The following is a 113554-nucleotide window of genomic DNA, read 5'->3' as shown; positions in this document are numbered from 1 at the left end:
ACCGCCTCCGTCGGCCTATTCGTACTGTTCACCGTGCTCGCCGGAACACTCGGGCCGATGCAGTCAGCCGTCAACGGGCGCCTCGGCGCCGACCTCGGCGATGGGCATCTGGCGTCGATCGTCTCCTTCGGCAGCGGCCTGCTGCTGATGCTCGTCCTCATCCTTCCGCGGTCCTCCACGCGGAGCGCCTTCCTGGGACTGCCCGGGCACCTCCGACGCGGCACCATCCCCTGGCCGAACTTCTTCGCCGGGCTGTGCGGTGCGGTGATCGTGCTGTCCGAGGGGATCTCCGTGGGAGCCCTGGGCGTCGCGACCTTCCAGACCGCGCTGATCTCCGGCATGGTCATCTCCGGCGTGGTGTGCGACCGCCTCGCCATCGGGGTCCAGTTCAAGCAGGCGCTGAGCGTCTTCCGGATCGTCGGGGCAGCGCTCGCCGTCGTCGCGACCGTGCTGGTCGTCTCTCCGAACTTCGAGACTCCCCACGCCCTGGCGCTCATCGCACTGCCCTTCGCAGGCGGCCTGCTCGCCGGCTGGCAGCCCGCAGGCAACTCGAACATCGGCAAGCTGGCCGGGTCGATGCTGGTCTCGATCACCTGGAACTTCCTGATCGGGTTCGTGTTCCTCACCGCCGCGTTCATCATCCGTCTGGGCATGGGGCACGCGAGCTTCGCCCTCCCCGACACCTGGTGGATGTATCTGGGCGGCCCGCTCGGGCTCCTCTCGATCGCGCTGATGGCGATCCTGGTGACCCGGCTGGGCCTGCTGCTCCTCGCCCTGGCCTCGACGGCAGGGCAGCTCGTCGGATCCATCCTCATCGATTCGCTGATCCCCGGCATGGGCACCGTCCACGTCGTGACGATCCTCGGTGCGCTGGTGGCGCTGAGCGCCTCCGCGATCGCGATGATCCCCTCGAAGCAGGTGCGGGACGAGGGCGGTGCGCGGCAGATGACCGCGCACGACGGGCAGGAACCGATCTCGGAGGAGGCACGACCATGACGGGTTCTCCGCACGCGGTGCAGACCGTGACGGGCCCCGTCACTGCCGCCGAGCTCGGTGTGGTCCTCCCCCACGAGCACCTGTTCAATGATCTGCGGGGGTGCCTCGCCGACCCGTCGTACTCCTTCAGCCAGGTCCTTCCCGATCGCGTCGTCGACCCGTCCCTGCAGTGGGCCCTGAAACAGGATCCGTACTGCAGCGCCGACAACGTCGCCCCGAAGGACCTCGCCGGAGTGCGCGGGGAGGTCGCGGCCTTCCAGGGCGTCGGCGGCGGCACGATCGTCGATGCCACCGGTTCCGCCGCGATCGGGCGATCCCCTGCGGATCTCCTCCGGCTCTCCCAGGAGACGGGACTGCACGTGGTCATGTCCGCCGGCGCCTACCTGGAGAAGTTCGAAGGACGCCGCCTCACCGCACACGGGGTCGACGAGCTCGCCGGGCAGATCCTCCGTGACCTGCGGGACGGCGTCGGCGAGGAGCGGGTGCGGGCGGGCATGATCGGCGAGGTCGGCGTCTCGCCCGACTTCACCGCCGGCGAACGGGCCGGTCTCCGGGCCGCAGCGCTCGCCCAGCGCGAGAGCCCCGGCACGGCGATGAACATCCACATGCCCGGCTGGCAGCGGCGCGGCGATGAGGTGCTCGACATCGCCGTGGACGAGATGGGTGCGAATCCCGCGCAGATCTCTCTCGCCCACAGCGACCCCTCCGGGGCCGATATCGACTACCAGCGCCGCCTGCTGGATCGCGGCGTCTGGCTCGAGTTCGACATGATCGGCCTGGACATCTCCTTCCCCGGCGAAGGAGTATCCCCCGCGATCGGCGACACCGCCGATGCCGTGGCCCAGTTGCTCGAGCTCGGATACGGCGATCAGATCCTGCTCAGCCACGACCTGTTCCTCAAGCAGATGTGGAGCCACCTGGGAGGCGGCGGTTTCGTGCTCGTGCCCACCGTCTTCCTCGAGCTGCTGATGGCGCGCGGCGTGGACCGCGCCCGGGCCGAGCAGCTCATCACCACCAACCCGCAGCGCTACCTCGGAGGACAGCCATAGTGCCCGAGCAGAACAGAATCGGCGAGGGGCGGATCCTCGTGGTCGGATCCGTGAACGTGGACCTCGTCCTCGCGGTGCCCCGGCACCCGGAGCCGGGCGAGACGATCGCCGGTACCGAGTCGCGCCGCTCTCCGGGCGGCAAGGGCGCGAATCAGGCCTGCGCGGCCGCCCGCCTGGGCGGTGACGTCCGCTTCGCGGGCCGCACGGGCACCGGGCCCGACGCCGATCTCGCGCTCGACCTGCTGCGCCGCGCCGGTGCGGACCTGGCCGCGACGACCGGCCTGCCCGAGGAGGAGACCGGGCTGGCGGTGGTCACCGTCGACGAGGCGGGCGAGAACAGCATCGTGATCATCGCCGGGGCGAACGGTTCCTGGACCGTGCAGGACGTGGAGGAGCTCCGGGCCGCAGTGGAGGAGAGCGACCTCGTGGTCTCCCAGGGAGAGATCCCGGCCGCCGCGGTGGATCGGCTGGCGCGGCTCTGCGCCGAGACCGGAACCCGATTCCTGCTGAACCTCGCACCGGTGATCGGCGTCGCGGAGAGCACCCTCGCCACGGCGCACCCCCTGGTCGTCAACGAGTCGGAGGCGCGCCTGGCTCTGACCGCGCTGACGGGCGCCGAAGCGCCCGACGACGATGTGGACACGGTGCGTCAGCTGCGGGAGGCGGGAGTGCGCTCCGTGGTCATGACCCGCGGCGCGAGCGGCGCGATCCTGACCGTCGACGCGGAGATCGACGAGATCACCTCACCGACGGTGCCTGCCGTCGACACGACCGGCGCCGGAGATGCCTTCGTGGGAGCGCTCGCGCTGGGACTGGCCCGGGGCGAGAGCGCTGCCGTGGCAGGCAGGCGAGCAGCGCGCGTCGGTGCCTTTGCCGTGACCCGGCACGGGGCGCAGCCGTCGTACCCGGAGCGGCAGGACGCTCTTCCGAAGTAACAGCCGGACCGCGCACTCTGGCACGAGGTCGCCGACCCGTGCGCGCCCCGCTCACCAATCTCCTCCGTAGGGCCCCTGGACCAGACCTCCATCAGGTTGCCTGGTCCGCATCGGAGCGACGGCGGACGACGATGCATCGCGCAGGGCCGACCGAGCGCGGATGATCTCGCCGACGAGTACCGGCACGAGGAAGAACGCGGCGAGCACGGCACCGAAGGCGACCCACGCGAGCAGTGCCACGCCGGGATCCGCGATCGGCGCGGCGCGGTGCGCCACCCAGCCCAGGCCGGCGGCGAGGCTCACCAGCGCGAGGACGATCGCGACGACGAGGTGGCGGGGGCGGGCGGCGAGAGCGACGAGGGCGATCATCGGCGGCAGAAACATGCCCAGCTCATGATCGCGCACGGCGAAGAGCATGTAGGAGGCAGTGGCGAGGGTCGCGGCGGTGATCGGGAACCGACCGAGCAGGGACAGGGCGCCGCATCCGAGCACGACCGCGACGAATCCGAGCTCATCGACCGGGCGGGTTGCGCCCCAGCCGCCGACCGGCGCGAAAGGTGCTCCCGTCACGGTACCGATGGTTGCGCCGAGCTCGACGACCATCACGACGAGCGCGACCACGACCCAGAGGAGCGTGCGGCGCGTCATGACCACACCACTGCGACGACGACGTCGGCGAGCGCGAACCCGCCGGCGGTGAAGAACAGCGGGCGAACCGCGCCGGCATCCGCGCCTCGCCGACGCTGCACGATCACCGCAGCGATGAGCAGGCCGAGCGTGGCGACGGCGATGCCGAGCTTGAGGATCATCTTGAGCTCGTCGACCTCGATCCCTTGGAGTCGCCGCGAGGCGATGAGGGCGTTGCCGGTGACCACCTGCACCACCGCACCGATGAGCATGAGGCGCAGGCGCAGGGGGCTCCCGCCGCGGATCTGCAGCAGGAACGGGCCGATCAGTGCTGCGAGCCCGATGAAATGGGCGACCAGCAGTGCGAGGCGTGCGATGTCCAGGGGAGGCATGATTCTCCGATGCGAGGCCGCCAGTAGGGGTGGGTGAGCATTTACTCACCCCTAGACTGTCTGCGTGCAACCATCTGCGTCAACCCCCGGGACCGGCGGCGATTCGCCGTCGGCGCGAGACCGCATCCTGGATGCTGCGGCAACGATCATGCGTCGCGACGGCCTGGTGCGCGCCACGACCAAGGTGATCGCGCGGGAAGCCGGATGCTCGGAGGCCCTGCTCTACAAGCATTTCCCGGACAAGCGAGACATCTTCCTGCGGGTGCTGACCGAGCGTTCACCGCGCCTCGCGCTCGCCGCCGACCTGCCGGGGACGGGCACTGTCCTCGCCAACCTGGAGCGACTCGTCGTGAACCTGTTGGAGTTCTACGAACAGGGATTCCCGATCGCCGCTTCCATCTTCAGCAGCACCGAATTGCTGGCAGCGCATCGAGACGCGATGACGGCTCGCGGTCTCGGCCCGCACGGCCCTTCGCGCATCCTCGCCCGCTATCTCGACGACGAGGTCCGGCTCGACCGGCTCCGCCCTCTCGACACCGATGCCGTCGCTCGCCTGCTCACCGGTGCGGCCCTGCATGAAGCGTTCTTGGCGAGCTACGCCGGCGAACCCCTGTCACACCCCACAGCTCTCGCCCACCGGCTCGTCGCCGCCGTCGACGTCCACATCGTCGACGCCTCCGACCAGGCAGCCACTCGGCCGGGCGAGCACTAGAGAGACGCGAGAGCGTCAGACGGCCACCTTCCGGTGGAACCCTTCCCGTACCGCGCCGAACGTTCGGCATCGCGACCTCGAAGCACCTGGCCGCCCATTGCGACGCCTTCGGGCTGGGCATGAACCTGCACAGCGGCGGCGAGCTGGGTATCGCCACCGCCGCCCATCTCGCGATCGTGGCCAGCACCCCGGTGCTCTCCAGCGCGATCGACTCGATGTACTACCTGCACGACGACGACATCATCGATCCCCTGCCCTTCGAGGGCGGCTGCCTGCGCGTGCCCGACGGCGTGGGCCTCGGCGTGGAGGTCGATGAGGACAAGCTCGCCCACTACTCGGCGCTCAACGCGCGAGTGGGGGACTACACGGGGTGAGGGACGGGCTGTGTGTCCATCGCGCAGCTCACGGCCCCTGCCCGACACGCACGGCCGTCGACCCCCGCTCGATGAGCCGAGGCGCCGGCTCCTCGAGGACTGTCGCGCCGTCCGTGGGAGAAGCGATCTGCTCGACCAGGAGATCGACGGTCAATCGGCCGATCTCGGCCAGCGGCAGTTCCACGACGGTCAGGGGCGGGTTGAGATGCTCCGTGAACCAGGTGTCGTGGATGCTCACCACGGAGACGTCGTCCGGGAGCGACAACCCGGCCGAGATGACTCCGGCGTGGACTCCGAGCGCACTGGTCGACGTCACCACGACCAGTCCTGTGGCCCTCCCGCCGGCGGCGAAGTACCGTTCGATGCCGGCGCGTGCCGAGCTGGCATCCCAGCCGCCGGTGATCATCGGCATCGCGGCGACCTCGGCGTCCTCGAGCGCGTCGAGATACCCGCGGAAGCGACGGTCCGAGGTCGCGCCCTCGGCGCCCACGAAGGCGATCTGTCTGTGGCCGAGATCCAGGAGCCGTCTCGTCGCCATCGTCGCAGCAGCGGTGTCGTCGAGGCGCACCGTGCGCAGTCCTGGCGTCCGATCCGCGTTGAAAACGACCGAGGGAACGGATCGCGCGATCTCTCGCAGCCCGTGATCGTCCGCGGCGAAACCGCTCTGGATGAGCAGACCGTCCACCCGGTGACCGCGGACGAGCGTCCGGAACGCTCCCTGGCGCTCCATCAGCTCGTCCGCGTTGAGCAGGACCACCGAGTATCCGCGCTCCGCCGCGGCGATCTGTGCCGTCTCGACGAGCTGGGCGTAGATCGGATCATTGACGTGGTGCAGGGCGAATCCCAGGAGCCCGGTGCGGGAGTTCCTGAGCGCACGCGCTGAGGCGTGGGGGGTGTACTGCAGCAGGTCGATGGCGTTCAGGACTCGCTCACGCGTCTCCGGGCGGACCTTGAGCGTGGGATCCTCGTTCAGGATCCGAGAGACCAGGCCCGGCGACACTTCGGCGAGCTTCGCCACGTCCGACAGCCGAGCCGTCTTCCCGGAGCCCTGCATGTCCTTCTCCATCCGACTCGACCAGCGACGTGGGGGTCGCGCCCACCTCAGCCTTTGAGGTTCAGATGCACCAGGATACGGGCCGGCCGCTCCTCGCTCGCGCCCTCGATCCTCAGCCGCAGCCAGGAGCCGAAGACGGTCAGGCTGCTGTCGAGGATCATCTGACCCCCCGGGAGGGTGCGGGTCTCGCCGCGGGGGATCCAGGTGATCCCGTCCGGGGAGATCTCGGTCGTCACCCTGAGGTCCGGGTGCTCGCCCTCGACCTGGGTGAAGAAGACGGCTTCCGTGGCCCATCCGGCCTCGTAGGGAAGTGTCGTGTGCTCGGAGGTGATCCAGATCCTCCGAGCGAGGACAGAAGTATTCGTGGTCTGCACTGGGGTGTCCTTTCGTGGGTTCGGATCCGGGTCACTCGGTCGAATAGACGACGGAGTCGAGGAAGAGGTGCACGGGACGGTCGCTGTCCGTCTCCACGTAGAAGATGGGGTTGATCAGGTTGTCGATCGAGCGGTATCGATCCGCGAGCGTCGGCTGGATGCCGCGCAGGTCGAACACCTTGTCCATGCTCTGCAGCTCGATGTACTCCCGCTTCTCCACATCCACCAGGAGCCGGAAGTACAGCCAGTTGATCTTGTCCGGGCTCTCGTTGTAGAGCAGGTCCTGCTCCCCACCGGGCACCCACTGATAACCATCGGTCGAGCCGTCCTCGTACCGTCGGCCATACCAGAGGTTGTCGATGCCCGGGGCGCACCATCCGTCCTCCACCCCGAAGTTCCAATCGGCATGGGTCACGCCCTCCGCGGCCTTCCAGTACTGCCACTTCTTGACGAGCTTGCCCCCCAAGGAGTTCACGTAGCGCACACCGGGCATGTACCGATGCTCGGAGTCCTGCACGTCGAAGTAGAAGCCGAACGCACGGATGTCCTCCTCCCCCAGGCCGATCCTGTCCTGCGCCGGGGTGTACGAGTACCAGGTCTCGATCTGGATCTTCGAGGGGTCGCCGAAGCGCGAGAGGCGCTTGAGGGAGATGCCCATGCTGCCGTCGGCAGGAGGTTCGGTATGGGGCGCCGCCGCAGCGCCCGTCGTCAGCTTGAGGGAGTACGTGCCCTCCATCGAGCCATGGGACGCCGCAAATCGCATCGGGGCGGAGCTCAGCATGGAGGGTGCCCAGCTGGTGAGGTCGACGGCGCTGTTGAAGGACTCGTAGTTGTCGTAGACGAAGTTCGGGGTCAGGTCCATCCACCCGTTGAAGCCCGTGTCGAAGTCGTCGAAGGTGATCACTCGGTCGAGCGGGTTGAAGCGCTCGAGCTGCCGGTCATAGGCCAAGAACTTGTGCATGTCCGCCTCGGTATATCGCTGTAGTTGATGAAAGCATCGCGCAGAACGACTCGACAAACACCCAGGTTGGAGCGTTTCGAGCCTCTTGCGCCGACCAGTATCACGTTATACCGTACTGCATAGGCGCCGCGACGTGGCGGCGCCCCATGGACAGGAGGGCACCACATGCGACGACGCAGTTTCCTCGCCGGAATCGGGCTCGTCACGTCGACGGGAGGCCTCGCCGGCTGCTCGTCCGGATTCACGCGGGACAGACCGGAGGGCGACGGCATCACGCTCCGGATGACCATGTGGACGTCGAACCCGGATCAGATCGCACTCTTCGACGAGATCGCCGACGAGTTCATGGCCCAGCACGAGACCGTGACGAACATCGAGTTCGAAAGCCTCGCCCTGGACCAGCTCGACATGGTGCTCACCACCGGCATCACCGCCGGCGACGCCCCCGACCTCACCTGGCTGCCGGTGGAGTCCAGCCTCGAGTACATCGACGCGGGCGCCCTGCTCGACGCCGCCCCCGCCCTCTCCACCACCGACGGGTACGACCTGGACGATCTGGTTCCCCATCTCCAGGAATCATGGCGCCGGGGCGATGCCCAGTACGGAGTCCCCTTCTCCACCGGGCCGTTCATCATGTACTTCAACAAAGACCTCTACACCGAGGCCGGCGTGAAGTCCCCGGCGGAGCTGCTGGCGGACGACGACTGGACCTGGGAGTCCTTCCGAGAGACGTCGAAGCAGCTCACCGACGCCACCGGTGTCCCCGGGTACGTCGTGAACGACTTCGAATTCCGCAACTGGACCCGCCTGCTCCCCCTGATGAATGCGTACGACGCGTCTCCGTGGAACGAGGACGCCACGCAGTGCACCGTGGACAGTCCCGAGATGCGCGAAGCACTCGGCGTGTTCCACGCCATGGTCTTCGAGGACGGATCCTCCCCCGTGCCCGGACAGCAGGTCGACTTCTGGGGAGGACAGGCAGGCGCGACCTCGGCGTTCCTGGGTGCCAGCACCCTGCTCGCGGACGCGACCTTCGACTGGGACATCATTCCCACCCCGAGCGGTCCCGCCGGTGACATGCAAGCCGTCGGGCAGGCCGCGATCGTGGCCCTCGCCGCCGGCAAGAACCACGACGCCGCCCTGGAGTTCCTGGCCTTCCTGACCAATAGGGAGAATGCCGCTCGGATCTCGAAGTTCTTCCCGCCCGCGCGCGAGAGCCTGTTGAACGCCGAGGTCCTGTCCGAATCCTCGGGGCTCCTCTCGGCGCCGGACCTCGAGCCGATCGTGGACTCGATCACGACCAAGGGGCACATCTTCCCGGTCGCACCGAACGCCGCCAGCGTCGCCAACGCTCTCGACTCCTCCTTCGACGAGTTCGTGTACAAGCCGGACGCTGACCTCGAGACGTCGCTGCCCAAGGTCTGCACCGCGATCGAGCCGGTGTTGTCGCTATGACGGCACAGACAGCACGGTCAGCGGGAACGGCACGGACAAGAGGGTCGAGGCCCTCCCCCGTACGGCGCACGCCAGGACGCGACACGGGGCGCAATCCCTTCGGCTACGCACTCCTGGCCCCTCAGATGATCGGCTTCACCGCGGTCGGGGCGGTCGCGATCATCTGGGTGATCTGGCTCAGCCTCCACCACGTCAACGCGCTCGCCGGCACGCAGGAGTTCGCCGGCCTCGACAACTACGCCAGGATCCTCACCGATCCGAGCATGATCACCGTCCTGCCCAACACCTTCTTCTTCGTGTGCGTGCTCAGCATCGCCGGAACCGTTGCCGCGCTGCTGCTCGCGCTGCTGCTCAACCAGTCGCTGCGCGGGATCACCGTCTTCCGCTCGATCATCTTCATCCCAGCGCTGGTCACGATGGTGGCCTGGGCGCTCGTATGGAGCTTCATCGTGCAGCCCGAGGGTCTGCTCGACGCCCTCCTGGGCAGCGTGGGGATCGACGGTCTGCCGTGGTTGCGGGGCGGATGGCTGACGCTCGTGATCTTCGCGGTCATCCAACTGACCAAGAACATCGGTATCAACGTGGTGATCCTGCTCGGGGCGCTGCAGTCCGTCCCCCAGGAGCTCCTCGAAGCGGGTCGGATCGACGGTGCCGGCCCGTCCCGGCTCCTGCGCAGCATCGTGATCCCCCAGATCTCGCCGGCGATCCTCATGGTCTTCATGCTGACCGTCGTCGGCTCCTTCAAAGTCTTCGAGATCGTCCTGCTGCTCACCGAGGGCGGGCCGGGCGTGCAGAGCTCGGTCCTGTCCTTCGAGGTCTACAAGCAGGGCTTCCTCCTGAACGACACCGGCTACGCCAGCGCGCTGGCCGTGCTGCTGTTCGCCCTGATCCTTCTGCTCACAGCGGTCATCTGGCAGGCCAGGAAGCGGGTGGTCTTCCATGAAGACGACTAAGCAGACGAAGCACATCAAGCGCACGCTGAACTATCTGTTCCTGTGCCTGGTCGCACTCGTGGCCCTGGCGCCGATCCTGTGGATGATCAGCGCATCGCTGAAATCCCCCAACGAGATCCTGCGCTACCCGCCGACGATCATCCCCGAGAACATCAAGTGGGAGAACTATCGGGCCGTCTTCGAGCTGCAGCCGTTCACGCAGCAGTTCCTCAACTCCGTGGTGATCATGGCGCTGGTCGCCGTGCTCACGATCCTCATGTCGGTCCCGGCGGGATACGCCCTGGCGCGGATCAAGCCCATCGCCTCCGGGGCGATCTTCCTCGTCCTCCTCAGCGCCATGTTCATCCCGCCGGAGGCGACGATCATCCCGCTGTTCCAGTACGCCGCGAAGCTCGGATGGGTGGACACCCACTACCCGCTGGTCGTCTTCACCGCCGTGCTGGTCACCGCACCGATCGCGACGTTCGTGATGCGACAGGCCTTCCTGACCTTGCCGGCCGAGTTCGAGGAGGCCGCCACCATCGACGGCTCCAGCCGCTTGCGCACCATGCTCCAGATCTACTTCCCCCTGGCGCGGCCGTCGCTGGCCTCCGTCGTGGTCCTCTCGTGCTGGTACAGCTGGAACCAGTTCCTCGAACCGCTCATCTACCTGCGCTCACCGGAGAAGCTGACGGTGCCCGTGGCTCTGACGCACTACGAGGACCCCCTTGCGGGCCCGCTGTGGGGCGCGCAGATGGCAGCCACCACACTGTCCGTCATCCCGGTACTCCTGGTCTTCTTCTTCGCGCAGCGCCACGTGGTCTCCGGGCTCACGGCCGGCGGGCTGAAGTCCTGAGCACGAACCCCACGAGAGGATCCCCATGCCTGCGCAGTACTCCGCCCCGTTGCGTCTGAACTACCTGCAGTACACCGTCAGATCGAGTCGACAGATGCTCGAGACGACGATCCGAGTCCTGGAACCCGACAACCTCGAGACGATCGAGAATCCACGAGTCCTGTACCTGCTGCCCTCGACCCCGGAGCTGAGCCATCGCTCCGGCGACGGTCTCGACGAGGTCCTCGCCCACGACCTGCACAATACGCACGGCTTCGTGGCTGTTGCCCCGACATTCTCGGAGTGGCCGTGGATGACGGACCTCCCCGATCAGCAGATGTTCCAGCAGATCCAGTACGTCCTCGAGGACGTGGTCGGATTCATCGACGGCCAGTATCCGGCCCTGCCCCGCGTGCTGATGGGCTACAGCAAGGGCGGCTCCGCTTCCCTGCAGCTGCTGCTGCGCCATCCCGAGCTGTTCCGCGCGGCCGCAGCCTTCGACTCCCCGATCATGAAGGAGCAGCCCGATCAATGGGAGATGCCCTACTACTGGCCGAATCCGGAGCACTTCCGGGACTTCGCGATCCCGCACCTGCTGAGGACCCGCGGCCACCTCCTCGGTGACCAGCCGCGGATCGCGCTGTACGGGTACGGAAACTTCGGCAAGGACGCACCGGACTGGACCTTCGACCACCTGAGCGCGGGTCACGAGCTCATGGACGAACTCGGCATCCGCCACCTGTACAACAACGACACCCGGCGTGAGCACCGGTGGGACTCCGGTTGGCTTCCCGGTGCCGTGTCCGCGCTGGACCGGATGTCGAGGTGATCTCGACGAGGATGCACTCATGTCACGGGCCCTCGGCCTGAATCAGAACTGAGCGCTGCGGCGTGCCTCATCCTTCCTGGCCTGAGGTGCGCGATGCGCTACCCGCGCTCAAGCCTCAGCTCCAGCCCGAACTGCTGCGCCGCGTCCGCCAGTTCTCTGTCGAACGTCGCCATCTCCGTCATCGCTTCCCCGTAGAGCAGTGCCGTGGACAGGTGCAGCGCATCCATCGCCCGGAGGCCGGAGCGCAGCGAGAGGGCATGATCGATGACCTCGTCGTCGACGGTGTCGAGATCGATCCTGCTCACGATTGCCTCGACGTCCGTGTGGGAGCCGCCTCGACGATCGATGGTCGCGTGCAGCTCGACCTCGAGCAACCGCGAGGACAGGAGTGCCGCTCCACTCCGGAAGAGCTCCTCGACCTCCACGACGCCAGGTTCTCGACTCAACAGCTTGTAGGCCGCAGAGGTGTCCAGATAGATCACGACCGCTCCCCGCGCATGTCCTCGATCATCTGCTGCGTGCTCCAATCACGAAGCGGCGAGGAGATCGCGGGGATGCCGTTCTGGGCCGCGGGGCGCAGAGCGCCGCCTGCTATTCGTCGGGCACGCCGGTCGGACTCGACCGGCGTGATGCGCGCGATCGGCCGCCCCCGGTCCGTCACCGTGACGTCCTCACCTGCCTCCACGCGCGCGAGGACCCGGGCGGTCTGCTGGTTCAGCTCGGTGCGGGTCACGTCTGCCATGAGACCACCCTAGTCGTAATTACTACTTCTAGTACAGAGCCGATGTGGACAGAGCGTGCCACGCCGGCCCCGCTCCGCGTCGACAACGTCATGACCTCCTGCGCCCCCACCCCGTGACAACGCCACCGCGCAGGGGCACGATGGACACCCCGCACCTCGCTCCCTCGAGAGGACCCCTCATGAACCAGCGCGTGCGCGTCCAGAACTTCGGCGTCTCCCGCGACGGCATCGGCGCCGGGCAGGAGCAGACCCTCGAACGACCCTTCGGCCACGTCGATCCCGGCGAGCTGATGGGCTGGGCCCTCGACACCGCTCACTTCCCCGGCCGCTCCGAGCCGGGCGGATCCCGCGGCCTCGAGGACTACCTGACCCGCGACTTCGCCCCCGGCATCGGCGCCGAGATCATGGGGCGGCACAAGTTCGGCCCCCAGCGCGGCCCCTGGCCCGATGATGGCTGGACGGGCTGGTGGGGCGATGAGCCGCCCTTCCACACCCCGGTGTTCGTCCTCACCCACCACGAGCGACCTCCGCTCAGCGTCGGCGAGACCACTTTCCACTTCATCGATGCGGCCCCGGCCGAGGCCCTCGAGCAGGCGAAGGCGGCAGCCGGCGGCCTTGACGTGCGCATCGGCGGGGGCGTCACCACGGTGCGTGAGTTCCTCGACGCCGACCTCGTCGACGAGATGCACGTGGCGATCGCTCCGCTGGAGTACGGCAGCGGTCTGCGGCTGTGGGACCGGCCCGAGGATCTCGAGGACCGCTTCCACCTCGAACAGATCACCGCTCCCAGCGGCGTGAGGCACTGCTTCTTCTGGAGGCGGTGACCTCACCGCAGACCCATCCCTGCGGAGGAGGTCCTCGCAGTGCCCTGCCGCCAGCCAGAGTGCACTTTCAGTTGGCGTAACTCGCCAGGAAGTTGCTGATCCTCGCTCGCACCAGCGCATGCTCCTCCGGCAGCAGTGCGCACCGTTGCTCCAGCACCACGAGATGCAGCAGGCTCACCCGGATCAGGGCGTCGACGAAAGCCAGGTCCTTCTCGCGGGCGGCACCGAGCTTGGCGATTGCCGGATCATGCGGATCCAGGAAGCGCGGGGCAGCAGGCTCCGACGATCGCAGCGGCCAGCTGATCAAGCGGTTGCGCCAACCGGGTGGCAGGTAGACCGCAGTCTCGATGTGCACTCCCTCGGCGTACACGCCGTTGACCTGGTGGAACGTCGACAACTCGCCGATCGCCCCGTCCACGTCGTCGGCCTTGAGTCGATCAGGGTCATCGAGGAAGGCGATGTCCGCTTCGATGGACGCCGTCGCCGCAGTAGCTGCGAGTTCGCCGCGTGGAATGCCCGATCGGCCCTCGACGCCCGTTCACCCCTTCAGCCCGGAATGCGCGAGCCCCTCCATCACCTGCCGCTGCATGATGATGAACAGGATGAGGATGGGCGCCATCGCCATCAGCGAGGCGGCCATCATCACGGGGTAGTCGATCACGTACTGCCCGTTCAGGGAGGCGATCCCCACCGACAGCGGTCGGTCCTCGGCGCGGCTGGTGACGACCAGCGGCCACAGGAGGTTGTTCCACGCCGCCAGGATGGTGACGATCGCCAGCGCACCGATCGACGGGCGGGCCAGCGGCAGCATCACCTTCCAGAAGATCTGGAACGAGTTCGCGCCGTCGAGCCTCGCCGCCTCCTCCAACTCCTTCGGGAGGTTCACGAAGAACTGTCGCATGAGGAAGGTGCCGAAGGCGCTGAAGATGGTCGGGATGACGATGCCTTGCACGGTGTCGAGCCATCCGAGACTCTGGATGATCTGATACTGCGGGATGATGTAGGCCTGATTCGGGATCATCAGGATCGACAGCATCACGGCGAAGATGATCGCGCTGGCGGCGAAGCGCATCCGTGCGAACGCGTACCCCGCCAGGCTGCACAGCACGATCTGGCCGACCACGGTGGCCACGGCCACCTGGACCGATACCCAGAACTGGTCGAGGAACGGGATCTGCCGGAACACCTCCAGGAAGTTGTCGAAGCGCAGCTCGCTCGGCCAGAGGGTCGGCGGGACCGAGGTGACCTCTGCGGTGCTCGACAGGGACATCAGGATCTGCCAGAGGAACGGGAACACCATGATGAACCCGCCGATGGACAGGATGATGTGGGCGCCGATGTTGTTGCCCCGACGGCCACCCGTCGGCTTCCGCGTCACCGTGCGCGGAGCTTTCTGCACGTCAGTCAAAGCTGATCCACCGCCTCTGCACCCAGAACTGGATCGCGGTCAGGATCCCGATGATCAGCATCAGCAGGATGGCGATCGCTGCTCCCGTCCCCTTGTCGTTGCTGATGAATGCCTCGCGGTAGAACAGGGAGACCATCGAGTGGGTATCGCCCTTGATCGGGTTCGAGTCGCCGATCATGATGAAGATCAGGTCGAACAGCTCCATGCCGTGGATGACGCTGAGCACGAACAGGAAGAAGATGCTCGGGCTCAGCAGCGGCACGGTGATGGAGATGAGCTGGCGCCAGTTCGTGGCGCCGTCGATGCGCGCCGCCTCGTAGAGGTCCGTGGGGATGCTGCGCAGGCCGGCGCCGAGGATGATGATGTTGAATCCCAGCGCAGACCAGATCCCCACGATCCCGATCGCGATGAGCGCGACCCATTCGGTCGAGGTCCAGTGCACCGCCTGGATGCCGAACACTCCCAGGAACTGGTTGAGGATGCCGTACTGGCTGTTGAAGATCATTCCCCACACCAGCGCGATGGCGGCCGGCATCGAGACGAAGGGGGCGAAGTAGAGCACCCGGTAGAACGCCGCGAACCTCAACCCCGGCCGATTCAGCAGGTTGGCGATGTAGATGGCGATCGGGATCCCCAGCAGCAGCATCGCGGTATAGAGAAGGGTGTTGACCAGTGCCCGCGGGACCACCCCGGACTGCACCAGATCCACCCAGTTCTTGAGCCCGACGAACTCGGCACCGCCGAAGACGCCCCAGCTCGTGAACGAGTAGTACCCCGTCTGGAGGACCGGCCAGAAGTAGAAGACCGCCAGACCGAGGAGCGTCGGCAGGACGAACAACCACGGCCACAGCCCGTCCGGGTTGGCGACGCCGCCCGCTGCGCCGCGCCGCCTCCGGGTGCTTCCTCCGGACGAGGACGACGAGCGCGACGCGGTCAGCTGCGTCACTGCTCGGCCTCCTCCGCGAGGAGTGCGTCGATCTGCTCGTCGAGCTGCTCCGTCCCCTCCTCCACGCTCAGGTCGCCGGCGAGGATCTTGGGGACCATCTCGCTCTCGACCTCGAGCCAGGCCTGGGTGTTCGCCGAGACCGGGTACTCGAAGCCGTACTCCGCCGCGGACTCGGGGAAGATGGCCAGATCGTATTCCGGGTGCGCGTCGATGTACGCCTGCTCGGTGCCCTGGAAAGCCGGGATCGAGGCACCCGATTCACCGATGATCTCCTGGCCCTCCTGGCTGCCCGTGTACACGGCGAACGCGGCGGCGGCGTCGCGGTTCTCGCTCTGCGCATGCACCACCACTGCGCCGCCGTGCAGGACCACACCGCGCTGCTCGCCCTGGGGCAGGCGCACCACCTGGAGGGCGTCGGCGACCGCCGAATCGGCGTACCCGGCGACTCGGAAACTGCCGCCGTAGACCATCGCGGCCTTGCCGCTCTTGAACAGCTCATCGGGTGAGGTGTCGGCCGTCGTCTGGATCGACGGGGACGAGCCGTCCTCCACCATGTCGCGCAGGAACTGGAGTGCTTCCCGGCTGCCCGGGCTCGAGTACTCGGCCTCGGTGGCGTCTTCGTTGAGCACCGCGCCGCCGGCCTGGAAGATCAGGTTGTAGAACAGCTCCTGGTTGTAGGCGCCGCCCGCGAAGCCGTAGATGCCCTCGTCCTCCAGCTGGTCGCTGATCTCCTTCGCCGCGGCGTGCAGATCCTCCCAGGCCCACTCGTCCGTCGGCAGGTCCACGCCCGCCTTCTCGAACAGCTCCTGGTTGAACCACAGGCCGATGGAGTCGTAGGACGTCGGCACTCCATAGGGGACGTCCTCGTAGGTGTACAGCTCCCCCATGGCCTCGGGATAGTTCCCGAAGTCGAGCCCGCCCTCGTCGACCACCGGCTCGAAGGACACGAGCATGTCGTGGCTGGCATACAGCTGGAAATTGGGCCCGTTCATCATGAACACATCCGGCAGGTTGTCTCCGGACGCCTGCGTCTGCAGTCGGGTGAAGAAGTCCTTGAAGGGGCTCTTGGTCATCTGCACCGTGACGTTCGGGAACTGCTCGTTGAATCCGGCGATCACGGAATCCCAGTCGAAGTCGGATTCCCAGACGGAGAATTCGAGGGTCGCGGTCATCTCCGTGTCGGAGATGTCGACATCGCCGCCCGCGCCTCCTTCCCCGCCGCCGTTGCCGCATCCTGCGGCGGTGAGGCCCGCGAGGGTCATCCCGGCCAGAACAGTACGTCGTCTCATGACATTCCCCTTTAGTTCTCGTGAAAGGTCCGGCGGCGACACCGGGTCCGGATCCGGAAGAGATGTCGAGGCCGTGGCGTGCTCATGCGGAGGATCGGGTGGTGGTCGCAGCCGGCTCGTCCCTCACCTCCTGGCGGTGTCGGGAGCGGGGCGTCGGGCGGCGAAGGTGACGGTGGTGAAATCGAACCGGTCGCCGCGGTACACGGAGCGGCCGAGCTCCAGGCGTCGGCCATGACGGTCCAGCCCGACCTGGGTGGCGAACAGGGCCGCTGTTCCCCGCGGCATGTCCAGCAGTTCGGCATGGGGCGCATCGACGGTGATGGCGGATATCCGCCGGTCGTGCCGGTACACGACCGCGCGGTATCGCGATTCGAGGAGCTCGTACAGCGATCCGGTGAGGTCGTGCGTCAGAAGGCCCGGGAAGAGCGCCTGCGGCAGCCAGACCTCTTCGACGGCCATGGGGCTGCGGTCCGCCAGGCGCAGCCGTCGGATCCGGTGGACAGTGCTGCCTTGAGCGATCCCCAGGTCCCGGGCGATCGACACATCGGCCACGTCCTCCGTCGCCTCGAGGAGCTGGCTGGACGGGTGCCAGCCGCGTGCCAGGGCGTCCTGGGTGAAGGAGGTCAGCTGCGGTGCCTTCGTCAGCCGCGGGTCGATGACCACGGGCGGGCCGCCGGACCCCGAGCGGATCTGCTGCTGTTCGCGCAGCATCGAGAGAGCGGCGCGGACGGTCGCCCGGGCGACCCCGAACTCGGCGGCCAGCCGTCTTTCGGACGGGAGGACCGACGAGGGCTCGCTGCCGGCGACATACCGCGCCTCGATGGCGTCGCGCACCTCGTGAGCGATCCGTGCCGGCCGCATGGGTACCTCCTTGTTCCCACTAGGTCCTCCAGTGCCTTCAGATCCTGGACCGCCGGTCTGCTCATGGCAAGGGATCCGGTCGCAGTGGTCCACTCCACGACCCCTCGACCTGCACTCTTGTCACCGATTCGTGATCCGGTGGTCTGGTAACTCTGGCCGCCGTGCCGTGGACCACATAGCATCCGCCGCATGCTCGCAACCCCTCCTCCTCGAGGCGTCGACGGCCCCCGGATCGCGGTCATCGATGCCGGAAAGTCGACGGTGCGCGCCGCAGTCTTCGCCGGCGAACGCGTGCTCGCGCGGCATCGTGCGGAGACGGGATTCCCCCATCCCGACGCGCCCGGTGCGCGCGGGATCGTCCTCGAGCGCGTCCAGGAGACCCTGCGCCACCTCGAGCACGGCCCGTACGACGTGATCGTGCTGGCCACCACCGGGGTCCGGACCATCGGCAGGGCCGAGCTCGAACTCCAGGCCGACCTCGCTCAGCACTGGCAGTGCGAGATCCTCGTGGCGAACGATGTGGTCGCCGCGTATCTGGGTGCGCTCGGGCCGTCCCCGGGCGTTCTCGTCCAGGCCGGGACCGGTTCACTGGTGCTCGGGGTCGCCGCGGGCAGGCCTCCGGTGCGTCTGGACGGCTGGGGGCATCTCGCCGGGGATCGCGGCAGCGGTTTCGCACTGGGCCGGGCCGGACTGCGTGCCGCCTACGCCGCGCTGGACGGCACGGGGCCACCCACGGCGCTCACCGCGCAGCTCACCGGCACCGACCCCGAGCAGGTCATCCGCGATCTCTACGCCTCGAGCGCGCCGATCAAGGACGTCGCCGCGTTGGCCCGCATCGTGCTGCGCACCGCCGCTGACGGCGACCGGGTCGCCCTCGATGTGGTGTCGACGATCGCGTCCGAGCTGGTCGACATGATCCTCGCCGCCGGGCGACGCCTCGGCGACCCCCAGCATCACCAGCTTCCGGTGGCGAGCGTCGGCGGGCTCTTCGCCGATCGCCTCTTCACCGACACCGTGGCCGCGCACCTGCGCGAGCACCGCCCCGCCGTCGAGGTGCTCCAGAATGCCGGCGACGCCCTCGAGGGCGGCAGGCTGCTCGCCACGACCCGCGACGACCCGATCACCCGCCTTCTGACCACTGCCTTCTGACCTGTGCCTTCTGAGATGAGGATCCATGAAATCCGTTGAGACGTACCGCCGCTCCGTGCTGGAGCTGATCGAACGGGGAGCCGAGGAGACGGACCAGCTCGAACGCGCCTCCCGCGAGCTCGCCCGGTCCCTGCAGGACGACGGCGTGCTCCACGTCTTCGGATCGGGCCACTCGATGCTCCCGGCGATCGACGCCACCTTCCGCGCCGGTGGCCTGGCCCCGGTGAACCTCCTCCACGACCCGGCGCTGGCGCCCTGGGAGCCGACGCGCGTCTCCCGGATCGAACGGCTCGCCGGGTACGGCACGGCGATCGCCCAGCTGCACGATCTCCGCCGCGGCGAGGTTCTCGTGATCGTCTCCCACTCCGGCATCAACCCGGTTCCCGTCCAGCTCGCCGAGGAGGCACACCGCCGTGGGCTGTTCATCGTCGCGATCACCAGTCGCGAGCACTCCCTCGCCAGCCGCTCCCGTCACCCCGAGGGACGGCGACTGCTCGACGTCGCCGACGTCGTGCTCGATACCCACGCCCCGGAGGGCGATGTGACCATCACGCTCGAGGACGGAACCGAGACCGGCCCGACCTCCACGATCCTCGCCACGCTGCTGCTGCATTCGCTGGCGATCGCGACGATGGAGCAGCTCTCGGCCACGGGGGCCCGGCCCCCGGTCCTGCGCAGCATGAACCGTGCCGACGGGGACGAGACCAACGAGACCGTGCTCGCCCCGTTCCGGGAGAGGCTGAGCCGTGAACCCTGAGCCCACCGATCAATTCGACGGGGTCCGGGACCTGGTGCGTCGGCGAGCGCCAGGGCTCGTCGGCCGTCTGCGGATCAGCCCGGTCCCTGCGGCAGGGTCCAGGTCGTCCAGGCCCGATGGCGCCTCCGAGATCTCCGGGGCATCCAGCGTCGAGCACGTCACCGTGAGCGCCGCCGACGACGAGCTGGTGCTCGAGGCCAGCTCGCCGTCGGCCGCCTGCATCGGCCTCGCCCGCGCCCTCGAGGACTTCTACGACGCCGACCTCTCCTGGGACGGCCCACCGGTCATCGATGCACGCGCTCCCCTTCCCGAGATGCCGCCGCAGCGATTCGAGACCTCCCTGCGCACCCGCTATCACCTGAACCCCGTGGCCTTCGGCTACACCGCGGCGTTCTGGGACTGGGCACAGTGGGAACGGCACATCGACTGGATGGCCCTGCACGGGGTGACGACGCCCCTGAACCTCGTCGGCCACGAGACGGTGCTGGTGCGCATGCTCCGCGACCTCGGCCTGGAACGGGAGGACGCGGCACGCTTCGTGGGCGGGAACGCCTTCCTCCCGTGGACGACGATGGGGATCACCCACGACCTCGGCGCCCCGCTGACCGACGAGGCGCTGGCCTCGCGGGCCCGACTGGGGCGACGCATCACCGAGCGGGAACGAGAGCTCGGGATGACGGTGGTCCTCCCCGGATTCGGCGGGCAGCTTCCCGAGGCCCTGGTCGGCTCGGACCGGACCATCGAGTGGCAGGGATGGCAGAACTCCCTCGCGGATCCGGGCGATCCGCTGTTCGCCGAGGCCGCCGCCTCCCTGCACCGTCACCAGCGCGAGCTCCTGGGCACCGACCACCACTACGCGGTGGACCCCTACATCGAATCGCTGCCACCGACGACCTCCCCGGACGATCTCGCCGCCCACGCCGGAGCGATCTACGCGGCGATGCACGACGCCGACCCGGAGGCCGTCTGGATCCTGCAGGGGTGGCCGTTCCACTACCGCGCGAGCTACTGGACGCCGGAGCGGGTGCGCAGCCTGCTGTCCCGCATCCCGGAGGACCGGCTGGTCCTCCTGGACCTGTGGGCAGAGCACGCCCCGATGTGGCACAGCACCGGGTCGATGTACGGCCGACGGTGGCTGTGGTGCCTCGCCCACAACTTCGGCGGGCGCTTCGGCATGTTCGGGGACCTCGCCTCGCTCGACGCCGACCTCGCCGATCTCCGCCAGGCCGCAGCCGAGGGGACTCGCGGCCGGCTCGAAGGTTTCGGGATCACCTCGGAGGCGCTCGATGACAACGCCGTGGTCTACGAGCTCGCCACTCGAGCGCTGTGGTCGCCGATGCCGTCCCTGCCGCGGTGGCGCGAGGACGCCGTCGCGCGCCGCTACGGCGCCCGAACCCCGGCCGCGCTCGAGGCCTGGGACCTCTTCTCCCGGACCCTCTACGGCCCGGGCCGCACCCGCTCCACCCCGTCCCCGCTGATCGCCCGGCCGTGGTCCCGAGACCTTCCGTTCGCCACGCAGCGGCTCGCCGGGGAGGCGCTGCCGGAGGCGGGCGGGCCGCCCTCGGCAAACCTCGACGCGGAGAACGACGAGGAGATGCTGCGGGCGCTGCCCGCCCTGGCCCGGGCAGTTCACGACCTGATCCCTCTGCTGCGCCACCCCGAGCACACGGACGCGCTCGAGCACGACGCAGCCCAGATCACGATCCACGTCGCCGCGCAGTCCGCGCGCGCTCCCCTGCGGGCGATGGTCGCCGCAGCCGACGCCGGGGACGGCGCCCGCGTGCATCAGGAAGCCGGCACCCTCGAGGACCTGATCCTCGGCGTGGAGCGCGTGGCCGCCACCCGGCCGGAGCTCCTCGTCGGCCGATGGATCGCCGACGCCCGCGCAGGAGCCGGATCCGACCCCGAGCTGGCCGATGCCCTCGAGCGGGACGCCCGCTCCCTGATCAGCGTCTGGGGCGAGCAGACCAGCGGCCTGCACGACTACTCCGCGAGGCACTGGTCGGGATCCCTGAGCGATCTCCATCTGACTCGGTGGCGGGCCTGGGCGAACTGGCTCGCACTCGCCACGGAAGACCCCAACTCCACAGCGTCGAGAGATCCGGAGCCGCTGCGCGGCTCGATCCGCCGGATCGAGGAGGACTGGCGAGAGTCGACCACCCCCTATCCCGTGACGACTCGCGGGAATCTCGCCGATCAGATCGAGCAGCTGCTCGACCTCGCCGAGCACGAGCTTCCCCGCCTCGTCCCCGACGACTCATCCCGGGGATGACCGCCCCGAAGTATCCGCGCATCTCTCCGGAGGAGGGCCATGACCGACCGCAGACCCAACATCCTGCTCGTCCTGTCCGACGACCATGCCAGCCACGCCATCAGCGCGTACGGATCCGTCGTCACGCACACCCCGCACCTCGACGCGATCGCCGAGCGCGGCCGCCGCGTGGACAACTGCCTGTGCACGAACTCGGTGTGCACCCCGAGCCGCGCCTCGATCCTCACGGGCCAGCACAGCCATAAGAACGGCGTCACCACCCTCCACTCCGCGTTCGACGCCTCGCTGCCCACCTTCGCCACGCAGCTGCAGGCGGCGGGCTACCGCACGGGGATCGTGGGGAAATGGCATCTCGGAGAGGGCGAGGGCCATGATCCCCAGGGGTTCGACCACTGGGAGGTGCTGCGTGGCCAGGGCGAGTACGTCGACCCCCAGCTGCTCTCCCCCACCGGCGTGGAGATCGCCCCGGGATACGTCACCGACGTCCTCACCGATCGCGGCCTGGCCTGGGTCGACTCCCTCGACGGGGACGAGCCCTGGTGCCTGCTGATCTACCACAAGGCACCGCACCGCAACTGGCAGCCCGACGAGAGGCATGCCGGACTGCACCGTGATCCGCTCCCGCTGCCGCACACCTTCGAGGACGACTACTCCACCCGTTCGTCGGCCGCTCATCTGGCGGCCATGCGGGTGGCGGACCATCTGACCATGCACGATCTGAAGATCGACCCGCCGACGGATCTCTCGCGCGAGCAGCTCGCCCGCTGGAAGTACCAGCGGTTCATGGAGGACTACCTCGACTGCGTGGCGGGGATCGACGACAGCGTGGGCCGCGTGACCAGTTGGCTGCAGGAGCGCGGGGATCTCGATGACACCTTGATGATGTACAGCTCCGACCAGGGATTCTTCCTCGGCGATCACGGCTGGTTCGACAAGCGCTTCATCTACGAGGAGTCGATGAGGATGCCGTTGCTGGTGAGCTATCCGCGGCGGATCGAGCCGGGGCCGCCGATGCAGCAGCTGGTCACCAACGTCGACCTCGCCCGCACGATCCTCGATGCGGCCGGCGCCGAGCCCCACCCGGACATGCAGGGGGTCAGCGTGTTCCCGCAGCTGTGCGGCTCGACCGCGGAGACGCAGGACGCGGTCTATTACCGCTACTACGAGCACGACGACCGCGAGTCCCATGTGCTCGCGCACTACGGGCTGCGAACCGACCGCTACAAGCTGATCTATTTCTACAACGACGGCCTGGGGCACCCGGGCTCCTCGACCAGACGTTTCGTGCCCGAGTGGGAGCTGTACGACCTCCGCACCGACCCGAACGAAGTCCAGAACATCGCCCACGACCCCGCGTACGCCGACGTGCGCGGGCAGCTCACTCGGCGCCTCTGGGAACTCCAGGCAGAGCTCGGTGACGAGCCGCATCCGGACCAGCCGCATCCCTCCACCACGAAGGACTGACCCGTGAACCGCTTCTCCCGCCGCACCGCTCTCGCCTCCCTTCCCGCCACCGGCCTGCTGGGCACCGCGACCGCGCACGCCACCCTCCCCGCCACGCCTCCCGGACGGTCCGACGTTCGCCTCGCCTACGTCGCCGACACCCATGCGGATCCCGAGAACGAGGGGAACCTGGCCCGGATGAGGGCCGTGTTCGAGGCCATCGACGCCTTCGATCCGAGCCTGGTGATCCACGGCGGTGACGTCACCGAGTACGGGACCGAGGCCGAGTTCCGCGCCTTCGAGGACGCCATCCCGAGCAGTCTGCGCGACCGGGTCGCCGCCGTCCCCGGGAATCACGAGACCCGATGGGACGCGAGCGCCGGGCAGCTGCGCCAGGACTGGATCGGCGAGGAGGTGCGGTTCCAGGACGTCGACGGGGTGCGCATCATCCTGGCGGACACCACAGCCCACCAGCAGGAGGTCGCCTGGTGGTCGGACACGGCGCTCGCCGAACTCGAGAAGGCGGTGCGGACCTCGAAGAACCTGCCCTGCGTGCTCGTGACCCATTTCCCGATGGGCGAGGGCTACTTCTACGTCGCCAATCAGCAGGACTTCGAGGACGTCCTCGCCACGCATCCCATCTCCCTGCACCTGACCGGGCACACCCACCGGGAGCTGCTGACGCGCGTGAACCGACGCGATCAGCTGGAAGCCGCCGCGGTGAAGACCGACGCCGCCTACTACGAACTCACCGGGAGCATCGACAGCCTCGACGTCACCCGCGTGGAGATCCCCGACCTCACGGCCCCCGCGGAGACGGTGCGCACCCCCGTCACCACCTACGACCTGCGGCCCGATCGCGGGAAGGACAGCTGGTCGCCGCGCGCCGCGGACCCCGTCGACGACGGCGCCTCCATCGCGCTCGAGGTGAAGCTGCCCGGCTCGTTCCGCGGAGCCGTCGACGCGACCTTCTACGACACCTCGGTGTACGCCGGGCGCAACGACAACCTCTCGTGGACGCCGCTGGCGGGTCAGCGGAGCCGATTCTCGGGATCGCTGGACGCCTCACGGCTCGCGCCCGGGAACAACCGCGTGCAGGTCCGGGTGCGTCCGCAGGACGAGTCGGGCGATCGCCTGCTCACCGTCCCCTTCGTCCGCGGCGACCGCGGGATCGCCTGGGAGGCCCAGCTCGAGGGCATGATCCAGTCCGGGCCTGCCCTGGTCCGCCAGGACGACGGGGAGCTGCTGGTCGTCGCATCCAGTTCCGGGCAGGTCCTCGGCCTCGACCCCTCCGGCTCGACGCACTGGTCGTTCCAGGTGGACGGCGAGGTCCGGCACAGTCTTCGCGCCCTGAGCGAGGGGAAGTCGGTCGCGGTCCCGGACACCGCCGGGTTCCTCCATCTCCTCGCCGCGGACGGATCGCAGCAGTGGCGGTACGGCCTCGACGTCCCCTTCGCGGCGGACCCCGGCAGCGGCCTGCTCGCAGGGACCGAGGCGCTGCTGGCCTGCGCCGGCTCGACCCTGCATGCCGTGGAGGCGGAGTCGGGGACTGCGCTGTGGACCACCGAGCTCCCCGCCGCGTCCATGGGAGCCCCGGCCTCCGATGGGGAGCGCGTCTTCATCGGGGCCGGTGACGGCTGCGCGCATGCTCTGGACGGCAGCACCGGCGCGCTCCTGTGGACGACGTCCCTGACCGAGAGATCGGGTGGCTACCAGCGCTTCATCTACGGGCCCTGGAACGATGCGATCACCGTGCTGCCGGACGGCGGGGTGCTGGCCTCCGGCATCGCCGACACCTGGTGCCTCGACCCGGCGGACGGCAGCGCGCGCTGGCGGCTCGACGGCTCCTTCCAGTACGCCCTCGAAGCCGTGACCGACAGCGGCGACCTCGTCCTGGCCAACGAGGGTGGCGAGATCGTCCGCGTCGACCCCGCGACCGGACAGGAGCTGGCCCGCCACGCGACGGCCGAGCGGATCCTGGACGAAGGGTTCGTGCTCGTCGACGACGTCGTCTATGCGGCGAGCCACTCCGGGCTGATCACCGCCGTGGACCTCGCAACGGGGGACATCGAGCAGATCACCCGGATCAGCACGGTTCCCGTGCTCGCCCCCGGCACAGCGTTCGATGACTACATCGTGTTCGCCGACTTCGCAGGAACGGTGCATGCCGTGGAGCGCATCTAGCCCTGCGAACCGTTGCCCCGGTGCGGCCCGCCGCTGTTGTCGCCCGGGCCCCGGTTGTCCGCGCCGCGACCCTTGCCGTTGCCCGGCGCTCCGGTGCCACCTCCACGACCGTTGTTGTGCTTCGGCCCGCGCGGCGGGGTGTGGTGCTCGCGGTAGGCCTGGATCACTGCGGGGCGCGGCAGCAGTTCGGAGAACTCCTGGTAGGGGAACTGCGAGCGCTGGGCGCCCCACTCCCCGTCCTCGCCCGGGTGCTGCACGGCGACGACCACCAGTCCGTCCTCGTCGTAGATGTTCGGGCCGCATACCTCCGCGTCGATCGGGACGGAGAGGAACTGCTCGGTGTAGCCGCGCGCCTCGCCCTCCAGCGTGATGCGGAACAGCCCGTCGTTGTAGCCGATGCCGCCGGGGGCGCCGTCGGTGGAGACCCAGAGGTTGCCCACCGAGTCGAACGCCAGGTTGTCGGGGCAGGACATCGGCGAGACCTTGTCCACCGGGTAGCCGCCGTAGTACACCTCGTAGTCCTCGCTCGCCGGGTCCCCTGCCATGAGGAGGATGTTCCAGGTGAAGAGGGTGCCGGACTGGCCGTCGGCCTCGATCAGCTCGAGCACCTGACCGGTGCGGTTCTCGGCGCGAGGATTGGCCTCGTTGATGCCGAGCTCGCCGGACTCCTCGCGGTCGCCGTTCTTGGTCAGCGCCGCGTAGATCTTGCCGGTGAGCACGCTGGGCTCGACATCCTCCGGGCGATCCATCGTGGTCGCCCCCACGGCGTCGGCGGCGAGGCGGGTGTTGACCAGGACCTCCTCGAGAGTGAAGCCCTCCACCAGGGACATCTCGCCGTCGGTGAGCTGGAGCCACTCGCCGGTGCCGTCGAACTCGCCGTCCTCGGGCAGGGTGCCTCTCGCGTCGACGAGCTCCGAGTCGCCGGTGAACTTCGCGGCGTAGAGGCTGCCGTTCTCCAGCAGGGTCATGTTGTGGGCCCGGTCGCCCTCGATGTACACGTCGCGGGAGACGAACTTGTACATGTACTCGAAGGCCTGGTCATCTCCCATGTAGGCGACGGCGCGGCCGTCCTCGCCGATGAGGGCCGAGGCGCCCTCGTGCTTGAAGCGGCCCATCGCCGTGTGCTTCTTGGGGGTCGAGGTGGGATCGAACGGGTCCACCTCCACGATCCAGCCGTACCGGTTGCACTCGTTCTCGTAGCCCTCGTTGGCCGTCGAGAAGCGCGGGTCCACGGACTCCCAGTTGCGGCTGCTGACTCCCACGCCGTAGCGCTCGTGCGCCGCATTCTGCGCACCACCGCCGAAGTAGCCGTGGAAGTTCTCCTCGCCCGAGAGGACGGTGCCCCATGGGGTGCGGCGGCCGGCGCAATTGTTGATCGTGCCCTTGACGACGCGTCCGGTGGGGTCGGCGACGGTGTGCAGCAGTTCCGCGCCGGCTGCCGGACCGACCAGCTCGAAGTCGGTGTCGAAGGTGAAGCGCCGGTTGTGCTCGCCGCCCACGACATAGCTCCAGGGCCCGCTGCGCGACCTGCGCTCGAGGTCGACGGCGGAGAGTCCGTGGGCCGCCATCTGGATCTCGATGCTCTCCGCCTCGCCGATGGTCGGCGGGACCATGAGTGCGACGTTGTCGTACTCATGGTTGTTGAACATGACGGCGCGGCGGCCGCGGGAGCCGTCGACCTCGAGGATCTCGGTGTAGTCGTTGTTGTAGCCGAACTGCGTCGCCAGCGCCTCCGCGGTGGTGTTCTCCGGATCGAAGGGGATCGAGTCCTCGAACAGCGGGTCGCCGTAGCGGATGATCGGCGACCAGATGTAGCCGGCCGGCACGGTCATCTCGTCGACCTCCGCATCGACCGGGGCGATCGGCTCGAAGCGCAGCGGAGTGCCGGCCGGGGCGTAGCGGTCCGACGGGGGCTCGGCCCCGTCGGCCAGTGCGGGAGTGCTCGCCACGCCGGCGTAGGCGACGACCACGGCCCCGGCGCCGGCCGCGCCGAACAGGGCTCGGCGCGAGATCGCGGCACCGGCGATGTCGCCGAAGTAGCTGTTCCCGCTGGTGTTGCAGGTGTCGTAGGCGCACTGGTTCGCGCACTTGAGCGCGCAGGTGACGGCCGAGCGCTTGCCGCGCGTGCGCCCCGTCATCAGCAGGGGCAGGTCGATCGACATGTCGAGGTCCTCTCCATCGAGCACAATGTGACCCGGGCCACGCTAACAAAGCGCGGCAGCAGACGCTCGCCCTCCGCCGGACAGGGGCGCGGGGATCAGACATCGACTCAGCCCACAGGCGCCGCGATCTCCCGCCGACGCAGGACGCTCACACCGTCGAGAAACCCCCATCCATGAGGTAGTTGCTGCCGCTGATCATGGCGGCGTCGTCTCCGGCGACGAACGCGATCAGCGCCGCGACCTCCTCGGGCTGGGCGAAGCGGCCCACGGGGATCGCGGCCTTCGCCTTCTCGCCTCGCTCCCCCGCCCAGGCCGCCTTGCCCAGCGGGGTCTCCACCACCGTCGGGGAGACGGCGTTGACGGTCACTCCGTGCGGGGCCCATTCGAGGGAGAGCACATGGGTCAGCCCGACCACCGCGGCCTTGCTCGCGCAGTACGCGGCGTGCTGGTCCAAGCCGATCACGGCGGCCTGCGAGGCCAGGTTGATGATGCGACCGTACCCGGCCTCCACCATCGCCCTCCCGGCCGCCTGCGCCATGTAGAAGGTGCCGCTGAGGTTGATGTCCAGGGTCTTCTGCCAGCGTTGCGCGGGGGCGTCCAGGGCCGGGTCCCGCCCTCACTCCGGCGGTGACCATCGCTTCCAGGTCTCGACCACTTCGCCGAGATGCTCTCGCATCGCGTTCGCCGCCGCCTCCGCGTCATGGGCGGCGATGGCTTCGGCCACCTTCCTGTGCGCGGCGACGACCGTCGAGAGTCGACGCGGATCCATCGAGAACGTCGCCACTCGGGTGTCCAGCAACGATCGGCCCAAGGCGTCCAACAAGATGACGTAGTAGCTGTTCTGTGAGGCCACAGCGATGTTGCGGTGGAACATCGCGTCATTGCGCGAGGCATCGACAAGATCGCTCTCAGTGAGCTTCTCCAGCTCGTCGCACAGGGCGAAAAGCCCCGCAACGTCCTCGTCTTGCGCATGCTCTGCAGCGAGCGCGCAGATCGCAGGCTCCAAGGAATAGCGGACGTCATGGAGATCGAGGTACCGCAGTGACGGCTCGCCGCGGAAGTACAGGTCGAATATCTCGGCAACGTCCTCGATCGTGGTGGTCCCGACGATCAGCCCAGAGCCGGGGACGGCGGTGATCAGGCTCTTCGCGGTGAGTGTCTTGACCGCTTCGCGGATCACAGTCCGGGAAACCGAGAAGTGGTCGCACAGCTCGCGCTCGGAAGGCAGTGCGTCGCCGGGCCGCATGCGCCCCTCGTAGATCATGTCGCGAAGCTTCACCGCGACCTGATCCGAAAGCCGCGGCTGACGGACCAGTTCACTCGGCGTGGACATCACATCGCCCGGTTCCTGCATGGACCAGTCCCCCCTTCTCATCGTCGTCGCAGTCTACAAGCGGTGCGGGCCGCTATCCGGTCGCTTCGCACCGCCTTGCCCCAACTGGTATGACCGGATACGCTCCTACCGGATTCGGCCTGGTGTCGGATGCTGTTGACCAGAGAAGTTCAATGAAGGAGCACCGTGCGCGGTATACGTTTCGAAGCCGAGGGCCGGGCGCAGGTCGTCCCGCTGCCCGTGCCCGCTGCTGGTCCCGGAGAGGTCGTCGTGGCCGTGACGTCCACCGGGGTATGCGGGTCGGATCTCTCCGCACTCCAGGGGAAGCACATCTTCCGGAAGCCGCCACTGATCAGCGGTCATGAGGCCGGCGGCATCGTGCATGAGATCGGCGAAGGCGTCACCGCGGCTTCAGTCGGGGACAGGGTCGTCATTGATCCACAGCGCGTCTGCGGGCAGTGCACCAAGTGCAACTCGGGCCGGTACCACCTCTGCCCCCGCAAGCAGATGCTGGGAATCAGCGAATGGGACGGGTCCTTCGCCGACCTCGTGTCCGTGCCGGAATACACACTCATCCCGGCGCCCGACCGGGTGAAGGACGAGCACCTTGCTCTTGCCGAGCCGATCGCCGTGGCAGTGCATGCCGTCAACCGAGTGGAACTCGACGCCGTGGACAGCGCGCTCGTGCTCGGCGGAGGAACCATCGGCTCCCTGATCACCCGGGTGCTGACTGCCAAGGGCGTCACCACCGTGGACGTGGTCGAGCCGCGTACCTTCTTGGAACCGACTCTCGCAGCCATGGGCGCGTCCGAGGTGCACGAGCCCGGCACTCTCCCCAGTGGGCCTGATGACCGGTACGACGCGATCTTCATCGCGGCAGGAGTCCCAGCCCTCCTGGAGACGGCTTTCGACCGCATCGCCACCGGAGGGACGATCATCCAAGTCGCTGTCTTCTCGTCCGGCCTCGAGGTCCCGGTCGGAGAACTCCAGGTCAAGGAGATCTCATTCCTGGGTACCGCCATGTACATCCGTCAGGACTTCATCGAGGCGCTCGAGATCATGGCCCGCTATCCGGAGATCGCTGATCTCCTGGTCACGCGTAACACGACCCTGGAAGAGGGTGTGGAGCTCATCAACGACATGGCTGCACACGGACCTGGCGACATCCTCAAGCTGGTGATGGTCCCGTGACCGTGCTGTCGAGGGGTCTCGACCTGCTCGAGAAGGCGCTGTTCACCCTAGCCGCCGTCGCGCTCACCGCAATGACCGGCGTCATCCTTCTTCAAGTCTTCCTCCGATACGTGGTCAACAGTCCCACCAGCTGGTCCGAAGAGTTCGCGACGCTGTGCTTCGTGTGGTGCGTGATGCTCGTGATCCCTCTCGGCCTCCGGCATCAGGAGCACATCTCCATGGAGTTCCTTGTCCATCGCATCGCCGGGGCCAGGTGGCGGTGGGCCCAGATCCTGCTCAATGCCGTCGTCGGGCTGACGATCGTCGCCATCGGCGTGGCTTCCTTCGGGCTTTTCGCCTCGGGTGCCCGTCAGACGCTCCCTGGCATCTCCATGAGCTCGGGACTCGAGATCCCCCTGATCGTCATGTACGTGTCCGTGCCGATCGGCTGTTTCGCCGCAGGCCTCTACGCGCTCGAACGCATCGTCCTGCTCTCCCGAGGACAGATCACAGGACCTACGTCGCCCGGAGCAGCCACCTCTGAAGAGGAGCTGATCTGACGTGGGTTACGTACTGATCGGAGGATTCGTCCTCCTCATCGTCATCGGGTTGCCGATTGCCATCGCGATCGCCCTGGCCTCGCTGCTCGGCCTCGGCCTTTTCACCGATGTGCCGCTCGCGCTGGCCTCCCAGCGGATGATCGCCGGCCTGCGCTCCTTCCCTCTGCTGGCCATTCCCCTGTTCGTCCTCGCGGGCTCGATCATGAATGCCGGCGGAATCACTCGCCGCCTCATCGACTTCGCCTATGCGATCGTCGGCCCGATGAAAGGAGGCCTGGCCGCCGTCAACATCGTCACCAACATGATCTTCGGCGGCATCTCCGGCTCCGCCGTGGCAGACGCCGGCTCCGTCGGCCGGGTCCTCATTCCTCAGATGATGAAGCGGGGGTATTCCGCCGGCTACGCCGCCTCGGTCACTGCCACTGCCTCGACCGTCGCGCTGGTGATCCCTCCTTCCATCACGCTGATCATCTACGGCGTGACCGCAGAGGTGTCCATCGGCGACCTCTTCTTCCACGGCCTGTACATCGGGATCGGATTCGCCCTGGTCTACATCTTGACCGGCTGGATCATCGCCAAGAAGCGCAACTACCCGTCGGAGGCGAAGCTCAACGGGAGAGAGGTGCTGAGCGCGTTCAGCAAAGCACTGCCGTCGCTCACCATCCCCGTTGTCGTCCTCGGGGGTATCCGCCTCGGCGTCTTCACGGCCACTGAAGGTGCGGCCGTCGCCGTACTGATCGCCCTCATCCTTTCGGGGTTCGTGTACCGCGAGCTGGCCGTCGCGAAGGTCCGACAGATCTTCCGCGAGACCCTCATGCTCGTCGCCGCCATCATGATGATCATCGCGATGGCGCAGATTTACTCGTGGGCGCTCGTCGCCGGGGGGATCCCTCAGGCCATCTCCTCGACGATGCTGGAGCTGACGTCGAATCCCTTCCTGATCCTGCTCCTCATCAACCTGCTACTGCTCGCGATCGGAGCGGTCATGGAGGGCAATGCCGCGATCATCATCTTCACGCCGATCCTGCTGCCGATCGTGGCCGCAGCTGGCATCGATCCAGTCCACTTTGGCCTCATCGTGGTCATCAACCTCGCGATCGGGCTCATCACACCTCCCGTCGGCATCTGCCTGCTGATCACCACGAAGATCGCAGGGATCTCGATGGAGAAGAGCTTCCGCGATCTGGTGCCGTGGTTCGCCACCGCCATCGGACTGCTGTTCCTCGTCAGCTATGGCCCATTGCTCATCGGGCTGTACTGACCCATGGGCGCGAAAGGACATCTCATGCCACGTTGGACCCGAAGAACACTGCTGTCCTCACTCGCCGCAGGAACCGCTGCTGCGGCGCTCGGAGGCTGCGCACGCGGCACCGCGAACCCAACCCCTGAAACCCTTCGGCTCGGCCACACCTACGGTGTGGGCAGCCTGCAGAACCGCGCCGCGACCAAGTTCGGGGACGAAGTCGCCGAGCGCTCGAACGGGTCGATAACCGTCGAGGTCTTCCCCTCAGGACAGCTCGGAAGCTGGGAGGACATGCAGGAGGCTACCGAGATCGGCGCTATGCACTTCGTGATCGAGTCGGTCGGCTCGCTCGAGCGGTACACCCAACTCGCCGCAATCGAGGGCCTCCCGTTCCTGTACGCCGATGAAGAGCACTTCCTCTCCGTGTGGGACGGAGCCCTCGGTGCGACGATGATCCAGGCCATCCGGGAGGATTCTGGCTTCCTCCTGCTCGGTGACATGTACCGCGGGCCGCGGGTGCTGAATTCCATGCGCCCGGTGGCGTCTCTCGAGGAGGCGCACGGGCTCAAGCTCCGCGTGCCGACGCAGGAGACATACATTGAGACCTGGCGGATGCTCGGGGCGGCCCCGACGCCTCTCGCGCTCACCGAGGTGTTCGCCGCGATAGAGCAGAAGGCGATCGACGGGCAGGAGAACCCCATCGATGTGGTCCGCTTCAACTCGTTCTACGAGGTCGCGCCGTATGTCACGAACACGAACCACATCTTTGGCAACTTCCATTTCCAGACCTGGGGCGACACCTATGACAACTGGGATGACGCGACCCGCCGCGTCGTGGACGAGTCAGTCGCCGCGGTGTCTGCGTGGTACCGGGAGATCTCGATCCAGGAGACGCAGGAGAACATCGACTTCCTTCGCGAGGAGGGCGTCGAGTTCTTCGAGATCGATGCAATCGAGTGGCGCGAGCACGTTCTGCCGCTGTACGAGACCGCCGATCCCACCGTGCGTTCCTGGGTCGAACAGATCCAATCCAGCCAATCCTGACCCGCCGCAGAAAGAAGGATGCACATGAAGATCGCAGCTCTTGCGGATGACGTGACGGGGGCGACCGACCTCGCCGGATCCTGGCGAGGTCGTGGACTGCGCACGGTGGTCGTGCTCGGAGAGCCCGCCGAGGGCGACCAGCTCGTCACCGATGGGATGGATGCCGTGGTCTATGCGGTGAAGATCCGCTCCGTACCTCGGGAGCAGGCGCGCCTCGTCGCCGTCCATGTCGGAGAGGTGCTGTCAGCACTGGATGGCGTGCAGGTCTACGACAAGTACTGCTCGACGTTCGACTCCACCCCGGACGGCAATATCGGCCCGATCGCCGACGCGCTTGCCGATGCCGTCGGTGCTGGACGAGCAGTGGTGGTCCCCTCGATGCCGGGCAACGGTCGCACCGTCTATCAGGGGCACCTCTTCGTCCACCAGCAACTGCTCTCCGAGAGCCCGATGCGCGACCATCCGCTGAATCCGATGCGGGACTCCGATGTGGTGCGACTGCTGCGGGCACAGACCTCACGGAGCGTGGGACTCGTTCCGCTCTCCACGGTGCGCCAGGGGCCTGAAGCTCTCCGTCAAGCCCTTGACGACGCCCAGGCCGCCGGCAGTTTCTACCTCGTCGTCGATGCTATCGAGAACTCCGATCTGGAGATCATCAACGCGGCCACTGCACAGGACGCCCTGGTGACCGGAGGCTCTGGGCTTGCTCTCGGAGCCCAGCGAAGCAGTGCTCAGCCGGCTCCCCTGCGCGCAGTCGACGGCCACCGCCTGATCCTCGCTGGCAGTGCCTCCACCGCGACGCGCGGTCAGGTGGCGATCGGTGAATCTGCCTACCCGACCCGCCCCCTGGACATGGCGCGCGTCGCGGAGAACCCCGCGGCGCTCGCCGAGGAACTGATCGCGTGGGTCCGTGACCGTTGGCGCGAGGCGCCCGAACGCCCGGTGCTGATCCACTCCGATGCTGGAGCCCTCGGAGAGAATGCGCCCACGCGAGAGCAGTCGGAGGGTGTCGAGTCCACTCTGTCGCTCCTCGCTCGTCATGCCTACGATTCCGGCGCCCGGCAGATCCTCATCGCCGGCGGGGAGACGTCGGGAGCGGTGATCAACAGGCTGGGTATCCGCTATCTCGAACTGGGCGACGAGGTCGACCCAGGGGTGTCCTGGGCGCGCGGCGTTGCGCTCGACCCAGACGGCTCCGGCACAGAGTGGGAATGCAATGTGCTGCTGAAGTCCGGGAACTTCGGCAGTGACGACCTCTTCGTGAAGGCATGGGATCACCTGTGAGCACCGCTGATGACCTTGTGGAACTCGGTCGACGCCTCGTCTCCCTCGGCCTCTCCCGCGGAACCGCCGGGAACATCTCCGTGCGTACCGAGGACGGCGAGGTGGTGGCCAGTCCGAGCGGCACCGATATGGGCGCGCTGGATCCTGACGGTCTGAGCTGGCTCACCAGCACGGACGGCGGCGATCTCGAGCAGGTCACCGGGCCCAAGGCATCCAAGGAGATGCCGATCCACGCCGCGATGTATCGGCGATTCGGCGCCGGGGTCGTGGTCCACACGCATTCCTTTCACGCCGTCCAGAGCTCGTGCCTGCCGCCATGGAGCGAGCATTGCGCCATTCCGCCGTACGCTCCGTACTTCGCCATGAAGGTCGGCAACTGCCCATTGATTCCGTACCGGCATCCTGGCGACCCGGAGCTCGGCGCACTCATCGATGGAGTGGACCTCGACTTCCATGCAGTTCTGCTCGCACACCACGGGCTCGTCCTGGTCGCCTCGACGGTCGACGAGGCCGTTACCGCGACAGTGGAGCTCGAGGACGCGTGCCGATTGGCGGTGAGCCTCGATCAGGTTCCTCTCGCTCGCGTGCTCGATGAGGCATCCGTTGCTGAACTCGCACAGCGCTCTCTTCGTCCGTGGGGTCAGCGACCGATCAAGCATCTGTAGCGGACGCAAGTCCGGAACCAGCTGCACTGGGACGCCTTCGGCGGCACGGCACTCGTGAACTCCTGTTCGGCGCTCGCTGCGTTGGCCGCACCGTCGACGTATCACGGCCGCTGCGTCACGGGCCGCACGATGATCTCGTTGACGTCCACGCCCTCCTCGGCGGAGACGGCGTAGCAGATCGCCTGGGCGATGGCCGAGGCGGGCAGCGCACCGGCGCGGTATTCGCGCATCGCGGCGGCCGCCTCGGGGTCGGTGATGGTATCGGCCAGTTCGGACTCGGTGACCCCGGGGCAGATGGTGGTCACGCGCATCCACGGCTCGGACTCCAGGCGCAGTCCCTCGGTGATCGCGCGGACGGCGTACTTGGTGCCGCAGTAGACCGCCGCGCTGGGCAGCACCTCGTGGGCACCGGTGGAGGCAAGCGTGATGATGTGCCCACCCTTCTGTTCGCGCATCACCGGCTGCGCCGCGGCGATCCCGTGCAGCACGCCGCGGATGTTCACGTCGATCATGCGGTTCCAGTCCTGGACCCTGGCCTGCTCGAGGGTGGACAGCGGCATGACACCGGCGTTGTTGATGAGCACGTCGAGCCGGCCGAACTCGTCGATGATGTGCTGGACCACCCCGCGGGTGCGCTCGAGGTCGGTGATGTCCAGCGTGATCGGGTACGCGACGCCGCCGTTCTCCCGGATCTCGGCCGCGAGCTGGTCCAGCCGGTCGCGTCGGCGAGCGCCGAGGACTACGACATGGCCGTCGGCCGCGAGCTGCCGGGCGGTGGCGGCGCCGATTCCGCTGGAGGCGCCGGTGATGAGGATGATCTTGGGTGCAGTCTGCGAGGTGGCCTGGCGGGCGATAGCGGTGGTGGTCATCAGGGCTCCTGGGTTTCGTCGGGCCGACCGAGGCCCCGGCCGACAGGAACCAGGCTTCTCGTCACTGCCCGGTCGGACCAGGCCGCACCCTGCCTGGGTGCGACAGGGCCAGGCGGCAGGGATCCGACCTGCATAGGCTGTGCTGACATGAGCCTTGGAGAGTATCTGCGCAGCGTCAGGTCACGCCTGGATCCGGTGATACTCGGCCTGCCCAGCACGGGCGCGCGCCGGGTGCCGGGGCTTCGCCGCGAGGAGGTCGCGGTGCTGACGGGATTGAGCGCGGACTACTACACGCGCCTGGAGCAGCGACGCGAGAAGAACCCCTCGGCGCAGGTCATCGAGGCCCTCGCCCGGGGTCTGGATCTGCGCGGGGACGAGCGGGACCATCTCTTCCGCCAGGCCGGGTTCCAGGAGCCGGTCAGCGCAGCCCGTGAGAACGTGCGCCCGGAGTTGGCGCGCCTGCTCGGACGGTGGCAGGACCAGGCCGCGTTCGTGATCACCGGGACCCTGGATGTGCTCGCCCCGAATGCCCTCGCCCGAGCGCTGTTCGACGGTTTCGCAGCGCAGGACAACCTCGCACGGATGCTGTTCCTGGACCCGGCCGCCCGATCCTTCTACGCCGACTGGGACCGCGCCGCCGAGAGCGTCGTGGCGACCCTGCGGCACAACTCGACCCGCCTGCCCGCGTTCGCGATGGACCCCTTCGTGCAGAACATGTCCGAGGCCAGCGAGGAGTTCCGAGCACTGTGGCTGCAGCAGCGGGTGCAGGGCAAGACACACGAGACGAAGCGATTCCGACACCGGCAGGTGGGGGACCTGGCGCTGGGCTACCAGGCGTTGGACGTGCCGGACTCGGCATGCTGGCAGGTCATCCTCTACGACGCCGAGCCGGGTACCGCCTCGGCCGAGGCCTTCGCGTTGTTGCGCGCCTCTGCCCAGTTGCGCGTAGAGGGCCAGTGGCACGGAGCGACCGCCCCCCTCGACCAGAAGCCGGATGCCGGCTCCCCGATCAGAGCAGAGGATTCCGGTGCCGCCGCTCGTGACTGATGCCGTGGTCTCAGCGGTCTCGAGAGCCAGGGCGGACAGACCGCCCTACGCGCCGTCTCCTGGCCGCACCGCACTGCGCGGCTCGCTGGAGTCCCCTTCCGGGCGATCGGCAGCCTCCGCCCCCTCGTCCGCAATCGTCACCAGCCCGCTCGCGCCGTCGATCGTGATCAGCTGCCCGGTGCGGATCTGCGTCGTCGCGTCCCGCACGCAGATCACGGCCGGGATGCCGTACTCGCGGGCGACGGTCGGCCCGTGGGCCATGGCCGCACCGGTCTCCGTGACCAGCCCCGCCGCGGTGAGGAACAGCGGGGTCCAGCCGGGATCGGTGGTGGGGGCGACCAGGATCTCGCCCGGGTCGATGCGCGCCCCGCGGGGGTCTCTGATCACTCGGGCCCGGCCCGTCGCTGTTCCCGGGGCGGCGCCGGTGCCCCGGAGCCCGTCAGCATGCTCGGGCACCGGGAGGGTGGCCTCGACGTCGGTGCCGTCGGACAGGAGCACGACGGGCACGTGCCGGCGCCGCATCTCCCGATCGTGGGTGGCGCGTCGCTGCGTGGCCAGCTCCCGCAGGTCGGCGCCGTCGCGCGCGGCGGATCGCGCCTCCTCCAGGTCAAGGAACATGATGTCCTCCGCCTCGTCGAGCTGCCCCTGCTCGACGAGGATCGCCCCGGCGGCGAGCAGCTCCCGCCGTACCTGCTTCAGCGCGAACAGCCAGAGGTACTTGGGGAACTCGCGCAGTCCGATGAGCTGCCGAGCCCGGCGCAGCAGGAAGCTGACCAGCGGTGCGATCGGGGCCCGCTGGTCCCGCGCCCGCTGCACCAGCTCCTCGATCGTGGCTTCGGCCTCCTCGGCGGCGCGCCGGAAGCGCGCATCGGGCGCCTGCTCCTCGTCGGTCAGGCGCAGGTAGTTGGCGATCGCGTCGAAGACCGGCGAGGGGTCCTCCCCCCAGCGGGGCACGCCCACGTCGATCTCGGCGGCGGCCCGGTGACCATAGACGGCGAGGAACTGCTCCAGGCCGATATCGGGCAGGGTGCCGTCGCGGAACTTCGTGACCAGCTGCGGGACCGGGGTTCCGATGAGCAGTTCGCGATGGTCCGTCGCTTCCGCCGCGATCCGCCACAGCGCCAGGTTCATCTCGGTGGTGACGTTGTACGGGGCGCCGCGGACCACCCCGGAGACCTCGCTGTCCGTGGCCAGTCCCTTCAGCAGCCAGGCCGCGCCGCTCTGGCAGCCCATCGCGGCCCACAGCGGATGCAGGCTCTCCATCATCGGTGCGCCCAGCACGGCCAGGTGCACGCGCTCGGCGAGGTCGAGGTGCCCGATCACCGTCGCGCGGTGTGCGGGACCCTCGCAGATCTCCCGCACCGTGTCGGCGGAGGCGAGGATCCGCCGGCTCTCGGCGTCGGGCCGTCGCAGGGCGGCGACGACTCCGCGCGCGACCGACGGTGCGGTGTGCGCCACGATCCGCGCGACCGTGCCCAGTGGGATCCGCATCCGCTGAGGGGTCAGCCTCGGGTCCTGGACGACCTTCTCCAGGGCGGGGACGACTCGGGGCCCATACGCAGCCATCATCTCGGGCATTCGCCTGCGAGTGCTCGGGTTGCGGAGGAAGGGGGTCAGTTCGAGGAACATGCGGCCGCCGAGGAAGCGGATCGGGGAGGATTTGTCCACAGTCCCGGCTCCGAACATCTCGAGCCATTGCCGGCCCACCTGCACCAGCACCGAGGAACCCATCGGAGTCATGGGCCGCAGCATGCCCTGCATGTGCCCTGCCTCCATGTAGACCCGCAGCTCGCCGTCCTCGACCTCGGGGACGGGGAACAGGCTGGTGACGGCACGGGACTGCAGCAGCCAGAGAGTGCCGTCGGCGTCGAGAGCCCATTCGATGTCCTGCGGTGCCCCGAGGTGCTCCTGGATCCGACGACCGACGCTGCGCAGCTCGGCGAGCTCGGCGCGGTCCAGGCAGCCCCGTGGGTGCTGCGGTATCTGCTCCCCCAGCACGTAGTGGTCGGCCTCGACGGTGCCGTCGACGACGGCGGTCCCCAGCCCGGGAGCGGCGTCGATGACCATCTCGCCGCGGGCGCCGGTGATCGGGTTCGCGGTGAACAGGACACCTGCGGCCCGCGGCTCGATCATGGTCTGGACCACGACGGCCATCCGTGACCCGGTCACGCCGTTGGCCGCGCGGTAGGCGATGGCCCGCTCGGTGTCGAGCGACGCCCAGCAGGCCTCGATCGCGGCGAGCAGATCCTCCAGGCCCGTCACGTCCAGGATCGTGTCCTGCTGGCCGGCGAAGCTGGCCCACGGGAGGTCCTCCGCGGTGGCGCTGGAACGGACCGCGACGGGCACGTCGTCTCCGAGGTCGGCGTAGGCCGCCGCGATCTCCTCGCGCGGGATGCTGCCCGCGTCGTAGGCCTCCGTGGTGAGGCAGAACCCTGCGGGGACGCGTTCTCCGGCTGCGATCAGCGCGCCCAGCCCGGCGGCCTTGCCCCCGATCCGGTCGATCGCCCCCGGGTCGAGCTCAGTCAGTGGGATCACGGTCATCGCGTACTCTCCTCGCTGCTTTCGCCAGCAGCTCCATCGCCTCCATCACGGTGGAGCGCTCTTCGTCATCCAGATGGTCGAGCAGATCGCAGGTCGCGGCCGCGCGGAGCTCCCGCATCCGGCCGATGAGTGCGCTCCCCTCGTCGCTGAGCCGAAGCCGTCGCGAGCGTCGATCGTTCTCGTCCTCCCGTCGAACCACGAGGTCCCGTCGCACCAGCCGTTCGATGATCCGGCTGGTCCGGGACACGGAGCGGTCGATGAGCGCCGACACCTGCTTGATGGTGGGTTCCTCGCGGCGGTCGACGACCTGGAGCACCAGGACCTCCAGCAGCGTCAGCCCGTCATCCTCGTGCATGCGCACCACGCTCGGCATCAGATCGCGCTGCATCGCGCCGAGCAGCTCCGCGAGCCGCTGACGATTATTCATGTGCCACCTCGCACTGTTTGCGTCTACGCACATAAGACACCCGGGGGCGATCAGGAGTCAAGGAGGTGCGCGGGATAACGGGGCTCGACGTCACCCGGCCCGAACCGCGCAGCCGGGCCACGCGCTGGCCACGGCTCTCCGACGGCGACACCTCTCGAGCGATGCACCCGAGCAGCCGCGCCTGCTCCACGGCCGGCGTGATCGTGACGCGGCAGATCGGGGGTCAGCCCCCCACGGGCCCGCCCCGCTGGGCGAGCTTCTCCTTGACCCCGCGCAGCGCGCGCCCGACGCCTGTAGCGGTGTCCTCCTCCTCGGGGGTCTCCACGAAGTCGACGATGGACCGCATGGTCGCCAGGTCGATGCTGGGCATGCCCTCCTCGAGCAGAGTCCCGATCCGTGTGCCGACCAGAACCTCCAGGTTCTCGGCCGCCGCGGCGCCACGGGTTTCGCGGGCGGTCTCGAGCCGTTGCTGGAGGAGAGCTTCGGCGACGGCGGAGGCAGGGAAGGGCTCGGGGTGACCGGCGACGGTGATGTGTTCCAAGGTGGCGTCCCAACAAGTCGAGGATCAACGCGCGAAGCGATCGAGCGCGCGGGTGCCGGGCGGCTGCGGCCGGCACCTCAGCACAGTACCGGGATCCTCGGGCGCCGCAGAAGATGTTCCACGCTCGTCACGCACTTGACCGCCGCCTCCCACCGGGGCCAGGCCCCCTCTACCCTGCTTCACCCTTGATGCTGGCGGCTCAAGGGGGCACGGCCGTGCTCGCCACGGGCTGAGACCTGATGGCCAGGAATCACAAGCGTCGTGACTCGCATCAGCTGGAGCGCGCCTCCTCACCGGCCACCCCGGCGGACGATTGCGTGGACGTCCGCTGGGAGGCCGCCAGCGACCCGATGAAGCGCTCCGCCGCGGCGTCGATCTCGGTATCAGGGTTCAGCAGCCTCTGCAGCAGCAGGCCCCGCAGGCAGGAGACGGCGATCAGACTCTGCTGCCTCGCGTCCGTCGGCGTGAATCCGTCGCGGAGAGCTGCCTCCTCGAGGAGGCGTGCCAGCTCGTCGACATCGGCGACGAACTCCTGGAACGCGTCGGGCTCATAGACCGCGAGTCCGACCAGATGGTGAAAGGCACGGGTTCGATCTTCGTGCGCAGGGTCCGAGTAGAAGCTCCAGATCGTCCTGCACAGGGGGACGAACCCGATCTCGGGGTCGGCCGCGGCGAGGACAAGGTTGTCGCGGCGGCGTGCTTCCGACAGGACAGCAGCCATGAGGCCTGCCCGTGATCCGAAGTGATAGGTCAGCAGCGTGTGATGCACATCGAGCCGCTCGGCGACCTGGCGCATCGAGAGGTTCGCGCCGGGGCCGTTCTCGCCGAACTCCTCGAACATCGCGTGCAGCAAGCGTTCCCGCCCTTCCCCGATCGGCGATCTCATGACACCTCCCGTTGACGGACTCACCACTGTTGAGTAGGTTATCGCACATCGAACTCACCACTGTTGAGGATGGCGTCTTGCGGCCCTGGACAGTGGTGCCCACCAGGCCGACATCACCGGCTGGCAGCACGCCCCGCTCCAGGCCCCGATGGTTCTCGGTGATCCGGAGCCCGCAACACCTGCGGTCATGATCGGCTGCACGACGAAAGGAGACGCTCGATGAACGAGATGCTGCACGGCTGCTTGCCGGACACGGAGTACTTCGAGACCACCGCGCAGTCGGGACACCGTTACGGCGTCTGGGTGACCACACCACCCGGGTACGCGGATTCCACAGACCCGCTGCCGCTGATCTACGTGGTCGACGGGAACTGGAGCGTCGGCCTCACCGCGCCACTCATCGTCACCCAGGCCGACCCGTACCTCACGATTGCGCCGTACATCCAAGTCAGCATCGGCTACGCCGGCGAGGAGGCCGCGGCCTGGGCGCAGCTCCGCAACCGCGATCTGGTGCCGCCGGGCGAGCCTGTCAGCGACGAGATGGTGGCCGTCGTCAACTCGGCTCGCGACACGGGCGCGATGACCCAGGAGGACGCGGAGGCGTACCTCGCGAACCTGGCGGACACTCGCGCCGACATCTTCCTCGACTTCCTGACCGCCGAGCTCCACCCTCGGCTGCGATCGCAGTTTCGTGTCAGCGAGTCCGGGCACGGCCTCTTCGGCTACTCCTACGGAGGTCTTTTCGCCCTCTATGCCTGGCTGCGAGCGGCAGCCCCGTTCGCGACCTTCGGTGCGGGCACCCCGGGCATCGCGAGCCCGGACAGCCAGATCTTCCCCCTGATCGACGCTCTCCCGAACAATGAGCAGGACCGAGCCGATCAGCGATTGCACATCACGCTCAACGAAGCCGAGCTCCTCGGTGATATCCCGATCTATCGAGAAATAGCCCGCAACGTGCTCTCAGCCGTGGAGAAGCTCCGCGGCACGGGACGATCGCAGGATCTCTCTCGCTCGATGCTGCACGAGACGCACCTCACCGGCCTGCAGGCCTCGTTCCTGAGCTACCTGAGGACGTGCCACGTGCGCTAGGTGCATGCGGCCACGACGTCGTCGACGTGTTCGTGGACACGGAGTGCTGGGAGCAGATCAGCGCACGAAAGACTCGATCGATCATCGGTGTCATGGTGATCCGGGTGCTGATCGCATCATCCGCCCGTCCGTTACCCCATCGTGACCGGGGTCTGCGACTCCACCTCAAGTCCAGCCCCTGACCTCCCCCAACGCGCCTCGAGACGACCGTCGTCCCGGTCGGCCCAGAGCCCCGCACCACCCCGATACGGCGCTCCCCGCTTGCCCTCCCACGTCCAGCCGCCTAGCGTCGACCACTACCAGGAGCTCGAGAGAAGAACCGGGAATGCTCCGCGAGCGAATATCCGGTCCGCATCCGAGACAACATCTGAGGCGATTGACGTGAACATCGGCGAATTTGTCCGCTCACGATCCAGTGAGATCCTCTTCGCCTCCCTCCAGCACTTCAGCCTCGTCGCCCAGTCGGTGGCAATCGCCACCCTGATCGCGATCGTCCTCGCCGCGCTGGTGCACCGCAGCGAGACCGGGCGAGGCATCGCCAACGCGGTGAGCGCCGTCGGTCTGACGATCCCTTCCTTCGCCCTCATCGGCCTCATGGTCGCGCCCTTCGGCTTCGGCGTCGCTCCCGCCGTCGTCGTCGTGGTCTTCTTCGCGACGCTGCCGATCCTGCGCAACGCGGTCGTCGGCCTCTCGAACGTGGACTCCGCACTGGTGGAATCGGCCCGCGGCCTCGGTATGAGCCGCCTGGGCATCTTCCTGCGCGTCGAGCTGCCGCTGGCCTGGCCCGTGATCCTCAGCGGCGTACGGATCTCCGCACAGATGGTCATGGGCGTCGCGGCCGTCGCCGCGTACGTCCTCGGCCCGGGCCTGGGCGGATTCATCTTCCAAGGCCTCTCCCGCCTCGGCGGCGCCGGCGCGATCGAATCCGTCATCACCGGCACCGTCGGCGTCGTGCTCCTCGCGCTGATCCTCGACCTCATCCTCCTCGGCATCGGCCGACTCACGACCTCGAAGGGCATCCGGTGACTGACATCGACCACGCCACCTCACCCGAGGACCATGCGATCTCCGGGCGCTCCATCCGCCTGGACAACGTCACCAAGCGGTACCCGGGCCAGAAGCGCCCAGCCGTCGACGGCGTCAACCTCGAGATACCCGAGGGCCAGGTGGTCATGCTCGTGGGCCCGTCCGGCTGCGGCAAGACCACCACCTTGAAGATGATCAACCGGCTCATCGAGCCCAGCGAAGGTCGCATCATGCTCGGCGACGAGGACGTCACCTCGATCGACGGGGACGAGCTGCGCCGCCGCATCGGCTACGTCATCCAGGCCGGCGGCCTCTTCCCGCACATGAGCGTCGCGCAGAACATCGCGATCGTGCCCAAGATGCTCAGCTGGGACAAGGACCGCATCGCCACCCGCATCGACGAGCTGCTGGACCTCGTCGGGCTCGACCCCGAGGTGTACAAGAACCGCTACCCCAAGGAACTCTCCGGTGGCCAGCAGCAGCGCGTGGGCGTGGCCAGGGCACTTGCCGCCGACCCGCCCGTGCTGCTCATGGACGAACCGTTCGGCGCGGTGGATCCGATCACCCGGCAGCGCCTGCAGGACGAGCTCATCAGCATCCAGCACGAGGTGCGCAAGACGATGGTCATCGTCACCCATGACTTCGACGAGGCCGTCAAGCTCGGCGACTGGATCGTCGTCTTCCGCGAGGGCGCGCAGATCGTCCAGTACGACACCCCCGAGCGCATCCTCGCCGAGCCCGCCGACGAGTTCGTCGAGAACTTCATCGGCTCCGGAGCGGCGCTCAAGCAGCTCGCCCTGCGCCGGGTGCGCGAGGTCGAGGTCACCGATGCGGTGGTCACCTCCGCCGGTGGGGACCCGGCCGACGCGCTGCGCCGCGCGAAGGAGGTCGGGCACGACCACGTCGTCGTCACCGACTCCCGGGGCCGCCCCATCGCCTGGCCCTCCCGCCGAGCCCTGTCCCGCATGCAGCAGCTGCCGACGGAGGTCGACCCGTCGATCCCCCTGGTCGGCTCCGGCGCGACCCTCAACGACGCACTGGACACCATGCTCGTCTCGAGCGCAGGCGCCACTCTCGTCACCGGTCGCGGCGGCGTGCTCGAAGGCGTCGTGGACGTGGAGACCGTGATGGACGCGATCCGGGCGGCCCGCGAATCCGCCTCCGAACGCTCGAGCGACGCCCCCGTCGGCACCAACACCGGCACCTTCGACGCCGTCACCACCGACAGCGGCGAGATCGCGGGGACGATACCCGATGCCTGAGGAGACCACCACGATCAGCACCTCCGGGGCCTCCGCGGCCGCGGCGGAGACGCTTCGCGGCTGGAAGGCGCTCGGCGTGCAGATCGCCGTGCTGCTCGCGATCCTCGGCGGCTTCGTGATCTGGCTCCTCGTCGCCCCGCTGACAGAAGCCGAGCGGAACACGCTGAACCCCACCTCGCTCCTGAACCTCACCGGCCAGCACCTCGCGCTGACGTTCGTCGCCACGGTGCTCGTGCTCCTGATCGCGATCCCGCTCGGAGTCCTGCTGACCCGGCGACCGCTGCGGATCGTGGCCGAGCCCGTCCTCGGGATCGCGAACTTCGGCCAGTCGGCTCCCGCCATCGGTCTCATCGTGCTGCTGGCAGCACTGATCCCGAACGGCTTCCGCGCCTCGATCATCGCGCTGGTGGCGTACGCCGTGCTGCCGGTGCTGCGCAACACGATGATCGGCATCCGCGGCGTCGACCAACGACTCGTCGAGGCCGGCCGCGGCATGGGCATGACGGCGGCCTCCGTGCTCTGGCGCGTGGAGCTTCCGCTCGCCGTGCCCGTCATGCTCTCCGGAGTGCGCACCGCCCTGGTGCTCCTGGTGGGCACCGCCTCCCTCGCCGCCTTCGTCAACGGCGGCGGCCTGGGCCTGCTCATCACCACCGGCGTCAACCTCTACCTCTTCACCGTCCTGATCGCCGGCGCCCTGCTGATCGCCCTCCTCGCGCTGATCGTCGACTGGCTCGGACGCGTCGTCGAGCACGTCGCCCGACCGAAGGGACTGTGACCATGCCCGGCACCCGCCCCGACAGACCGTCCACCATGACCCGCGTCCCCGGTTTCCCCGGCGTCGGAGGCCGCCTCGGGCGCCGGCAGTTCGGGGCGCTCGCCGGCCTCGCCCTGCTCCCCCTGGCCGGTTGTGGCCTGCGCCCGGCCACCGCCTACACCCCCGACGTCGCCCCAGGATCCATCACGCCCATCGAGGGGCTGCCGTCCGGCGCGAGCATCACCGTGACCGGGAAGAACTTCACCGAGCAGCTGATCCTCGGGAAGATCGGGGTCATCGCCGCGAGCGCCGCGGGCTTCGACGTCATCGACCTCACCAACGTGCCCGGCAGCGTCCCGGCACGCGAGCTCATGACCTCCGGCGAGGCGGACATGAGCTGGGAGTACACGGGCACGGCATGGCTGACCTACATGGGCCAGACCGAGGGCATCCCGGACCAGACGGAGCAGTGGGAAGCCGTGCGCGACGAAGACGCCACGGCCGGGCTGACCTGGCTCGAGCCAGCGCCGCTGAACAACACCTACGCCCTCGCGGTGCGCTCGGAGGCCGTCGAGGAGCTCGGCGGGATCTCGACGCTCAGCGAGCTCGCGGACCTGCCCGTCGAGGACCGCACGATCTGCGTCGAGGCCGAGTTCAACTCCCGAGCCGACGGTCTGATCCCTCTGCTCGAGACGTACGGCATCCCGCGCGACGATCCTCAGGGCGTCCCCGTGGACAACATCAGCATCTACGACACCGGCGCCGTCTACACCGCGACCGATCGCGGCTCCTGCAACTTCGGCGAGGTCTTCACGACGGACGGCCGCATCGAGAGCCTCGACCTGACGGTGCTCGAGGATGACCTCGGCTATTTCCCGGCCTACAACGTGGCCGCCGTGCTCAACACGAGCACCCTCGAGACCTACCCGGAGCTCGCCGACGTCTACGACCAGGTGACCCCCACCCTCACCGACGACGCGCTGCGCTCGCTGAACCTGCGGGTCGACGAGGGCGGCGAGCTGCCGGCCGACGTCGCCTTCGAGTTCATGGTCGAGCAGGGATTCGTCACGGAGCCCTGACGGACCTCGGCCCGCAGGCTCCCCCGAGGGCACGCACCACCGGGAGCAGTCTCAGGACGCGGCAGTCTCCGGGAATCGCTTGGCGGTGCGGGCGCGCGCCTTCTCCCGTTCCACCTCACGGTCCTTCGGCGGCGCGGAGGTCACCAGTTCCGCCAGCAGATGCTCGGTGACGTGGGAGATCTCGGCGACGGCACGGTCGAAGGCTTCGGTGTTGGCCTGGGAAGGCTTGGTCATCCCGCTGACCTTGCGCACGTACTGCAGCGCAGCATCATGCACTTCCTGGGACGTGGCCTCCGGGGCGAAGTTATGGAGCGGCCTGATGTTCCTGCACATACCGCAAGGCTCGCACGAGGCGGCACCCGCGGCAATGCCTCCGTTCCCGCCCGGACGAAAGCCCTCCCTTGCGGAACCTGGTGCCACGTCGTCGAGGTGAACAGTGGGGCTCACGACCCATCCAGGTTCGCCATGGCAGGATGCCCCCACCCACGTGACCGGCAGACGCGAGAAGAAGGTGGCCCGATGGTCTGGATCGTCGACGCAGTGATCGTGCTGATCCTGCTGGGTACCCTCGCCTCCGGTCTGCGCTCGGGCTTCGCGGCCTCCCTCGGGGCGTTGCTCGGCCTCGCCGCCGGAGCGGCCGCTGCCATCTGGGCGATGCCCCACATCTCCGACGCGATCGATCCACCGTGGCGCAGCGTGGCCGTGATCGGTTCGTTCGTCCTGCTCCTTCTCATCGGCAGCGGTGTCGGCGGCAGGATCGGGCACATGGTGCGCCGCGGCGCCGATCGCCTCCACCTGGGAATCGTGGACCGCCTCCTCGGCGGAGTGCTCGGGCTGGTGATCGGCCTGGTCGTCGTCTTCCTGGCCGGGACCGTCCTCACCGGATCCGACGTCCCCGCCCTCACGCCGGCTGCGGACTCCTCCCGCGTGCTGCAGTTCGTGGACCGGGCGACTCCCGCGCTGCTGGACGGGGTGCTCGAACGCCTTCAGTGACGCGCTGACGGGATCCGGTTGCGTGCGCGAGCCCCGGGCAGATCCCTCACCCGGAGCTCAGGAGACAGCGGCAGTGCCCGACCTCTCCGCCTCCAGCGAGGACGGTCCCCTCGAGAGGGCCGTCCCCGCTGCGGATTCTGTGCCCGAGCGTCAGACGATGAACAGCAGTCCGGGCAGATACGCCACGAGGAACACCACCAGCAGTCCCAGCCCGTAGAACGGCAGCAGCGCCCGCGCCGTTTCCAGGATCGGGACCTTGCCGATCGAGGCCGAGATGAACAGCGTGGTCCCCACCGGCGGGGTGTACAGGCCCATCGCGAGGGTCACCACCATGATGATGCCGAAGTGGATCATGTCCATCCCGATCGCGTTCGCCACCGGCAGCATCACCGGGGTGAGCAGCAGGATCGCCGGCGAGATATCCAGGAACATGCCGACGACCAGCAGGATCAGGATCATGGCGAGGATGACCAGCCAGTCCGCCTGCAGCGTGGAGGTGAGAGTCTCCGCCAGTGCCTGCGGGGCCTCCTGGATGGTGAGCAGCCACGCCAGCGCGGAGGAGAACATGATCAGCAGCAGCACCACGGCACTCGAGGAGGCCGAGTTGACCAGTGCCTTCTTGAACTGTGCGACGTTCAGATCACGGTAGAGCAGCACTCGCACGCCGAGGGCGTACAGCACTGCCAGCACCGACACCTCGGTCACCGTGGCGATACCGGTGAACAGCACGATGCGGATCAGGATGATCGGGATCAGGATCGCGGGGGTTGCGAACAGCAGATCGATCAGCAGACGCTTCGCGGTGAACTTCGCCTTGACCCGTGGGAAACCGGCCTTCCAGGCCACCAGCCAGCAGCCCACCAGCAGCAGGGCCGCGCCGAGCAGGCCCGGGCCGATGCCGGCGGTGAACACCGCCGCCACCGAGGCACCGGAGGCCGAGGCGAACAGGATCATCGGGATCGAGGGCGGCAGGATCACGCCGAGCGAGGAGGCGGACGCATTGACAGCGGTGGCGTAGCCGCCGCTGTAGCCCAGCCGTTTCGTCCACGGGATGACCACCTTGCCGATGCCGGTGGCGTCGGCCACCGCGGAGCCGGAGATGCCGGCGAAGACCGCGTTGGTCAGCACGCTCGTCATGCCCACACCACCGCGCAGGCGGCCGACCACCCGAGTGGCCAGGCCGATCACCTGCGCGCCGAGCTTGCCGCTGAACAGCAGGTCCGCGGTGAGGATGAAGAAGGGGATGGCCAGGATGGAGTAGTCCCCCACCGGGCTGAACGACTGCTGCGCGAGCCCTTCCATGGGCAGCGAGCCCACGGCGAACAGGCCGACGACGGCGCCCGCGATGATCGCGAAGGCGACCGGGATGCCGAGCAGCAGCAGGATGATGAAGACGGCGACTGCGAGAAGAGCTTCAAGCACCGGGGTTCTCCTTCGGCGAGTCCTGCGTCGGGCCGTCGTGCTGGGCGGACGGAGCATCCGGGCCGCCCGGATGCGCGGCGCCGATGCCCTCTCCGGGCACCCCGTGACGGATGTAGTGGACGGTGCGGGCACCTGCTTGGAGAGCCATCACGGCGACCATCACGATGAAGGCGCTGAAGCTGCCCAGCTGGGGCCAGCCCATGATCGGGGTGGACTGGTCCGCCATCGGCGGGATCAGATACACCGCGAGGTAGGTGAGGTAGGCCAGCAGCAGGGTCGAGAACGCCCAGATCGCGATCTGCGCCCGTTCCTGGGCCTTACCCGTCAGCCTGCTGACCAGGACGTCGACCGCGATGTGGCCGCGGCTGCCCTGCGCCACGATGGCGCCGCCGGCGATCAGCCAGGGGAAGAGGTAGGTGGGACCCTCCGCCGCGATCGGCAGCGAGGAGTTCAGGAAGTAGCGCATGACCACCGCGACGGTCACCAGCACCACGATGATCACGGTGGCGATCATCGCGATCCAGCCACCGATCCGCGCGCAGACCGCGTTGATCGGCTCCTCGGGCGAGGCGTCGTCGCAATGCCCCTCGGAGGTGTCGAGGGACGCGAGGTCCTCTTCGGTGATGACGGCATCGCGCTGGATGCCCGAGGGCGGGACAGGGGAGGTTCGGCTCATGCTGCACGCTCCTCGTGCTCGGCGCGGGTGTCGTCGGCAGCGGCGGTGATCTCGTCGAAGAAGTCCGGATGCGCCTGCTGCCAGCGGTCGTACACCGGGGCGGTGGCCTCGCGGAACACCGTCCGATCGGGATGCGTGACCTCGAGGATCTCCTCGAACTCCGCGTAGATCTCCGTGCTCTGCTCGAGCATCAGGCTCCGCTGCTCCGCCAGCGCCTCCACCGAGGCCTCCTCGATGAGGGTGCGGATGTTCGTATCGAGGTTCTCCCAGCGGGAGGTGGACATGACGAAGGGGTTCATCTCGTACTTGTGGCCGGTCACCGCCAGGTGCGACTGCACCTCCTGCAGGGAGGAGCTGAAGATGTTGACCACCGGGTTCTCCTGACCGTCGACCGCTCCCTGGCGCAAGCCCAGGTACAGCTCGCCGAAGGCCATCGGGGTCGGGTTGGCGCCCAGCTCGCGGAAGATGTCGATGGTCATGGTGTCGTCGGGGGTACGGATCTTCAGCCCGGCGAGGTCCTCGGGGTTGTCGATCGGTCGCACCGAGTTGGTGATGTCGCGCATGCCGTTGTCCCAGAAGTCGAGCACGTGGAAGCCCTTCTCCTCGGCCCTGGTCGCGATGCTTTCCTGGATGCGGCCATCGAGCACCTGGTAAGCGTGCTCGGACGTCTCGAACAGGAAAGGAAGACCGACCAGAGCGGCCTCCGGCACGTACGAGGCGAAGGGTCCTTGCGAGTTGATCGACATGTCCAAGGTGCCGGCGGCGACGGAGACCATCATCTCCGTGTCGCTGCCCACCGATTCCTGACCGAGGATCTGGATCTCGACCTCGCCGCCGGACTTCTCGGAGACCAGTCGCTGGAAGGCCAGAGCTCCCTCGGACCGGGGATTCCCGGGGGCGGCGCCGTGGCCGAGGATGATGCGCACCGAGTCGGTGCGGCGGGGGCCGTCGCCTCCGGCGCAGGCACTGAGGCCGACGCCGGCGAGTCCGGCCAGGGCGGCGCCGCGCAGAAGATCGCGGCGGCCCGGGGATCGTGGAAGGGTCATGGGTTCCTCCTGGGGGCAGGGAGCGTCGTTGCAGTCCCTGGGGTCGCGGTGGGCCGGGCCGACGGAGCGTCGGAGCGGCGGGGAGGCATGCTCAGGGCCGTTGCGGTGGTCCGGCCACCGGGCGGCGGGGTCTGAGTGGACTGGGCCTCAGAGCATCGGGGCTCAGAGAGTCGGCTCGAGCAGTTCGGCGATCTCGATGCGACTGCGTCGCACGTCCTGCTCGCGGTCCTCCTCCGCCACGTCATGGGTCTCCAGTTCGAGGATGTAGGTGCCGGTGAAGCCCTGGTCCTCGAGGGTCCCCACCAGTGCCGGGAAGTCCACGTCGCCGGCGCCCAGGGAGAGGTTGAGGTCTCCGGGTACGGCGTCGCGCAGGTGGACACGCTCGATGCGGTCCCCGAGGTGGTGGGCCCAGGCCAGTGGGTCCTCGGCCGAGGCCACCACGTGGGAGACGTCGAAGAGCACGCCGAACTGCTCGGGAGCGCAGCGTGCCAGCAGCGCGTCGGCGTCGGCCACGGTGTGGACGTACCGGCGGTGGTGCAGCACCTCCACCAGCAGCCGCACCTGGTGCGTCGCGCAGAGTCGCGAGATCAGGCCGAGATTCTCGGCGATCCTGTCCAGGTCAGTCTCGTGGTCCAGGACCGGGGCGTGATCGGCGCGGCCGGCCGGCACGATGAGCGCTGCCCCGAGGGCTGCGGCGAGCCGCACCAGCGGCTCGATCACCGCCGTGAGCGACTGCGCGGACAGCTCCGGGTCGTTGAGGTCTCCCGGATCGGTGTTGACCGCTCCCGCTCGCAGGCCTGCCGCCTCGATCGCCCGGACGTAATCCGCTGGCTCCCCGTCGAACGGAACCGGCACGTGGTCGGTGACGTCCGGGATCGCACCCAGGTCGATCTCGCGCGCACCCGTCTCCGCGATCAGCCGCAGCGCCTCCGCCAGCGGGCGGTGCCGGAACGAGATCGTCGAGAGGCCGACGCGCGCGGTGGGAGTCGTCATGAGATGTACGCGCCGCCGTTGATGGCCTGGGTGGTGCCGGTGATGTAGCCGGCGTCCTCGCTCGAGAGCCACACCACGAGCGCGGCGATCTCGTCGGCCGTGGCCTGGCGGCCCATCGGGATCGAGGCCGACAGCGCCGCCTCCGACTCCTCGGTGGTGTTGCCGCGGATGTTGGTGTCGGCGGCGCCCGGGGAGACGGCGTTGACGGTGACGCCCTCCGGGGCCATCTCGCGGGCGAGCGATCGGGTCAGGCCCAGCACGCCTGCCTTCGCCGCGGAGTACGGGGTCTTGGAGAACACCCCGCCGCCCTGCTGCGCGGACACCGAGGACATGTTCACGATGCGGCCGTAGCCGCCCTCGAGCATGGCCGGCAGGAAGGCGCGGCAGGTGTAGAAGGAACCGGTCAGGTTCACGGCGATGACCTTGTCCCACAGTGCGTCGTCGACGTCCAGGAACGGGACCGGGGAGGGGATGCCGGCGATGTTCGCGAGCGCGCCGACGGGCGGAAGGTCCGAGTCCGCGATCTGCGCGGCGACCTCGTTGACCGCGGCGGAGTCGGTGACGTCGAGGGCGTACCCCTGGGCGGCGATACCGTGCTCGGCAGCGAGCTCGCCGGCGAGAGTGCGGGCGCCGTCTCCGTCGAGGTCGAGGATCGCCACGGCCCAGCCCTCGCGGGCATAGCGGGCGGCGGTGGCGCGACCGATGCTGCGGGGGCCGGCGCCGCCGGTGATGACTGCTGTTCTGGCCTGGCTGCCAGCGGGCTGTGTGTGCATCGGTGCACTTCCCTCACGTCGGTGTGGATGGGCGCTCGGCCCGGGTCGGATCGAGCAGACGCTATGAGCGATCGAATGGTCGGACAACTGCCGGCGGCCCCCGTGACCCAGGTCTCGACACAACAGTCCTGCTCAGGGACCCAAAAGTGCCGCTTTATTGGTCAGACCACTTCTCCCGGCGGGACCCGAGGTTCACCTCCCGGCCACCCGTGACAGAATGGTCGACCAATTCCTGTGGCTCGGCCTCCCCCTCTGACCTGCACTGATCTTCGTCGGCCGACGGCCGGTGAGGCGCACGGTGATTGCCCGCCCTGACGGCGCGTGCTTGCATCATCCCCACATCGACGGCGCCACCACCGGATTCCGGCCGATCACGCCACGCAGGCCCGCCACGACGCCGACCGAAGGAGGTCAGGTGGACGCTGAGACTCTCGAGTTCCTCGACAGCCTCGTCACCGAGGGCACCGCTGTCGAGGGCGGCATCCTGATACCCACCGAACGTCGGCTCGCCGAAGTCAGCGGCATGTCGCGGGCCCGGGTGCGGGAGCGGCTCTCCGGCCTGCAGATGCTCGGCATGCTCAAGAAGGTGCAGGGGCACGGCAACATCCTGGTCACCGCATCCTTCGACGGTGGCAGCGGCAATGTGTTCGAGTTGATGCTGCGGGCCGGCATGGTGACGATCTCCCAGCTCGCCGAGGCGCGGGAGATCCTCGAGGTCGCCATCGCACCACGGATGGTCGAACGGGTCACCGACAAGCAGATCCATGACCTCGAGGACCTCGTCTACGCGATGGTCGATGCCTCCTCCAATCGCGATTTCGTGGGCGGCCTGAAGGCCGATCATGCCTTCCACATCGCCCTGTTCGAGATCATCGGCAACCCGATCATGAGCTACATCGCGGGCGGCATGAACCACACCCTGCATGACCTGCTCCTGGAGCGACGGCGCGTGGTGATCAGCAAGGAGATCGCGGCCAACGGCGGCGAGGTGCCCGCCATGTTCGCGAGCGACTCCGTGCACTTCGAGATCACCCGCGCCCTGCGCTCGCGCCGCCGGGAGGCTGTCGCCGCTGCGATGGCCGAGCACTTCGACAGCTGGCGCCGCATCTCCCGCGCCCCGTCCCCGAAGACCGAGACCACCACCCGAGGAGAAGAATGACTGTGACGTCCACTCAGCCGCCGCTGGATCCGGAGCGGATCCTTCGCATCCGCGAGGCCGCCTACCGCATCCGCCAGTACGCGCTGATCCAGGCGGAGGTGCAGGGCCAGGGCTACATCGGCCAGGCCCTCGACATCGCCGACGTGCTGGCCGTGCTGTACGCCGACCAGCTGCACCTGGATCCGCTGGACCCCGAGAGCGAGGACCGCGATCGCTTCCAGCTGTCCATCGGCCACTACGCCCTCGCCCTCTACGCGGCGCTGACGGAGGCGAAGTTCTTCCCGGTCGAGGAGCTGCAGACCTACGCGAGCGACGACTCCCGCTTCCCGATGTCCTCGATGCGCACCTACACCCCGGGCGTCGAGATCTCGGGCGGTTCGCTCGGACACGGCCTCGGGATCGCGAACGGTGTGGCCATGGGCCTGAAGCGCAAGGGGTCCGACCGCTTCGTGTACAACCTGCTCTCCGACGGTGAGCTCGGCGAGGGGTCGACCTGGGAAGCCGCCGCTGTGGCCGCCCACCACGGCCTCGACAACCTCATCGCGATCGTCGACTTCAACGACCAGCAGGCCGACGGCAAGTCCACCCAGACGCTGTCGATGGAGCCGGTCACCGAGAAGTTCGAGTCCTTCGGGTGGTTTGCCCGCCGCTGCGACGGCCACGACGTGCCCGCACTGCTGGAGAACCTCATCGCGCTGCGCGAGACCGACGACCCGCGGCCCCGCGTGCTGATCGTCGACACCACGCTCGGCAAGGGCGTCGACTTCCTCGAGGAGCGGGAGAAGCTGCACTTCATGAAGGTCACCGAGGAGGAATGGGCGCAGGCCCACGAGAAGCTGTCCGAGAGCCACGAGGCGCTGAAGGAGACCACGGGACGATGAATCAGACACCCCCCACCCAGAACCTCCGCTCCGGGGCGATGAGCGCCGACCTCGCCAAGTCCGGTCAGCGCACCGTCTCCGCGCCGCTGGGCCACGCCCTGGTCGAGGCCGCACAGCAGGACGAACGGATCGTCGGCCTCTCGGCGGACCTCGCGAAGTACACCGACCTGCACATCTTCCGCGACGCGATGCCCGAGCGGTTCTACCAGATCGGGATGGCCGAGCAGGCTCTGGTCGGTGCAGCCACCGGTCTCGCGATGGAAGGCTATGTTCCGTTCGCCTCCACCTACTCGGTGTTCGCCACCCGTCGCGCCTACGACTTCCTGCTGCTCGACATCGCCGAGGCGAATCTCAACGTCAACCTGGTGTGCGCGCTGCCCGGTCTGACCACCGGGTACGGGCCCTCGCACGCGGCCACCGACGACCTCGCGATCCTGCGCGCCGTGCCGAACCTGACCATCGTGGACCCCTGCGACGCGATCGACATCCAGCAGGCCGTCCCGCAGCTCGCCGCGTCGGAGGGCCCCACCTACCTGCGCCTTCTGCGCGGCAAGGTGCCTGCTGTGCTCGACGAGTACGACTACACGTTCGAGCTCGGCAAGGCCAAGCTCCTGCGCGATGGCGCGGACGTCCTGGTCGTCTCCAGCGGCCTGATGACCGAACGGGTCCTGGATGCCGCCAAGGAGCTCGAGAAGGACGGCATCGGCGTGGCGGTGCTGCACTCCCCCACCATCAAGCCCTTCGATGAACAGGCCCTGCTCGCACAGCTCGGCAAGGGCCGCCTGGTCCTCACCGCGGAGAACCATTCCGTGGTGGGAGGCCTGTTCGACACCGTGGCCCGGACCGTTGCGAGCCACGGCCTGGGAGAGAAGATCACCCCGATCGCTCTGCCCGACGAGTTCCTCGAGGCCGGCGCCCTTCCCACGCTCAACGATCGCTACGGCGTGAGCACCGAGGCGATCGTGGAACGAGTGCGCGGACTGCTCTGACAGGCGGGTCCTGCTTGCCGGGTGAGCAGGGAGGTGCGGGGCATCCACCGGCCGGTGGGTGCCCCGTTCCAGGACGATCCCCCGCACGGCTCCCCTGATCAGGGATGCGGATCCGTCACCCCGCCCTGGCACCGCCGCTACCTCCGCCTATAGGATCGAGCGTTACTCACCGCTTCCAGCGTCGGCAGCGTTTCCCTGCCCAACCCGCGCTGGAGCTCCTGTGACCTCGCATCCCTCATCGTCGCCCGCCCCGCTGTCCCCCGGTCGTCTCCGGCTGGTCATCCTGGCCATGTCGCTGGGCGCTTTCGCGATCGGCACCACCGAGTTCGCCAGCATGGGGCTGCTGCCACAAATCGCGCAGTCCCTCGAGGTGAGCATCCCGCAGGCCGGCATGCTCATCACCCTGTACGCCCTGGGCGTGGTGATCGGCGCCCCGCTGGTGACGATCGCCGCCGTGAAGCTGCCACGCTCGCGCCTGCTGGTGCTGCTGATCGCCCTGATCGGTGTCGGGAACCTGCTCTCGGCGATGGCACCGGACTTCACGGTGCTGGCCTCGGCCCGCTTCCTCGCCGGTCTCCCCCACGGCGCCTACTTCGGGGTCGCCTCGCTGGTCGCCGCCCGGCTGTCGCCCGCTGGTCAGCGCGCCCGCTCCGTATCGCTCGTGATGCTGGGCCTGACGATCGCCACGATGCTCGGAGTCCCCGCCTCCACGGCGCTCGGCCAGAGCGTGGGCTGGCGCTGGGCGTACGTGATCGTCGTCGTCATCGCCGCGGCCAGCACGCTGGCGATCTGGCGCCTGGTGCCCGAACCCGAGGGCAACGGCGTCGCCGGATCGATCCGCGGGGAACTGCGAGCACTGCGACGCGTCCAGGTGTGGTTCGCCCTCGGCATCGGGTCCATCGGCTTCGGCGGCATGTTCGCCGTCTACAGCTATATCGGCGAGATCGTGCCAGGCGTGATGGGCCTCGGCGAGCGCGCGGTGCCTCTCGCACTGTTCGTGTTCGGCGTCGGCATGACCGTGGGCAACCTCCTGGCCGGCCGCCTCGCCGATCGCAGCGTCTACGGCACCATCTTCCTCGGGCTGATCGGCATGGGGCTCAGCCTCACCGTGTTCGCGCTCGTCGCCCATCAGGCCATCGCCGGAATGATCCTGCTGCTCGCCATCGCTGTGACCTCCCAGATGATGGGCCCCTCGCTGCAGCTGTTCCTGATGGACGCCTCCCCCGAGGCTCCTTCGCTGGCCGCCGCGCTGCACCATTCGGCGCTGAACATCGGCAACTCCCTGGGCGCCGCTCTCGGGGCGGGCGTGCTCGCCGCGGGATGGGGGCTGCTCGCGCCGGCCTGGACGGGCGTGGTGCTGGCCGTGCTCGGCCTCGGGATCGCGAGCTGGTCCTACCTCGTGCACCGCCGCCAGCGGGCGCGGGCCGACGCCCTCGCGTCAGAAGCGGCCGCAGCACAGGCATCCGAGGTTCCGGCAGCCTGCTGACCCGCGCACCTCCCGCGCTGCCCACCCCGAGGACTACCGTGGCAGGGCATGCGATCCCGCCCGGGCGAGGTCGCCCGAGACGTCGCAGGACCAAGGAGGTCACAGGTGGGTTGCACAACGCTTCTGGTGGGCAGGAGGGCCAGCGCCGACGGGTCGCCGCTCGTCGCCCGCACCGAGGATTCGTCGAACGGGTCCTTCGATCCCAAGCACGTCGTGGTGGTCCGCCCCGAGGACCAGCCACGCGTGTACACGAGCGTCCTCAGCCGCCTGCGGATCGAGCTGCCGGAGAATCCGCTGCGGTACACATCGGTGCCCAACGCCTTGCCCGATGAGGGGATCTGGGGCGGCGCCGGGATCAACGCCGCGAACATCGCGATGAGCGCCACCGAGACGCTGACCAGCAACCCACGGGTGCTCGGCGCGGATCCACTCGTCGATCTCGTCCCGGAGTCAGGAGCTCCCGGCACGCCGGACCATCGGCCGGAACGGCCCGGCGGGATCGGCGAGGAGGACATGCTGACCCTGGTCCTGCCCTACATCCGCAGTGCCCGCGAGGGAGTGGAGCGCCTGGGCGCACTGCTCGCCGAGCACGGCACCTACGAGATGAACGGGATCGCGTTCTCCGATGTCGAGGACATCTGGTGGCTGGAGACCGTGGGCGGTCATCACTGGATCGCGAAGCGGGTTCCCGAGGACCACTACGTGACCATGCCCAACCAGCTGGGCATCGACTCCTTCGACCTCGAGGACGCCGAGGGCAAGGGCCACGATCACCTCGCGAGCCGGGACCTGCGCTCGTTCCTGGAGACCCACCATCTCGACCTCACGCTGCGCGATGCGTCGCTGGATCCGTCGGCCGGCTCCTCGGCCGGAGCACCCGCCGGCGCGCCGAGCCCGCACGTGCTCAACCCCCGGGAGGCCTTCGGCTCCCACACGGACGCCGACCACGTCTACAACACGCCCCGCGCCTGGTCCATGCAGCGCACCCTGAACCCCACGAGCGAGGACTGGGACGGGCCGGGGCCGGGCAATCGACCGGAGTCCGATGACCTGCCCTGGAGCCGTCGGCCGGAGCGGAGGCTGACGATCGAGGACGTCAAGGACGTGCTCAGCTCGCACTACCAGGGCACGCCGTACGATCCCTACTCCGCGCACGGCACCGAGGCCCAGCGGCGCGCGTTCCGCCCCATCGGCATCAACCGGCACAACGCCCTGGCGATCCTGCAGATCCGTCCGGACCGTCCGGAATCCTCCCGGGCGCTGCAGTGGATCGCCTACGCCTCGAACCCGTTCACGACGCTGATCCCGATGTTCACGAACGTCGACGAAGCCCCGGAGTACCTGGCGACCACGACCGCTCAGGTCAGCACCGACAGCTTCTACTGGACCTCGCGCCTGCTCGCGACCCTGGCCGACGCGCACTTCGCCGACGCCATACCGCTCATCGAGCGGTACCAGCTGACAACCCTCGCGCTCGGGCGTGCCGCCGTGCACGCGACCGATGGGACCGTCTGCCGGCCTCCTCACTCCGCGGCCGACGGGTCCTCAGGAGGCGACGGGTCTTCGGAGCGGTCCGTCCCGTCCGTGCTGGCCGAGGCGAACACCACCGTCGCCGAGCAGATCCGCGCCGAGACCGATCAGGTGCTCGGTGCCGTGCTGCATACGACGAGCAACCTCATGACCAACCGGTTCTCCCGCTCGGACGGCTGAGGCCGGAAGCACTCCGAGGGCGTTCGCCGGCGGGCGCCCCGTGCCCGCGCGGTCTCAGCGGCGATATCCCAGGTGGAGCCCCACCACGATCAGACCCACGATGGTGCCCACCACGATGCCGAGCACAAGATTTCCCAGCGACGTCGCGAGCGATCCGGCGAGCACACCCCACCCGATCGCGAGCAGCACGCCGATGAGGGCGCCGAGCACCGGGACCTGGCACAGGATGAGCCCGAGCACGAAGACGACCAGGCCGACGGCGATCGCGGTCGGGGCGGAGGCGTCGTGCCCCAGCGCCACGTAGAAGCCGGCTCCCAGGCCGATGAAGGCCATCTCCGCGCTCACGAAGCAGCTTCCGTGCCGGCGTCCCTGCGCCCCGTCGTAGGCCGAGGCACCCCATCGGCTCGCCCGTTCCTGCTCGTCCCAATCCATAGTTCTTTCGTCCCCGTCGTCCCGCCGCGCCATACGGGGCATCCCCGCGCCTTCGGCCTCTCGTCGACGGACAGTCTGCCGTCGTCGGCCCATCGGGCGAAATCCCGCGCGTGCCCCGCCTCGTCACCACGGGCTGGGCGCGTAGTCCTTCACGAAGCAGCCGTACAGGTCCTCGCCGGCCTCGCCGCGCACGATCGGGTCGTACACGCGGGCGGCGCCGTCCACGAGATCCAGCGGGGCATGCCATCCCTCGGCGGCGATGCGCAGCTTCTCCTGATGCGGTCGCTCGTCGGTGATCCACCCGGTGTCGACCGCGGTCATGAGGATGCGGTCGGTCTCGAAGGCTTCCCCGGCGCTGGTGCGGGTGAGCATGTTCAGGGCCGCCTTGGCCATGTTCGTGTGCGGGTGGCCGGCGCCCTTGTAGCGGCGGGAGAACTGGCCCTCCATCGCCGAGACGTTGACGATGTAGGCGCGGCGTGCCCCGGCCTGCACGGCGGCGCGCATCGAGGCGCGCAGCCGGCTGATCAGGAGGAAGGGAGCCGTCTCGTTGCACAGCTGCACCTCGAGCATCTCGAGGGCCTCGACCTGGTCCACCGTCTGCGTCCACGAGTTGGTGGTCTGCAGGTCCGGCAGGAGCCCTCCGGCGTCGACCGCGGTCCCGGCGAGGTGCTCCTGCAGGCTGGCCTTGCCGGCGCGCAGCGACAGCGCGGTCATCGACGCCGCGCTCTGCGCCGCGCGGGCGTGCTCGAGCGATTCCCCGACGTGCTGCGGGACCGACTGTGCATCCAACACTCCCGCGATCGCCGCGGGATGCGCCTGCGAGATCCGGTCGAAGGCCGTCATCTCCGGAAGCGCGAGATCGCTGGGCAGCGGAGCGTTCTCCTGCTCGACCAGGGCGGAGTACGCGGTCGGCGAGCGCCGCACGGTCTGCGCGGCGTTGTTGATCAAGATGTCCAGGGGGCCGGCGGCGGCGACCTCGTCCGCCAGGGCGACGACCTGGGTGGGGTCGCGCAGATCGATCCCGACGATCTTCAGCCGGTGGATCCAGTCGCCGGCGTCCTCCATCTGGGCGAAGCGCCAGCTCGCGTCCTTGGGGAAGCGGGTGGTGATCGTGGTGTGCGCGCCATCGCGCAGCAGGCGCAGGGCGATGTACATGCCGATCTTGGAGCGCCCGCCCGTGAGCAGGGCGCGCTTGCCCCTGAGGTCCGTGCGCTGATCCCGTTTGGAGTGGGACATCGCTGCGCAGTCGGGGCAGAGCCCGTGATAGAAGGCGTCCACCAGGGTGTAGTCGGCCTTGCAGATGTAGCAGCCGCGCGATCTGTTCAGCTCCCCGGCGAAGGCTCCCTGCGCGGTGGAGACCAGCGGGATCCCCTTGGTCTCGTCGTCGATGCGCAGCGGGGACCCGGTGGCGGTCGCCTCGACGACGGCCCGGTCCGCCTTGCGCTGCGCCCACGTCTTCGCACTGCGCCGGTTCTTCGCGATCCGTCGCTCGAAGGTCCGGGAGGCGCGCTTCAGGGCGATCAGATCCGTGTCGTCGTCCGCCAGCGCGGTCGCCGACTGCAGCACCCGCAGGGCTGTCGCGATGTCGTCGGCGGAGAGGCTGTCCGCAGCGAGGTCGTCGGCGGAGTCCGCAGTGCGGTCGTCGGGGGCGCTGCCGGCGGCCGATGGGGCCTGCGACGGGGAGTGAGGGAGGTCTGGCACTGCTGAAGTTTACGTCGAGAGGCGCGACCGTCCCACGGCGGATTGATCACATCGGGCGGGCTGCCACGTGCATCGTCGCGCTCCCCCGTGACGACGAGCACGGATGACACACTGGCCTCAGCCGGTCTCAAGGAGGAATACCGTGCGCATCGGAGAGCTCGCAGGCGCGACCGGGGTCAGCGCGCGCTCCTTGAGGTACTACGAGAGCCAGGGGCTGATCCGCTCCGAGCGGACCGGGAGCGGGTGGCGGATCTTCCCGGCGAGCACCGTCGATCGCGTCATTCTGATCCAGCGGCTCTTCGCCGCGGGCCTGTGCAGTCGGGTCATCGAGCCGCTCCTCCCCTGCTTGGAGGCATCGCCCCCGGACCGGACGAGCTCGCTGGACACCTTGCTGGCCCGCGAGGCGACGCGACTGGAGACCGGCGTTCGTGACCTCGAGCGCCAGCTCGAGGTCCTGCAGGACCTGCGCCGGGAGATCGGGGCCACGGCCCCGGAGCCGGAGGTGCCGGCCACGGGTGCGCCGAGGGCTTGCAGTTGACACCAGTGTCAGCACCGACTGTGGAGACATGACCACCTCACCCCGTCCCCTCCAGCTCCGACTGATCATCGAGACGGCCGACGTCGACGACGCCGTCCACTTCTATCGAGACATCCTCGGCATGCCGGAGCAGGCGGCGTTCGCCACCTCCGGGGACGATCGGGTCTCCATCCTCCACGCGGGTTCTGCCACGGTCGAGATCGCGTCGCCCCGCCACGCCCGCTCCATCGAGGAGATCGAAGGGATGGCCCCTTCGACGGGCTCCCGGTCAGGCCCTGTCCTCCGCCTCGCACTCGAGGTCGCGGATACCGCCTCCGCCGTGGAGGCCGTGCGCAGCGAGGGAGTTCCCGTGCTCGCGGACGCTGTGGAGACTCCATTCCGTTCCGTCAATGCCCGCGTCCAAGGGCCCGCCGGCTGGCAGGTCACGTTCTTCCAAGAACTCGAGAGCCTCGAGGAGAGAGCGGAGAGGAACGGCTTCGTCACCGACGAGGCGCGGGACCGCACAGTGCCCCCTGGCGACGAGGCAGGCTGAGCGGGTCTCCTCCATGGCGCACGGGACAAGAGCACCCCGCACGAGGCGCGAGACGCTCCCGGCCTCAGGGCGTGAGCAGCTTCTCCAGATCCGAGGAGTCCACCAGCGGATCATCGAGGTCCACGGTGATCCGTGAGCGGGCCATCAGCCTGGCGCGCCCCGTGATCGTCGAATGCCACGCGGGGAAGTCGCCGACGGTGGCCTCGCTGCCCACGGTGCCCAGGAAGCGATTGCCTCGCGGCGAGATCGTCTCCAGCGTGTCACCGGGGGCGAGGTCGCCCACTCCGGCCATGAGCGCCAGCCGGGCGGAGGTGCCGGTCCCGGTCGGGCTGCGACAGATCACCCCCGGGTGGACGTACGTCGCCGAACGGGACTCGACCTTGCCGTTCTCCAGAGTGCGTACGCGCCCCATGAAGTGGACGAACGGCAAGGGGCCCACGTCTCCCAGGGACGGGTGCTCCTGGCGCAGGCCCGGGCGGGCCGTGCGCACGAAGGCGTCACCGAAGGCGGCCAGCGCGATCTGCTCGTCGGCCGTGAGCTCGAAATCATGGTCGGCCGCGCGGATCATGGCGAAGTAGGCACCGCTCCACACCAGGTCGAACGTCACGCGGCCGTAGTCGGGCACCTCCACCGACAGTCCGCGTTCGGCGACATAGGCGGGCTCACCCTGGGTGGTGATCGACGCGACGCGCCCGCCGACGTTGCGGGCGGTGACCCGAGCCAGTCCCGCCGGAGATTCCAGGACCACTTCCTGCAGCCCCGGCGTCATCGGGATCATGCCGCTCTGCAGCAGGGCTGTCGCGACGCAGATGGTGTTGGAGCCGGAGTACATCGGGTACCCCATGGCCTCCATGATGATGTAACCGGCCTGCGCCTGGGGATGGCTGGCCTCGACGATGAGGTCCACCGACATCGCCGGGTCTCCGTACGGCTCGGACAGCAGCAATCGGCGCAGCCCGTCGCCCTCGTGCTGGAGATACCGGGCCTTCTCCAGCACGCTGCGCCTCGGCAGCGACTCGATCCCGGCGGTGACGATCCGGCTGACATCGCCGCCGGACTGGGTGTCGATCAGTTCGAGTTCCCGTTCACGATGCATGGGGTGCTCCCAAGGCGTCCCAGTGGCGGTCCGGGACGACGACCAGCTTGCCGATGTAGCTCTTGCCCAGGAAGGTGCGCTGCGCCTCGTGGAAGTCGGAGAGGCGGAAGGTGCGATCCAGCAGCGGAGCGATCGTGCCGTTCTCGATGTAGCCCACCAGGCGTCGGAAGGCGGTGCGTGTCCCTTGGGAGGAACCGTGCAGCTCGAGCTGCTTGAGGTACATCGTGCGCAGGTCGAGGTCAACCACGGGCCCGGCGATGGCGCCGGCGGTGGTGTAGCGGCCCTCCGGGCGCAGGATCCGCAGCAGGTCGTTGAACATCGCCCCGGCGACCAGATCGGCCACCACGTCCACCGGGGCGTCGACCACTCGGGCGACCTCGGCGACCAGATCCTCGGTCTCGCGCAGGATGACGCCCTCGGCGCCGATCGTGCGCAGCGCCTCCTCCTTGCCGGCGCTGGTCACGGCGTACGGGATCGCTCTGCGCGCTCGGGCGAGCTGGATGATGGCCGAGCCGACGCCGCCGGAGGCTCCGGTGACCAGAACCCGCTCCCCTTCTGTCAGTCTGCTGCGCACCAGCATCTGCTCCGCGGTCAGGTAGGCGCAGCAGAAGGTGGCGAGCTCGGCGTCGCTGATATCGGCGGTGATCTCGTAGGCGTTCTCCCCGGGCACCGCGACGTATTCCGCGTAGCCGCCGTCACGACCGTGGCCGATGTAATCGATGTCGGCGAGGCTGTCATCGCCCTCGGGCCGGTTGTAGATGCTGAAATCGACCATCACCCGCTGCCCGATGCGAGCCGCGAGGACGCCGTCTCCGACGGCCACGATGCGGCCCACGATGTCGGCGCCCTGGATGCGGGGGAACTGCAGCGTGGAGCGGCCGCGCCGCCACGAGGAGACCTCCTGCGGGTCGGTGTCGCTGCCGTAGGCGCCTTCGCGCACCCACACGTCGGTGTTGTTCATCCCGCAGGCGTGCACATCGATCAGCACCTCCCCCGCCGCCGGGCTCGGCGTGGGGGCGTCCTGGGTATGGACCAGTTTCTCGAGCCCGCCATGGCCCACGAGCTGCACCGCGCTCATCGTCTCGGGTATCGAGGTCTTCGACGCCATCGGGGTCCCACCTCTTCTCGGATCGCCCGACCACGCAGCCGTGCGGTTCCCTCCTAGAATTCCACCTCGGAGCAGTCCCGGTCTATGGGTGAGCGGGAATCGATGGCGGCCACCCCGCTGGCCCGGCGCCCGCTGACCCGTGGGGTGCAGAGTTCAGCGCGATGTCCCGCCGAGGTCGACCCTCCCGCTCACAGCCACTCGCGCGAGCGCGCATACCGCGCGGCCTCGCGCCGGCTGCGGGTCTGCGTCTTGTGCATGGCGTTGGAGAGGTAGTTGCGCACGGTTCCCTCGGCAAGGTGAACCCGCGCGGCGATCTCGGCCACCGAATAGCCCTCCAGGGTCTCCCGCAGCACATCGAGCTCCCGATCCGTGAGCGGGGAGTCGTCCAGCACGGCCAGCGCGGAGATCTCGGGGTCGATCCAGCGCCTGCCCGCATGCAGGGTCTCGATCACCTCGGCGATCAGTGCGGGGTGGGCCGCTTTGCTCACGAAGCCCCGCACCCCCATTTTCAGGGCACGGCGGAGCACCCCGGGCCGAGCATGCCGGGTGAGCATGAGGATCGCCTGCTCGGGCCGGCGCCGGCGAATCGCCTCCACGGCCTCGAGGCCGTCGGTACCGGGCATCTCGAGGTCGATGACCAGGACGTCGGGCTCATGCTCCAGGACGACGTCGACGGCGGCCGCGCCATCGGCCGCTTCGGCCACCACCTCGATGTCCGCCTTCAGGGGCAGCAGCGATGCCAGCGCGGAGCGCAGGAGGGCCTCGTCGTCGGCGAGCACGATCCTGATCACGAGACTCTCCGCCCGCTCGGCTCAACGGGCACCGGCGCAGGAAAATGGGCCGCAGTGCGGAACTCGCCGAGCGACTGCGCCACGGCGAGCGAGCCGCCCTCGCTGGCGACCCGGGCGCGCAGCGTCTCCAGGCCGCGCAGAGCGGGCAGCGCGCCATCGGGAGCACCGTCGTTGACGATCTCGATCCCCGCCTCCGAGAGGGTGATGGCGACTCGGGTGGGCTGGGCGTGGCGCAGGATATTCGTGGTCGCCTCCCGCAGTACCTGGCCCAGCAGCTCGCCGATGCCGGCGCGAGCCTCCCCTTCGCGGGTGATCCGCACGGTGGCCCCGGCGGCGTCCAGGAGGTTCCTGGCGTTCTCCAGCTCTGCCCGGAGGTTGAGCTTCCGCTGGGCGTAGGCGAGGTTCTTGGTCTCCCGAATGGTCTCCTCCACCTGCGCGTAGACCTCGCGCAGCTCGGTCATCGCCCGTTCCGGTTCGCGGTGCAGCAACTCCTCGGCCAGCGCGACCTTCAGGTTCACCACGTGCAGGGTGTGGCCCTGGATGTCGTGCAGGTCGCTGGCGAAGCGCATCCGCTCGCGCATGATGCCCAGCTCCGCCTCCGCCTCCTGCGCGATCTCGAGATCGTCGATGATGCCCCAGTAGCCCTGGATCATCAGGATCACTGCGGCGACGAACACGCTCAAACCGCCGGGCATCACCACGAAGCGCACCACATTGACCCAGGTCACCGGTTCGGTCACGAAATAGAGGCCCCCGATGGCGGCGATCAGCGCTCCGACCCCGATGATCCAGAACAGGTGCCGTCCGCGCAGCTGGGGGATGAGGACACCGCTGAGGATCGCGGCGCCGAAGAAGGCCAACGGGTTGAGCGCCAGCAGGGCGCAGATGACCCAGATCGCGAAGGAGAATGCTACGGCGAGCGCCGTGGAGCGAGGGTGCCGGGCGGGCTCGAACTCCAGCAGCACCAGGAAGGTGACCATGATTCCCACGCTGAAGCCCAGGCCTTCCTGCCAGCTCTGCGAGGTCATGGCCGCGATCGCCAGCGTCACCGGGGCGATGGCCACCACCGTGGTGAGCACCGTGGCCCGGTGCAGCCGCCGCCGAGCAGCGATGGAGGTCGATGACATCAGGGGCGCCTCCGTGGATCCATCTCGACGGCATTGGGGTCCGTCCATCATCGCGGATCCACCTCGCCGCCGGAAGTGACGAAACGTCATGCCCGCTGCTGACACCCTCCTACTGCCGCCACAGCTCGCACCGGAGTGGAATAGCGGCATGAATTCACCAACAGTCATCGACGTCGAACGTCTCAATGTCAGTTACGGCGACTTTCACGCCGTCAAGGACCTCACGTTCTCGGTCCGGCGCGGAGAGCTGTATGCCCTGCTCGGCACGAATGGTGCGGGCAAGACCTCCACCTTGGAGGTGGTGGAGGGACACCGGGCAGCGACCTCCGGAAAGGTCACCGTCCTCGGTGAGCACCCGCTCGATCGCCGAGCCGTGCGCCCTCGCATGGGCATCATGCTCCAGGAGAGCGGCTTCGCCGCGGATCTGAGCGTCCGGGAGACCCTCGCGCTCATCGGTTCGCTGTCGGGGCGCAGCGATCAGCCCAGCCGGGTGCTCGACGTGGTCGGGCTGACCGCGAAGGTCGACACCCGGGTCTCCTCCCTGTCCGGAGGTGAGAAGCGCCGGCTGGACTTCGCGACCGCGATCTACGGATCCCCCGAGCTCATCTTTCTCGATGAGCCCACCACCGGGCTCGACATCCAGTCCCGCGACGACCTCTGGGACACGGTGGACCGGCTCCGCGAGGACGGGGCGACCATCGTGCTGACCACTCACTATCTGGAGGAGGCTCAGCAGCGGGCCGACAGGATCGGCCTGATGCACGAGGGAACCCTGCGGATGGAGGGCACCGTCAGCGAGCTGACCGGAACCCTGCCCGGGACCATCAGCTTCGTCCTCGATGACGCCATGGCCCCCCACCTGCCGCTGCCGAGCTCGCTCACCGGCACCGGCAAGCAGCTGATCAAGACCCAGAGCCTCCAGCACGACCTCCACGAACTGCTGACCTGGGCGCACGCCCACGACACCGAGCTGTACGACCTCGATGCCGGACCCACGCGGCTCGATGACGTCTTCCGCTCCGTCTCGCACAACTGACCCGCATTCCACACCACGTCCCAAGGACAGACAGATGCTCACCATCGCCCGCAGCGAACTCCGACAGATCCTCCGCAACCGCCTCGTCTTCTTCAGCGCCACCATCATCCCCGTGGGCGTGAGCCTGCTGCTCATCACCCAGCGCGACCTCTTCAGCACGGTCCCCTCCGGCGTGGGGCTCCTCGCCGGGGTCTTCATGATCATCCTGATCAGCATGGGCCTGTACACCACCGCGGTCTCCACCCTGGCCGCCCGGCGCCAGACCCTGTTCCTGAAGCGACTGCGCTCCACCGCGGTCAGCGACTCGTCCGCCCTGGCGGGCATTCTCGGGCCGCCCGTCCTGATCGCCATCATCCAGGTCACCGCGGTGCTCACCGTGCTGGCAGTGCTCACGGACATCCCCGCGGAGATTCCGCTGCTGATCGTCTCCGGGCTCTCCCTGGTGGCGATGATGGTGGGCCTGGCTCTGGCCACCGCCGGCATCACCACCTCCCCGGAGCACGCGCAGGTCACCACCCTCCCGATCACCATGGGCACCTCGGCGGTGGCGTTCTGGATCGGGTTCACCGGCACCGAGGAACTCGGTACGCTCAAGCGGCTGCTGCCCGGCGGGTCCGCGACCGAGCTGACCATCAACGCCTGGAACGGGGGCACCGACCTGGTCGACAACCTGCTCCTGCTGGGGCCCACCGTGGCCTGGATCGCCATCGGCGTGCTGCTGGCCAAGCGGTTCTTCCAGTGGGAGCCGCGGCGCTGAAACCGGTGCCGACCCTCCCCTGTCCCACTCCGACGACGACGCCCCACCGCAGAACCTCTCCTCCCTCCCCGCGCTGAGAGCGCAGGAGGGAGGAGAGGTTCACGGCATGTACAGCCCGTCGCACCCTTGACGCCTCTATGACCAGCAATTATGCTGGGAAGTTCAGCATTCGCGCGTCGAAGGAGACGTCATGGCTGGAAGAAGCACGGGCCTCAAACGCCAATTGTCCCTGTTCAGTCTCATCGCCCTCGCGGCAGGCGCCGTGCTGGGCGGCTGGCTCGCCGAAGCGCCGTACTGGTTCGAGCTGACCGGCGCAGGCGCGGCCTTCATCTTCCCGATCCTGGCCGTCATCCTGATCCCGATCGCCCTGGCCTTCTCCGAACTGGCGTCGGTGCTGCCCTTCGCGTCCTCCGTCGACGTCTGGTCCAGCAGCGCGATCAACCCGACCATCGGCTGGGCCACCCAGTGGCTGTTCTTCCTGGTGCAGGTCGTGGAGCCGCCGCTGGTGGCGTTCATCTTCGTGACCGCCGCGGATTTCTTCGTCGACGTCCCCGAAGCCGCGAAGCCGCTCATCGCGATCGCCATCATGGTGGTCTGGTACATCTTCTCGAACTTCACCATCGAGCTGACCGGCAAGCTGGCGATCATCCTGTTCATCCTCATGGTGGGGATCACGGTCGGCAACTCGATCTACTACCTCTCCAGCGGCCACTGGGAGTTCACCAACATCTCCGACCACGGCGGGTTCTTCCCCCACGGGATCTTCGGCGCCGTGGCCGCCGCCTCGGCACTGGTCCTGAAGTTCATCGGCTTCGCGATGACGCCGACCATGATCCAGGAGACCAGATTCCCGGCGAAGAAGATGATCATCGTGATCCTGGCGGGGCTGTTCATCCCTGCCGCGGTCTACCTGCTGGCGACGGTCGCGATCGGCGGCCTCGCTCCGCACACCATCATCGCGAATCTGAGCGTCCCCGAGCCGGAGCTGGTGGGTCAGCTGGGCATGCCCGCGATCATCGGGCTGCTGGCCATCTTCTCCGGCCTCCTGTACGCCTTCACCACGTTGATGGGATTCTGGACCTCCTCGGCGCGCGTGCTCTACGGCGCCTCCCAGCTGCGGCAGCTGCCGCCCTGGTTCAGCCGGACCAACCGGCACGGTCAGCCCTACATCGCCAACATCGTGGTCCTCGCGTTCGGCATCTTCTTCGCGGCGTTCACCGGCACGAACTGGGTGCAGTACACCTATTCGTTGTCGGTGGTCGCGGCCGGTGCCGTGTACTTCCTGGGCTGCCTGGCCGCCTACCGCCTCCGCGGCAAGCATCCCGGGTGGAAGCGCCCCTTCCGTGCCCCCGCCGGGAAGCCGATCTTCGCGCTCGGGATGCTGATCTCCGCCGCGATCACCGTCGTCGGCGTGACGCTGCTGCCGCCGAACGCGTGGCCGCCGATCATCGCGTACATCATCATCGGAGCACTGGTCCCGGTGGCCATGACGTACTACCGCAAGCGCGTCGATCCGGGCTACGCACCGATCATCCTGACCCCCGACGACGTATCGACGTTCGACGAGAAGATCGAGGAGTGAGAATGTCTGACCCGACCCCGCTCGAGATGGTCCGCGCCCGGTTCCCCCTGGCCCCCGATCAGGACGAGGCCGGGCTGCGCGCGCAGGCCGAGCACCTCGCTGACCTGCGCCGGCACGTGGACAGGGAACGGCTCCGGGACGCGCAACCGGCCATGACCTTCGATCCGAGGAACGGGACCGCATGACGCCCGCGGATGCTCCCACCGTGGCGCAGGCCGCCTCGCACCTCACCCGGGGTGACCTCAGCTCGCGGGAGCTGACCGACGCCTGCCTGAGCAGGATCGACGCGATGGACGCGGACCTGCGCGCCTTCATCACGGTCTACGCCGATCGCGCCCGACAGCAGGCCGACGCCGCCGACGACCGACTCCGGCGCGGCCAGGTCGACGGCCCCCTCCACGGCCTGCCCCTTGCCGTCAAGGACAACCTCTCTGTCTCCGGCCAGGTGACGACGATGGGCTCCGCGATCTTCCGTGACCACGTCGCCTCCGAGACTGCCGGAGTGGTCGACCGACTCGAGGCCCAGGGGTCCGTGCTGCTGGGAAAGACGAACCTGCACGAGTTCGCCCTCGGGGTGACTACCGAGAACCCTCATTTCGGGATCTGCCGCAACCCCTGGGACCGCGACCGGACTCCGGGAGGATCCAGCGGAGGCTCCGCCGTCGCGGTCGCCACCGGGATGTCCTTGGGTGCGATCGGCTCCGACACCTCGGGGTCGATCCGGATCCCCGCGGCCGCCTGCGGTCTCGTCGGCCTCAAACCCACCTACGGACGGGTGAGCACCCACGGCTGCTATCCCGAGGCGTGGAGCCTGGACCACGTGGGCGTCCTGACCAGGACCGTCGAGGATGCCGCGATGATGTTCGACGCCGTGAGCGGGCACGATCCACGGGTGGCCACCTCGCTGGATCTACCCCCGTCACGAACGGCGGGCGAGCTCCAGCAGGGGCGGCCGCTGCGCATCGGCATCGAGGAGCAGTACTTCTTCGCCGACGTCGACCCGGAGGTCGAAGCCGTCGTGCGGCAGATGCTGGATTCCCTTGCCCGCGCGGGCGCGCAGATCCAACCCGTCGTGATCCCCTCCCTCCGCGATGCCACCTACGCGCTCACGGTGATCGACACCGCCGAGACCACCGCCTTCCACGACGAGCAGTTCCAGCACCGGGCGCACGAGTACGGCGAGGACGTCCGGCTCCTGGTCGAGTGCGGGGCCCTGACGACGGCCGTGGACTACCTCCACGCCCAGCAGATCCGCTCCCAGGTCCGCGACGATTTCCGGAGCGTGTTCACGGAGGTCGACGTGATCGCTTCGCCGACCCTCCCGATCCGGACTCCTCGGGTCGGTGAATCGGTGGTCCGCATCGAGGGCGAGGACCGGGACCGGGACGGCGAGCTGATGCGACTGGTCGGCCCGGCGAACCTGGCCGGTCTCCCGTCGATCTCGGTGCCCTGCGCTGCCCTGTACGGCATGCCCGTCGGGATGCAGTTCGTCGGCCCTGCGTTGGGCGAAGCCGCTGTGCTCCGGGCTGCCGCGGCGGTGGAGGCGCTCTACCGACTGCCGGCCCTCCCGGCTCAGCGCGGAGGAGCACCGGGGCAGCGGTGAGGAGCGCGAGGTCGAGCAGGCGTCGCGCGGCGCTGCCGGCCGTTGTCCGGCTGTTGTCGCGACGGGACCTCAGGGCACTCGTGGCGCCGTCCGGCTGCGTGGGCGTCGAGCGAGGACCTCGATCGCGACCGGTGTCGCGAGCTCGACGGCCAGCAGCACGTCGTGGAACCGATGCGGGCGGCCGAGCGTCCCGCGCGTGACGAGCCGGCCCGCTCCGCCGAGGGCCATCAATCCGCCGAGCACTCGCATCCGCTGCGTATCGTCCCGGGACGCCGCATCCAGCCACCCGATGCCGTACCCGACGAAGACCGTGCCCATGAAGCGCACGTGCGAATCGACCGTGGCATCGTCCGTCATTCCCGGCTCGGCCCTCGTCCCGCCCAGAGTCTGCAGACCGCCTATCGCCGCGCAGACGACGCCCATCGTGCGTGCAAAGTTTCTCAGCTCCATGTCTCGCTACCCTGCCCGCCCGCGGTGGGCGTGGCAAGAGGGAAATCCGAGGGCCGGATCCGGGCCGGGCACGACCGCAAGGTCCAACCCCTTGCCCCGGCGCGCTTCCCGTCCAGACAATGAACCATGACGGTCACCCTCCGGTCCTTGGAAGTCGCAGTCCCCGCTACGGAGCTCGCCCAGGAGGAGGTCCGTGACGTCTTCGCCGCGCAGCCCGGCCTGACCCGCCTCGGCGAACGCCTGGTCGCGACCTCGTTCAACTCCTCCGGCATCGAGCGGCGCTACAGCGCCTTGAACGAATGGGACGGGCCGCCACCCGGCGAGGAGCCCGTGTTCTTCGAAGCGGACACCGGCCGGTTCTTGAACCCCACCACCGCCGCCCGCAACCAGATCTTCGTCCGCGAGGCCACCGAGCTCTACACCCGGGTCGCTGCCTCCGCGCTGGAGGCCGCCGAGGGCATCTCCGCGGCAGACGTCACCCACGTCATCACCGTCTCCTGCACCGGGTTCTTCGCTCCCGGGCCCGACTACCGGATCGTGCGCGCCCTGGACCTCGACCCCTCCGTGCAGCGCTACCACCTGGGGTTCATGGGCTGCTACGCGGCGCTCCCGGCGCTGCGCCAGGCGCAGACCATCTGCCGCGCCGACCCGGATGCGGTGGTGCTGGTGGCCACAGTCGAGCTGTGCACCCTGCACGTGCGCACCTCGAACGACCCCGACACCATCGTCGGCTCCTCCCTGTTCGCCGACGGCGCCGCCGCCGCGATCGTCACCGGGAAGGACCTCCCCTCTGCCGCTCCCCTGCTGCAGCTGGATCACTTCGAGACCGTGCTGACACCCGTCGGCGAAGAGTCGATGGCGTGGAACATCGGCGACAACGGTTTCGAGATGGTGCTGGGCACCTACGTCCCGCACATCATCGACGAGCACATCACAGGCGCCCTTGCTCCCCTTCTGACCCACGACCCCTCGCTCGCCGATCTCCCCTACCGCGACATCGAGCACTGGGCGATCCACCCCGGCGGGCGCAGCATCCTGGACAAGGTCGAGGCCAAGCTCGAATTGGACGAGGCGCAGCTGGTCCCTGCCCGCGAGACGCTGCGGGACTACGGCAACATGTCCAGCGCGACCGTGATGTTCGTGCTGCAGAAGATCCTGCGCGCTGCGACGCCCGGCACTACGGAGCGCGTGTGCTCCATGGCGTTCGGGCCGGGCCTGACGGTGGAGACGGCTCTGCTGACCACGATCGGCGCCCCCTCCACGCCCGACGCCGGATCCGGCGCAGCACCGGAGACCGTGCCCGCGACGGGCCCGACGCGCCCGTGATCCTGCCCCGCCCCCCGGGCCCCCTCGCGCCCGATCTCACCGAGCGCGACCTCCGCGCCACCGAGCAGATGGACGACCCGCACTGCGACCTGCGGATGCTCGAGCGCACCTACGCCCAGTTCCGGCTCATCAATGCCGTGGTCGCGGGCTGGCGCGCCACCTACCGCCACCAACTGCGACCGCACCTGCATCCCACCGGCGTGACCACACTGCTGGACGTGGGCAGCGGCGGCGGGGACCTCTCCCGGGCGCTGGCGCGCTGGGCCCGCCGCGACGGCTTCGACCTGCGCGTCACCGGCATCGATCCCGATCCGCGGGCGCACGCCTGGGCGCGGCGTCAGCCGCCGGTCGAGGGGGTGCGGTTTCGTCGAGCGCTGTCCAGCACCCTGGTCTCCGACGGCGAGAGTTTCGATCTGGTCGTCTCCAACCACCTGCTCCATCATCTCGATCAGACTCAGCTGCGCGGCCTGCTCGCCGACTCCCAGCGCCTGGCCCGCACGGCCGTGGTGCACAGCGATATCCGGCGCGGCCGCGCCGCCTACGCCCTGTTCTCGGTCGGCACCTTGCCCGTCTTCCGCGGCTCCTTCATCCGCGAGGACGGGCTGACCTCGATCCGCCGCAGCTACACCGCCGGCGAGCTGCGAGCGGCCGTACCGCCTGGCTGGGACGTGACCGCGCTCGGCCCATGGCGTCTCCTGCTCACCCACAGCGCCGGCGCCTTGTGATGACGCCGACGAACTCCGCGAACCGCACAGAGCGTGCCTGCGAGGTGATGATCGTCGGCGGCGGACCGACGGGACTGTTCCTCGCGACCCTGCTGGCCGACCTGGGCGTGGATGTGCTCGTGCTGGAGCGCCGCGCCGCGCCCAGTGCCCACTCCCGCGCGATCGGTCTGCACCCTCCGGCGGTGGCCGCGCTGCACGAGGTGGGTGTGGCCGACGCCGCGGTGGCCGCCGGGGCGAGGATCCGGGGCGGGAGCGCGCGCAGCCGCGGTCGGGAGCTCGGGCGCCTGAGCTTCGAGCGAGCGTGGCCGCGTCGGCCGTTCGTGCTCTCTCTTCCGCAGAGCCGCACCGAGGAACTGCTCGAGGAGCGCCTGATCGAGCTCGCCCCCGCAGCGCTGCGGCGCGGCTGGGAGGTCACGGAGCTGCGCGCGACGCTCCATGGCGTGGAGGTGACCGCGCAGCCCGACCTCGGCGCTGACCCGGACGCCGGGCCCCTCATGGTTCGCGCCCGCGTGGTCGTGGGCGCCGACGGGGCCCGCAGCCGGGTGCGCGATCTCCTCGGGGTCGGCACCACCGGGGCGCAGTATCCGGACACCTACCTCATGGGCGACTTCGCCGCACCCGACGCAGCAGGCGCCGACCGCGACGCCGTCATCCATCTCGAACCCGGCGGCGTCGTCGAGTCCTTCCCGCTACCGGGCGGCGGAAATCGCTGGGTGGCGCACACCGGGCCCGCTCCCCCGTCAGCCGCCTCCCTCGATGACCTGGCAGAGATAGTCCGCACGCGCACGGGAGTACGCCTCGAGGCTGCGTCGGCCACGATGATCAGCGCGTTCACGGTGCGTCGTCGCACGGCGCGGGCACTGGTCACCGGGCGCTGCGTACTGATCGGCGACGCCGCCCACGAGATCAGCCCCATCGGCGGGCAGGGAATCACGCTCGGCTGGCTGGACGCCCTCGACCTCGCGCCGCTCCTGCAGCAGGCGGCGGAGAACCGACAACATGGCTCGCTGCGGAGCCACCCCGCCTGGCAGCGGTTCGAGCGGGCCTGCCGGAGTCGCGCCCGGATCGCCCGGCTCCTCGCGCACGCGAACATGGCGCTGGGCCGTCCGCTCCCGGTGCCACTTGCCGTGGCTCGGGACGTTGCCGTGCGGGTCGCGCTGGGCACGCCGGCTCGGCGCGTGATGGCGTGGGCGTACTCGATGGGGTGGGCGCGGTAACGCTGGCTCTCACCGCAAGCGATGCCACCGAGCGCCCCGACCCGTCCCCTCGGACCGGACCTGCCCTTGACTGCGCAACGCGTCCAGCGTGAGCCGGATCGTCTGGTCACTTATCCCGGGTAACGCAGCACGGACCTCGCCGATCGCGAAGAACTCCGGGGCGTGGTCCAGGACGTACCCGCGCACGCGATCCTGCTTGCTGCCCGTCGGGCGCTTCGACGCAGCACCCTCCTCGAAACGGTGATACGCCCCCGTCAACAGGGAGACGAAGTAGGTCAGCCAGGGCCACGGGTCATGCTCGTTCTCGTGCCACCCGTGAGTCGACTCCAACAGGGCCGCGTAGTACACATCGGCGGACTCGGCGATCAGCTGTTCGAGCGAGACGAACCGACCGATCCCGTAGCCTGCCTCCGCCAAAAGTGCATTGGTCAGCACGCGGGCGACTCGCCCGTTGCCGTCGTCGAAGGGATGGATGGTCAGCAGGTCCAAGACGAAGAGGCCGATCAGGAGAACAGGGTGGTGGTCTCCTGCCCGACGAGCTTCGACGTATCGCTCCAGGAGCTCCTGCAGCGTGTGTCCGGTCTGCGCGGCCGGCACCGGAGTGAAGCGAACTGTTCGGGACCCATCATCCGCCCGGTCGACGACGAGGTTGTCACTGCTCCTGAGCCTGCCGCCTCGCCCCGGAGTCTCGGAGAAGAGAAGGCGGTGCAGATGCAGGATCAGCCCGAGGTTGAGCGGACGCCATTCCTGCGCGTAGAGGTAGTCCAACGCACTGCGATACCCAGCAAACTCCTGCTCGCTGCGTGAACGGAGTCCTCGGACGGAACCGTCGATGATCTTGGCAGCACGCCCCTTGTCGGCGACCACGATTCCCTCGAGGGCAGACGACGCGGTGATCGACTCGACGCGTGCTCGCGCCGCCAGTGCCGTGAGCAGCTCCGGGAGTTGATTCGCGTAGAGCTCTTCTCGTCCGCGCCCGATATCGATCCGACTCAACTGACCGACGAGCGTGCCGGGCACTGACCCAAGAGTGCGATCCAGCGGGCCGAACGACTGCACGATGAACCACCAATCTTTCCGCCAAACTACCTAAGATGCCTCCAGATTAGTATGTTTAGCGCTTTTATGGGTAGGTTTCGGGACCGTTGAGCACGTCCTGCCCCCACTGCTCCGCCGCCAGCGCCGACCCGCCGCTCCCCTCAGCCGAGCACGTTCGTCGCTGCGGAGTAGATGCCCAGCGCGATGATCGCGACGGAGCTGACGATCAGGGCGACGTGGATGAAGCGCCCGCCCCGCAGCGCGGGCTCGACGCGTCCGCGCAGGTAGAGCGCGGAGACGGCGACCGCGGCCAGGAAGATTCCGCCCGCGATGCCGCCGACCATGATCATCACCAGGGGCGAGTTGATCCACAGGAAGGTCAGCAGCCACATGATCGGCAGGAACGCGATGAAGAAACGCATCCACCGCGTACGGGTGCGGCTGTGGGACCAGTCGAAGACGCCCACGATGGACAGCGCGTTGGCCCAGGATCGCGACCAGGACGGGATCGCGGCCCAGATCGTGGAGCCCAGCGCCGCGATCGCACCGATCAGGAAGATGATCCGGCCGGTCTCGCCGAACACCCCGGCGAAGGTCTCCGACAGGGTCAGGATCATCTCGTTGCCCTCGGGGACCAGGCCCTGCGGGTGCAGGACTGCGGCGCCGAGGAGGAAGAATGCTGCGGTCGAGACGGTGTAGATGACCCACGAGACGATGGCGTCCTTCTGCATGACCGCGATCCAGCCGCGGGCGCGCCGGCGGTACGCCTCGGATCCGTCGTTGGGGCCGGACCAGCGGGCGTAGCCCTTCTCGAGGCACCAGTAGGTGTAGGCGGTGATCTCCTCCGAGGCGACGCCGGTCAGGCCGAACATCGTCAGGGCGATGCCGAGGGCGCCGATCGGGAGCTGCAGGCCGAACCCGGAGGCCAGGTCCCCGCCGGAGTAGGCGAACTCGCTGAAGGGCAGCGCGAGGACCACGAAGATCGTGACCAGCACGAACGCCATGGTCAGGAACGTCGCGACGTTCTCGATGAGCCCGTAGCGGTTGGAGATCAGCGTGGCGATCGCGACCAGGGTGACGACCACGGCCCAGATCGTCACCGCTGCCGGCGACAGCGGCCCGAAGCCGAGGGGCAGCAGCATCGACAGCGCCGCAGCCATCCCGCCGATGAGGCCGCCGGTCTGGATCAGTTTGCTCAGCGCCATCAGCGCCCACATCACGAAGACCCAGCTGACGGGCCCGATGCGCGGCGGCACGCGGTTGTAGCCCTCCATGGCGCCCTCGCCGGTGACGATCGAGTAGCGGGCCATCTCCACCTGCACGGCCACCTTGACGATGGTCGAGATGAACACCAGCCACAGCAGCACGAACCCGGCCTGTGCGCCGAGCGAGGTCGCGGTGATGAGTTCGCCGGCGCCCACCACGGAGGCAGAGACGATCAGGCCGGGGCCGAAGAACTTCGAGGAGGCGCGCCAACCGACGGGAGGTTCCTTCACCGCCGACGCGTCGAGCGAGTACGGGTCGCCGCTGACGAACCTCGCAGCGGGCGTGTTCTCGTGGTCTGGATCCAGGGCGGACTCGGTCAACAGTGACTCCTCGGTCGAAGGGCGCCGCGCGGCGCCCCTGGGCGGGAACCAACCTAGCCCCCTTCGGGCTCGAGCCCGAGGTGCAGCGCCCATTCGAGCAGGCCCCTGCCCACCTTGCATAATCCCAGCAAACCCCGGAGAGTTGCCGTTCACCGCCGTCCAGTGGAGTGAGGTCGCCCATGTCCCAGCACGCCCAGCGCACCGTCGAGGCGGTCGACAAGTCGTTCCCGGCAGGCCTCGTCGGCCGCCCGATCAGCGAGCTGAACGCTCCGCTGGCGGAGTTCTCCACACCCCTGCTGGTGCTCGATGAGCAGGCGATGGCGCACAACCTGCAGGTGATGGCGAGGTGGACCGGCGAGCGCGGGCTCGAGCTGATGCCGCACGGGAAGACCACGATGGCGCCCGTGCTGTGGCGCCGCCAGCTCGAGGCGGGCTGCACGGGGATCACGGTCGCGACCGGCTGGCAGGCGGACGTCGCCCTGCGGGCCGGCATCTCGACCGTGCAGATCGCCAACACCTGCACCGATCCGGCCCTGCTGCGGCGGCTCGCCGCCCATCTCACGCAGCACCCGGAGCAGGAGCTCGTGTGCTGGGCCGATTCTCTCGCGACGATCGACCTGCTCGAGCGCGAGCTGCCGGAGGGGTCGCGCCTGGGGGTGCTGGTGGAGCTCGGCGCCGCGGGCGGGCGCACCGGCGCGCGGGAGGAGGACCAGGCCCAGGCGATCGCCGAACGGGTGTCCGCCTCGAGCGTGCTCTCGCTGTACGGGGTCGCCGGCTACGAAGGAGCGCTGGCCCATGATCGTTCCGAGGATGCTCTGGAGATCGTCGGCGCGTACTGCGATCGTCTGGCCGCACTGGTGGATAGCGTCCGCCCTCTCATCACCGGCACTCCCTGGGTCACCGCAGGGGGCAGCGCCTACTTCGACCTGGTCGCCAGCAGTTTCGAGCCCCTGACGGACGTGCGGGCGATCCTGCGTTCAGGCGCGTACATCGTGCACGACAGCGGCTTCTACCGGGGCATCTCCCCGCTGGATACCCTCCGGGACGTCGCCGAGGAGTCGGCCCTGCTGCCCGCGATGCGCGCCTACGCGCGAGTGGTGTCGATGCCCGAGCCGGGGCTCGCGCTGCTCGACGCCGGCAAGCGCGACGTGCCCTTCGACGAGGGGCTGCCCATCCCCCGTGCGTTCGCCTCCACACTCGGCGGTGAGGAGCGCGTGTTCGCAGCGGAGAGCGCTGCGGAGATCACAGCGCTGAACGACCAGCACACCTTCCTGCGCTGGCAGGGGGAGTCCGAGCTCGCGATCGGTGACGTCGTCACGCTCGGCCTCTCCCACCCCTGCACGGCCTTCGACAAGTGGCGGCTGATCCCGATCCTCGACGCGGCCACCGGCGTCGTGGGCGAGGCCGTCGAGACGTTCTTCTAGAATGCGCCTCTCCCGGCTCTCGGCCTCCGTCGACCTCCCGTCGCAGCACCCGCCGTTACCCTGAGGCGGTGCCCGCCCACCCCCTGACGGCCGCCCGTCGAGACCGGATACGTACCGCTCTGTCCCGACTCGCCGGCGGGCCCGTCCGATTGACGTCCGAGCAGCACGTCGGCCACGACGCGGCCCCGGTCACTCGTCTGGGTCTGGATCGGGACGTTCCCGGGATCGGCTCGACGATCATGGCCAAGACCCGCCGGGTCGAGGGCGAAGGACACGGAGGACCTGCCTTCCTGCGCCGCGAGGTCGCCGCGTTGACCACGGCCCTGCCCAGCGAGGTCACCGCCCACGCCGTGCACGTCGACGACGATGCGGGGGTGATGCTCCAGACCGACCTCGGCGAGTGGCCCACGCTGCAGGATCATCTGGTGGGAGAGGACCCGGCTGCGGCTGCCGCGGGCATGGTGGAGATGGCGATCGCCGTCGGACGGCTGCACGCCTCCACCGTCGACCGGCGTGCTGAGCATCAGCGAGCCCTTGCTGCCTTGTCCGCCGACGTGGAGACCGGTCTGAACTACGTGTACGGGATGGAGCGCTGGGACGAGATCGAGCAGGTGTGCGCCGGTCTGGGCCTGCCGTCGGGCCGGCAGGCCCGGGACGAGGTGGTCCCCCTGCTGCGACGAGCGGCCGATCCTGGCCGGTCCGCGGCGCTCACCCACCTGGACCTGAATCCGACCAACGTGCTGCTCACCGATGCCGGGGCACGCCTGGTCGACTTCGAGGGCAGCCGATTCGGGCACCTCGGCATCGACGCCTGCTTCCTGTACTACCCGTTCCCGCACCACAGCACTCCCTGGGGAATCGTGCCGGACGACGTCGTCGCCTCCGCCGATGCGGCCTACCGCACGGCATTGGCCGACGGCGGCGCCCACCAGGTGATCGACGGGTACGACCGGGTGCTTGCGGACGGAGCAGCCATCGTCCTCATCGGACGGCTCGCTCGACTGCCGCTGATCTCCCGACCGGACCAGTCGCCGCATGACAGCTGGCGGCGCCGGGGGCAGACCGTGCAGCAGATACGGGCCTTCACCCAGCTCGCGGAGCGGGCCGGCAGCCTGCCGGCCCTCAGCGACTGGCTCTGCACGCTGTCGGACGCGATGACCACCCGATGGCCCGACGCCGCCCACCCGCCGGCGCCGCTGTTCCCCGCATTCACCGCAGAGTAAATCGCGTGCCGGATGCTGAAGCCGATCTGCGACGCGGGCGCCGGCGTCGCGGGCGAGGGGCCGCTTCGCTGCCTCCCCGGGCCGCACCGACGCGGTGGGACCGGCTTGCTGCTCCTATGTCGCGCGGTGAGGCTCGACCGCCAATTTGACGGCGAACCCGGCGAGCACGCCTCCCGACGCCCAACGCTGCACCCGCATCGCGTTCGGACGGCGGCGCAGGAAGCCCGCGAGCCGACCCGCGGTGAGGACGACGAGGCCGTTGACCGCGACTCCGACGACGATCTGCACGCCGCCGAGGATCAGGAACTGCGGCCAGACAGGCCGCGAGGCATCGATGAATTGCGGCAGCACCGCGGCGTACAGGATCGCGATCTTCGGGTTCAGCAGGTTCGTGAGAAGACCTGCCCCGAACAGTCTCACCGGACGGATGGGCGTGACCTCCTCCGGCTCGAACACCGAACGACCCGATGGGCGCAGCATCTGCCAGGCGAGGTAGCCGAGATAGACAGCTCCGGCGATCTTGACGAGGAGGAAGGCTGTCGGCACGGCGGCGAAAAGCGCGGCCAGCCCCAGCGTCGCAGCCACGAGATAGACGACGAATCCGACTGCCGTCCCGCCGAGCGCCATCAAGCCGGCACGGACACCCTGGCCGATCGAACGCGCTGCCAGATGGACCATGTTGGGGCCGGGCGTGATCGCCATCCCCAGCTCGATGAGCGCGATGCCCACCACTGCTGTCCAGCTCACCATCATGCCGTTCCCGTCGTCGCCCACCCCGTACTGCCAGCTCCCACGCTACGGGATCGCGGAGGGGTCGGCGCGGCACCGCGACGCACCACGACCGTCGCTGCGAAGAACGCCGAGCCGCAGCTCGACGGCCTCGGGCGCCGGCCCCGCGACCGGCGCCCGAGGCTTCTATCGGCCGCCCCCGAGCTTGCGGTGGCGCTGCTGGGTGCCTGCGACTCCGTAGGGGTAGTCCTCGATCTCGGGGGCGCTGGCCGTCGTGAGCTGGTCCAGCTGCTCCGTGGTCAGGGTGAGGGCGGCTGCTCCCATGTTGTCGCGCAGCTGCTCGAGGGTCCGGACCCCGAGGATGACGGAGGTGACGGCGGGCTGAGCGGCCAGCCAGGCGAGGGCCACCTGCGAGGAGGTGGCCCCCTGCTGGTCCGCGACAGCGGCGACGGCGTCGAGGACCCGCCAGGTGCGCTCGTCCGCGTTGCGCTTGGCCCAGGCCTCCATGCCCCGGTCCGGGTTCTCGCCCAGACGCGTCGCCCCGCTGGGCTGTTGGTCGCGGCGGTACTTCCCGCTGAGCCAGCCTCCGCCGAGCGGCGACCACGGCAGCAGTCCGATGCCGGCGTCGAGGGATGCCGGGACGATCTCGTGCTCGATCCCGCGCACGAGGAGGTTGTACTGGGGCTGCAGGGTCACGGGCAGCTCCCATCCGCGCTGCTGGGCGACGTGGATCGCCTTGGTGAGCTGCCATCCGGTGACGTTCGAGAACCCGTAGTAGCCGATCTTGCCGGCGGAGACCGCGTCGTCGAGGAAGCGCAGGGTCTCCTCCAGTGGGGTGATCGCATCCCACGCGTGGAGCTGGTAGAGGTCGATGTGATCGACCCCGAGTCGTCGCAGGGACGCCTCGAGGGCGGTGCGCAGGTGGCGGCGCGAGGTGCCGAGGTCGTTGGGCCCCGCCCCCATCGGGAAGCGGCCCTTGGTGGCGAGGACGATCTGCTCCGCCTCGGTGGGGTGGGCGGCCAGCCAGCGCCCGATGATCTCCTCGCTGACACCGGCGCTGTAGACGTCGGCGGTGTCGACGAAGTTGCCGCCCGCGCCGACGTAGGCGTCCAGGAGCGCATGCGACGCGGCCTCGTCGGCCTCGGCCCCGAAGGTCATCGTGCCGAGGGCATGGGTGGACACGACGGCGCCGCTGCGGCCGAGAGTGCGGTAGGTGACGGAATCCTGGGTCATGGCACGTTCTCCTGAAAGGTGGGATCGGGTGGTGCTCGCCGCTGGGCGGCGAGCCGCATCGGGACGGACCGCGCGGAGCGGACCCGAGGTCACGGCACGAGGTGCCCGGAGGCGCGGAAGAGTTCGTACCACTCGGGGCGGGTGAGGGGCACCTCGGAGCCGAGGGCCGCCCCGGCGACGCGCTCGGGGGTGGTGGTGCCGAGCACGACCTGCATCTGGGCCGGATGGCGCGTGATCCAGGCGGTGGCGATGGCGATCGGCGGCACGTCGTACGAGGCGGCGAGCCGGTCGATCACGGCGTTGAGCTCTGCGTGGTCGGGCGAGCCGAGGAAGGTGCCGTTGAAGAACCCTGCCTGGAACGGGGACCACGCCTGGACGGTGATGTCGTGCAGACGGCAATAGTCGAGGATCCCTCCGCCGTCCCGGGTGACGGACTGCTCCTGGTCGAGCATGTTCGCCGCGACGCCCTGGGCGATGAGCGGTTCGTGGGTGATGGACAGCTGCAGCTGGTTGGCGACGATCGGCTGGTTCACGTGCTTGCGCAGCAGGTCGATCTGGCGCGGCGTGTGGTTCGAGACGCCGAAGCTGCGCACCTTGCCGGACGATTCGAGCTCGTCGAAGGCGCGGGCGACCTCCTCGGGCTCGACGAGTGCATCGGGACGGTGCAGCAGCAGGATGTCGATGTGGTCGGTCTCCAGCGCGGAGAGCGACCCCTCGACGGATTCGATGAGGTGCTCGTAGGAGAAGTCGAAGTACGGCCCGTCCCCGACGATCCCGGCCTTGGTCTGGATCGTGATCTCGTCGCGCTGGGACGGGGTCAGCTGCATCGCCTCGGCGAAGCGGCGCTCGCATCCGTGCAGATCCTTGCCGTAGACGTCGGCATGGTCGACGAAGTCGATGCCCGCGTCGCGGGCGGTGCGGACGAGTTCGCGCACCTCGTCGTCGGTCTTCTCGGCGATGCGCATCAGGCCGAGCACGACGTTCGGGGCGAGGATCTCGGTTCCGGGCAGGGTGAAGGTCTTCATGGGGGTGTCCTTTCGAGGGTGTGCCTCGCAGGGCTTGCGAGGCAGGGCAGGCACGGACAGAGGTGTGTTGAGCGGGCGGTGCTGCGGGGGTCGTGCAGCGGGGGCATGACGAACGCGTGCGGCGTCAGCTCTCGCGGGACAGGGAGGCGAGTTCGGCCGTGCTCAGCTCGATCTCGGCAGCCTGCACGGAGTCGATGATGCTCGCGGGGCGGGAAGCGCCGGGAATGGGGATGACCTGCGGGGCGAGGGCGAGCTCCCAGGCGAGCGCGATCTGCTGCGGGCTGACACCGTGGGCGTCGGCGACGGCCTGGAAGGCGGTGTGGTTCTCCCCGACCGCGCCCGCGCGGCTGATCCCGCCCAGCGGCGACCAGGGAAGGAAGGCGATGCCCCGTGCGGCGCAGTGGCGGAGCTCCTCGAGGCTCGAGCGGAATGCCGGCGAGAACTGGTTCTGCACCGAGACCAGGCGCCCGCCGAGCACCTGGTGGGCCTCGTCGATCTGGGCGATGCTCGCGTTGGAGATGCCGGCCATGGCGATGACACCCTCGTCGAGGAGGTCGGCCAGAGCGCCGATCGAGTCGGCGTAAGCCACCTCGGGGTCCGGGCGATGGAACTGGAACAGGCCGATCGTCTCGACGCCGAGCCGACGGGCAGAGGCCTTCGCCGCGTCCTTCAGATACTCCGGCCGGCCGTCAAGGGTCCACGAGCCATCGCCGGGACGCAGGTGCCCGCCCTTGGTCGCGACGAGCACCTCGTCGGTCATCGTGGAGGAGCTGCGCAGAGCTCGGGCGATGAGCTCCTCGTTGTGGCCGACCTCGCCGGGGTCGCGATGGTAGGCGTCGGCGGTATCGAAGAGCGTCACGCCCGCATCGAGGGCGGCGTGGATCGTCTCGATCGATCGGGCCTCGTTGGGGCGCCCTTCGATGGACATCGGCATGCCGCCGAGACCGATGGTGCTGACGGTGCGCCCGCCGAGAGTACGTTGCTGCACAGGATGCCTTCCGGTCGATGTGGTTGTGCAGTCACGGTAGGCACCGACATACTAGAAGTAAAACAACTGCTCGTCATGCAATTGAGAAATGGTGTTGATCAATGGATCTGCGACAGATGGAGTACGTGGTCGCCCTCGCGGACGAGCAGCAGTTCACGCGCGCGGCAGCCGTCTGCCGGGTCTCGCAGTCGGGGCTGTCCGCGGCGATCCGCAACCTCGAGGACGAGCTCGGCACGCCGCTGTTCACCCGCACCACCCGTCGCGTCGACACCACCGACGCCGGGCTCGCCCTGCTGCCCTTCGCGCGGGCCACGCTCGCCCAGGCGGCCGCGGGCCGCGACGCGGTGGTCCGCGCCACCCACTCGCTCTCGGGCCGGCTGTACGTCGGGGCGGAGCAGTGCCTCGGCGTCGTGGACGTGCCGCCGCTGCTCGAGCGGTTCCATCGTCGGTATCCGCTCGTCGACATCCACTTCACCCAGGCCGGTTCCCACGACCTCGTCACGCAGATCCACGCGGGCACCCTCGATGTCGCCTTCGTCGCCACCACCGAGCACCTCGCGACCGTGCACAGCACGGAGCTCGGACGGCGACCGGTCGTGCTGCTCGCACCGCCCGGACACCCGCTCGCGTCCGGCTCGAGCGTGGAATGGGCCGCACTGCGCGATCACGAGTTCATCGACTTCCGCGAATCCTGGGGCGTGCGATCGCTCAACGAGGCGGCCTGCTCGGAACTCGGAGCGTCGAGGCGGGTCCGGTGCACCGTCGATGACATCCACACCCTTCTCGACCTGATCCACCGCGGCCTCGGCATCGCCCTCGTCCCACAGCACGTCGCCGAGAAACCCGAGGCCGCGGGCCTCACCACGATCCGGCTCCCCCGCGAGACCACCCCGGAATGGGTGGTCTCCGCCGTCACCGCCAACCACGCCGACGCCTCGGCCGCACGACTCCTGGACCTCCTCGATCCCCCGGCACGCACCCCGCAGCTGCTCCCGGGCCTCCTCCACGCTGCGCGGTGAGCGCAGGTCGCGCCGTGGACGTCGTCGAGGTGTCCGCTGGACTCCCGTCACCAGGGAGCGAGCTGCGGGTTCCTGCGGTCCTCGATGCCTGAGAGGACGTCGAGCATCCGCTCCGTGAGCTCGAGGCGCACGCCGAGATGCGCGCCGTCGGCCCACAGGTTCTCGAGCTCCCCCGGGTCCGACTCGAGGTCGTACAGCTCGCCCGCACGGTCCCTCGAAGTGCCCGGGGGTCCGTGGTGCGCGATGAGCTTCCATCTGTCGTGTCGAAGCATCGTCAGGTGCGCCCCCGGGTTCGCCGGGTCCCCGCCGGAGCGGTACTGGCTGAGCGCCCAGTCCCGCCAGTCGACCTCCTCACCGCGGAGCAGCGGGGTCAGGCTCTCCCCCTGCATCTGCCGTGGACGGTCGAGCCCCGCGACGTCGAGGAAGGTGGGGGCGAGATCGACCCACTGCACGAGCTCGGTGCGTCGCGTGCCCTCCGCGACGACGCCCGGCCAGCGGACGATGAGTGGCACCCGCACCGAGCAGTCGTACATGAAGGGGCCCTTGCGCAGGAGCTGGTGGTCGCCGAGCAGCTCACCGTGGTCGCTCGTGAACACGACGATCGTGTTCTCGGCGAGCCCTTCCTCGTCGAGAGCGTCGAGGATCCGCCCCACCTCGTCGTCGACGAGGCTCACCATCGCGTAGTAGGCCGTGCGGACCTCGTCCAGCTCCTGCTCGGTGTGCTCGACGTAGCTGGGCAGGCCGCCGCCGAGGCGCTGGGATGCGAGGCGCTGGATCTCCGGCTTGTCGTCGAGCTCCCCGTCGCGGGTGTTGATCGGTGGGAGCTCGACGTCGTCGTAGCGGCGGATGTACTCCTCCGGCGCCCCGAAGCCGTGGTGCGGATCGAAGAAGTTGGAGACGAAGAAGAACGGCTGATCCGTCCGGCGGTCGGTGCGCAGGAAGGAGATCGTCTCCTCCGCGATCCAATGGCTGTAGTGCGCCTCGGTCGGCATGGAGTCGAACAGGCGACGGTCTTCGAGCGCGCGCTCGTACAGCTCGGGCCGCCTCGACCGCAGCCATCGGTGATACGCGTTCTCGCTGGAGCCGGGGTACGGGTCGTGTGCCCATCGGAAGACTCGGAATCCGTCGTCGAGGCGTGGCTCGGTGCGACCGTCGAAGCAGGAGCTGAGGTGGAACTTCCCCACGAGACCGCAGTCGTATCCGGCCTCGGCCAGGTCCTTCGAGAACACCCGCGTGTCCGGGTCGATGTCGACGCCGTTCTCGTAGAGGCCATGGGTCGAGACGAATGTGCTCGTCATCAGGCTTGCGCGCGACGGCGAGCACACCGGATTCTGCACATAGCAGTTCTCGAACAGTGCCCCCTGCGCGGCGAGCCGGTCGAGGTGCGGGGTGCTCACGGCCGTGTTCCCCGCCGCCGCCACCATGTCGAAGCGCTGCTGATCGGTCGAGATGAGCAGGATGTTCGGCTGAGTCATGGCCTTCCCTTCCGTGGAGATCACTGCTTCACCGCGCCGGCGATGGAGTCGACGAACTTCTTCTGCAGGATGACGAACACGATCACCACCGGGACCAGCGAGATCACGGCTCCCGCCGCCATCCCCGACCAGTCCTGCCCGTAGTCGTCCACGAAGGAGGTCATGCCGATCGCGAGCGTCTGCAGATCCGGGTTGCTGAGCGTGAACACCAGGGGCAGCAGGTAGGCGTTCCACGCGGCCAGGAAGGTCAGTATCACCACCGTGGCGGTGATCGGCCACGAGAGCGGCAGCATGACCTGGAAGAAGGTGCGGAACGCACCCGCCCCGTCGAGCTTCGCGCTCTCCTCGAGCTCCTTCGGCAGGCCGCGGAAGAACCCGGCGTACAGCAGTGTCGCTGCGATGTGACCCCCGGCGCCGAGGCCGAGGATCACGCCCGCATGCGTGTTCAGCAGACCGAGCTGGTCGGTGAGCTGCGTGATGGGGATGATCGTGTATCCCTCCGGGAGGAAGAACGTCACGAGGAAGATGCCGATGAGAATCTTCTTCCCCGGGAAGCTGTAGCGCCCCAGCACGTACCCGGCGAGCGCGCTGCGCACCACGACGATCACGATGGCGCCGACCGTGATGATCACGGTGTTGAGGAAGTACTGCGCGAACCCCGCCTCCGTCCAGGCGCGCACATAGTTCTCCCATCGGAAGGTCTCGGGAATCAGGGTGAGCCCGCTGCCGAAGATCTCGGAGGACTGCTTGAGCGAGGCCGACACCAGCCAGATGAACGGGTAGACCCACAGCAGCGTCATCACGACGAGCAGCACGAAGGTGGCGATGCGCCGCACGCTCCAGGGGCGCCGACGGCGCCGCGGTGCGCGCTTCCCCGCCTCGCGGGTGGTGGGGACGGTGGTCTCGGTGAGCGTCATGAGTTCCCTCCCGGCATCATGCCGCGGGCCGCGCGGATGCCGAACGCCTGCACGATCGCGAGGACGACGGTGAGCAGACCGAACAGGACGGCGGCAGCGGAGGCGTACCCGAGCTGCGGTGTCGTGGCGGCGAAGGCCGTGCGATAGATGAAGATCTCGATCACCTCGGAGGAGAACGCCGGGCCGCCGCCGGTCATCGTCTGCATGAGGTCGAAGACGTTCAAAGCGCTGACCGTGTCGATGAGCGTGATGATGATGAGGAAGGGGATCAGCAGCGGAAGCGTGACCCGCCAGAACTCCTGCCACCCGCTGGCCCCGTCGAGCTGTGCGGCCTCGTGCACGTCGGTCGGGACCGTCTGCAGGGCGGCGAGCCAGTAGATCATCGTGATGCCCAACCATTTCCAGACCCATACCGCGACGCCGGACCACAGCGAGGTATCGGGATGGGCGACGAAGTTGACGGGAGTGTCGGTGATCCCCGCCCAGACGAGCGCGAGGCTGATGGGCCCCTGCGCATCGAGCAGCAGGGTGAAGACGATGCCGATGATCGCGCCGGTCGTCACGACCGGGAGGAAGAACAGCGTCCGGAAGACTCCCTTGAACGGCGTCGACCGGCTGTTGAGCCAGAGGGCGAGCAGGAGAGCCAGCACCACCCGGGTCGGCATGGCGACCACGAGGAACAGCAGCGACTTCCCGAACGCGTTCCAGAACAGCGGGTCGTTCCACAGCTGGACGAAGTTCTCCAGGCCGTTGAAGGTCCCGGCGAGCGCGAACCCGGGCCAGTCCATGAACGCGTACACCCAGCTCGCCAGGAGCGGATACACCGTGTACAGGCCGTAGCCGACGAGGGTGGGCAGGAGGAAGAGGTAGACCCACCAGTGCTCGCGGAGCCTGCGGGCGAAGGACTGCCTGGTCCTCGGCCTGTCGGCCCGGGCGCTCCGGGTCAGGTCGGAGGACACGAACGTCATGGTTCACCTGCTCCCGTAGTCGTCGGCCGTGTAGTCGGACTCGCGATCCCAGTTCGCGAAGACCCAGTCCTCGACGCCGACGTCCTCGCCCTCGCCCTCGGCGACGATGGCCTCGACGGCACGCTCGCGCTCGACGTTCATCGCGTCGTAGTACGCGGTGAGATCGGCCTGGAGAGAGTCCGAGGCGCCCGAGAGGTAGGCCTGGGCGATCTCGCCGACGTTCGGGTGGATATCGGTCATCTCCGCGACGACCTTCCACGTCGCGGGGTTCCCCGATTCCGGGACGGGAGCGATGCGCACGTCCTCGGTGAAGTGCTCGACCATCCGCGCATAGGCGGGATGGACGTCGGCGTCCTCCACGGAGTCCAGCAGAGCGGGCGGCTGATCCATCGCGCCGGCGAGCTTCGCCTGGAACTCCTCGCCGCTCATGAGGGCGAGCAGCTCGGCGGCCTCCTGCGCATAGGCCGAATCGGCGTTGACCCAGAACTGGCCCGCCCCGGGCCCGCGCGTGAGCTTGTGCCGCGTGGAGTCCTGCCGTGGGATGCTCCATGCCGCGATGCCCCGCTCGACGGATTCCGGCTCGTCCACGGTGAGGCCTCCGATGATCCAAGAACCCCACATGTAGATCCCGACCTCGCCCGCGGCCCAGCGCGCCCGGGCGTCGCGGGGCCCCATCGACGGCGAGGAGGGGTGCATGATCCCGTCGTCCTGGAAGGACTTGAGGTACTCGATCGCATCGAGGAACGGCGGGGTCGCGAACTGGTACTCACCGGTGGTCCAGTCGATCGCTCCCGGGGCCCCGGCGGTCTGCGCGATCCAGGTCACGAAGCCGTTGAGGAACTGCGCGTCCTTCTGGGGGAGCACGATCCCGCTGGCGTCGGTGGCGTCGTCGATCTGCTTCACCGCGGACCGGAAGTCCTCCCAGGTCGCGGGCGAGACCTCCGGATCGATGCCCGCCTGTTCGGCCAGCTGCGTGTTGATCCAGGGGGTCGCGTCGTGAAGGCGTCCGGAGAACATCGGCACCGAGTAGAGCTCCCCGCCGAAGCGGTGCACCCCCTCGTAGATCGACTCGCCGATCGGCTGGGAGTCGACATCGACCAGGTCCCCGATCGGCTGGAACCAGCCCTGGCTGATGAGCGCGGCGGGCGTCGTCCCGAGGCCGGCGCTGGAGTGCACATCGGGCATCTGGCCGCTGCGCCGGGCGACCTGCAGCGCCTCCCCGAGATCCGCCGCGTCCAGCTGGCGGCGCTCGATCGCGAGGTCGGAGTGCTCCTGCATGAACGGAGCGAACATCTCGTTCTCGAACAGCTCCGTGAGCGGCCGGAACTGGTCCCACCACTGCAGGGTGCCGTCGCGGGTCTGTGCGCTCTCCTCGGTGCTCTGACCGCCGCCCGTGCAGGCGGCGAGGAGTCCTGCCACCGACAGGGGTCCTGCGGTCCCGAGGAGTCTCCGGCGGGAGATTCCGGCACCGGCCCCGTCGTGCGTGTTCTGAGTCATCGTTCCAGTCCTCTTCATTGAGTAGTTGCCATACGTACGTCGGAAAGCAGTCCGGGCGGAAGCACATCGTCGTCACTCCTGCCCACGTCATCGGATGCGGGAGCGCCGCGTCAGCGATACACGCGGAAGCCGTCGAACGTGGCGGTCAGCGGCTCATCGTTCGCCTCGGCGTGGTCCATCGCGAACAGTCCGATCCGGGGCTGCTCCCCGGCCGGGAGCGTCCGCGTTCCGTGCCACTGCCAGTGCTCGCCGTCGAGGCTGAGCGCCGCGCGGTAGAGGTGCTCCCCGTTGTCCGCCACGGTGTGGCGCAGTCGCAGGTGCATGGTGTCCCGGCTCGGTCCGAGGGCTGCATGCCCGTAGACGGCCTCTCTCCCGTCCGGCGGAGGCACCTGGCGGGCGAAGGCCGTGAAGCGCCGAGATTCCCGGGTCGTGTACGCCAGTGCGGCCCAGTCGTCGTCGTTCCCGTACGCGATCAGCCCGGCCTGCGGCCAGCCGTACGGGATGGAGCTGCCGAAGGGGATCGTCACGGTCGTCTCGGCGGTCCATTCGCCCTCCGGCATATCGCGCAGGAGGAGCGAGGGGGCCTCTCCCTCGTCGGGCCGGCGCCGGTCGATGAGCGTCGCCGAGGTGATGTCGACGCTGAGGTCGCCCCCGTCCACCGTCCCTGCGGGGTCACCGGTCCAGTCCCACTCCGGTCCGATGCCGTCCGCGAAGTCCGTCGACAGGTCCGGGGCGAAGTCCCCGACCTCAGGGGTCGGCGCCATCTCGGCGTCGACGACGCGGTACGGGGCGACGGTGACGTCGTCGAAGTCCGCGCCCGTCCCCTCCGCCGCCAGCGCGACCGGCCCTGTCGCCGCGGCGGGGTGGATCGTGGCCTCGATCTCGGCGACGGGGTCGTACTGCCCCGACTCGGTCACGGAGGCATGGATCCGGCCGTCCGTCACCTCGATCTCGATCTCGTGCCAGGTGTCGTAGCCGAAGGCTGCCGGGAGCGGGGCGGTGGCGTGCACCCGGTGACTGCCCTTGCCTCCCTCGACGACGAGCCGGCCCTCTGCTCGGTCGATCCAGGCGCTGACGCCGTTGCGCCCGGCCGCCCCGGCGACGAGCCCTGCTCTTCCGCCGTCCCCGGGGTCGAGGCGGACCGTCCCGCGCAGCCGGATGTCTCCCGCGATCTCCGCGTGCGAGACGAGGCGCTGCGTGCCCGAGGTGTGGACGTACCCGCCCGCGGCCTCCGTGCGCGTCTCCCACCCCTCGGGCACGTCCCAGGCGGAGAGATCCGCTTCGAACGCGTCGGCGAGGACGGCGGCGGTGCGCGGCCCCGGCTCGGGTCCATCAGGGATCCCCTTCCCGGCGTTGCCGACCGGCCAGCCGTCGATCCAGTCCAGCCGGGTGAGCACCAGATGACGGGCACTCTGGCGTCCCTCCACGTACGGCTTCGCGCGGTCGATGGCGTGGCTGACGATCCAGTCCTGCCCGGACAGGTCGGTCGCGACAGCGTTGTGCCCCGTGCTGACCCAGCTGTTGCCGTTCGGGGAGAGCACGGGGGTGCCGCCGCCGGTGGGCCCGTCGACCGCATGGCCCTCACGGTCGACGAACGGGCCCATCGGGTCCTCCGATCGCCCCACCATGACCGGGTATCCCGATGCGGCGCCGGCGCAGCAGCCGCCGATCACGGACATCATGAGGTAGTAGTACCCGTCCCGGTGGACGACGTAGGCCGCTTCGTAGCGGTGCGCATCGGTCAGCTGGACGGGGTCGCCGTCGGCCGTCAGCCCGTCGTCCGCGAGCCGGACGACGCGCACGCCGCCCTGCACCGACCCGTAGTAGAGGTACCTGGTGCCGTCGGGGGCGGTGAGCAGATCAGGGTCGATGTTGTTCCTGACCTGGGTCTCGCCGGGTCGGACCTCCCAGGTCTCATTGCCGACGACGACCTCGCCCGTATCGGTCCACGGGCCCGCGGGGTGGTCGGCCGTGGCCGCGCCGATCACGCGCCACGGATCATCGGGGTCGTTGACGACGTAGGAGTAGTAGAGGACGTACTGCCCGTCGACGTAGGCGATCTCGGGTGCCCAGAACTGGCGGTTCGCCTCGGCGGGCTTGCCGTCGTAGGTCGGCATCGTCTCCGGGGTGAAGACCGGTCCCACCCATTCCCAGTCGATGAGGTCCGTGGACCGGGTGATCATCATGAGCTGGCGCTCGTCCCCGGGGAACCGCGGACCGTTGGTGGCGTAGGCGTACCAGTATCCGTCGCGCCCGCGGAGGATCGTGGGGTCCGCGAAGTTCTCGGTCACGCCGGTCATGACGGGGTTCGTGTATGTGGGCGCTTCGGGCTCGACGTCGTCATCGGCCATGGCTGCCCTCCTCGTGGTGGTGACCCCGGCGGTGACGGCCAGCGCCATCACCGGGGCGGTGATCAGCAGCCGGCGCCTCGTGCTTCGGGGGCCGTGGAGCGGGTGTGCGGACATGCGGGCGACCTCCTCGTCGCGTCGATGGTCCTTCGGGTCGGTCAGAGGGCGAACGTCAGCAGCGTGACGCTGTGGGCGGGAAAGGTGTACGCGCCGTCGCGCAGCGTCACCTCGCCGCGCTCGCGCAGCGTGCAGGCGTCCGGGTCGCTCAGCGAATTGGCCTGGAAGAGGTCCATGTCGTCGGCGCCGAGGTCGTGGCACGTCGCGACGTCGGGGAGACCTCCCGCCTCCCGCACGATGTGTGCCGTGAGGTGGTCCGTCGCGGAGCGGTTGATCGCTGCGACCGTCAGCGTGCGCCCGTCGCGGGATGTGGAGGCACTGATGTCGAGCAGGCTGATCGCCGCCGGGCGGGTGCTGCGCGGATACCCGCGCTCGTCCTGACGTGCCGCTCCTGCGCGCAGACGTCGCCATGTCGCGGGAGCGGTGACGTCCGCGCGCACCGCGATCGGCTGGAACAGGTTCTGGTAGAGACGCCAGATGTGGAACAGGGGCGTGCGGATCACGCCCTCCGGGCGCACCTGCATGATGCCGTTGGCGTTGAGGAGGTTGACGGCGTTGGCCATCGTCACCGGCACCTCGTGGCCGGCGGCTCGGTGGATCGCATGGAAGACCCCGGAGTACATGAGCGCGTCCGCGAGGGTGCGGGGGCTGTGCCGGTTGACCCTCTTGCGGTGCTCGATCCTCCCGGTCCCATGGGGTTCGAATCCGCCGTCCGCCGCGGGGACGGGTTCGCTGAGCTCGGCGGATTCCAGGTGGCGGTTGTTCCACTCGTCCATCGCGATCGTCGGTGCGCTGTCGAGGTGCGCTCTGCCCGCGACGAAGGCGATCTCGTCGGCGTACTCCGCGATCGTCTGCTCGAAGTAGACGGCCTGCGCGACGATGTCGTCGAACTCCGACTCGCTCGGGTCCGTGAGGTGATGATCGAGGCCGTACAGGTGCAGCGAGACGGCGTCGACCCGGTCGCCGAGCCCCGAGATGAGCTTCTCCGTGTACTCCTCGCGCTCCCAGCCGCAGGCGATGAATTTCAGCCTGCTGTCCACCAGACGCATGAAGTGGAGGTGCTCACGGGCGTCCTCGACGTAGCGCTCGACGCTGCGGTGACCCATCTGCCACGGGCCGTAGATCTCGTTGCCGACGCCCCACCACAGCACGTCGTACGGATCCGGGTGCCCGTCGGCGGCGCGGAGCGCCGACATCTCGGTGCGGCCCGCGTAGTTGGTGTACTCCACCCAGCGCACGGCGTCGTCGACGCTGCGCGCCCCGTGGTGCAGGTAGGCCGCCGTCGGCGCTGCGTCGGTCCCGACGGCCTCGATCCAGGCGAGGAACTCCGGCGTCCCGAAGCGGTTCGACTCCTCCGACCCCCAGGCGAGCTCCAGGCGCCGCGGGCGCTCGTCGCGGGGGCCCGCCCCGTCCCGCCACCAGTACGCCGAGGTGAAGTTCCCGCCCGGCCACCGCACGACGGGCAGGCCGAGCTCGCGGCATGCCTCGATGACATCCAGACGGCACCCGTCCAGGGCGCCCTGTCCCGTCACGGACAGCGCCGACCCCTCGTCGAAGACTCCGCCTTCGATGTTGCCGAAGAACGCGGACTCGAGGAAGTGACCGTAGACGTTCCGGTCGACCTCCGCGCGCTCGCTGGTCGAGATCGTGATGGTTGCCTGTGCCGTCATGCGACGTCCTCCTTGCAGTGGTGCGCGGGGCCCGCGCGGATCAGCTCGTGGGGTAGCTCGCCTCGTCGAGCCCGCTCATCATCGGGTCGTAGGACACCTCGCCGATGTCGTACATCGAGGTCATCCAGTGGAAGAAGTTGTCCCCTCGTGCGACCAGGAGCTCGTAGAGGCGCCGGGACATCCGCCGGCGGACCTCGAGAAGGTCCGGGTCCTCGTACCTGTTTCGCACCTCGTCCGGGTCCGAGGCGAGGTCGTAGAGCTCGTTGACCGACTCCGGGTTCACGACGAGCTTGTACCGATCGTTGCGGAGCATGCGCTGCGGGTACGGGAAGTGATGCCCGTGGTACTCGCACACGATGTCGTCCTGCCACGGCACCTCATCGCGTGTGGTGAGAGGCAGCAGGCTGCGCGAATCGACCGCTCGGGCGGGATCGGCCCCTGCCAGGTCCAGGATCGTCGCGGTGCAGTCCAGCAGGCTCACGAACTCCTCCCGCACGATGCCGGGCTCCTGCCCGGGGACCCGGAGGATCCCCGCGGTGCGGTAGATGTCCTCATACATGGCCGGGCCCTTGTCGTGCAGCCGGTGCGATCCGGTGAACTCGCCGTGGTCGGCGGTGACGAAGACTGCCGTGTCCTCGACCAGGCCCAGGCGTTCCATCGCGTCCATGACGCGTCCCATCTCGCGGTCGATCATCGCGACGTAGCCCCAGTAGATCGCGATGAGCTTGCGCGAAGTCTCCAGCGGCATGGTGTCGAACGCCCAGTGCGCCGAATAGTTCGCCTGCACGGGGGGTTTGCCCTCGAAGGTCTCCGAGATGGAGGCGGGCAGATCGACGTCCGCCACATCGAACATGTCGAAGTACTCGTCGGGGAGGATGTACGGCAGGTGCGGGCCGAAGAAGTTCAGCTGCAGGTAGAAGGGGGTGTCGTCGTTCTCCCGCTCAGCGGCGAAGCGTTCGAGCAGCTCGATCGCCCGCGTCGCGAGGTAGTGCTCGAACGTCGCCTCCAGCGGCTGGTGCAGGCGGGCCGCGAGGAGGTTGCCCGGTCCGCCGTTGGGCAGGGTGCCGCGGATCCGTTCACTGATCTCGTAGGGCGGCAGATCGTTCTCGGCGAGGTAGTCGAGATAGTCCTGTGCCTCGACGGGGTTGTGCCATGCCTGTCCGGGAAGTTCCGGGCCGTCGAATCCGAAGCTGCGTGCCGTGCGCTCGTAGCCCGCATGCCACTTGCCGACCAGGGCGGTGCTGTACCCCGCCTCCTGCAATGCCTCCGGGAAGGTGAACATCCCTTCCTCGAGATCCTCGATGTACCCGACGTTGCGCTCGTGGTTGGCGAGCACCCTGTGCCGGAACGGCGCCATGCCCGTGAGCAGGCTCGCGCGGGCCGGTGTGCAGATCGCCGTCGGCGTGTACCAGCGGTCGAACCGGGTGCCGGTGCGGGCGATCTCGTCGATCACCGGCGTCTTCGCGCACGCGTTGCCGTAGGCGCCGAGCGTGTCGACCCGGTGCTGGTCCGTCATGAGGAAGAGGATGTTCGGTGTCGTCATCCTGTGGCCTTTCCGATGCTGGGGTACTGCGCGGTCTCGAAGACCGTGCCGTCGTATCCCGCCAGGAGCGGGCTCTCGTGGATCGCCGCGATGAGGGAGCCGAGCGCGCCGGCGAACGGCCCGCAGACGGCTGCGCGGACCTCGGGCCGCGAGCCGGCCGACCCCGCTGTGCTCTCCTCCACCGCGACCTCGATCCGGGCGAGGAGGCCGGGATGCTCCGTGGGCACGCGTCCGCCGATCACGATGAGATCCGGGTTCAGGACCATCGCCGCCGCTCCCAGGACCCGGCCCACGTCCCTCGCGACTTCGTCGAGGTCCGCGGGCGAGGCGCCCTCGAGCGCCCCGATCCGCGAGATCGTCTCGAGGCATCCGCGCTTCCCGCATCGGCAGAGCGCGCCGTCCGGGTCGACGACGACGTGCCCGAACTCGCCGGCGAACCGGTCGGCTCCTTGGTAGAGACGACCGCCGACCACCATGGCTCCTCCGACCCCGTCGCTGAGATGGAGGTAGATCGCGTTCGAGAATCGGCTGCCCCGCTCGCTGGCCTCGGCGAGCCCGGCGAAGCGGACGTTGTTGTCGACGATCACGTCGATGCCGAAGGCGGCCGCCAGCTCTCCGGCGACGACGGGCTCGGCAGTATCACGGCTGCGGCCGGTCACACCGGCTGCCACTCCCTGGATCGCTCCGAAGTGGAGCCGGTGCTCCGCGCCCATGGACCAGGCGAGGTCCACAGCGGTCTCGGCGCGCTCACGCCAGCCGCTGCGCTCGTCGTACTCGGCCTCGCCCTGGGCGACGACCTCATGGCTCGCTCCGGCGATCGCGATGGCAACGCGCCGGTGCCCGAAGTCGAAGCCGAGGAACTGCGCCGAGCCGGGGTCGAGGGCGAGAAGAGCCGCGGGTCGGCCGCTCCCCCGGCGCTGAGAAGCGTCGGTGTCCGCGACGACGACGGCTCCGCGGGCGATGAGGTCGGCCACGATCACCGAGAGCGTGGTCCGCGACAGTCGCGTCGATTCCGCGAGCTGCGCGCGACTGGACGCCCCGCGCACCCTGAGCGCGGCCAGGACCCGCTTCTCGTGGGTTCGCCGCGTCAGCGCGAGAACACCGATGTCATCGTTCATGGGGGCAACGCTAGAGACGAGGAATTTTTCCGACAACCCTCTGGCAGAAAACTTCGGCCGCACGACGACCGGCCCCTCGACCTTCACCTTCGCAGCCTCAGCCGGCGGCGCCTCTGATCCCGGCGATCGCCGCCGGGCGATCCGGCTGCGAGACGGCCGCGTGCGTCTCCCGGCTCCTGGATTCAGGCGGCCGAGACCGATTCCCCGCCCGCGCCGGGTCGGCTGGCTCGCCGATCTCGCGGGACCAGTGCCAGCCCTCCGGCCAGGAGCACCGCGAGCAGCATGACGGCATTGTGGGCGTATTTGGCTCCCGCGCCCACCTCGCCGAGCAGCGGGTAGTACGTGAACGCCAGCAGCCCTCGCTCGAGGAGGAGCCCCAGCCCCACGGCCGCTGCGTGACGCGGGGTCCACGTCCACCGTCTGCTGGCGAGCAGCATCGCGATCCCGAGTACCGATGTGACCGTGGCCGCACCGACCACTCCGGGCCAGGTCGGTGGCATGAAGTCCGGGATCAGCCCGGCCACGAGGCCCGCTGCGATCACCGCCACGATCGGGGGCGCAGTCCGCCCTGCAGCGTCGTCGGCGCGGACCTGCGCCCGGTATCGGCCTGTCACCACGGCGAGCAGCAGCAGGGCGAGGACGACTCCCGTCGCGCCCAGCAGCTGGGGCATGCTCCCGGACCGCGACTCCGGATCACCGGCGATCAACGCCGCCGCCGCGAGGTACGCGAGCCCCGCGAGGATCGTGCCGAGCCGGCCGAGCCACGGTGTGCGCACTCGCGCCGGCGCCCACGCTTCCGCCAGGGCGACCGGAGCTGCGAAGCTGAAGATCATGTGCCCTACGAGGAAGGAGTACGCGTTGTCGCCGCTGATTCCCAGCGCCGCGATGAGGGTCGGCTCGCGGCTCTCCTTCCAGCCCGCGTACCCGCCGTAGTCGGCGCTGAACAGCGACTGGTCGATCAGGCAGGCCTGCACCACACCGAGAGCAGCGCACATCGCCAGCAGGCTCGGCCAGCCCCAACCGAGCCGACGCGCGAGGTCCCGAGCGAGCAGCGCCGGTGCCCCGTAGAGCGCGGCGAAGAAGACCAGTGCGAAGGCGATGGCGCCCGGGTTCCCCGTGGAGTCGGAGTACGCCGAGAGCAGCTCTGCCCCGATCCCGCACAGCGCCAGCAGTCCGAGGATCTGCGCCATGCGGGAGAGACGGCGGCGGGGACCCGAGATGGCCTCGGCGGGAAGGGCGCTCTGCTCGCTCTGCATACCGCCACGCTAGGAGAGGCCCGGTAGCTCCACATCGACCGCTCGGCCGATCGGCATCGAATGCTCGGCCGACCCTGCGCCGATCCCCCTCGGGTGCGCGGCCGACATGTCGACCGCCACGCTTCAGCCCCGACGCACCTCGTCGAGATACCCGTACACCGTCACCCGGGAGACGCCGAGCCGAGTGGAAACCTTGTCGGCCGCCCGTTTGATGCGAAACGCGCCCCGCTCCTCCAGCAGGCGCAGGATCTGGATCCGCTCCGGCTTGGTCAGCGACGGCACCGGTTTGCCGACCGCAGCGATCGCCTCGCCGATCATCTCGTCCAGGACGCTCGAGATGTCCGGCCCCACCAGCTCCTTCGGCCGCTCCCCGACGTCGTCGCGCACCGCCGGCAGCAACGCACCCAGCGCCGTCATCGCGGTCTGGACAGGGGTGAGGTCCACGTTGAGGCAGAACGCGGCGATCACCGCGCCGTCGTGGTCGCGGTAGTAGACCGAGGAGCTGATGAGCTCGCGCCCGTCGCCGGTGCGGCCGCGGTATCCGTGGGCGTCGTGGTCGGTGCTCTGGTCGCGCAGCACCTCGACCCCGAGGTTCGTGGACGGCCCGCCGACGGTGCGACCGCTGAGGTGCCCGTTGACGATCGCGGCCACCGAATGATCCAGGTCGCCGCCGCTGAGGTCGTGCAGCACCACTTCGCAGTGCGGGCCGACCACCGCCGCGATCGCCTCCATCAGCGGAGTGAGCGCGCGGTAGGCGTCCTCGAAGCTCGCGAATCGCGCACGGGTCTCGGGCATCAAGGGGTCGAGGTCGCTCTGGGCAGCGTGCATGCGCCCATCATGACACCCGGTGTAGACGTAGCGTCTGTCAACCCTGTATAAATTCGGTCAACCATTGCTCGTCAAGGAGGACAGCTTGCAGCCGACGTCCCAGCCCGCGGCCCCACTCGAGGCCGCGGCTCCCCCCGCGAAGCTCACCAGCACGCAGAAGCGCACCATCGCCGGCGGCTCCATCGGCACGCTCATGGAGTACTTCGACTACTACCTCTACGGCCTCGCCTCCGCCGCGGTCTTCCCCGCCGTGTTCTTCTCGCAGGATTCCGTGTTCATCGCGCAGCTGTCGAGCTTCGCGACCTTCGCCGTCGGCTTCCTGCTGCGCCCCGTCGGCGGCCTCGTCTTCGGGTACATCGGGGACCGCTACGGCCGCAAGCTCACCCTCCTGATCACCGTGATCGGGATGGGCCTGACCACCGCGGCGATCGGCCTGATCCCCTCGGACGCCCAGATCGGCCTGGTGGCCCCGGTGCTGCTGGTGATCGCCCGCATGTTCCAGGGCCTGTTCGTCGGCGGCGAGATGGGCGGGGCCGCGACCATGGTCGTCGAGCACGCTCCCGTCGGCCGCCGCGGCCTGTACGGCGCCTTCCTCATCAGCGGCGCCGGCATCGCGAACGTGGCCTCGGCCGGGATGATGGCCGGCCTCGGCGCCGGTCCGGAGTCGTTCTTCATGACCTGGGGCTGGCGCCTGCCGTTCCTGTTCGCCCTCGTGCTCGCCATCGTCGCGGTCTTCCTGCGTCGCCACCTCGAGGAATCCGAGGAGTTCACCCAGCACAGCCGCGATGTCGCCGACAAGAAGGTCGCCGCCACCTCCCCGCTGCGCGAGGTCGTGCGCCACCCGAAGAACGCGATCCTGGGGATCCTCATCGGGCTGCCGCAGTCGATCGCCGGGTACGTGGTGCTCACCTTCGGCCTGGCCTTCATGGTCGCCGGCGGCGTGCCCGCGCAGGTCGGTTTCATCGGCACCATGATCGTCGGCGCCCTGCAGATCGTCATGGCCCCCGCCTACGGCGCCCTCTCGGACCGTGTGGGCCGGAAGCAGGTCTACATCGCCGGCTGCATCGGCTTCGCCCTGCTGGTCTGGCCGGCGTTCGCGCTGTACGGCACGCACGTGCCCGGCCTGATCTGGCTGGGAATGATCATCGGGTTCGTCATCCCCGGCATCGCGATGCAGGGCACCTTGCAGACCATGCTCACCGAGATGTTCGACGTCGAGCAGCGCACCACCGGCGTCAACATCGGCTACCAGCTCTCCAACACCCTCGGCGGCGGCCTCGCCCCGCTGATCGCGACCGCGCTGGTGGGCTGGGCCAGCGGCTCCATCTGGCCGGTCATCGTCTACGTGGTGGTGATCTGCGCTGTCGGAGCGATCGCCACCGCGACCGCGACCATCCGCCCGGACACGGCTGACGCCGGGCGCCTGAACGCTCTGCAAGGATCATGACCATGAATGCCTTTCTGATCCGTGGCGGCCACGTCGTCGAGGGCGACGCCATCACCCGCGCCGAGGTGCTGATCCATGACGATCGCATCGTGGCAGTCGGGGAGATCGATCCGGCCGACGCCGCCGGCGCGGACGTCCTCGAGGCAGACGGGCGCCTGGTGGTTCCAGGATTCGTGGACGTGCACTCCCACGCCGAGGGCGCCGTGTTCGACCCGGAGGTGCAGCTCGCCCTGCTGCGCCAGGGCGTGACCACCGTGATCGGCGGTCAGGACGGGGTCTCCTACGCTCCCGGCGACGGCGCCCACGCCTCGGAGTACTTCGCGGCGATCAACGGCCCCCACCCCCGCTACCGCGGCCCGCGCGTCGCCGATCTGCTCGCCACGTACGACGGGCAGATCCCGCTGCAGGTCGCCTATCTCGTGCCCGCCGGCACCGTGCGCCACGAGGTGATGGGAACCGCCGACCGGCCCGCGACCGAGGCAGAGCGCCAGTGCATGACCGCGCTCGTCGCGCAGGGGGTGGCCGACGGAGCGGTGGGGCTGTCCACCGGACTCGACTACACGCCGGGCCTCTACGCGGACGCCGAGGAGATCGCCGCCCTGTGCCACCCGCTCGCCGCCGATCACCTCCCCTATGTCACGCACATGCGCGGCGGCTACGAGGACAACTCGCAGGTGGGCATCGAGGAGGTCGCCCGCATCGGCCTGACCGCCGGCGTTCCCGTGCACATCTCGCACTTCCACACCCGGGCCGACGAGGCGGCGCGCCTGATGGACTGGCTCGCGCAGCACGGTCTCGACGCCAGCTTCGACGCGTACCCGTACACGCGCGGCTGCTCGATCCTGGGCATGTCCCTGCTGCCGCCGGCCGTGAACGCCCTGCCGCCCGATGAGGCCGTGACCCTGCTGCATGACCCGGTCCAGCGCCAGCAGCTGCGCGAGGACTGGTTCCCCCAGGTGGACCGCAACGCGAGCCTGGGCCCCGAATGGCCCGAGCTGATCACCATCGCGCACACGATCGCGAGGGACTTCGACTGGGCCCACGGGCTCACCCTCGCGCAGGTCGCGCGGCGCCGCGGCACCGACGCCGTCGACGCCGCCCTCGACCTCCTTGCGGCCTCTCGACTGCAGGTGAACGTCGTGATGGCCGTGCGCGACCAGCGCCCCGTGGCGGATCTCGGGCGGCTCATCGCCCTGCCCGGCCACCTCGGCGGCTCCGACGGCATCTTCATCGGCGCGCATCCGCATCCGCGTGCCCGCGGCACCTTCGCCTCCTACCTCGCGACCTACGTGCGTGAGCATGCTTTCCTCGACTGGCCTGCTGCGGTGCAGCACCTCTCCACCGGTCCCGTGTCGCGCTTCCGCCTCGGTGCGCGCGGACGGGTGCTCCCCGGCCACCTCGCCGACCTCGCGCTGATCGACGCCGAGGCCGTGCGCGACACGGCGACCTATGACGACCCGACAGCCCTCGCCGTGGGCATCGACGACGTGTTCGTCGCGGGTCGCCCCGTTCTCGCCGGTGGCCAGCTCACCGGTGACCGTCCCGGCGGCGGCCTCCGTGCCGCGCCGGCGACACCGCAGGGCGATGGCCCTGCGGCAGCAGATATCCACTCACCACATCAGGGAGAACAATGACCAAGGAAGCCCTCCACACCACCGGCGCCCCGCAGCCCGCGGGCCCGTACAGCCAGGCGATCGTCAGCGGCGACCTGCTGTTCACCGCCGGCTTCGGCCCCCAGGACCCAGCCACCGGTGAGGTCCCCGAATCCGTCGGCGACCAGACCCGCCAGGTGCTGCGGAACATCCAGGCGGTGCTCGCCGAGCGCGGCGCCACCCTCGATGACGCGCTGAAGACCACCGTGCACCTCGCCGACCTCGCCGACTTCCAGGAGTTCAACGCCGCCTACCGCGAGTTCTTCTCCGAGCCGTTCCCGGTGCGCACCACCGTCGGCTCGCAGCTGGCGAACATCCTCGTGGAGATCGACCTGGTGGCCCGCATCAGCGCCTGAGCCCCTGCCGGAGGGGCCCGAACGGTCCAGTGCGACCATGCGCACCTCGTCAGGTCCATTGCGGCCGTGCGCACCCGGCAGGTCCGTTGCGGCCGTGCGCACCCCGGCAGGTCCGTTGCGACCGTGCGCACCCCGGCAGGTCCGTTGCGACCTTGCGCACCCCTTCAGTTGACGAAGAGGTGCGCATGGTCGCAAGAGCAGGAGCCAAAGGCCCCGGAAGAGCCAGCACACAGGCTCGCGCCCACTCCGACGTCGCGCCTGGCCGCTGGCACTCCCACGCCGGCGTCGCGCCTGGCCGTGCGCGCCCCAGCAGGCCCGTTGCGACCATGCGCATCTCGTCAGCCGACGAAGAGGTGCGCAAGGTCGCAAGAGCAGACGCGAGAGGCCCCGGCGCGCGGGCTCGGAGGCCCGGGAACCCGAGAGGACCCGCGGCGGCGACAGGCGGGTGACGAGCAGCGGGGCCAGCACACGGCGGGCAGAGGGCCGTGACCGGCCGGCGGGCGGGCGGGCGATGGCCAGCGGCGGGCCAGTTGACTTGATGCTCTATCGTCAGAATTCAGGGAGCACCGTGCGCCCAGGAACGGACGAGCGTGCTTGCACACCAGAACGACCACCACGATGCGACGAAGAATTCTGCTCTCACCCTTGGACTGATCGGGGTCTCCCACAAGGCTGATGAGCTCCGGGTGCCGGTGCACCCCGCGCATCTGGACCGGATTCCTCCCGAGCTGCGCAGCCGCATCCTCATCGAAGAGGGCTATGGCGCTCGCTTCGGGGTGTCGGACGCCGAGCTCTCGACGCTCGTGGGTCGAGTCGCCACCCGCGCCGAGGTGTTCGAGGCGGCCGACGTGCTGGTGCTGTCGAAGCCGCAGCACGAGGACATCGCCGCCATGCGCGATGGTCAGATCCTGTGGGGCTGGCCGCACTGCGTGCAGGACCGCGAGCTCACCCAGCTGGCCATCGACAAGCGCCTCACGCTCATCGCCTTCGAAGCGATGAACCACTGGCACGAGGACGGCTCGTTCAACCTGCACGTGTTCCACTCCAACAATGAACTGGCGGGCTACAGCTCGGTGCTGCACTCCCTGCAGCTGCTCGGCTCGACGGGGAACTACGGCCGCCGCCTCACCGCCACGGTCATCGGGTTCGGCGCCACCGCGCGGGGCGCGATCACCGCGCTGAGCGCCCACGGCATCACCCAGATCCGAGTGCTCACCAACCGCGCCGTCGCCGCAGTCGGCTCGCCGATCCACTCGGTGGACATCGTCCAGTTCGCTCATGAGGACGAGCCCTACCAGAGCCAGGCCATCACCGACGAGGGGCGGGTCCCGCTGGGGCCGTTCCTCGCCGAGAGCGACATCGTGGTCAACTGCACCCTGCAGGACCCCAACGCTCCGCTGCTGTACCTGAACGACGAGGACCTGCAGCAGTTCACGCCGGGAAGCCTGATCGTGGACGTCTCCTGCGACGAGGGCATGGGGTTCTCCTGGGCGCGCCCCACCTCCTTCGTGGAGCCGATGCTCATGCTGGACAACGGCATCAACTACTACGCGGTGGACCACAGCCCCTCGTACCTCTGGAACTCTGCGAGCTGGGAGAACAGCTCCGCACTGCTCCCCTTCCTGGAGACCGTCATGGCTGGCCCTTCGGCCTGGGTCGAGGATCCGACCATCCAGCACGCGATCGAGATCCAGGACGGCATGATCATCAATCCGGCGATCCTCGAGTTCCAGGACCGCGAAGCGGCGTTCCCGCACCCCTGATCGGTCCGGGTCTCGGACGCCTTCGGCAGTTCCCCGCTCCGGCGACAGAACTGTCCCGACCGGTTCCGCCCGCAGAGGTTCAGGGCCGGTCATCGTGTGGTCCAGCGCCACAGGTCGGTTAACGGGGTCGACGAATCGCCGGCGGCCCGACGTCCGGGAGGTCGAGCGTCCAGCGATGACCCAGCTCGGCGGCGAGGTCTTCGCGGCCGACGGTCGCACAGCACTCATCCAGGCTGAGCTGCAGATCGATGGCGACGAGCTCTATGGCTCGTGCGTCGGAGTGCCCCTGGGTGCATCGCGTCGCGAAGTCGTCGCGGATCTGCTGTTTCACGCGCTCGAGGTGGTCCTGATCAGCGGAGTTCATCGAAGGGCATCCCTGGCGACGGGGGCATTCATCGCGACGATTCCAGGCCGCAGACTCTCCGTGCTGACGTTCTCGCTCACTCCTTTTCGAGCCTTGCGATCAGCGCGGCGATTCGGCGTGCCCGCGTCTGGGCGGTCGCGGCGGTGAGGATCGGGTGCAGGGCGGAGTAGCGGGCGGTGCGGGTCAGCTGAGCGAGCCGTGCCTGCGCCGGAGGTGACTGGTCGAGCGCGGCGAGCAGGTCCGCGGGAACCTCCGCGGTGGCAGGACCCGCGTAGGCCCGGTCCCAGCGCCCGTCGGCCCTGGCCCTCTCGATCTCCTGGCGTCCGCGCTCGCGCAGGCGTCCCTCCTCGTCGAGACGGCCCACGATCTGGACGTTGCGCTGGGACCAGATCGACCGCGCACGGCGCGGTGTGTACCACTGCCGGAAGCTCCGTTCGTCGTACGTGCGCCGCTGGCCGTCGACCCATCCGCTGCACAGCGCCTCCTCGAGCGCCTCCTGATAGGTGAGGGCCGTCGAGGAGTCCTTGCCCTTCTTCGCCAGCAGCAGCCAGACTCCGTCGGACGCGTCCTCGTGTGCATCCAACCATGTGCGCCACGCGCTGCGATCGGCGATGACCAGAGGGGGCGGCAGCTCTGCAGCGTTCATGCCGCCCAGCCTTTCAGAAGAGGCGGACAGAATCTGTCCGTGACGCCATCTACCCGTCGACACTCCACGAGGGGTCGGCGACGAATCTGCCCCGGGGCCGAATGCCGAGACCACGTGATTGCCGATACAGTTCCGGGCAGGGGACAGTGCGACGGGGGCCGCCGGAACTTTCGGGGAGCTGCGGCGCGCGCACCTCGCATCAGCCATCGACGCATGAGGAACGTGAACAGCGCTATGTCGCATCCATCCGACGACGACCGCTTCGCCACGCCGTATCCGGAGCAGAACAACGGCCCTGACCAGCAGTCCGACCAGCCGTGGGCACAGTCCGCCCCCGGCTCCCCGTCCAGCGGGTGGTCCTCCGCCTCGGCGGGCGATCCGGGGCAGAGCTACGGTTCCCCGCAGGCCCCACCCGCGTACGGTCCCGCGTCGCCGGCGGCCGGGCCGCAGATCCCGCAGGGCGATTCCTGGGCACCTGCGGCTCAGAAGTCGGGAGAGGTGAACTTCTTCCGCGCGATGTTCGACTTCAAGTTCGACCACTTCATCACGGTGAAGTTCTCCTCGTTCCTCTACATCGTGGCGATCCTCGTCGCGCTCCTCCTGTGGCTCGGGCAGATCGTCTCCGCGGTCGTGTTCGGCTCCCTGCTGGGGAGCATGGGCAGCTTCTACGGGGAGGCGAGCTTCAATGCCGTGCCGCTGGTCCTCGCCATCGTGTTCGGCTGGATCCCCTCGGTCATCTCGTTGATCGCGATGCGGCTGGGCCTGGAATTCAGCGTCGCGACCGTCCGCACCGCGCAGAACACGACGAAGATCGCCGACGCGGCTGCTGCCGGGCGCTGACCCGGGGGCCGACGCCCTCTGGGCGCGGACGACGAGCTACCAGACGAGTCGGTCGAGATGGTTGTGGCCGGCGAGCAGGCGAGCGATGCGGCCCCGTGCCGCGTCGCGGATGTCAGGTCGGGGATGGTGCGCGGAGAGCGCGAGCGCCTCGTGCATGTCGTACACGTCCAACCGCTCGCGCAGATTCTCGCGCTCGAACAGCTCCGGATACTCTCCGCGCAGCCATCCGGGAACCTCGGTGAGGGTGGCGTCGTCGAGCCCCTGCTCGTGGGGAGTGGGTGGGTACTCGCGCGCTTTCGCGCACCAGCGCAGGATGGTATCGAGCTCGACATCCGCCGACTGAGCCGACGCCTCCGCGAAGTCGATCAGACCGGTGACGCGTCCTTGGTCGACCATCACGTTGGATCCATGCAGATCGCCATGGACGAGGACGGGTTCGTCGGCGGCGAACAGCGCCAGCCGCTCCTGGAACCACTCGGCGACGTCCGCGAGCAGGCGCGGGTCATGACCGGGCCGTCGCCGAGCAGCCTCGACCAGCTGAGGCACCGCACTCACGACGGGTGGATGGAACGCAGGCCACGGCTTGCCGGCGAGCGCGTCGGCCAGTGCGTCGGCCAGCCAGGGTGGCAGCAGGCCGGCTGGGACAGGAACGCGGTGAAGCGCGCGCAATGCAGAGCCGAGGCTTTCGATCATTGCGTGGCGCGTGTGCGGGTCCGCCGCCGGCCATGCGTCGTACAGGGTTCGGCCGGGCAGGCGTTCGGAGATGTACCAGGGCCCGTCCGGGCCGTCGCCGTGGGCGAGGTGCCGGGCGTGGGGGACCTCGCTGCCGGCGAGCAGGCGGACGACTGCCGCTTCGTGGCGATAGGCATCGCGGAAACGTTCGTCGGTGTTCAGTCGGACGACGCAGTCGTCGCCGACCCACGCGCGGCTGACCCAGCCGGCCTTGAGATGAAAGCGCCCGGTCGCCGGCAGACCAGCGGCCGCGAGCGTCCTCAGCAGCGCCGGGTCGAGGGCCGGCTCGTCGACGAACGGCGTGGAGTGGTCGCGCACCCGCCAAGGATCGCACGCATCGGTTCACCCGCCTCGCTCGGGAGGTCTCACCGCCGTTGTTGAGAATCTGGGCTGCGGTGCGGCCGATGCCAGCGGCGGTTCCGCTGAGGACGGAAGTCTTCGATCTGCGGGACAATCAGCGCATGCCCCCGCAGCTCACGATCACCGAGGACTTCCGCAGCGCTCTGGACCTGCTGGAATCCGGCAGTCCCCTGTTCCTCACCGGCCGCGCCGGCACCGGTAAGTCCACCCTGATCAGGCACTTCCTGGAGACGACCGCGCGCACCGTCCTCACGGTCGCACCCACCGGGATCGCGGCGCTCAACGTCGAGGGCTACACGATCCACCGCCTGTTCTCGTTCCCGCTCGGGGTGAGCGAGGAGATGGTGCGCGGGTCGGGCTACTTCCCGGGCCGCTTCGCCACGACCCTCGCGAGCCTCGACACCCTGATCATCGATGAGGCCTCGATGGTGCGGGCAGACCTGTTCGATGCGCTGGCCGCGGCGCTGGAGCGCTTCGGGCCACGGCCCGGCGAGAGGTTCGGCGGGGTGCAGCTGGTGCTGGTCGGCGATCTGTACCAGCTGCCGCCCGTGGTGCGTGACGCGGAGGCCGAGTACCTCGAGCACCACTACGGCACCCCCTACTTCTTCTCCGCCCGCGCCTTCGACCGCGAGCACTTCCCGGTGATCGAACTGGGCACGGTGTTCCGTCAGGTCGGGGACGACCGCCTGGTGGACCTGCTGAACGCGGTGCGCGAGGGCACGCTGCTGGAGGATGCGCGCGCCGAGCTCAATGCCCGCACCGATCCAGATTTCGACCCGGACCTCGACGAGTTCTGGCTGACGCTCGCGACCACCAACCGCATCGTCCGTTCCCGCAATCGGCAGCAGCTCGAGCGCCTCCCCGATCCCGCGCAGACCGTCATCGCCCAGGTCAGCGGCGAGACCAAGGGCTTCGAACATCCCACCGAGGAGCAGCTCGACATCGCCGTCGGCGCCCAGGTGATGATGCTCAACAACGACCCCCGGGACCGCTGGGTCAACGGCACCCTGGGCCGGATCACTTCGATCGGCCACGACCAGGACGGCCCCGTCGTCGAGGTGCTGCTGCGCGACGGCGGGCGCGAGCAGGTGCGCCCGCACACCTGGGACGTCACCCAGCCGGTCGTGGACGGCGGCAGCCTCACCCACCAGGTCGTCGGCACCTTCACGCAGCTGCCGATGAAGCTCGCCTGGGCGATCACCATCCACAAGTCGCAGGGCCAGACCCTGGACCGCGTGATCGTGGACCTCACCGGCGGCACCTTCGCCAACGGCCAGCTGTACGTGGCCCTGTCTCGCTGCACCAGCCTCGAGGGCCTGGTACTGCGACGCGACGTGCTCCCGCGCGACCTGAAATCCGATACCCGCATCCGCCGCTTCCTCCACTCCTCCTCGCCGAGCGACGAGTCGCTGGGCGAGGTCTACGTCGCAGCGCTCATGGTCGGCAACGTCGGTGACCGCTACCGCCCGCGCCCGGTCGAGATCGCCGTGGCCACCGACGACGGCGACGAGGCCACCACCATCGTCAACCCCACCAGTGACCTGTTCGCCGCCCGCACCCAGTACGGCATCACGACCCGCGACGTGCAGCTCGCACCCGTGCTCACCGAGGCCTGGGCGGCGCTGTCACCGCTGCTCGCGGGCCGCGTCCCGGTGGGCGTGCGGATCGACGAGCTGCTCGGATTGATCGATTTCGAGCTCAAACGCCACGACATCGTCGAACACATGCCGCTGGGCATCGAGCTGACCACCACCGCCCTGAACTCCGGCGAGCGCACCGGTCTGACCGCACCCACTGCCCTCGAGCGCGCCCGCGCGATCCGCGACATCGCCCGTCGGCGCACTGCCGCGACCGCCGGAGCCGACGGGACGGACGGCACCGGCCGGGGCGGGTCCGTCGGCCCGGGAGGCACCGCCTTCCCACAGCTGGTGCGCGGGCGCGGCTACCTGCTCGCCCGCACCAGCGGGGCCGACGGGGTCAGCGGCCCCGAGGGTTTCGTCGTCGGCGGGAATCTCTCGGCGCAGGATGACGCCGCTCAGAGCCTCGCCGAAGCGCTCGATGCCGCCTGGGCCCGCGTGCTCGACCGCGATCTGGACGTCGTCGGCCGTCTGCGCGCCGTCGAGGCCCACTTCGGGGTGCAGATCCTGCCCGCCGACCTCGAGCTGGACGGGCCGCCCGACCTCGCGGGGATCCTCGTGCCCGGGGCCCGGGTGTGCTTCACCGGCGAGGTCGTCTCCACCCAGCACGGGCTCCTGGACCGCGAACGGATGCAGCACCTGGCCGAGCAGCGCGGCCTCGTACCGGTCCAGAACGTCACCAAGACCAGGACCGACGTACTGGTGGTCGCCGAGCGCGGCACCCAGTCGAACAAATCGAAGAACGCCGCACGCTGGGGCAAGCCCGTGCTGGACGCCGAGGAGTTCCTCGTCTGGGCTCACGCCGAGAGCTGAGCCGGTACGGGGGATCGCGAGGCCCCGTTCATAGGGAGCCATAAACGCGACGAGAGGCCCGCGCCCCCGCTACGCTCTCGGATCGACCCACTCCGCAGTCACCGACGATCGAGAGCAGACCATGACGCAGAACCAGCTGACCGAGCGTCTCGACGCGGGCACCGTCATCGTGGCCGAGGGCTTCCTCTTCGAGCTGGAGAGGCGCGGTTACCTGACGGCCGGCGAGTTCGTGCCCGAGGTCGCGCTCGAGTTCCCCGAGGCGCTGCGGAACCTGCACGTCGACTTCCAGCGCGCCGGCTCCGACGTGGTCGAGGCGTTCACCTACAACGGTCACCGCGAGAAGATGCGGGTGATCGGCAAGGAGGACCTGCTCGAACCCCTGAACCGGGCGGCACTGCAGGTCGCTCGCGAGGTCGCCGACGCGGTCCCGGGGAACCTCATGGCCGGCAACATCTCCAACTCGAACATCTGGGATCCTGCGGATTCCGTGCGCCAGAACGAGGTGCGCGACATGTTCGAGGAGATGGTCGGCTGGGCTGTCGAGGAGGGCGCCGACCTGATCGTCGGGGAGACCTTCTACTACGCCGGGGAGGCGCTGGCCGCCCTCGAGGTCGCGAAGTCCTCGGGCCTGCCGGTGGTGCTCACCCTGGCCCCCATGGCCTTCCAGGAGATGGCCGACGGCGTCGGCATCGTCGAGACCGCCCAGCGCCTGGAGCAGGCCGGGGCGGACGTGGTGGGCCTGAACTGCTTCCGCGGGCCGGAGACGATGATGCCCTGGCTGCGCCAGATCCGCGAGGCCGTCTCCTGTCATGTGGGGGCGCTGCCGATCCCCTACCGGACCACCGAGGAAGAGCCGACGTTCTTCAACCTCTCGGACGACGCCGCGAGCGTCCCCGCCCCGCACGGGCGCACCTTCCCGACTGCTCTGGACCCGCTGTTCACCAACCGCTACGAGATCGGCGCGTTCGCCCAGGAGGCGCTCGAGCTGGGCGTGAACTACCTGGGCGTGTGCTGCGGCGCTGCCCCGATCCACATCCGCGAGGTCGCCGAGGCCGTCGGCCGCACCACAGCGGCGAGCCGCTTCTCCGAACGCATGGAGAACCACTTCATGTATGGCAGCAACGAGCGCCTTCCCGAGCACATCGTCGATCTGGGTTCGCGCGCCTGAGCCCGACGCCCGCCGGGGCCGCCGGGCGCACTGGGAGTCACTCGACGACCGGCTGGAACCCGGTGTCGACCCGATGTCGAGCGCGACACCCGGTCGAGCGCGCCGAAGATCGCCGTGCGCCCGGGCAAGGCCGCCCCGGAGGCCGAGGAGCCCCTCGCCCGGGCGCGCGGCACCCCACGGCATGACGCGCGTCTCCCGCACAGATCGGCTCGTGGCGAATCGACGGCTGAATACTCCCTGATTCCTACCGAAAAGTAGCTTTCTCGGTCATTCGTGGCGACCAGGCACGACGTGCCGGAGCCGGTGCAGAACTCCTCCCGGCTCGGCCTCCCGCGCCGGCACGCGGTTCCTGCAACCAATGGCAACTGGTTTCAGTGCGCAGGTGCTGGACGCAAACTTTGGCAACCCCGGAATCACCGCTGATCCGGATCGGCCGTCGGACATCCCCGGCGGGCCAGCAGAACCTCCGCATCCATATCTTCGAACACTGCTGTTCGACGCCGCCCCGTGCGGCCCCGAGAGGAAAATTATGGGCAACACCCCCCTGGGCGAGGATTACACCGCCCCCGGCTCGGTGACCACCGAGACCGGCACGATCCTCGCGCGCCCGACCAACCTCGACCCCGGCGTCGCCGTCGTCAACAGCGACCGGCGTCGCCCGGGCGCCACCGGTACCGAGGAGACCACGGGCAACGGCAAGGCCATGGCCGCCATGGGCTTCTCCCAGGCCGTCGACAACTCCGAGGGCGGGCTGATCAACACCTTCTTCCCGCTCATCGGAGCCGCCTTCGGCATCGGCGAGGGAATGCTCGGCGTGATGAGCTCGATCAGCAAGTTCGCACGCATGCTGTTCGGGCCGTTCTGGGCGATGATGGCCGACAAGTACGGCCGCAAGAGGATCCTGATCCTGGTCACCGGCATCTGGGGTCTGTGGACCGTCGCCTCGGGCTTCGCCCCGAACTTCACCTGGCTGCTGATCCTCTACTCCATCAGCGTGGTCGGCACCGTCGCCTCCGAACCGATCATCAACGGCCTGCTGCCGGACCTGTTCAAGCAGTCCCAGCGCGGCAAGGCGTACGGCACCATCCGCGCGATCGGCACCGGCACGGGAATCCTCATGGGGCCGGCGATCGGCCTCTTCGCCCGCGGTGACAACCCCGACGGCGACGCCTGGCGCTATGCCATGTGGACGATGGGCGCGATCTCCATCCTGTCCGGCGTGCTCATCGCGGCCTGGGTGAAGGACCCTCGCCAGAACACCGCCCGCGAGGACATGATGTCCGAGGCCGGGAAGTTCAAGATCTCCGACGGCGCACGACTGTTCAAGATCCCCACCATCTCCCTCATGGCCGGCATGATCGTGCTGGTCACCAGCCTCGTGCTGTTCGCCTTCTACCCGAACTTCCTCGTCGTCGAACGCGGCTTGAGCGTCTTCGAGGCCACCATGGCGATGTCGGCCTTCTCCATCGGCGCAGTCTTCTCGAGCTTCCTCGGCGGCCGCCTGGCGGACCTGTTCGTGAAGAAGTTCGGGGAGAAGGGGCGCATCATGCTGATGCAGATCTACCTGGTCTCCTTCGCCGCCACCGTGGCCCTGGTGACCCAGGTGCCCTACGAGGGCTTCCTCGTCTCCATCCCCTTCAACCTGCTGCTGGGCCTGGTGTTCTCGATCGGGTTCTCCGGCTGCGTGCTGCCGATGGTCTCCAACGTGGTGCCGACCCAGCTGAACGCCACCGCCTTCGCGATGCTGTCCTCCCTCATCCAGGGAGGCCTGACCGCGCTGATGGTGCTGGGGCTCGGCTTCGTGGCCGAGGCCTTCAGCAGCCAGTCCATGTTCCTCTGGTTCGTCGTCACCCCGTACCTGCTCAACGCGATCTACTGGACCCTGTTCTACAAGGTCTACCCCCGCGACGTCGAGCGCCAGCGGGAGCGCACCGAACAGGTGGCAGCCGGAGCGTTCTGATCCACGGCATCCCTGCCCCAGGGCTCCTCGCGCACCGTCGCGAGGAGCCCGTGCACATCGGCCCTGATCGAGGATGTCGCCTGGAGCAGTTCAGCCCTCAGGGTTCTCCGTCCCGCCTTCACGCGCCGCCCGCGCCGAAGCGACGTCGTCGACGATGACGGTGAGGTGCTGCATGCTGGAGATCAGGGAGCCGTAGAGCGGCCAGGAGTGCCGCGGGAGCACCGTGTTGTCCGCCAGGTCGACGGCCAGCGCGGACAGACGGTCGGCGACCGGTTCCACCTCGGCGTCGGGATCCGCGATGGACCGCCCCGCATCGCGGGCGATCGCGACCCACTTCTCCCGGAAGTTGGTATCCCAATCACCCTCGGCGTACGCACCCTCGCGCAGCGTGCGGGCCAGATGGCGCAGATGGGAGATCCCCTCCTCCACCCGGGAGAGGATGTTCTCGTAGGAGGCCTCGTCGCTAGGGATCTCGCGGGCCGAGCGAATGCCGCCCGCGCGCACCCGTCGGAATCGGGGACGCGGGTTGGCCCGTTCGCTCTCGCGGGCGAAGTGCACCATCTGCCAAGCGGTCGAGAGTTCACCGCTCATCGACGTGGTCTCCTCGACCCAGGCGTCGGCCCGCTCGGTGCCCCCGGCGGCGGAGAAGCCATCGGCGATGTCGGTGAGAAGTTCGCCCATACGACGGTTGATGCTGTCCACGTAGCGCGCGGCCTGCCGGTCCCGCAGGGGCGGGATGAGCATGAGGTTCACGGCGATCCCCACGACGACGCCGAGGCCGACCTCCAGGATCCGATCGAGCAGGAACGGCTGCTGCGCACCGAAACCGCTGCCCAGCACGAAGATCGCGGTGGTGGCGATCGCGACCCCTTCGTCGCGGATCCAGGAGACACGGGCACCGAGCAGGCCGATCAGCAGGGCAAGGGCGAAGGTCCAGACGCTCACCCCCAACCAGGCTCCGATCGCGAAAGACATCGCGACCCCGATCGTCGAGGCGATCGTGGTCTGCACCCCGCGGGCCAGAGATCGGTACACCGTCGCATGCACCGTCAGCAGTGCGGTCCACGGGGCGAGGAAAGGCAGCTGCGAACTCAGCACGTACACCGACAGCCACCAGGCGACAGTGCCGGCCACGACGCCCTTGAGGATCTGCAGCAGGCTCGTGACCGACTCCGGCTCAGCAACCTTCGCCAGCATGGCCTGCACGCGTTCTCGCACGGGTGAGCGCATGTCTCTTCTCCTCAGTCGATCCCGCGGTCGCGGGGGGTGAGCTTCTCGGGAAT

107 protein-coding genes and 1 pseudogene (2 of these 108 cut by a window edge) are annotated in these 113554 nt (G+C 68.9%); 54 read left to right on the top strand and 54 right to left on the bottom strand.

Annotated elements, in window-relative coordinates; translation table 11 throughout:
* The 3 genes in view from INT51_RS14990 to INT51_RS14980 are tightly spaced (each overlapping or abutting the next) and all read left to right on the top strand, a layout consistent with a single transcriptional unit that may run on beyond the window.
* Nucleotides 1-996: the 3' portion of a DMT family transporter gene (locus INT51_RS14990; protein WP_193106125.1), read on the top strand. 51 nt of this gene lie to the left of the window's left edge; the window shows 996 of its 1047 coding nt (coding positions 52-1047); its start codon lies beyond the left edge, outside the window; the stop codon is at nt 994-996.
* Complete coding sequence (locus tag INT51_RS14985) at nt 993-2045, top strand: phosphotriesterase (protein WP_193106124.1); 1053 nt, start codon at nt 993-995, stop codon at nt 2043-2045. Before INT51_RS14990 ends, INT51_RS14985 begins: the two co-directional genes overlap by 4 nt.
* Nucleotides 2045-2980, top strand: coding sequence for a ribokinase (locus tag INT51_RS14980; protein ID WP_304502209.1), 936 nt, complete (start codon nt 2045-2047; stop codon nt 2978-2980). Before INT51_RS14985 ends, INT51_RS14980 begins: the two co-directional genes overlap by 1 nt.
* A gap of 51 nt (nt 2981-3031) precedes the next feature.
* Here INT51_RS14980 and INT51_RS14975 read toward each other — a convergent pair whose 3' ends face one another.
* Nucleotides 3032-3628: a hypothetical protein gene (locus INT51_RS14975; protein WP_193106123.1), complete on the bottom strand. Its 597-nt coding sequence runs from the start codon at nt 3626-3628 to the stop codon at nt 3032-3034.
* The gene (locus INT51_RS14970) at nt 3625-3999 is read right to left on the bottom strand and encodes a hypothetical protein (protein ID WP_193106122.1); all 375 of its coding nucleotides are present in this window, start codon (nt 3997-3999) and stop codon (nt 3625-3627) included. The genes INT51_RS14975 and INT51_RS14970 overlap by 4 nt, the downstream gene beginning before the upstream one ends.
* Nucleotides 4000-4063: 64 nt before the next feature.
* Here INT51_RS14970 and INT51_RS14965 point away from each other — a divergent pair, with 64 nt between their 5' ends.
* Both INT51_RS14965 and INT51_RS14960 read left to right on the top strand, forming a co-directional pair.
* Entirely contained in the window at nt 4064-4711 is a 648-nt protein-coding gene (locus INT51_RS14965) for a TetR/AcrR family transcriptional regulator (protein WP_304502208.1), read from the top strand.
* A gap of 65 nt (nt 4712-4776) precedes the next feature.
* Nucleotides 4777-5085, top strand: a pseudogene (locus INT51_RS14960) (enolase C-terminal domain-like protein); the annotation flags it as partial.
* Between the two features lie 28 nt (nt 5086-5113).
* Here INT51_RS14960 and INT51_RS14955 read toward each other — a convergent pair.
* Genes INT51_RS14955 through INT51_RS14945 form a run of 3 tightly spaced genes read right to left on the bottom strand, consistent with a single transcriptional unit; the run spans nt 5114 to nt 7474 of the window.
* Nucleotides 5114-6151, bottom strand: coding sequence for a LacI family DNA-binding transcriptional regulator (locus INT51_RS14955; RefSeq protein WP_193106121.1), 1038 nt, complete (start codon nt 6149-6151; stop codon nt 5114-5116).
* A 35-nt stretch (nt 6152-6186) separates the two neighbouring features.
* Nucleotides 6187-6513, bottom strand: a complete 327-nt coding sequence (locus INT51_RS14950; RefSeq protein WP_193106120.1) for a DUF6385 domain-containing protein — start codon at nt 6511-6513, stop codon at nt 6187-6189.
* 31 nt (nt 6514-6544) lie between these two features.
* Entirely contained in the window at nt 6545-7474 is a 930-nt protein-coding gene (locus INT51_RS14945) for a DUF6772 family protein (protein WP_193106119.1), read from the bottom strand.
* A gap of 165 nt (nt 7475-7639) precedes the next feature.
* Between INT51_RS14945 and INT51_RS14940 the strand changes: the two genes are divergently transcribed.
* The 4 genes from INT51_RS14940 (at nt 7640) to INT51_RS14925 (ending at nt 11525) form a co-directional block, all read left to right on the top strand.
* The gene (locus INT51_RS14940) at nt 7640-8929 is read left to right on the top strand and encodes a sugar ABC transporter substrate-binding protein (protein WP_193106118.1); all 1290 of its coding nucleotides are present in this window, start codon (nt 7640-7642) and stop codon (nt 8927-8929) included.
* Between the two features lie 125 nt (nt 8930-9054).
* Nucleotides 9055-9882, top strand: coding sequence for a carbohydrate ABC transporter permease (locus INT51_RS14935; protein WP_193106117.1), 828 nt, complete (start codon nt 9055-9057; stop codon nt 9880-9882).
* Entirely contained in the window at nt 9869-10717 is an 849-nt protein-coding gene (locus INT51_RS14930; RefSeq protein ID WP_193106116.1) for a carbohydrate ABC transporter permease, read from the top strand. The genes INT51_RS14935 and INT51_RS14930 overlap by 14 nt, the downstream gene beginning before the upstream one ends.
* A 25-nt stretch (nt 10718-10742) precedes the next feature.
* On the top strand, nt 10743-11525 hold the full coding sequence (locus tag INT51_RS14925; protein ID WP_193106115.1) for an alpha/beta hydrolase-fold protein: 783 nt from the start codon (nt 10743-10745) through the stop codon (nt 11523-11525).
* Between the two features lie 98 nt (nt 11526-11623).
* On the opposite strand, the gene INT51_RS14920 is transcribed toward INT51_RS14925, so the two are convergent.
* Together INT51_RS14920 and INT51_RS14915 are read right to left on the bottom strand one after the other, a co-directional pair.
* Nucleotides 11624-12007 (bottom strand): type II toxin-antitoxin system VapC family toxin, encoded by a 384-nt coding sequence (locus INT51_RS14920; protein WP_193106114.1) that lies wholly within the window; start codon nt 12005-12007, stop codon nt 11624-11626.
* Complete coding sequence (locus INT51_RS14915; protein ID WP_193106113.1) at nt 12004-12267, bottom strand: type II toxin-antitoxin system Phd/YefM family antitoxin; 264 nt, start codon at nt 12265-12267, stop codon at nt 12004-12006. The genes INT51_RS14920 and INT51_RS14915 overlap by 4 nt, the downstream gene beginning before the upstream one ends.
* Nucleotides 12268-12446: 179 nt before the next feature.
* Here INT51_RS14915 and INT51_RS14910 point away from each other — a divergent pair, with 179 nt between their 5' ends.
* Nucleotides 12447-13091 carry a dihydrofolate reductase family protein gene (locus INT51_RS14910; protein ID WP_193106112.1) on the top strand — a complete coding sequence of 215 codons (645 nt, stop codon included), beginning with the start codon at nt 12447-12449 and terminating at the stop codon, nt 13089-13091.
* Between the two features lie 67 nt (nt 13092-13158).
* On the opposite strand, the gene INT51_RS14905 is transcribed toward INT51_RS14910, so the two are convergent.
* The 5 genes from INT51_RS14905 to INT51_RS14885 form a co-directional block, all read right to left on the bottom strand.
* The gene (locus tag INT51_RS14905; RefSeq protein ID WP_193106111.1) at nt 13159-13509 is read right to left on the bottom strand and encodes a hypothetical protein; all 351 of its coding nucleotides are present in this window, start codon (nt 13507-13509) and stop codon (nt 13159-13161) included.
* 120 nt (nt 13510-13629) lie between these two features.
* The gene (locus tag INT51_RS14900) at nt 13630-14490 is read right to left on the bottom strand and encodes a carbohydrate ABC transporter permease (protein WP_304502211.1); all 861 of its coding nucleotides are present in this window, start codon (nt 14488-14490) and stop codon (nt 13630-13632) included.
* Between the two features lies 1 nt (nt 14491).
* Nucleotides 14492-15445 carry a carbohydrate ABC transporter permease gene (locus INT51_RS14895; RefSeq protein WP_193106110.1) on the bottom strand — a complete coding sequence of 318 codons (954 nt, stop codon included), beginning with the start codon at nt 15443-15445 and terminating at the stop codon, nt 14492-14494.
* Nucleotides 15442-16734 (bottom strand): sugar ABC transporter substrate-binding protein, encoded by a 1293-nt coding sequence (locus tag INT51_RS14890; RefSeq protein ID WP_193106109.1) that lies wholly within the window; start codon nt 16732-16734, stop codon nt 15442-15444. The genes INT51_RS14895 and INT51_RS14890 overlap by 4 nt, the downstream gene beginning before the upstream one ends.
* A 123-nt stretch (nt 16735-16857) precedes the next feature.
* Nucleotides 16858-17595 carry a GntR family transcriptional regulator gene (locus INT51_RS14885; protein ID WP_193106108.1) on the bottom strand — a complete coding sequence of 246 codons (738 nt, stop codon included), beginning with the start codon at nt 17593-17595 and terminating at the stop codon, nt 16858-16860.
* Between the two features lie 189 nt (nt 17596-17784).
* On the opposite strand from INT51_RS14885, the gene INT51_RS14880 reads away from it, so the two are divergent.
* From INT51_RS14880 to INT51_RS14860, 5 genes are read left to right on the top strand one after another with little or no spacing between them, the layout of a single operon-like run.
* Complete coding sequence (locus tag INT51_RS14880) at nt 17785-18744, top strand: N-acetylglucosamine kinase (RefSeq protein ID WP_193106107.1); 960 nt, start codon at nt 17785-17787, stop codon at nt 18742-18744.
* A gap of 25 nt (nt 18745-18769) precedes the next feature.
* Nucleotides 18770-19501, top strand: a complete 732-nt coding sequence (locus tag INT51_RS14875; RefSeq protein ID WP_193106106.1) for a sugar isomerase domain-containing protein — start codon at nt 18770-18772, stop codon at nt 19499-19501.
* Entirely contained in the window at nt 19491-21773 is a 2283-nt protein-coding gene (locus INT51_RS14870; protein WP_193106105.1) for an alpha-N-acetylglucosaminidase, read from the top strand. The genes INT51_RS14875 and INT51_RS14870 overlap by 11 nt, the downstream gene beginning before the upstream one ends.
* Before the next feature lie 39 nt (nt 21774-21812).
* On the top strand, nt 21813-23237 hold the full coding sequence (locus INT51_RS14865) for a sulfatase (RefSeq protein ID WP_193106104.1): 1425 nt from the start codon (nt 21813-21815) through the stop codon (nt 23235-23237).
* A 3-nt stretch (nt 23238-23240) separates the two neighbouring features.
* Entirely contained in the window at nt 23241-25400 is a 2160-nt protein-coding gene (locus INT51_RS14860) for a PQQ-binding-like beta-propeller repeat protein (protein WP_193106103.1), read from the top strand.
* Here the strand turns inward: INT51_RS14860 and INT51_RS14855 are convergent.
* The 3 genes from INT51_RS14855 to INT51_RS14845 all read right to left on the bottom strand — a co-directional run bounded on the left by INT51_RS14855 (nt 25397) and on the right by INT51_RS14845 (nt 28916).
* The gene (locus INT51_RS14855; protein ID WP_193106102.1) at nt 25397-27562 is read right to left on the bottom strand and encodes a PhoX family phosphatase; all 2166 of its coding nucleotides are present in this window, start codon (nt 27560-27562) and stop codon (nt 25397-25399) included. The two genes, INT51_RS14860 and INT51_RS14855, sit on opposite strands and share 4 nt — an antisense overlap.
* A gap of 148 nt (nt 27563-27710) precedes the next feature.
* A complete protein-coding gene (locus INT51_RS14850) occupies nt 27711-28163 on the bottom strand; it encodes an SDR family oxidoreductase (protein WP_193106154.1) in 453 nt (150 codons plus the stop codon).
* Between the two features lie 15 nt (nt 28164-28178).
* Nucleotides 28179-28916 (bottom strand): FadR/GntR family transcriptional regulator, encoded by a 738-nt coding sequence (locus INT51_RS14845; RefSeq protein ID WP_193106101.1) that lies wholly within the window; start codon nt 28914-28916, stop codon nt 28179-28181.
* Nucleotides 28917-29081: 165 nt separating this feature from the next.
* On the opposite strand from INT51_RS14845, the gene INT51_RS14840 reads away from it, so the two are divergent.
* From INT51_RS14840 to INT51_RS14815, 6 genes are read left to right on the top strand one after another with little or no spacing between them, the layout of a single operon-like run.
* The gene (locus INT51_RS14840) at nt 29082-30086 is read left to right on the top strand and encodes a zinc-binding dehydrogenase (protein WP_193106100.1); all 1005 of its coding nucleotides are present in this window, start codon (nt 29082-29084) and stop codon (nt 30084-30086) included.
* Nucleotides 30083-30625: a TRAP transporter small permease gene (locus INT51_RS14835; protein ID WP_193106099.1), complete on the top strand. Its 543-nt coding sequence runs from the start codon at nt 30083-30085 to the stop codon at nt 30623-30625. The genes INT51_RS14840 and INT51_RS14835 overlap by 4 nt, the downstream gene beginning before the upstream one ends.
* 1 nt (nt 30626) lies before the next feature.
* Nucleotides 30627-31886, top strand: coding sequence for a TRAP transporter large permease (locus tag INT51_RS14830; RefSeq protein ID WP_193106098.1), 1260 nt, complete (start codon nt 30627-30629; stop codon nt 31884-31886).
* Between the two features lie 24 nt (nt 31887-31910).
* Nucleotides 31911-32912, top strand: a complete 1002-nt coding sequence (locus INT51_RS14825; protein ID WP_193106097.1) for a TRAP transporter substrate-binding protein — start codon at nt 31911-31913, stop codon at nt 32910-32912.
* A gap of 24 nt (nt 32913-32936) precedes the next feature.
* Nucleotides 32937-34196: a 3-oxo-tetronate kinase gene (otnK, locus tag INT51_RS14820; RefSeq protein WP_193106096.1), complete on the top strand. Its 1260-nt coding sequence runs from the start codon at nt 32937-32939 to the stop codon at nt 34194-34196.
* Entirely contained in the window at nt 34193-34861 is a 669-nt protein-coding gene (locus tag INT51_RS14815) for a class II aldolase/adducin family protein (protein ID WP_193106095.1), read from the top strand. The genes otnK and INT51_RS14815 overlap by 4 nt, the downstream gene beginning before the upstream one ends.
* Before the next feature lie 101 nt (nt 34862-34962).
* On the opposite strand, the gene INT51_RS14810 is transcribed toward INT51_RS14815, so the two are convergent.
* A complete protein-coding gene (locus INT51_RS14810; RefSeq protein WP_193106094.1) occupies nt 34963-35730 on the bottom strand; it encodes an SDR family oxidoreductase in 768 nt (255 codons plus the stop codon).
* A gap of 147 nt (nt 35731-35877) precedes the next feature.
* Between INT51_RS14810 and INT51_RS14805 the strand changes: the two genes are divergently transcribed.
* Entirely contained in the window at nt 35878-36777 is a 900-nt protein-coding gene (locus INT51_RS14805; RefSeq protein WP_193106093.1) for a helix-turn-helix transcriptional regulator, read from the top strand.
* A 45-nt stretch (nt 36778-36822) separates the two neighbouring features.
* Here INT51_RS14805 and INT51_RS14800 read toward each other — a convergent pair whose 3' ends face one another.
* From INT51_RS14800 to INT51_RS14785, 4 genes are all read right to left on the bottom strand, one after another.
* Complete coding sequence (locus tag INT51_RS14800) at nt 36823-39318, bottom strand: PEP/pyruvate-binding domain-containing protein (protein ID WP_193106092.1); 2496 nt, start codon at nt 39316-39318, stop codon at nt 36823-36825.
* The gene (locus tag INT51_RS14795; RefSeq protein ID WP_193106091.1) at nt 39296-39745 is read right to left on the bottom strand and encodes a MarR family winged helix-turn-helix transcriptional regulator; all 450 of its coding nucleotides are present in this window, start codon (nt 39743-39745) and stop codon (nt 39296-39298) included. Before INT51_RS14795 ends, INT51_RS14800 begins: the two co-directional genes overlap by 23 nt.
* A 223-nt stretch (nt 39746-39968) precedes the next feature.
* Nucleotides 39969-40286 carry a hypothetical protein gene (locus INT51_RS14790; protein ID WP_193106090.1) on the bottom strand — a complete coding sequence of 106 codons (318 nt, stop codon included), beginning with the start codon at nt 40284-40286 and terminating at the stop codon, nt 39969-39971.
* Between the two features lie 271 nt (nt 40287-40557).
* Complete coding sequence (locus INT51_RS14785) at nt 40558-41172, bottom strand: TetR/AcrR family transcriptional regulator (RefSeq protein WP_193106089.1); 615 nt, start codon at nt 41170-41172, stop codon at nt 40558-40560.
* A 219-nt stretch (nt 41173-41391) separates the two neighbouring features.
* Here INT51_RS14785 and INT51_RS14780 point away from each other — a divergent pair, with 219 nt between their 5' ends.
* The 5 genes from INT51_RS14780 (at nt 41392) to INT51_RS14760 (ending at nt 46382) form a co-directional block, all read left to right on the top strand.
* Nucleotides 41392-42261: an alpha/beta hydrolase gene (locus INT51_RS14780; protein ID WP_193106088.1), complete on the top strand. Its 870-nt coding sequence runs from the start codon at nt 41392-41394 to the stop codon at nt 42259-42261.
* Between the two features lie 387 nt (nt 42262-42648).
* Entirely contained in the window at nt 42649-43287 is a 639-nt protein-coding gene (locus INT51_RS14775; RefSeq protein WP_193106153.1) for an ABC transporter permease, read from the top strand.
* A complete protein-coding gene (locus INT51_RS14770; RefSeq protein WP_304502207.1) occupies nt 43284-44549 on the top strand; it encodes an ABC transporter ATP-binding protein in 1266 nt (421 codons plus the stop codon). The genes INT51_RS14775 and INT51_RS14770 overlap by 4 nt, the downstream gene beginning before the upstream one ends.
* Complete coding sequence (locus tag INT51_RS14765) at nt 44542-45324, top strand: ABC transporter permease (protein ID WP_193106087.1); 783 nt, start codon at nt 44542-44544, stop codon at nt 45322-45324. Before INT51_RS14770 ends, INT51_RS14765 begins: the two co-directional genes overlap by 8 nt.
* A gap of 35 nt (nt 45325-45359) precedes the next feature.
* Entirely contained in the window at nt 45360-46382 is a 1023-nt protein-coding gene (locus INT51_RS14760; protein WP_193106086.1) for a glycine betaine ABC transporter substrate-binding protein, read from the top strand.
* 51 nt (nt 46383-46433) lie between these two features.
* Here INT51_RS14760 and INT51_RS14755 read toward each other — a convergent pair whose 3' ends face one another.
* Nucleotides 46434-46715 (bottom strand): DUF2277 domain-containing protein, encoded by a 282-nt coding sequence (locus INT51_RS14755; RefSeq protein WP_193106085.1) that lies wholly within the window; start codon nt 46713-46715, stop codon nt 46434-46436.
* Between the two features lie 186 nt (nt 46716-46901).
* Between INT51_RS14755 and INT51_RS14750 the strand changes: the two genes are divergently transcribed.
* Nucleotides 46902-47375, top strand: coding sequence for a CvpA family protein (locus tag INT51_RS14750; protein WP_193106084.1), 474 nt, complete (start codon nt 46902-46904; stop codon nt 47373-47375).
* 150 nt (nt 47376-47525) lie between these two features.
* Here the strand turns inward: INT51_RS14750 and INT51_RS14745 are convergent, their stop codons facing one another.
* The 5 genes from INT51_RS14745 to INT51_RS14725 all read right to left on the bottom strand — a co-directional run bounded on the left by INT51_RS14745 (nt 47526) and on the right by INT51_RS14725 (nt 52285).
* A complete protein-coding gene (locus INT51_RS14745) occupies nt 47526-48797 on the bottom strand; it encodes a TRAP transporter large permease (RefSeq protein ID WP_193106083.1) in 1272 nt (423 codons plus the stop codon).
* Nucleotides 48790-49473, bottom strand: a complete 684-nt coding sequence (locus INT51_RS14740; protein ID WP_193106082.1) for a TRAP transporter small permease — start codon at nt 49471-49473, stop codon at nt 48790-48792. The genes INT51_RS14745 and INT51_RS14740 overlap by 8 nt, the downstream gene beginning before the upstream one ends.
* Entirely contained in the window at nt 49470-50519 is a 1050-nt protein-coding gene (locus INT51_RS14735; RefSeq protein ID WP_193106081.1) for a TRAP transporter substrate-binding protein, read from the bottom strand. The genes INT51_RS14740 and INT51_RS14735 overlap by 4 nt, the downstream gene beginning before the upstream one ends.
* 162 nt (nt 50520-50681) lie before the next feature.
* On the bottom strand, nt 50682-51512 hold the full coding sequence (locus INT51_RS14730) for a sugar phosphate isomerase/epimerase (protein WP_193106080.1): 831 nt from the start codon (nt 51510-51512) through the stop codon (nt 50682-50684).
* Complete coding sequence (locus INT51_RS14725; protein WP_193106079.1) at nt 51509-52285, bottom strand: SDR family NAD(P)-dependent oxidoreductase; 777 nt, start codon at nt 52283-52285, stop codon at nt 51509-51511. Before INT51_RS14725 ends, INT51_RS14730 begins: the two co-directional genes overlap by 4 nt.
* A gap of 415 nt (nt 52286-52700) precedes the next feature.
* Between INT51_RS14725 and INT51_RS14720 the strand changes: the two genes are divergently transcribed.
* The 5 genes from INT51_RS14720 (at nt 52701) to INT51_RS14700 (ending at nt 58510) form a co-directional block, all read left to right on the top strand.
* Nucleotides 52701-53444, top strand: coding sequence for a FadR/GntR family transcriptional regulator (locus tag INT51_RS14720; protein ID WP_193106078.1), 744 nt, complete (start codon nt 52701-52703; stop codon nt 53442-53444).
* Nucleotides 53441-54325, top strand: a complete 885-nt coding sequence (locus INT51_RS14715) for a transketolase (protein ID WP_193106077.1) — start codon at nt 53441-53443, stop codon at nt 54323-54325. The genes INT51_RS14720 and INT51_RS14715 overlap by 4 nt, the downstream gene beginning before the upstream one ends.
* Nucleotides 54322-55314 (top strand): transketolase family protein, encoded by a 993-nt coding sequence (locus INT51_RS14710; RefSeq protein ID WP_193106076.1) that lies wholly within the window; start codon nt 54322-54324, stop codon nt 55312-55314. Before INT51_RS14715 ends, INT51_RS14710 begins: the two co-directional genes overlap by 4 nt.
* Before the next feature lie 220 nt (nt 55315-55534).
* The gene (locus INT51_RS14705) at nt 55535-56800 is read left to right on the top strand and encodes an MFS transporter (protein WP_370540814.1); all 1266 of its coding nucleotides are present in this window, start codon (nt 55535-55537) and stop codon (nt 56798-56800) included.
* A gap of 105 nt (nt 56801-56905) precedes the next feature.
* Nucleotides 56906-58510 (top strand): C69 family dipeptidase, encoded by a 1605-nt coding sequence (locus INT51_RS14700; RefSeq protein ID WP_193106075.1) that lies wholly within the window; start codon nt 56906-56908, stop codon nt 58508-58510.
* 54 nt (nt 58511-58564) lie between these two features.
* Here the strand turns inward: INT51_RS14700 and INT51_RS14695 are convergent, their stop codons facing one another.
* Both INT51_RS14695 and INT51_RS14690 read right to left on the bottom strand, forming a co-directional pair.
* Nucleotides 58565-58984 carry a hypothetical protein gene (locus tag INT51_RS14695; RefSeq protein ID WP_193106074.1) on the bottom strand — a complete coding sequence of 140 codons (420 nt, stop codon included), beginning with the start codon at nt 58982-58984 and terminating at the stop codon, nt 58565-58567.
* Between the two features lie 81 nt (nt 58985-59065).
* Nucleotides 59066-60643 carry an SDR family NAD(P)-dependent oxidoreductase gene (locus INT51_RS14690; protein WP_193106073.1) on the bottom strand — a complete coding sequence of 526 codons (1578 nt, stop codon included), beginning with the start codon at nt 60641-60643 and terminating at the stop codon, nt 59066-59068.
* A gap of 142 nt (nt 60644-60785) precedes the next feature.
* Between INT51_RS14690 and INT51_RS14685 the strand changes: the two genes are divergently transcribed.
* A complete protein-coding gene (locus INT51_RS14685) occupies nt 60786-61181 on the top strand; it encodes a MerR family transcriptional regulator (protein WP_193106072.1) in 396 nt (131 codons plus the stop codon).
* A gap of 28 nt (nt 61182-61209) precedes the next feature.
* Complete coding sequence (locus INT51_RS14680; RefSeq protein ID WP_193106071.1) at nt 61210-61713, top strand: VOC family protein; 504 nt, start codon at nt 61210-61212, stop codon at nt 61711-61713.
* A 64-nt stretch (nt 61714-61777) separates the two neighbouring features.
* On the opposite strand, the gene INT51_RS14675 is transcribed toward INT51_RS14680, so the two are convergent.
* From INT51_RS14675 to INT51_RS22730, 4 genes are all read right to left on the bottom strand, one after another.
* Nucleotides 61778-62809: a proline racemase family protein gene (locus tag INT51_RS14675; protein ID WP_193106070.1), complete on the bottom strand. Its 1032-nt coding sequence runs from the start codon at nt 62807-62809 to the stop codon at nt 61778-61780.
* Nucleotides 62799-63917, bottom strand: coding sequence for an alcohol dehydrogenase family protein (locus tag INT51_RS14670; protein WP_226832488.1), 1119 nt, complete (start codon nt 63915-63917; stop codon nt 62799-62801). The genes INT51_RS14675 and INT51_RS14670 overlap by 11 nt, the downstream gene beginning before the upstream one ends.
* Nucleotides 63918-64105: 188 nt before the next feature.
* Nucleotides 64106-64708: a response regulator transcription factor gene (locus INT51_RS14665; RefSeq protein ID WP_193106069.1), complete on the bottom strand. Its 603-nt coding sequence runs from the start codon at nt 64706-64708 to the stop codon at nt 64106-64108.
* Nucleotides 64705-65835, bottom strand: coding sequence for a sensor histidine kinase (locus tag INT51_RS22730; protein ID WP_193106068.1), 1131 nt, complete (start codon nt 65833-65835; stop codon nt 64705-64707). Before INT51_RS22730 ends, INT51_RS14665 begins: the two co-directional genes overlap by 4 nt.
* Nucleotides 65836-65983: 148 nt before the next feature.
* On the opposite strand from INT51_RS22730, the gene INT51_RS14655 reads away from it, so the two are divergent.
* From INT51_RS14655 to INT51_RS14635, 5 genes are all read left to right on the top strand, one after another.
* Nucleotides 65984-66871 (top strand): ABC transporter ATP-binding protein, encoded by an 888-nt coding sequence (locus INT51_RS14655; RefSeq protein ID WP_193106067.1) that lies wholly within the window; start codon nt 65984-65986, stop codon nt 66869-66871.
* A 34-nt stretch (nt 66872-66905) separates the two neighbouring features.
* Entirely contained in the window at nt 66906-67628 is a 723-nt protein-coding gene (locus INT51_RS14650; protein ID WP_193106066.1) for an ABC transporter permease, read from the top strand.
* A 190-nt stretch (nt 67629-67818) separates the two neighbouring features.
* Nucleotides 67819-69210: an APC family permease gene (locus tag INT51_RS14645; RefSeq protein WP_193106065.1), complete on the top strand. Its 1392-nt coding sequence runs from the start codon at nt 67819-67821 to the stop codon at nt 69208-69210.
* 2 nt (nt 69211-69212) lie between these two features.
* Nucleotides 69213-69395, top strand: a complete 183-nt coding sequence (locus tag INT51_RS14640) for a hypothetical protein (RefSeq protein WP_193106064.1) — start codon at nt 69213-69215, stop codon at nt 69393-69395.
* On the top strand, nt 69392-70813 hold the full coding sequence (locus tag INT51_RS14635) for an amidase (protein ID WP_193106063.1): 1422 nt from the start codon (nt 69392-69394) through the stop codon (nt 70811-70813). The genes INT51_RS14640 and INT51_RS14635 overlap by 4 nt, the downstream gene beginning before the upstream one ends.
* Nucleotides 70814-70882: 69 nt before the next feature.
* Here the strand turns inward: INT51_RS14635 and INT51_RS14630 are convergent, their stop codons facing one another.
* A complete protein-coding gene (locus tag INT51_RS14630) occupies nt 70883-71236 on the bottom strand; it encodes a DUF4345 domain-containing protein (protein ID WP_193106149.1) in 354 nt (117 codons plus the stop codon).
* Between the two features lie 153 nt (nt 71237-71389).
* On the opposite strand from INT51_RS14630, the gene INT51_RS14625 reads away from it, so the two are divergent.
* Genes INT51_RS14625 through INT51_RS14615 form a run of 3 tightly spaced genes read left to right on the top strand, consistent with a single transcriptional unit; the run spans nt 71390 to nt 74531 of the window.
* Complete coding sequence (locus INT51_RS14625; RefSeq protein WP_193106062.1) at nt 71390-72589, top strand: type III polyketide synthase; 1200 nt, start codon at nt 71390-71392, stop codon at nt 72587-72589.
* Entirely contained in the window at nt 72586-73314 is a 729-nt protein-coding gene (locus INT51_RS14620) for a class I SAM-dependent methyltransferase (protein WP_304502206.1), read from the top strand. The genes INT51_RS14625 and INT51_RS14620 overlap by 4 nt, the downstream gene beginning before the upstream one ends.
* Nucleotides 73314-74531, top strand: a complete 1218-nt coding sequence (locus tag INT51_RS14615) for an NAD(P)/FAD-dependent oxidoreductase (RefSeq protein ID WP_193106061.1) — start codon at nt 73314-73316, stop codon at nt 74529-74531. Before INT51_RS14620 ends, INT51_RS14615 begins: the two co-directional genes overlap by 1 nt.
* A 9-nt stretch (nt 74532-74540) precedes the next feature.
* Here the strand turns inward: INT51_RS14615 and INT51_RS14610 are convergent, their stop codons facing one another.
* Together INT51_RS14610 and INT51_RS14605 are read right to left on the bottom strand one after the other, a co-directional pair.
* Complete coding sequence (locus INT51_RS14610) at nt 74541-75551, bottom strand: Fic family protein (RefSeq protein WP_304502205.1); 1011 nt, start codon at nt 75549-75551, stop codon at nt 74541-74543.
* Between the two features lie 179 nt (nt 75552-75730).
* Nucleotides 75731-77155 (bottom strand): Nramp family divalent metal transporter, encoded by a 1425-nt coding sequence (locus INT51_RS14605; RefSeq protein WP_226832485.1) that lies wholly within the window; start codon nt 77153-77155, stop codon nt 75731-75733.
* Nucleotides 77156-77334: 179 nt separating this feature from the next.
* Here INT51_RS14605 and INT51_RS14600 point away from each other — a divergent pair, with 179 nt between their 5' ends.
* Both INT51_RS14600 and INT51_RS14595 read left to right on the top strand, forming a co-directional pair.
* Nucleotides 77335-78579, top strand: a complete 1245-nt coding sequence (locus INT51_RS14600; protein WP_193106058.1) for an alanine racemase — start codon at nt 77335-77337, stop codon at nt 78577-78579.
* 68 nt (nt 78580-78647) lie between these two features.
* Nucleotides 78648-79802 carry a phosphotransferase gene (locus INT51_RS14595; protein ID WP_193106057.1) on the top strand — a complete coding sequence of 385 codons (1155 nt, stop codon included), beginning with the start codon at nt 78648-78650 and terminating at the stop codon, nt 79800-79802.
* A 114-nt stretch (nt 79803-79916) separates the two neighbouring features.
* Here INT51_RS14595 and INT51_RS14590 read toward each other — a convergent pair whose 3' ends face one another.
* The 4 genes from INT51_RS14590 to INT51_RS14575 all read right to left on the bottom strand — a co-directional run bounded on the left by INT51_RS14590 (nt 79917) and on the right by INT51_RS14575 (nt 83777).
* Complete coding sequence (locus INT51_RS14590; RefSeq protein ID WP_304502204.1) at nt 79917-80531, bottom strand: LysE family translocator; 615 nt, start codon at nt 80529-80531, stop codon at nt 79917-79919.
* Between the two features lie 186 nt (nt 80532-80717).
* On the bottom strand, nt 80718-81764 hold the full coding sequence (locus tag INT51_RS14585) for an aldo/keto reductase (protein WP_193106056.1): 1047 nt from the start codon (nt 81762-81764) through the stop codon (nt 80718-80720).
* Nucleotides 81765-81853: 89 nt separating this feature from the next.
* On the bottom strand, nt 81854-82789 hold the full coding sequence (locus INT51_RS14580) for an aldo/keto reductase family oxidoreductase (protein ID WP_193106055.1): 936 nt from the start codon (nt 82787-82789) through the stop codon (nt 81854-81856).
* Nucleotides 82790-82913: 124 nt separating this feature from the next.
* Nucleotides 82914-83777: an aldo/keto reductase gene (locus INT51_RS14575; protein ID WP_193106054.1), complete on the bottom strand. Its 864-nt coding sequence runs from the start codon at nt 83775-83777 to the stop codon at nt 82914-82916.
* A 101-nt stretch (nt 83778-83878) separates the two neighbouring features.
* Between INT51_RS14575 and INT51_RS14570 the strand changes: the two genes are divergently transcribed.
* On the top strand, nt 83879-84796 hold the full coding sequence (locus INT51_RS14570; protein WP_193106053.1) for a LysR family transcriptional regulator: 918 nt from the start codon (nt 83879-83881) through the stop codon (nt 84794-84796).
* 47 nt (nt 84797-84843) lie between these two features.
* On the opposite strand, the gene INT51_RS14565 is transcribed toward INT51_RS14570, so the two are convergent.
* The 10 genes from INT51_RS14565 to INT51_RS14520 form a co-directional block, all read right to left on the bottom strand.
* A complete protein-coding gene (locus INT51_RS14565; protein ID WP_193106052.1) occupies nt 84844-86271 on the bottom strand; it encodes a sulfatase-like hydrolase/transferase in 1428 nt (475 codons plus the stop codon).
* A gap of 20 nt (nt 86272-86291) precedes the next feature.
* A complete protein-coding gene (locus INT51_RS14560; protein WP_193106051.1) occupies nt 86292-87188 on the bottom strand; it encodes a carbohydrate ABC transporter permease in 897 nt (298 codons plus the stop codon).
* A complete protein-coding gene (locus INT51_RS14555) occupies nt 87185-88156 on the bottom strand; it encodes a carbohydrate ABC transporter permease (RefSeq protein WP_193106050.1) in 972 nt (323 codons plus the stop codon). Before INT51_RS14555 ends, INT51_RS14560 begins: the two co-directional genes overlap by 4 nt.
* Nucleotides 88157-88159: 3 nt before the next feature.
* Nucleotides 88160-89653, bottom strand: coding sequence for an ABC transporter substrate-binding protein (locus tag INT51_RS14550; protein ID WP_193106049.1), 1494 nt, complete (start codon nt 89651-89653; stop codon nt 88160-88162).
* A 110-nt stretch (nt 89654-89763) separates the two neighbouring features.
* Nucleotides 89764-92118, bottom strand: coding sequence for a family 43 glycosylhydrolase (locus INT51_RS14545; protein WP_193106048.1), 2355 nt, complete (start codon nt 92116-92118; stop codon nt 89764-89766).
* Nucleotides 92119-92159: 41 nt separating this feature from the next.
* The gene (locus INT51_RS14540) at nt 92160-93788 is read right to left on the bottom strand and encodes an alpha-L-arabinofuranosidase C-terminal domain-containing protein (protein WP_193106047.1); all 1629 of its coding nucleotides are present in this window, start codon (nt 93786-93788) and stop codon (nt 92160-92162) included.
* A gap of 40 nt (nt 93789-93828) precedes the next feature.
* Entirely contained in the window at nt 93829-95331 is a 1503-nt protein-coding gene (locus INT51_RS14535; protein ID WP_193106046.1) for a sulfatase-like hydrolase/transferase, read from the bottom strand.
* The gene (locus INT51_RS14530) at nt 95328-96449 is read right to left on the bottom strand and encodes an ROK family transcriptional regulator (protein WP_193106045.1); all 1122 of its coding nucleotides are present in this window, start codon (nt 96447-96449) and stop codon (nt 95328-95330) included. The genes INT51_RS14535 and INT51_RS14530 overlap by 4 nt, the downstream gene beginning before the upstream one ends.
* Before the next feature lie 182 nt (nt 96450-96631).
* Nucleotides 96632-97705, bottom strand: coding sequence for a hypothetical protein (locus tag INT51_RS14525; protein WP_193106044.1), 1074 nt, complete (start codon nt 97703-97705; stop codon nt 96632-96634).
* A 123-nt stretch (nt 97706-97828) separates the two neighbouring features.
* Entirely contained in the window at nt 97829-98533 is a 705-nt protein-coding gene (locus INT51_RS14520; protein ID WP_193106043.1) for a transcriptional regulator, read from the bottom strand.
* 85 nt (nt 98534-98618) lie between these two features.
* On the opposite strand from INT51_RS14520, the gene INT51_RS14515 reads away from it, so the two are divergent.
* From INT51_RS14515 to INT51_RS14500, 4 genes are all read left to right on the top strand, one after another.
* A complete protein-coding gene (locus tag INT51_RS14515; RefSeq protein ID WP_226832483.1) occupies nt 98619-99980 on the top strand; it encodes an MFS transporter in 1362 nt (453 codons plus the stop codon).
* 2 nt (nt 99981-99982) lie between these two features.
* Nucleotides 99983-101614 carry an amidohydrolase family protein gene (locus tag INT51_RS14510; protein WP_193106042.1) on the top strand — a complete coding sequence of 544 codons (1632 nt, stop codon included), beginning with the start codon at nt 99983-99985 and terminating at the stop codon, nt 101612-101614.
* Complete coding sequence (locus INT51_RS14505; protein ID WP_193106041.1) at nt 101611-101988, top strand: RidA family protein; 378 nt, start codon at nt 101611-101613, stop codon at nt 101986-101988. The genes INT51_RS14510 and INT51_RS14505 overlap by 4 nt, the downstream gene beginning before the upstream one ends.
* 590 nt (nt 101989-102578) lie before the next feature.
* Nucleotides 102579-103751 (top strand): N(5)-(carboxyethyl)ornithine synthase, encoded by a 1173-nt coding sequence (locus INT51_RS14500; RefSeq protein WP_193106040.1) that lies wholly within the window; start codon nt 102579-102581, stop codon nt 103749-103751.
* 118 nt (nt 103752-103869) lie between these two features.
* Here the strand turns inward: INT51_RS14500 and INT51_RS14495 are convergent, their stop codons facing one another.
* Nucleotides 103870-104115, bottom strand: coding sequence for a hypothetical protein (locus tag INT51_RS14495; RefSeq protein WP_193106039.1), 246 nt, complete (start codon nt 104113-104115; stop codon nt 103870-103872).
* A 76-nt stretch (nt 104116-104191) separates the two neighbouring features.
* A complete protein-coding gene (locus INT51_RS14490) occupies nt 104192-104761 on the bottom strand; it encodes a YdeI family protein (protein ID WP_193106038.1) in 570 nt (189 codons plus the stop codon).
* Nucleotides 104762-104995: 234 nt separating this feature from the next.
* On the opposite strand from INT51_RS14490, the gene INT51_RS14485 reads away from it, so the two are divergent.
* Nucleotides 104996-105601, top strand: a complete 606-nt coding sequence (locus INT51_RS14485) for a DUF4282 domain-containing protein (RefSeq protein WP_193106037.1) — start codon at nt 104996-104998, stop codon at nt 105599-105601.
* A 36-nt stretch (nt 105602-105637) separates the two neighbouring features.
* Here INT51_RS14485 and INT51_RS14480 read toward each other — a convergent pair whose 3' ends face one another.
* Nucleotides 105638-106651, bottom strand: a complete 1014-nt coding sequence (locus INT51_RS14480) for a phosphotransferase family protein (RefSeq protein ID WP_193106036.1) — start codon at nt 106649-106651, stop codon at nt 105638-105640.
* 143 nt (nt 106652-106794) lie between these two features.
* Here INT51_RS14480 and INT51_RS14475 point away from each other — a divergent pair, with 143 nt between their 5' ends.
* The 3 genes from INT51_RS14475 to INT51_RS14465 all read left to right on the top strand — a co-directional run bounded on the left by INT51_RS14475 (nt 106795) and on the right by INT51_RS14465 (nt 112271).
* On the top strand, nt 106795-109143 hold the full coding sequence (locus INT51_RS14475) for an AAA family ATPase (RefSeq protein ID WP_193106035.1): 2349 nt from the start codon (nt 106795-106797) through the stop codon (nt 109141-109143).
* Between the two features lie 121 nt (nt 109144-109264).
* Nucleotides 109265-110311, top strand: a complete 1047-nt coding sequence (locus INT51_RS14470; RefSeq protein WP_193106034.1) for a homocysteine S-methyltransferase family protein — start codon at nt 109265-109267, stop codon at nt 110309-110311.
* 529 nt (nt 110312-110840) lie between these two features.
* Nucleotides 110841-112271: an MFS transporter gene (locus tag INT51_RS14465; protein ID WP_193106033.1), complete on the top strand. Its 1431-nt coding sequence runs from the start codon at nt 110841-110843 to the stop codon at nt 112269-112271.
* 90 nt (nt 112272-112361) lie between these two features.
* Here the strand turns inward: INT51_RS14465 and INT51_RS14460 are convergent, their stop codons facing one another.
* Nucleotides 112362-113501 (bottom strand): aromatic acid exporter family protein, encoded by a 1140-nt coding sequence (locus tag INT51_RS14460; protein ID WP_193106032.1) that lies wholly within the window; start codon nt 113499-113501, stop codon nt 112362-112364.
* A gap of 11 nt (nt 113502-113512) precedes the next feature.
* Nucleotides 113513-113554 carry the 3' portion of a MarR family winged helix-turn-helix transcriptional regulator gene (locus tag INT51_RS14455; RefSeq protein ID WP_193106031.1) on the bottom strand. Its footprint extends 498 nt past the window's final position, so only the last 42 of its 540 coding nucleotides appear in the window; the start codon falls outside the window, past its right edge; the stop codon is at nt 113513-113515.

Origin of the sequence: Brachybacterium sp. FME24, assembly GCF_014897705.1 — a bacterium.
GTDB lineage: Bacteria > Actinomycetota > Actinomycetes > Actinomycetales > Dermabacteraceae > Brachybacterium.
The sequence above is the reverse complement of the archived record's forward strand: the minus strand, read 5'-3'. Positions and strand labels throughout refer to the sequence as shown.

Bases quoted from the DNA above. Each gene is read 5' to 3' on its own strand.
- INT51_RS14985 (WP_193106124.1), top strand. From the start codon at position 993: ATGACGGGTTCTCCGCACGCGGTGCAGACCGTGACGGGCCCCGTCACT.
- INT51_RS14975 (WP_193106123.1), bottom strand. From the start codon at position 3,628: ATGACGCGCCGCACGCTCCTCTGGGTCGTGGTCGCGCTCGTCGTGATG.
- INT51_RS14970 (WP_193106122.1), bottom strand. From the start codon at position 3,999: ATGCCTCCCCTGGACATCGCACGCCTCGCACTGCTGGTCGCCCATTTC.
- INT51_RS14955 (WP_193106121.1), bottom strand. From the start codon at position 6,151: ATGGAGAAGGACATGCAGGGCTCCGGGAAGACGGCTCGGCTGTCGGAC.
- INT51_RS14945 (WP_193106119.1), bottom strand. From the start codon at position 7,474: ATGCACAAGTTCTTGGCCTATGACCGGCAGCTCGAGCGCTTCAACCCG.
- INT51_RS14940 (WP_193106118.1), top strand. From the start codon at position 7,640: ATGCGACGACGCAGTTTCCTCGCCGGAATCGGGCTCGTCACGTCGACG.
- INT51_RS14935 (WP_193106117.1), top strand. From the start codon at position 9,055: ATGATCGGCTTCACCGCGGTCGGGGCGGTCGCGATCATCTGGGTGATC.
- INT51_RS14930 (WP_193106116.1), top strand. From the start codon at position 9,869: ATGAAGACGACTAAGCAGACGAAGCACATCAAGCGCACGCTGAACTAT.
- INT51_RS14925 (WP_193106115.1), top strand. From the start codon at position 10,743: ATGCCTGCGCAGTACTCCGCCCCGTTGCGTCTGAACTACCTGCAGTAC.
- INT51_RS14915 (WP_193106113.1), bottom strand. From the start codon at position 12,267: ATGGCAGACGTGACCCGCACCGAGCTGAACCAGCAGACCGCCCGGGTC.
- INT51_RS14910 (WP_193106112.1), top strand. From the start codon at position 12,447: ATGAACCAGCGCGTGCGCGTCCAGAACTTCGGCGTCTCCCGCGACGGC.
- INT51_RS14890 (WP_193106109.1), bottom strand. From the start codon at position 16,734: ATGAGACGACGTACTGTTCTGGCCGGGATGACCCTCGCGGGCCTCACC.
- INT51_RS14885 (WP_193106108.1), bottom strand. From the start codon at position 17,595: ATGCGGCCGGCACGGATCGCTCACGAGGTGCGCGACGCCATCGAGGCG.
- INT51_RS14880 (WP_193106107.1), top strand. From the start codon at position 17,785: ATGCTCGCAACCCCTCCTCCTCGAGGCGTCGACGGCCCCCGGATCGCG.
- INT51_RS14875 (WP_193106106.1), top strand. From the start codon at position 18,770: ATGAAATCCGTTGAGACGTACCGCCGCTCCGTGCTGGAGCTGATCGAA.
- INT51_RS14865 (WP_193106104.1), top strand. From the start codon at position 21,813: ATGACCGACCGCAGACCCAACATCCTGCTCGTCCTGTCCGACGACCAT.
- INT51_RS14855 (WP_193106102.1), bottom strand. From the start codon at position 27,562: ATGTCGATCGACCTGCCCCTGCTGATGACGGGGCGCACGCGCGGCAAG.
- INT51_RS14845 (WP_193106101.1), bottom strand. From the start codon at position 28,916: ATGCAGGAACCGGGCGATGTGATGTCCACGCCGAGTGAACTGGTCCGT.
- INT51_RS14825 (WP_193106097.1), top strand. From the start codon at position 31,911: ATGCCACGTTGGACCCGAAGAACACTGCTGTCCTCACTCGCCGCAGGA.
- otnK (WP_193106096.1), top strand. From the start codon at position 32,937: ATGAAGATCGCAGCTCTTGCGGATGACGTGACGGGGGCGACCGACCTC.
- INT51_RS14810 (WP_193106094.1), bottom strand. From the start codon at position 35,730: ATGACCACCACCGCTATCGCCCGCCAGGCCACCTCGCAGACTGCACCC.
- INT51_RS14805 (WP_193106093.1), top strand. From the start codon at position 35,878: ATGAGCCTTGGAGAGTATCTGCGCAGCGTCAGGTCACGCCTGGATCCG.
- INT51_RS14800 (WP_193106092.1), bottom strand. From the start codon at position 39,318: ATGACCGTGATCCCACTGACTGAGCTCGACCCGGGGGCGATCGACCGG.
- INT51_RS14795 (WP_193106091.1), bottom strand. From the start codon at position 39,745: ATGAATAATCGTCAGCGGCTCGCGGAGCTGCTCGGCGCGATGCAGCGC.
- INT51_RS14785 (WP_193106089.1), bottom strand. From the start codon at position 41,172: ATGAGATCGCCGATCGGGGAAGGGCGGGAACGCTTGCTGCACGCGATG.
- INT51_RS14780 (WP_193106088.1), top strand. From the start codon at position 41,392: ATGAACGAGATGCTGCACGGCTGCTTGCCGGACACGGAGTACTTCGAG.
- INT51_RS14765 (WP_193106087.1), top strand. From the start codon at position 44,542: ATGCCTGAGGAGACCACCACGATCAGCACCTCCGGGGCCTCCGCGGCC.
- INT51_RS14760 (WP_193106086.1), top strand. From the start codon at position 45,360: ATGACCCGCGTCCCCGGTTTCCCCGGCGTCGGAGGCCGCCTCGGGCGC.
- INT51_RS14755 (WP_193106085.1), bottom strand. From the start codon at position 46,715: ATGTGCAGGAACATCAGGCCGCTCCATAACTTCGCCCCGGAGGCCACG.
- INT51_RS14750 (WP_193106084.1), top strand. From the start codon at position 46,902: ATGGTCTGGATCGTCGACGCAGTGATCGTGCTGATCCTGCTGGGTACC.
- INT51_RS14740 (WP_193106082.1), bottom strand. From the start codon at position 49,473: ATGAGCCGAACCTCCCCTGTCCCGCCCTCGGGCATCCAGCGCGATGCC.
- INT51_RS14735 (WP_193106081.1), bottom strand. From the start codon at position 50,519: ATGACCCTTCCACGATCCCCGGGCCGCCGCGATCTTCTGCGCGGCGCC.
- INT51_RS14730 (WP_193106080.1), bottom strand. From the start codon at position 51,512: ATGACGACTCCCACCGCGCGCGTCGGCCTCTCGACGATCTCGTTCCGG.
- INT51_RS14725 (WP_193106079.1), bottom strand. From the start codon at position 52,285: ATGCACACACAGCCCGCTGGCAGCCAGGCCAGAACAGCAGTCATCACC.
- INT51_RS14715 (WP_193106077.1), top strand. From the start codon at position 53,441: ATGACTGTGACGTCCACTCAGCCGCCGCTGGATCCGGAGCGGATCCTT.
- INT51_RS14710 (WP_193106076.1), top strand. From the start codon at position 54,322: ATGAATCAGACACCCCCCACCCAGAACCTCCGCTCCGGGGCGATGAGC.
- INT51_RS14695 (WP_193106074.1), bottom strand. From the start codon at position 58,984: ATGCCCCGTATGGCGCGGCGGGACGACGGGGACGAAAGAACTATGGAT.
- INT51_RS14680 (WP_193106071.1), top strand. From the start codon at position 61,210: ATGACCACCTCACCCCGTCCCCTCCAGCTCCGACTGATCATCGAGACG.
- INT51_RS14675 (WP_193106070.1), bottom strand. From the start codon at position 62,809: ATGCATCGTGAACGGGAACTCGAACTGATCGACACCCAGTCCGGCGGC.
- INT51_RS14670 (WP_226832488.1), bottom strand. From the start codon at position 63,917: ATGGCGTCGAAGACCTCGATACCCGAGACGATGAGCGCGGTGCAGCTC.
- INT51_RS22730 (WP_193106068.1), bottom strand. From the start codon at position 65,835: ATGTCATCGACCTCCATCGCTGCTCGGCGGCGGCTGCACCGGGCCACG.
- INT51_RS14655 (WP_193106067.1), top strand. From the start codon at position 65,984: ATGAATTCACCAACAGTCATCGACGTCGAACGTCTCAATGTCAGTTAC.
- INT51_RS14650 (WP_193106066.1), top strand. From the start codon at position 66,906: ATGCTCACCATCGCCCGCAGCGAACTCCGACAGATCCTCCGCAACCGC.
- INT51_RS14645 (WP_193106065.1), top strand. From the start codon at position 67,819: ATGGCTGGAAGAAGCACGGGCCTCAAACGCCAATTGTCCCTGTTCAGT.
- INT51_RS14640 (WP_193106064.1), top strand. From the start codon at position 69,213: ATGTCTGACCCGACCCCGCTCGAGATGGTCCGCGCCCGGTTCCCCCTG.
- INT51_RS14635 (WP_193106063.1), top strand. From the start codon at position 69,392: ATGACGCCCGCGGATGCTCCCACCGTGGCGCAGGCCGCCTCGCACCTC.
- INT51_RS14630 (WP_193106149.1), bottom strand. From the start codon at position 71,236: ATGGGCGTCGTCTGCGCGGCGATAGGCGGTCTGCAGACTCTGGGCGGG.
- INT51_RS14625 (WP_193106062.1), top strand. From the start codon at position 71,390: ATGACGGTCACCCTCCGGTCCTTGGAAGTCGCAGTCCCCGCTACGGAG.
- INT51_RS14615 (WP_193106061.1), top strand. From the start codon at position 73,314: ATGACGCCGACGAACTCCGCGAACCGCACAGAGCGTGCCTGCGAGGTG.
- INT51_RS14600 (WP_193106058.1), top strand. From the start codon at position 77,335: ATGTCCCAGCACGCCCAGCGCACCGTCGAGGCGGTCGACAAGTCGTTC.
- INT51_RS14585 (WP_193106056.1), bottom strand. From the start codon at position 81,764: ATGACCCAGGATTCCGTCACCTACCGCACTCTCGGCCGCAGCGGCGCC.
- INT51_RS14580 (WP_193106055.1), bottom strand. From the start codon at position 82,789: ATGAAGACCTTCACCCTGCCCGGAACCGAGATCCTCGCCCCGAACGTC.
- INT51_RS14570 (WP_193106053.1), top strand. From the start codon at position 83,879: ATGGATCTGCGACAGATGGAGTACGTGGTCGCCCTCGCGGACGAGCAG.
- INT51_RS14565 (WP_193106052.1), bottom strand. From the start codon at position 86,271: ATGACTCAGCCGAACATCCTGCTCATCTCGACCGATCAGCAGCGCTTC.
- INT51_RS14560 (WP_193106051.1), bottom strand. From the start codon at position 87,188: ATGACGCTCACCGAGACCACCGTCCCCACCACCCGCGAGGCGGGGAAG.
- INT51_RS14555 (WP_193106050.1), bottom strand. From the start codon at position 88,156: ATGACGTTCGTGTCCTCCGACCTGACCCGGAGCGCCCGGGCCGACAGG.
- INT51_RS14550 (WP_193106049.1), bottom strand. From the start codon at position 89,653: ATGACTCAGAACACGCACGACGGGGCCGGTGCCGGAATCTCCCGCCGG.
- INT51_RS14545 (WP_193106048.1), bottom strand. From the start codon at position 92,118: ATGTCCGCACACCCGCTCCACGGCCCCCGAAGCACGAGGCGCCGGCTG.
- INT51_RS14540 (WP_193106047.1), bottom strand. From the start codon at position 93,788: ATGACGGCACAGGCAACCATCACGATCTCGACCAGCGAGCGCGCGGAG.
- INT51_RS14535 (WP_193106046.1), bottom strand. From the start codon at position 95,331: ATGACGACACCGAACATCCTCTTCCTCATGACGGACCAGCACCGGGTC.
- INT51_RS14530 (WP_193106045.1), bottom strand. From the start codon at position 96,449: ATGAACGATGACATCGGTGTTCTCGCGCTGACGCGGCGAACCCACGAG.
- INT51_RS14525 (WP_193106044.1), bottom strand. From the start codon at position 97,705: ATGCAGAGCGAGCAGAGCGCCCTTCCCGCCGAGGCCATCTCGGGTCCC.
- INT51_RS14520 (WP_193106043.1), bottom strand. From the start codon at position 98,533: ATGCACGCTGCCCAGAGCGACCTCGACCCCTTGATGCCCGAGACCCGT.
- INT51_RS14510 (WP_193106042.1), top strand. From the start codon at position 99,983: ATGAATGCCTTTCTGATCCGTGGCGGCCACGTCGTCGAGGGCGACGCC.
- INT51_RS14505 (WP_193106041.1), top strand. From the start codon at position 101,611: ATGACCAAGGAAGCCCTCCACACCACCGGCGCCCCGCAGCCCGCGGGC.
- INT51_RS14495 (WP_193106039.1), bottom strand. From the start codon at position 104,115: ATGAACTCCGCTGATCAGGACCACCTCGAGCGCGTGAAACAGCAGATC.
- INT51_RS14490 (WP_193106038.1), bottom strand. From the start codon at position 104,761: ATGAACGCTGCAGAGCTGCCGCCCCCTCTGGTCATCGCCGATCGCAGC.
- INT51_RS14485 (WP_193106037.1), top strand. From the start codon at position 104,996: ATGTCGCATCCATCCGACGACGACCGCTTCGCCACGCCGTATCCGGAG.
- INT51_RS14475 (WP_193106035.1), top strand. From the start codon at position 106,795: ATGCCCCCGCAGCTCACGATCACCGAGGACTTCCGCAGCGCTCTGGAC.
- INT51_RS14470 (WP_193106034.1), top strand. From the start codon at position 109,265: ATGACGCAGAACCAGCTGACCGAGCGTCTCGACGCGGGCACCGTCATC.
- INT51_RS14465 (WP_193106033.1), top strand. From the start codon at position 110,841: ATGGGCAACACCCCCCTGGGCGAGGATTACACCGCCCCCGGCTCGGTG.
- INT51_RS14460 (WP_193106032.1), bottom strand. From the start codon at position 113,501: ATGCGCTCACCCGTGCGAGAACGCGTGCAGGCCATGCTGGCGAAGGTT.